99 protein-coding genes, 1 tRNA gene and 1 pseudogene (1 of these 101 running past the window's edge) are annotated in these 110,012 nt (G+C 59.2%); 70 read left to right on the forward strand and 31 right to left on the reverse strand.

Features of this window, described 5'->3' with window-relative positions; genetic code table 11:
* From J2W17_RS18865 to J2W17_RS18925, 13 genes are all read left to right on the forward strand, one after another.
* A protein-coding gene (locus J2W17_RS18865; RefSeq protein ID WP_307337386.1) for an SDR family oxidoreductase crosses the window boundary here: on the forward strand, nt 1-39 show its 3' portion. It extends 813 nt beyond the left edge of the window; the window shows 39 of its 852 coding nt (coding positions 814-852); the start codon falls outside the window, past its left edge; its stop codon occupies nt 37-39.
* Between the two features lies 1 nt (nt 40).
* Complete coding sequence (locus tag J2W17_RS18870) at nt 41-1,186, forward strand: CaiB/BaiF CoA transferase family protein (protein WP_307337389.1); 1,146 nt, start codon at nt 41-43, stop codon at nt 1,184-1,186.
* A 9-nt stretch (nt 1,187-1,195) separates the two neighbouring features.
* Entirely contained in the window at nt 1,196-2,392 is a 1,197-nt protein-coding gene (locus tag J2W17_RS18875) for an acyl-CoA dehydrogenase family protein (RefSeq protein WP_307337392.1), read from the forward strand.
* Nucleotides 2,393-2,394: 2 nt separating this feature from the next.
* Nucleotides 2,395-3,549: an acyl-CoA dehydrogenase family protein gene (locus J2W17_RS18880; protein WP_307337395.1), complete on the forward strand. Its 1,155-nt coding sequence runs from the start codon at nt 2,395-2,397 to the stop codon at nt 3,547-3,549.
* A 17-nt stretch (nt 3,550-3,566) separates the two neighbouring features.
* On the forward strand, nt 3,567-4,730 hold the full coding sequence (locus J2W17_RS18885) for an acyl-CoA dehydrogenase family protein (protein ID WP_307337400.1): 1,164 nt from the start codon (nt 3,567-3,569) through the stop codon (nt 4,728-4,730).
* A gap of 10 nt (nt 4,731-4,740) precedes the next feature.
* Entirely contained in the window at nt 4,741-5,553 is an 813-nt protein-coding gene (locus J2W17_RS18890; RefSeq protein WP_307337404.1) for an enoyl-CoA hydratase, read from the forward strand.
* A gap of 62 nt (nt 5,554-5,615) precedes the next feature.
* Nucleotides 5,616-6,533 (forward strand): SDR family NAD(P)-dependent oxidoreductase, encoded by a 918-nt coding sequence (locus J2W17_RS18895; protein WP_307337408.1) that lies wholly within the window; start codon nt 5,616-5,618, stop codon nt 6,531-6,533.
* Nucleotides 6,534-6,600: 67 nt separating this feature from the next.
* On the forward strand, nt 6,601-7,470 hold the full coding sequence (locus J2W17_RS18900; protein WP_307337411.1) for a MaoC/PaaZ C-terminal domain-containing protein: 870 nt from the start codon (nt 6,601-6,603) through the stop codon (nt 7,468-7,470).
* Between the two features lie 13 nt (nt 7,471-7,483).
* On the forward strand, nt 7,484-8,680 hold the full coding sequence (locus tag J2W17_RS18905; RefSeq protein WP_307337414.1) for an acyl-CoA dehydrogenase family protein: 1,197 nt from the start codon (nt 7,484-7,486) through the stop codon (nt 8,678-8,680).
* 27 nt (nt 8,681-8,707) lie between these two features.
* On the forward strand, nt 8,708-9,838 hold the full coding sequence (locus J2W17_RS18910) for an acyl-CoA dehydrogenase family protein (protein ID WP_307337416.1): 1,131 nt from the start codon (nt 8,708-8,710) through the stop codon (nt 9,836-9,838).
* A 549-nt stretch (nt 9,839-10,387) separates the two neighbouring features.
* Nucleotides 10,388-11,137, forward strand: coding sequence for an electron transfer flavoprotein subunit beta/FixA family protein (locus J2W17_RS18915; protein ID WP_307337419.1), 750 nt, complete (start codon nt 10,388-10,390; stop codon nt 11,135-11,137).
* 16 nt (nt 11,138-11,153) lie between these two features.
* Nucleotides 11,154-12,086, forward strand: coding sequence for an electron transfer flavoprotein subunit alpha/FixB family protein (locus tag J2W17_RS18920; RefSeq protein ID WP_307337423.1), 933 nt, complete (start codon nt 11,154-11,156; stop codon nt 12,084-12,086).
* A gap of 109 nt (nt 12,087-12,195) precedes the next feature.
* On the forward strand, nt 12,196-13,740 hold the full coding sequence (locus J2W17_RS18925) for a class I adenylate-forming enzyme family protein (protein ID WP_307337426.1): 1,545 nt from the start codon (nt 12,196-12,198) through the stop codon (nt 13,738-13,740).
* A gap of 54 nt (nt 13,741-13,794) precedes the next feature.
* Here the strand turns inward: J2W17_RS18925 and J2W17_RS18930 are convergent, their stop codons facing one another.
* Genes J2W17_RS18930 through J2W17_RS18945 form a run of 4 tightly spaced genes read right to left on the reverse strand, consistent with a single transcriptional unit; the run spans nt 13,795 to nt 17,375 of the window.
* The gene (locus J2W17_RS18930; RefSeq protein ID WP_307337429.1) at nt 13,795-14,721 is read right to left on the reverse strand and encodes a LysR family transcriptional regulator; all 927 of its coding nucleotides are present in this window, start codon (nt 14,719-14,721) and stop codon (nt 13,795-13,797) included.
* A gap of 51 nt (nt 14,722-14,772) precedes the next feature.
* Complete coding sequence (locus tag J2W17_RS18935; RefSeq protein ID WP_307337432.1) at nt 14,773-15,729, reverse strand: SDR family NAD(P)-dependent oxidoreductase; 957 nt, start codon at nt 15,727-15,729, stop codon at nt 14,773-14,775.
* A 49-nt stretch (nt 15,730-15,778) separates the two neighbouring features.
* Complete coding sequence (locus J2W17_RS18940; protein ID WP_307337435.1) at nt 15,779-16,099, reverse strand: 2Fe-2S iron-sulfur cluster-binding protein; 321 nt, start codon at nt 16,097-16,099, stop codon at nt 15,779-15,781.
* Between the two features lie 22 nt (nt 16,100-16,121).
* Nucleotides 16,122-17,375, reverse strand: a complete 1,254-nt coding sequence (locus tag J2W17_RS18945) for an NAD(P)/FAD-dependent oxidoreductase (protein WP_307337438.1) — start codon at nt 17,373-17,375, stop codon at nt 16,122-16,124.
* 260 nt (nt 17,376-17,635) lie between these two features.
* On the opposite strand from J2W17_RS18945, the gene J2W17_RS18950 reads away from it, so the two are divergent.
* The 20 genes from J2W17_RS18950 (at nt 17,636) to J2W17_RS19045 (ending at nt 39,552) form a co-directional block, all read left to right on the forward strand.
* Nucleotides 17,636-18,883 (forward strand): cytochrome P450, encoded by a 1,248-nt coding sequence (locus J2W17_RS18950; protein ID WP_307337441.1) that lies wholly within the window; start codon nt 17,636-17,638, stop codon nt 18,881-18,883.
* Between the two features lie 64 nt (nt 18,884-18,947).
* The gene (locus tag J2W17_RS18955; RefSeq protein ID WP_307337444.1) at nt 18,948-20,552 is read left to right on the forward strand and encodes a GMC family oxidoreductase; all 1,605 of its coding nucleotides are present in this window, start codon (nt 18,948-18,950) and stop codon (nt 20,550-20,552) included.
* Nucleotides 20,553-20,611: 59 nt separating this feature from the next.
* Nucleotides 20,612-21,781, forward strand: coding sequence for a serine hydrolase domain-containing protein (locus J2W17_RS18960; RefSeq protein ID WP_307337446.1), 1,170 nt, complete (start codon nt 20,612-20,614; stop codon nt 21,779-21,781).
* Nucleotides 21,782-21,840: 59 nt separating this feature from the next.
* Complete coding sequence (locus J2W17_RS18965; RefSeq protein WP_307337449.1) at nt 21,841-23,040, forward strand: cytochrome P450; 1,200 nt, start codon at nt 21,841-21,843, stop codon at nt 23,038-23,040.
* Nucleotides 23,041-23,355: 315 nt separating this feature from the next.
* The gene (locus tag J2W17_RS18970; RefSeq protein ID WP_307337452.1) at nt 23,356-24,717 is read left to right on the forward strand and encodes an aromatic ring-hydroxylating oxygenase subunit alpha; all 1,362 of its coding nucleotides are present in this window, start codon (nt 23,356-23,358) and stop codon (nt 24,715-24,717) included.
* Nucleotides 24,714-26,420 carry an FAD-dependent oxidoreductase gene (locus tag J2W17_RS18975; protein ID WP_307337455.1) on the forward strand — a complete coding sequence of 569 codons (1,707 nt, stop codon included), beginning with the start codon at nt 24,714-24,716 and terminating at the stop codon, nt 26,418-26,420. Before J2W17_RS18970 ends, J2W17_RS18975 begins: the two co-directional genes overlap by 4 nt.
* Nucleotides 26,421-26,465: 45 nt before the next feature.
* The gene (locus J2W17_RS18980) at nt 26,466-27,449 is read left to right on the forward strand and encodes a thiamine pyrophosphate-dependent dehydrogenase E1 component subunit alpha (protein WP_307337458.1); all 984 of its coding nucleotides are present in this window, start codon (nt 26,466-26,468) and stop codon (nt 27,447-27,449) included.
* A complete protein-coding gene (locus J2W17_RS18985) occupies nt 27,446-28,435 on the forward strand; it encodes an alpha-ketoacid dehydrogenase subunit beta (RefSeq protein ID WP_307337462.1) in 990 nt (329 codons plus the stop codon). Before J2W17_RS18980 ends, J2W17_RS18985 begins: the two co-directional genes overlap by 4 nt.
* Nucleotides 28,436-28,460: 25 nt before the next feature.
* Nucleotides 28,461-28,691, forward strand: coding sequence for a lipoyl domain-containing protein (locus tag J2W17_RS18990; RefSeq protein WP_307337466.1), 231 nt, complete (start codon nt 28,461-28,463; stop codon nt 28,689-28,691).
* A 24-nt stretch (nt 28,692-28,715) separates the two neighbouring features.
* Nucleotides 28,716-29,525 (forward strand): 2-oxo acid dehydrogenase subunit E2, encoded by an 810-nt coding sequence (locus tag J2W17_RS18995; protein ID WP_307337470.1) that lies wholly within the window; start codon nt 28,716-28,718, stop codon nt 29,523-29,525.
* 67 nt (nt 29,526-29,592) lie between these two features.
* Nucleotides 29,593-31,134 (forward strand): class I adenylate-forming enzyme family protein, encoded by a 1,542-nt coding sequence (locus J2W17_RS19000; protein WP_307337473.1) that lies wholly within the window; start codon nt 29,593-29,595, stop codon nt 31,132-31,134.
* A gap of 54 nt (nt 31,135-31,188) precedes the next feature.
* Complete coding sequence (locus tag J2W17_RS19005; RefSeq protein ID WP_307337476.1) at nt 31,189-32,403, forward strand: acyl-CoA dehydrogenase family protein; 1,215 nt, start codon at nt 31,189-31,191, stop codon at nt 32,401-32,403.
* A gap of 10 nt (nt 32,404-32,413) precedes the next feature.
* The gene (locus tag J2W17_RS19010; RefSeq protein ID WP_307337479.1) at nt 32,414-33,535 is read left to right on the forward strand and encodes an acyl-CoA dehydrogenase family protein; all 1,122 of its coding nucleotides are present in this window, start codon (nt 32,414-32,416) and stop codon (nt 33,533-33,535) included.
* 52 nt (nt 33,536-33,587) lie between these two features.
* The gene (locus tag J2W17_RS19015; RefSeq protein WP_307337483.1) at nt 33,588-34,301 is read left to right on the forward strand and encodes an SDR family oxidoreductase; all 714 of its coding nucleotides are present in this window, start codon (nt 33,588-33,590) and stop codon (nt 34,299-34,301) included.
* Nucleotides 34,298-35,089, forward strand: coding sequence for an SDR family NAD(P)-dependent oxidoreductase (locus tag J2W17_RS19020; RefSeq protein WP_307337486.1), 792 nt, complete (start codon nt 34,298-34,300; stop codon nt 35,087-35,089). Before J2W17_RS19015 ends, J2W17_RS19020 begins: the two co-directional genes overlap by 4 nt.
* 12 nt (nt 35,090-35,101) lie before the next feature.
* Nucleotides 35,102-35,914, forward strand: a complete 813-nt coding sequence (locus J2W17_RS19025; protein WP_307337490.1) for an SDR family NAD(P)-dependent oxidoreductase — start codon at nt 35,102-35,104, stop codon at nt 35,912-35,914.
* Nucleotides 35,911-36,471: a nuclear transport factor 2 family protein gene (locus J2W17_RS19030; RefSeq protein ID WP_307337493.1), complete on the forward strand. Its 561-nt coding sequence runs from the start codon at nt 35,911-35,913 to the stop codon at nt 36,469-36,471. Before J2W17_RS19025 ends, J2W17_RS19030 begins: the two co-directional genes overlap by 4 nt.
* A 29-nt stretch (nt 36,472-36,500) precedes the next feature.
* Nucleotides 36,501-37,673, forward strand: a complete 1,173-nt coding sequence (locus tag J2W17_RS19035; RefSeq protein WP_307337496.1) for an NADH:flavin oxidoreductase — start codon at nt 36,501-36,503, stop codon at nt 37,671-37,673.
* A gap of 60 nt (nt 37,674-37,733) precedes the next feature.
* Nucleotides 37,734-39,023 carry an MFS transporter gene (locus tag J2W17_RS19040; RefSeq protein WP_307337499.1) on the forward strand — a complete coding sequence of 430 codons (1,290 nt, stop codon included), beginning with the start codon at nt 37,734-37,736 and terminating at the stop codon, nt 39,021-39,023.
* A gap of 103 nt (nt 39,024-39,126) precedes the next feature.
* The gene (locus tag J2W17_RS19045; RefSeq protein ID WP_307337502.1) at nt 39,127-39,552 is read left to right on the forward strand and encodes a carboxymuconolactone decarboxylase family protein; all 426 of its coding nucleotides are present in this window, start codon (nt 39,127-39,129) and stop codon (nt 39,550-39,552) included.
* 65 nt (nt 39,553-39,617) lie between these two features.
* On the opposite strand, the gene J2W17_RS19050 is transcribed toward J2W17_RS19045, so the two are convergent.
* The 5 genes from J2W17_RS19050 to J2W17_RS19070 form a co-directional block, all read right to left on the reverse strand.
* Nucleotides 39,618-41,708 carry a methyl-accepting chemotaxis protein gene (locus tag J2W17_RS19050; RefSeq protein ID WP_373459993.1) on the reverse strand — a complete coding sequence of 697 codons (2,091 nt, stop codon included), beginning with the start codon at nt 41,706-41,708 and terminating at the stop codon, nt 39,618-39,620.
* Nucleotides 41,709-41,796: 88 nt separating this feature from the next.
* Nucleotides 41,797-44,289, reverse strand: coding sequence for an efflux RND transporter permease subunit (locus J2W17_RS19055; RefSeq protein ID WP_307337507.1), 2,493 nt, complete (start codon nt 44,287-44,289; stop codon nt 41,797-41,799).
* 65 nt (nt 44,290-44,354) lie between these two features.
* Nucleotides 44,355-45,407 (reverse strand): YCF48-related protein, encoded by a 1,053-nt coding sequence (locus J2W17_RS19060; RefSeq protein WP_307337510.1) that lies wholly within the window; start codon nt 45,405-45,407, stop codon nt 44,355-44,357.
* Nucleotides 45,408-45,515: 108 nt separating this feature from the next.
* Complete coding sequence (locus tag J2W17_RS19065) at nt 45,516-46,886, reverse strand: DUF1329 domain-containing protein (RefSeq protein ID WP_307337513.1); 1,371 nt, start codon at nt 46,884-46,886, stop codon at nt 45,516-45,518.
* Between the two features lie 14 nt (nt 46,887-46,900).
* On the reverse strand, nt 46,901-48,580 hold the full coding sequence (locus J2W17_RS19070; protein WP_307337516.1) for a DUF1302 domain-containing protein: 1,680 nt from the start codon (nt 48,578-48,580) through the stop codon (nt 46,901-46,903).
* Nucleotides 48,581-49,065: 485 nt separating this feature from the next.
* Between J2W17_RS19070 and J2W17_RS19075 the strand changes: the two genes are divergently transcribed.
* The 3 genes from J2W17_RS19075 to J2W17_RS19085 all read left to right on the forward strand — a co-directional run bounded on the left by J2W17_RS19075 (nt 49,066) and on the right by J2W17_RS19085 (nt 51,711).
* A complete protein-coding gene (locus tag J2W17_RS19075) occupies nt 49,066-49,956 on the forward strand; it encodes an enoyl-CoA hydratase/isomerase family protein (RefSeq protein WP_307337519.1) in 891 nt (296 codons plus the stop codon).
* A 17-nt stretch (nt 49,957-49,973) separates the two neighbouring features.
* Nucleotides 49,974-50,825: an FAS1-like dehydratase domain-containing protein gene (locus tag J2W17_RS19080; RefSeq protein ID WP_307337522.1), complete on the forward strand. Its 852-nt coding sequence runs from the start codon at nt 49,974-49,976 to the stop codon at nt 50,823-50,825.
* Nucleotides 50,826-50,916: 91 nt separating this feature from the next.
* Entirely contained in the window at nt 50,917-51,711 is a 795-nt protein-coding gene (locus J2W17_RS19085; protein WP_307337525.1) for an HpcH/HpaI aldolase/citrate lyase family protein, read from the forward strand.
* A 59-nt stretch (nt 51,712-51,770) separates the two neighbouring features.
* On the opposite strand, the gene J2W17_RS19090 is transcribed toward J2W17_RS19085, so the two are convergent.
* On the reverse strand, nt 51,771-52,091 hold the full coding sequence (locus J2W17_RS19090) for a 2Fe-2S iron-sulfur cluster-binding protein (RefSeq protein WP_307337528.1): 321 nt from the start codon (nt 52,089-52,091) through the stop codon (nt 51,771-51,773).
* 122 nt (nt 52,092-52,213) lie between these two features.
* Here J2W17_RS19090 and J2W17_RS19095 point away from each other — a divergent pair, with 122 nt between their 5' ends.
* The gene (locus J2W17_RS19095) at nt 52,214-52,990 is read left to right on the forward strand and encodes an SDR family NAD(P)-dependent oxidoreductase (RefSeq protein ID WP_307337530.1); all 777 of its coding nucleotides are present in this window, start codon (nt 52,214-52,216) and stop codon (nt 52,988-52,990) included.
* A gap of 25 nt (nt 52,991-53,015) precedes the next feature.
* On the opposite strand, the gene J2W17_RS19100 is transcribed toward J2W17_RS19095, so the two are convergent.
* Nucleotides 53,016-53,504, reverse strand: a complete 489-nt coding sequence (locus tag J2W17_RS19100; RefSeq protein ID WP_307337533.1) for a VOC family protein — start codon at nt 53,502-53,504, stop codon at nt 53,016-53,018.
* 209 nt (nt 53,505-53,713) lie between these two features.
* On the opposite strand from J2W17_RS19100, the gene J2W17_RS19105 reads away from it, so the two are divergent.
* The 8 genes from J2W17_RS19105 to J2W17_RS19140 all read left to right on the forward strand — a co-directional run bounded on the left by J2W17_RS19105 (nt 53,714) and on the right by J2W17_RS19140 (nt 62,677).
* Complete coding sequence (locus tag J2W17_RS19105; protein ID WP_307337536.1) at nt 53,714-54,511, forward strand: metalloregulator ArsR/SmtB family transcription factor; 798 nt, start codon at nt 53,714-53,716, stop codon at nt 54,509-54,511.
* Nucleotides 54,512-54,648: 137 nt separating this feature from the next.
* The gene (locus J2W17_RS19110) at nt 54,649-55,668 is read left to right on the forward strand and encodes a zinc-dependent alcohol dehydrogenase (protein WP_307337539.1); all 1,020 of its coding nucleotides are present in this window, start codon (nt 54,649-54,651) and stop codon (nt 55,666-55,668) included.
* A 114-nt stretch (nt 55,669-55,782) separates the two neighbouring features.
* A complete protein-coding gene (locus tag J2W17_RS19115; RefSeq protein ID WP_307337542.1) occupies nt 55,783-56,967 on the forward strand; it encodes a DUF1214 domain-containing protein in 1,185 nt (394 codons plus the stop codon).
* Nucleotides 56,968-57,121: 154 nt separating this feature from the next.
* Nucleotides 57,122-58,285, forward strand: a complete 1,164-nt coding sequence (locus tag J2W17_RS19120; protein ID WP_307337544.1) for a sulfotransferase family protein — start codon at nt 57,122-57,124, stop codon at nt 58,283-58,285.
* 31 nt (nt 58,286-58,316) lie between these two features.
* Nucleotides 58,317-59,093, forward strand: coding sequence for a 3'(2'),5'-bisphosphate nucleotidase CysQ (locus J2W17_RS19125; protein WP_307337546.1), 777 nt, complete (start codon nt 58,317-58,319; stop codon nt 59,091-59,093).
* Nucleotides 59,086-59,988, forward strand: coding sequence for a sulfate adenylyltransferase subunit CysD (gene cysD, locus J2W17_RS19130; RefSeq protein ID WP_307337549.1), 903 nt, complete (start codon nt 59,086-59,088; stop codon nt 59,986-59,988). Before J2W17_RS19125 ends, cysD begins: the two co-directional genes overlap by 8 nt.
* On the forward strand, nt 59,988-61,892 hold the full coding sequence (cysN, locus tag J2W17_RS19135) for a sulfate adenylyltransferase subunit CysN (RefSeq protein ID WP_307337553.1): 1,905 nt from the start codon (nt 59,988-59,990) through the stop codon (nt 61,890-61,892). Before cysD ends, cysN begins: the two co-directional genes overlap by 1 nt.
* A 35-nt stretch (nt 61,893-61,927) precedes the next feature.
* A complete protein-coding gene (locus J2W17_RS19140) occupies nt 61,928-62,677 on the forward strand; it encodes an SDR family NAD(P)-dependent oxidoreductase (protein WP_307337556.1) in 750 nt (249 codons plus the stop codon).
* Nucleotides 62,678-62,755: 78 nt separating this feature from the next.
* Here J2W17_RS19140 and J2W17_RS19145 read toward each other — a convergent pair whose 3' ends face one another.
* The 4 genes from J2W17_RS19145 to J2W17_RS19160 form a co-directional block, all read right to left on the reverse strand.
* Nucleotides 62,756-63,760, reverse strand: coding sequence for a GlxA family transcriptional regulator (locus J2W17_RS19145; protein WP_307337559.1), 1,005 nt, complete (start codon nt 63,758-63,760; stop codon nt 62,756-62,758).
* 86 nt (nt 63,761-63,846) lie between these two features.
* Nucleotides 63,847-64,623: an SDR family NAD(P)-dependent oxidoreductase gene (locus tag J2W17_RS19150; protein ID WP_307337562.1), complete on the reverse strand. Its 777-nt coding sequence runs from the start codon at nt 64,621-64,623 to the stop codon at nt 63,847-63,849.
* A complete protein-coding gene (locus tag J2W17_RS19155; protein ID WP_307337564.1) occupies nt 64,620-65,432 on the reverse strand; it encodes an SDR family NAD(P)-dependent oxidoreductase in 813 nt (270 codons plus the stop codon). The genes J2W17_RS19150 and J2W17_RS19155 overlap by 4 nt, the downstream gene beginning before the upstream one ends.
* Nucleotides 65,433-65,538: 106 nt before the next feature.
* Entirely contained in the window at nt 65,539-66,138 is a 600-nt protein-coding gene (locus J2W17_RS19160; RefSeq protein ID WP_307337566.1) for a TetR/AcrR family transcriptional regulator, read from the reverse strand.
* A gap of 277 nt (nt 66,139-66,415) precedes the next feature.
* Between J2W17_RS19160 and J2W17_RS19165 the strand changes: the two genes are divergently transcribed.
* The 5 genes from J2W17_RS19165 (at nt 66,416) to J2W17_RS19185 (ending at nt 72,099) form a co-directional block, all read left to right on the forward strand.
* A complete protein-coding gene (locus J2W17_RS19165; protein ID WP_307337567.1) occupies nt 66,416-67,423 on the forward strand; it encodes a phytanoyl-CoA dioxygenase family protein in 1,008 nt (335 codons plus the stop codon).
* A gap of 117 nt (nt 67,424-67,540) precedes the next feature.
* Nucleotides 67,541-68,371 carry an SDR family NAD(P)-dependent oxidoreductase gene (locus tag J2W17_RS19170; protein WP_307337569.1) on the forward strand — a complete coding sequence of 277 codons (831 nt, stop codon included), beginning with the start codon at nt 67,541-67,543 and terminating at the stop codon, nt 68,369-68,371.
* A 93-nt stretch (nt 68,372-68,464) separates the two neighbouring features.
* Entirely contained in the window at nt 68,465-69,958 is a 1,494-nt protein-coding gene (locus J2W17_RS19175; RefSeq protein WP_307337571.1) for an aldehyde dehydrogenase family protein, read from the forward strand.
* A 101-nt stretch (nt 69,959-70,059) separates the two neighbouring features.
* Nucleotides 70,060-71,034, forward strand: a complete 975-nt coding sequence (locus J2W17_RS19180; RefSeq protein ID WP_307337574.1) for an NAD(P)H-dependent flavin oxidoreductase — start codon at nt 70,060-70,062, stop codon at nt 71,032-71,034.
* Between the two features lie 96 nt (nt 71,035-71,130).
* On the forward strand, nt 71,131-72,099 hold the full coding sequence (locus tag J2W17_RS19185; protein WP_307337577.1) for an NAD(P)H-dependent flavin oxidoreductase: 969 nt from the start codon (nt 71,131-71,133) through the stop codon (nt 72,097-72,099).
* Between the two features lie 35 nt (nt 72,100-72,134).
* Here the strand turns inward: J2W17_RS19185 and J2W17_RS19190 are convergent, their stop codons facing one another.
* On the reverse strand, nt 72,135-72,950 hold the full coding sequence (locus J2W17_RS19190) for a metalloregulator ArsR/SmtB family transcription factor (protein ID WP_307337580.1): 816 nt from the start codon (nt 72,948-72,950) through the stop codon (nt 72,135-72,137).
* 198 nt (nt 72,951-73,148) lie between these two features.
* Here J2W17_RS19190 and J2W17_RS19195 point away from each other — a divergent pair, with 198 nt between their 5' ends.
* The 3 genes from J2W17_RS19195 (at nt 73,149) to J2W17_RS19205 (ending at nt 77,005) form a co-directional block, all read left to right on the forward strand.
* Nucleotides 73,149-74,504, forward strand: coding sequence for a hypothetical protein (locus J2W17_RS19195; protein ID WP_307337582.1), 1,356 nt, complete (start codon nt 73,149-73,151; stop codon nt 74,502-74,504).
* The gene (locus tag J2W17_RS19200) at nt 74,501-75,907 is read left to right on the forward strand and encodes an acyl-CoA reductase (RefSeq protein ID WP_307337585.1); all 1,407 of its coding nucleotides are present in this window, start codon (nt 74,501-74,503) and stop codon (nt 75,905-75,907) included. The genes J2W17_RS19195 and J2W17_RS19200 overlap by 4 nt, the downstream gene beginning before the upstream one ends.
* 78 nt (nt 75,908-75,985) lie before the next feature.
* Nucleotides 75,986-77,005 (forward strand): aldo/keto reductase, encoded by a 1,020-nt coding sequence (locus J2W17_RS19205; RefSeq protein WP_307337589.1) that lies wholly within the window; start codon nt 75,986-75,988, stop codon nt 77,003-77,005.
* 82 nt (nt 77,006-77,087) lie between these two features.
* On the opposite strand, the gene J2W17_RS19210 is transcribed toward J2W17_RS19205, so the two are convergent.
* Together J2W17_RS19210 and J2W17_RS19215 are read right to left on the reverse strand one after the other, a co-directional pair.
* Nucleotides 77,088-78,056 (reverse strand): SDR family NAD(P)-dependent oxidoreductase, encoded by a 969-nt coding sequence (locus tag J2W17_RS19210; protein WP_307337592.1) that lies wholly within the window; start codon nt 78,054-78,056, stop codon nt 77,088-77,090.
* 96 nt (nt 78,057-78,152) lie between these two features.
* On the reverse strand, nt 78,153-79,097 hold the full coding sequence (locus J2W17_RS19215; RefSeq protein WP_307337595.1) for an NADP-dependent oxidoreductase: 945 nt from the start codon (nt 79,095-79,097) through the stop codon (nt 78,153-78,155).
* A gap of 148 nt (nt 79,098-79,245) precedes the next feature.
* Here J2W17_RS19215 and J2W17_RS19220 point away from each other — a divergent pair, with 148 nt between their 5' ends.
* From J2W17_RS19220 to J2W17_RS19230, 3 genes are all read left to right on the forward strand, one after another.
* Nucleotides 79,246-79,803: a nuclear transport factor 2 family protein gene (locus tag J2W17_RS19220; protein WP_307337598.1), complete on the forward strand. Its 558-nt coding sequence runs from the start codon at nt 79,246-79,248 to the stop codon at nt 79,801-79,803.
* Between the two features lie 79 nt (nt 79,804-79,882).
* Entirely contained in the window at nt 79,883-80,077 is a 195-nt protein-coding gene (locus tag J2W17_RS19225) for a hypothetical protein (RefSeq protein ID WP_307337600.1), read from the forward strand.
* A gap of 200 nt (nt 80,078-80,277) precedes the next feature.
* Nucleotides 80,278-80,868, forward strand: a complete 591-nt coding sequence (locus J2W17_RS19230; protein ID WP_307337603.1) for an alpha/beta hydrolase fold domain-containing protein — start codon at nt 80,278-80,280, stop codon at nt 80,866-80,868.
* Nucleotides 80,869-81,079: 211 nt separating this feature from the next.
* Here the strand turns inward: J2W17_RS19230 and J2W17_RS19235 are convergent, their stop codons facing one another.
* Entirely contained in the window at nt 81,080-81,760 is a 681-nt protein-coding gene (locus J2W17_RS19235; RefSeq protein WP_307337606.1) for a TetR/AcrR family transcriptional regulator, read from the reverse strand.
* 169 nt (nt 81,761-81,929) lie between these two features.
* Between J2W17_RS19235 and J2W17_RS19240 the strand changes: the two genes are divergently transcribed.
* Together J2W17_RS19240 and J2W17_RS19245 are read left to right on the forward strand one after the other, a co-directional pair.
* The gene (locus J2W17_RS19240) at nt 81,930-82,952 is read left to right on the forward strand and encodes a hypothetical protein (RefSeq protein WP_307337609.1); all 1,023 of its coding nucleotides are present in this window, start codon (nt 81,930-81,932) and stop codon (nt 82,950-82,952) included.
* Between the two features lie 86 nt (nt 82,953-83,038).
* Nucleotides 83,039-83,352, forward strand: a pseudogene (locus J2W17_RS19245) (transposase); the annotation flags it as partial.
* Between the two features lie 90 nt (nt 83,353-83,442).
* Here J2W17_RS19245 and J2W17_RS19250 read toward each other — a convergent pair.
* From J2W17_RS19250 to J2W17_RS19275, 6 genes are all read right to left on the reverse strand, one after another.
* Complete coding sequence (locus tag J2W17_RS19250) at nt 83,443-84,435, reverse strand: LacI family DNA-binding transcriptional regulator (RefSeq protein WP_307337612.1); 993 nt, start codon at nt 84,433-84,435, stop codon at nt 83,443-83,445.
* A gap of 75 nt (nt 84,436-84,510) precedes the next feature.
* Nucleotides 84,511-86,013: a glycoside hydrolase family 32 protein gene (locus tag J2W17_RS19255; protein WP_307337615.1), complete on the reverse strand. Its 1,503-nt coding sequence runs from the start codon at nt 86,011-86,013 to the stop codon at nt 84,511-84,513.
* The gene (locus J2W17_RS19260; protein ID WP_307337618.1) at nt 86,010-87,155 is read right to left on the reverse strand and encodes an ABC transporter ATP-binding protein; all 1,146 of its coding nucleotides are present in this window, start codon (nt 87,153-87,155) and stop codon (nt 86,010-86,012) included. The genes J2W17_RS19255 and J2W17_RS19260 overlap by 4 nt, the downstream gene beginning before the upstream one ends.
* A 27-nt stretch (nt 87,156-87,182) precedes the next feature.
* Nucleotides 87,183-88,025, reverse strand: a complete 843-nt coding sequence (locus J2W17_RS19265) for a carbohydrate ABC transporter permease (RefSeq protein WP_307337621.1) — start codon at nt 88,023-88,025, stop codon at nt 87,183-87,185.
* Nucleotides 88,022-88,981, reverse strand: coding sequence for a carbohydrate ABC transporter permease (locus J2W17_RS19270; protein WP_307337623.1), 960 nt, complete (start codon nt 88,979-88,981; stop codon nt 88,022-88,024). Before J2W17_RS19270 ends, J2W17_RS19265 begins: the two co-directional genes overlap by 4 nt.
* 21 nt (nt 88,982-89,002) lie before the next feature.
* Nucleotides 89,003-90,277 (reverse strand): ABC transporter substrate-binding protein, encoded by a 1,275-nt coding sequence (locus tag J2W17_RS19275; protein WP_307337691.1) that lies wholly within the window; start codon nt 90,275-90,277, stop codon nt 89,003-89,005.
* 167 nt (nt 90,278-90,444) lie between these two features.
* Between J2W17_RS19275 and J2W17_RS19280 the strand changes: the two genes are divergently transcribed.
* The 3 genes from J2W17_RS19280 to J2W17_RS19290 all read left to right on the forward strand — a co-directional run bounded on the left by J2W17_RS19280 (nt 90,445) and on the right by J2W17_RS19290 (nt 93,660).
* The gene (locus tag J2W17_RS19280) at nt 90,445-92,010 is read left to right on the forward strand and encodes a carbohydrate porin (protein ID WP_307337625.1); all 1,566 of its coding nucleotides are present in this window, start codon (nt 90,445-90,447) and stop codon (nt 92,008-92,010) included.
* Between the two features lie 133 nt (nt 92,011-92,143).
* Nucleotides 92,144-93,052: a carbohydrate kinase family protein gene (locus J2W17_RS19285; RefSeq protein WP_307337694.1), complete on the forward strand. Its 909-nt coding sequence runs from the start codon at nt 92,144-92,146 to the stop codon at nt 93,050-93,052.
* Nucleotides 93,053-93,585: 533 nt separating this feature from the next.
* Nucleotides 93,586-93,660 (forward strand) — tRNA-Gln (locus tag J2W17_RS19290).
* A gap of 97 nt (nt 93,661-93,757) precedes the next feature.
* Here the strand turns inward: J2W17_RS19290 and J2W17_RS19295 are convergent.
* Complete coding sequence (locus J2W17_RS19295; protein WP_307337629.1) at nt 93,758-94,141, reverse strand: DUF6124 family protein; 384 nt, start codon at nt 94,139-94,141, stop codon at nt 93,758-93,760.
* 486 nt (nt 94,142-94,627) lie between these two features.
* On the opposite strand from J2W17_RS19295, the gene J2W17_RS19300 reads away from it, so the two are divergent.
* The 7 genes from J2W17_RS19300 (at nt 94,628) to J2W17_RS19330 (ending at nt 103,797) form a co-directional block, all read left to right on the forward strand.
* On the forward strand, nt 94,628-95,317 hold the full coding sequence (locus tag J2W17_RS19300; protein ID WP_307337632.1) for an SGNH/GDSL hydrolase family protein: 690 nt from the start codon (nt 94,628-94,630) through the stop codon (nt 95,315-95,317).
* A 269-nt stretch (nt 95,318-95,586) separates the two neighbouring features.
* Nucleotides 95,587-98,586, forward strand: a complete 3,000-nt coding sequence (locus J2W17_RS19305) for a xanthine dehydrogenase family protein molybdopterin-binding subunit (RefSeq protein ID WP_307337636.1) — start codon at nt 95,587-95,589, stop codon at nt 98,584-98,586.
* Nucleotides 98,583-99,389, forward strand: a complete 807-nt coding sequence (locus J2W17_RS19310) for an FAD binding domain-containing protein (RefSeq protein WP_307337639.1) — start codon at nt 98,583-98,585, stop codon at nt 99,387-99,389. The genes J2W17_RS19305 and J2W17_RS19310 overlap by 4 nt, the downstream gene beginning before the upstream one ends.
* A 2-nt stretch (nt 99,390-99,391) precedes the next feature.
* Nucleotides 99,392-99,892 carry a (2Fe-2S)-binding protein gene (locus J2W17_RS19315; protein ID WP_307337642.1) on the forward strand — a complete coding sequence of 167 codons (501 nt, stop codon included), beginning with the start codon at nt 99,392-99,394 and terminating at the stop codon, nt 99,890-99,892.
* A 5-nt stretch (nt 99,893-99,897) separates the two neighbouring features.
* Nucleotides 99,898-101,436 (forward strand): AMP-binding protein, encoded by a 1,539-nt coding sequence (locus J2W17_RS19320; protein WP_307337645.1) that lies wholly within the window; start codon nt 99,898-99,900, stop codon nt 101,434-101,436.
* 19 nt (nt 101,437-101,455) lie between these two features.
* Nucleotides 101,456-102,259 (forward strand): enoyl-CoA hydratase/isomerase family protein, encoded by an 804-nt coding sequence (locus J2W17_RS19325; protein ID WP_307337649.1) that lies wholly within the window; start codon nt 101,456-101,458, stop codon nt 102,257-102,259.
* 185 nt (nt 102,260-102,444) lie between these two features.
* On the forward strand, nt 102,445-103,797 hold the full coding sequence (locus J2W17_RS19330) for an MFS transporter (protein WP_307337653.1): 1,353 nt from the start codon (nt 102,445-102,447) through the stop codon (nt 103,795-103,797).
* Here the strand turns inward: J2W17_RS19330 and J2W17_RS19335 are convergent.
* Complete coding sequence (locus J2W17_RS19335; RefSeq protein ID WP_307337657.1) at nt 103,790-104,575, reverse strand: alpha/beta fold hydrolase; 786 nt, start codon at nt 104,573-104,575, stop codon at nt 103,790-103,792. The genes J2W17_RS19330 and J2W17_RS19335 overlap by 8 nt on opposite strands.
* Before the next feature lie 90 nt (nt 104,576-104,665).
* Here J2W17_RS19335 and J2W17_RS19340 point away from each other — a divergent pair, with 90 nt between their 5' ends.
* Entirely contained in the window at nt 104,666-105,637 is a 972-nt protein-coding gene (locus tag J2W17_RS19340) for an XdhC family protein (RefSeq protein ID WP_307337660.1), read from the forward strand.
* Nucleotides 105,638-105,823: 186 nt separating this feature from the next.
* Entirely contained in the window at nt 105,824-106,678 is an 855-nt protein-coding gene (locus tag J2W17_RS19345) for a helix-turn-helix transcriptional regulator (protein WP_307337663.1), read from the forward strand.
* A 56-nt stretch (nt 106,679-106,734) separates the two neighbouring features.
* Here J2W17_RS19345 and J2W17_RS19350 read toward each other — a convergent pair whose 3' ends face one another.
* The 4 genes from J2W17_RS19350 to J2W17_RS19365 all read right to left on the reverse strand — a co-directional run.
* Nucleotides 106,735-107,664 (reverse strand): electron transfer flavoprotein subunit alpha/FixB family protein, encoded by a 930-nt coding sequence (locus tag J2W17_RS19350; protein WP_307337666.1) that lies wholly within the window; start codon nt 107,662-107,664, stop codon nt 106,735-106,737.
* A gap of 16 nt (nt 107,665-107,680) precedes the next feature.
* The gene (locus J2W17_RS19355; protein WP_307337669.1) at nt 107,681-108,445 is read right to left on the reverse strand and encodes an electron transfer flavoprotein subunit beta/FixA family protein; all 765 of its coding nucleotides are present in this window, start codon (nt 108,443-108,445) and stop codon (nt 107,681-107,683) included.
* A gap of 56 nt (nt 108,446-108,501) precedes the next feature.
* The gene (locus tag J2W17_RS19360) at nt 108,502-109,710 is read right to left on the reverse strand and encodes a CaiB/BaiF CoA transferase family protein (protein ID WP_307337671.1); all 1,209 of its coding nucleotides are present in this window, start codon (nt 109,708-109,710) and stop codon (nt 108,502-108,504) included.
* A 74-nt stretch (nt 109,711-109,784) separates the two neighbouring features.
* The coding region (locus tag J2W17_RS19365; protein WP_307337674.1) for an acyl-CoA dehydrogenase family protein at nt 109,785-110,012 on the reverse strand (228 nt) is incomplete at its 5' end.

Raw genomic sequence — 110,012 nt, forward strand, 5'->3', positions numbered from 1 at the left:
GACCAGTGGCAGGCCATGCGCGGCCAAGGGCGTTCATGATATGAGCGGTCCACTGACGGGAATCAAAATCGTCGAGCTGGCCGGTATTGGTCCGGGTCCGATGTGCGCGATGCTACTGGCCGACCTGGGGGCGACCGTCATTCGTGTCGACCGCAAGCAGCCTGCCAAGCTCGGTATCGAGCGTCCGTTGCAGTACAACACCCTGCTGCGTAACCGCTATGCGATTGCTGTCGATCTCAAGGATCCAGCGGGTGTGGAGACGGTACTGCAGTTAGTAGAGCAGGCAGATGCTCTGATAGAAGGATTCCGTCCTGGCGTCACTGAACGCCTGGGCTTGGGGCCGGAGGAGTGTCTGGCCCGCAACCCACGGCTGATTTATGGCCGCATGACTGGCTGGGGCCAGCAGGGCCCGATGGCCAAATATGCCGGTCACGACCTCAACTACCTGGCACTCACCGGCGTTCTCGACGCGATTGGCCGTGAAGGTCAGCCGCCGACGATCCCGCTGAACCTGCTGGGTGACTACGCGGGCGGTTCGTTGTACCTGGCGCTCGGTCTGCTGGCCGGCATCCTTGAGGCCAAAGGTTCGGGCAAGGGTCAAGTGGTGGACGCGGCGATCGTGGACGGTACGGCGCACCTGGCGACTACGTTCTTCGGCATGATGGCTGCCGGCATCTGGAAGGAGGGACGCGGGACCAACATTACCGACAGCGGCTCGCCTTTCTACGATTGCTATGCTTGCGCCGATGGCAAGTACATCAGTGTGGGTCCCATTGAAAGCAAGTTCTACGACGAGCTGCTGCGCCTCATGGATCTGGACCCGCATCTTTTGGGAGAGCAGATGGATCGCTCCGCCTGGGCCAATGCCAAGCAGGTGCTCGCCGAGCGCTTCAGCAGCCGCACCCGGGACGAATGGGTCGCGCTGCTGGAGGCCAGTGATGCCTGCGCTGCCGGGGTCTTGAGTTTTACCGAGGCCGCCGACCATCCGCATCTGCGCGCACGGGGCACCTTCATCGAAGTCGACGGTGTGACTCAGCCTGCGCCTGCACCCCGTTTCTCGCGCAGCGTCCCGCAAACCCCCTTTGCACCCCAGCCCATCACACCGTCGAACACCGATACCGCATTGTCCGCCTGGTTCGCCCCGGATCGGGTCGCCCAATTGCGTGAATGCGGCATCATTGATTGAGGAAACTCCATGGAATTGCGATTCACACCGGAAGAACTGGCATTTCGCGATGAGGTCAGGGATTTTCTGAGGAATGCCGTGCCTGCTTCGATCCGGCGCAAGGTTGAATATGGCCAGCGCCTCTCCAAGGAGGAAATGGTCAACTGGGTGCAGATTCTCAATGCCAAGGGCTGGTCATGCCCGGCCTGGGCCCCGGAATGGGGCGGGCAGGCCTGGAGCGCTACGCAGCATTACATCTTCAAGGAGGAGCTGCACATGGCGCCCGCACCCGAGCCGATCTCCTTCAATATGAACATGATCGGACCGGTGCTCATTGCCTTCGGCACCCAGCAACAGAAAGAGCACTTTCTGCCACGCGTCGCGAACATGGATTACTGGTTCTGTCAGGGCTTCTCGGAGCCTGGCGCGGGCTCGGATCTGGCCTCTTTGCGAACCAGCGCGGTGCGCGATGGCGACCATTATGTGGTCAACGGTCAGAAGCTCTGGACCTCCACTGCCCATCATGCCGATTGGTGTTTCGTCCTCGTGCGCACCGACGCCACGGCGAAGAAGCAGCAGGGCATCAGCTTTGTGTTGATGGACATGAAAACCCCCGGCATTTCCATTCGCCCGATCGTTACCCTGGACGGACATCACGAAACAAACGAGATGTTCCTCGATAACGTGCGTATCCCGGTGAGTAATCTGATCGGCGAAGAGAACCGCGGCTGGGATGTCGCCAAGTTCCTGCTGGGTAGCGAACGGGGAGGAATCGCCCGTGTCGGCCTGTCCAAATTCCGCGTACGTCGGGCCAAGCAGTTGGCGCGAAAGACGCCCGCCGGCGATGGCGTACTGGCAGACCAGCCGCGCTTCCGCGAGCGTGTCGCCGCCCTGGAAGTCGAGCTCAAGGCATTGGAAATGACGCAGATGCGTGTCATCGCCGACAGCGACAAGTTCGGCCACAGCCCGGATCCGCGAAGCTCCATTCTCAAGATGAAAGGCTCCGAACTGCAACAGGCCGCCACGGAGCTGTTGATGGAGGTCGCCGGGTACGACGCCCTGGAGTATGACCACGCTTTCGTCACGGGCGAACGTGAGGTGCAACACGACGATGATTGGGCACGCACTATCGCGCCGAATTACTACTGGGTACGCCACGTCTCCATCGTAGGGGGCTCCAACGAAATCCAGCACAACATCCTGGCCAAAACTCTGCTCGGACTTTAAGCATGAATTTCGATTTCAATGAAGAACAGCGCATGATCAAGGATGCGGTCGACCGTCTGGTCGCCGACCGCTATGGCTTTGAACAGCGCGCGCGTTACTTGGGCGAGGCCGATGGCTGGAGTCGTGAACTCTGGGCCAGTTACGCCGAACTGGGACTGCTCGGCTTGCCGTTTGCCGAAGCTGACGGTGGCTTCGCAGGCGGTCCGGCTGAAACCATGATCGTCATGGAGGCGGTGGGCCGTGGCCTGCTGCTCGAGCCCTATCTGGCGAGTGTGGTGCTGGCCGGCGGCCTGGTGGCCAGTGCCGCCGATGAGGACCAGCGCGCCGAAATACTGCCGCCCCTCATTGCCGGGGAACGGCTCCTGGCATTTGCTCACAGCGAAGCACAAGCCCGCTATGACCTGGCCGACGTCGACACCCGTGCCCGCCGCGATCGGGATCACTGGGTCATCGATGGTTGCAAGCGCTTCGTGCTGCATGGTGACTGTGCCGACCAATTGATCGTGTCAGCTCGCGTCAGCGGCGAGCGGTGCGATCCCGATGGCATCGCCTTGTTCGTCGTCGACGCCAAGGCTGTCGGCGTCAGCCGCAGGGGTTATCAAACCCAGGACCGCTTGCGCGCGGCAGACATCACCCTCGACGGCGTGCGCGTCCCGCTGGTGGCGCTGCTCGGTGCGTCCCGCCAGGCGTTGCCGCTGATCGAGAAAGCCGTCGACGGTGCCATTGCGGCCCTGTGCGCTGAAGCCGTCGGCGCGATGCAGCAGGCGTTCGACATGACGGTGGAATACCTGAAACTGCGCAAGCAGTTCGGCGTGCTCATCGGCTCGTTCCAGGTGCTGCAGCACAGTGCGGTGGACATGCTGGTGATGATTGAGCAAGCGCGCAGCATGGCCTATTACGCCAGCATGATGGTCAACGAAGAAGACGTGCTCGAGCGTCGCCGTGCCATCGCCGCGGCCAAAGTGCAGATCAACCGATCGGCGCGCTTCGTGGCGCAGCAGGCCGTGCAACTGCATGGCGGCATCGGCGTGACCGAAGAATGTCAGGTGGGCCATTTCATGCGGCGCCTGTCCATGATCGAAATCCTGTTCGGCGATGCCGACCACCATCTAGCCCAGCTGGCGCGCGACGGCGGACTGATCGCCGCTGACGCCTGAATCGACGAGAGAATCCTATGAAACATGACGCAAACGACCCGTACCGCGAACTGCGTGACTCCTTGCGCAGCCTGTGCTCAGAGTTTCCGGATGAATACTGGCGCCAGATCGATCATGCGCGCACTTACCCGGAAGCATTTGTCGACTCCCTGACCAAGGCGGGCTGGATGGCCGCGCTGATACCGGAAGAGTATGGCGGTTCGGGGTTGGGCCTGACCGAGGCGTCGGTGATCATGGAAGAGATCAACCGCAATGGCGGCAATTCGGGGTTCTGCCACGGTCAGATGTACAACATGAACACCTTGCTGCGAAACGGCTCCGAAGCGCAGAAGCGCCTGTACCTGCCCAGGATCGCCAGTGGCGAGTTGCGCCTGCAGTCCATGGCGGTGACGGAACCCACCACGGGTACCGACACCACCAAGATGCGCACCACCGCTGTAAAGAAAGGTGATCGCTATGTCATCAACGGGCAGAAGGTATGGATTTCTCGCGTCCAGCACTCGGACTTGATGATTCTGTTGGCTCGCACAACGCCGCTGGCCGATGTGAAAAAGAAATCCGAGGGCTTGTCGTGCTTCCTGGTCAACTTGCATGACGCCATTGGCAAAGGGCTCGATGTGCGGCCTATTCCGAATATGGTCAACCACGAGACCAACGAGCTGTTTTTCGACAACCTGGAGATCCCGGAAGAAAACCTGATCGGCGAAGAAGGGCAGGGTTTCAAGTACATCCTCGACGGGCTCAATGCCGAGCGCACGCTGATTGCGGCCGAATGCATCGGTGACGGTTACTGGTTTGTCGACCGTGCCACGCGCTACGCCAACGACCGCGTGGTGTTCGATCGGCCGATCGGGAAAAACCAGGGTATCCAGTTCCCCATCGCCGAAGCCTACATGGACATCCGTGCTGCGGACCTGATGCGCTACCGTGCCTGCGAACTCTTCGACGCTCACCAGCCGTGCGGCGCCGAGGCCAACATGGCCAAGCACTTGGCTGCGACTTCTTCGTGGAAGGCGGCGAACGCCTGCTTGCAGACCCATGGGGGTTTCGGCTTCGCCTGCGAGTACGACGTGGAACGAAAATTCCGCGAGACCCGCTTGTATCAGGTGGCACCGATCTCCACCAACCTGATCCTTTCCTACGTGGCCGAGCACATTCTCGGTCTGCCGCGGTCGTTCTGAGGAGGCTGGCATGAGCTACGAGAGCATTCTCTACGAAATCAAGGATCGCATCGCCACCATCACCATCAACCGGCCGGACCAGCTCAACAGCTGGAATGACCAGGTGGCGACAGAGGTGTACGACGCGATGCAGGCGGCGGGTGCGGACCCGGGCGTGCGAGTGATCGTCTTCACCGGTGCCGGCAAGGCCTTCTGCGCGGGCGGTGACATCAATAGCTTTGGCGGCGACCCGAACGGGTTGATGACCAAGCTGCCGCGGCCCTTCGACATGCGCAAGCGCGCCGACTGGCAGACCCGCTGCTCTTATTACCCGGCCATTCCCAAACCCGTGATCGCCATGCTCAATGGCGCGACAGTGGGAATCGGCCTTATCCACGCACTGTTCTGCGACATCCGGTTTGCCGCGCAAGACGCCACGATCACGACAGCATTCGCCCGTCGTGGCCTGACAGCGGAGTACGGCATGGCCTGGATCCTGGAACACCATGTCGGCCAGGCGCATGCCCTGGACCTGCTGTTGTCGGGACGCAAGATCAAGGGCCGCGAGGCCGAGCGCATGGGCCTGGTCAACCTCGCTGTGCCTGCCGATGAATTGGTTGCTCACACCTATGCCTACGCCCGTGACCTGGCGCAGAACTGCTCGCCGCGCTCGATGCGCATCATGAAGCAGCAGCTGTGGGAAGTGCCGTTCCAGACGTGTCATGAGGCGGTGATGAGCGCCGGTCTCGATATGCCGATCGCCAATCAAGGGGAAGACTACAAGGAGGGCATCGCCAGTTTCATGGAGAAGCGCCCACCGCAGTTCCCGGACGATAAATTCTGAATACTCGCGACCACGGGCTCCTGTGGGGCAGTGGTCCAATCTAACAACAAGAGGAATCCGTTATGAGTGGGATGGTTGAAGGTAAAGTCGTCGTCGTGACCGGCGCCGGGAACGGAATTGGCCGAGCCATTGCATTGGCAATGGCGGCTGAAGGTGCCCGTGTAGTGGTCAACGACCTGGGTTCTTCGGTCCACGGCGAAGGCCAGGACGCGGGCCCTGCGCAACGCGTGGTCGATGAAATCAAGGCGGCCGGCGGCGAAGCTGTCGCCAGCACTGACAGCGTAGCCGGCTGGGATTCGGCCCATCGAATCGTGCAAACTGCGATGGATACGTTCGGCCAGATCGACACCGTGGTGAACAACGCCGGCATCCTGCGTGACCGCATGTTCCACAAAATGGACGAGCAGGAATGGATGGCGGTGCTCAATGTGCACCTCAATGGTTCGTTCTTCATGGCCCGCGCCGCCGCCCCGCATTTCCGCGCGCAGGGGTCGGGCAACTACATCCATATGACATCCAACACCGGCCTGGTCGGGAACATCGGTCAGGTCAATTACGCGGCGGCCAAGATGGGCATCGTCGGCATGTCCAAGGCGATCGCCCTGGACATGGCCAATTTCGGCGTGCGCTCCAACTGCATCTCTCCAGCGGCCTGGAGCCGGATGATCGGCGCGGTCCCCACTGACACGCCAGAGAAAAAGCTGCAGGCCGAGCGTATGGAGCGAATGATGCACCCCTCGCGTCAAGCGCCGTTGGCGGTGTTCCTGGCCTCCGACCAGGCCAAGGACGTGTCGGGCCAGATCTTCTACGTACGTGCCAACGAAATCATGCTGGTCAGTCAGCCGCGCGTTACCCGTTCCGTTCACCGTGACAATGGCTGGACCCCGCGCGACGTGGCCGAGCACGCCATACCGGCGCTGCGTTCAAGCTTCCTGCCATTGCATCAGACTCACGACGTCTACAGCTGGGAACCCATCTGAGCTGAATGCCATCAAGCCCCATCGACGGTCGTTGGGGCGAGCCTGACACCAACTGCGAGCGATCCCCATGTTGAACTATGAACGCGTCAAGCACTGGCCCATCGAAGAGGTCACGCGCAGCTATACGGAGCGCGACACCATTCTTTACGCTCTCGGCCTCGGGGTGGGGGGTGATCCAATGGACCCCGTCCAACTGCGGTTCACCTATGAAAAAGAGTTGCAATCGGTGCCGACGCTCGCGGCGGCAATCGCTTGGCCCAAGCCATGGATGACCAACCCTGACACCGGCGTGAACTACCTCAAACTTGTTCATGGAGAGCAGGATACCCGCTGGTTTCTGCCGATGCCGACCAGCGCAACGGTGATCAGCCGTACCCGGGTCAATCGGGTCTGCGATAAGGGTGAAGGCAAGGGCGCCATCGTCGAACTGCTGCGCGACATTATCGATGCCGACAGTGGCGAGCGCATCGCCCAGACGCGCCAGGTGTCCTTCCTGCGTGGTGACGGCGGTTATACGGCGCAAGGCGGCGCCAGTGACGAACCGCCGGAGAGCCTGCCGGCGGTGCCGGATCGCGCGCCTGATTTTGAATATGAACTATTGTCGCCTGCCCAGGCCGCGCTCATCTACAGGCTGTCCGGCGATGCCAACCCGTTGCATGCCGATCCTGAGGTGGCGTCACGTGCGGGTTTCAAACAGCCGATCCTGCATGGCCTGGCCACCTACGGCATGGCGGCTTTCGCCGCGATCAAGTGCTGTGCCGATGGCGAAGCATCGCGGCTCAAGCGCTTGGCCGCGCGATTTACCTCGCCGGTCTACCCGGGTGAAACGTTGCGCTTCCAGTTCTGGAACGGCGAGGGCGGTCGGGTGCACCTGCGGGCACGGATCGACAGTCGCGACACTGTGGTGCTGAACAACGGTTTGATCGAGATCGATTGAGGAGTATGTGCCGATGGACTTTCGTGAAAGCGCCGAGGATCAGGCTTTTCGCCTGCAAGTACGTGCATTCGTAGAGCGCGAATTGCCGACGGACATCCGTGATCGGGTGTTGAATTTTCAACATCTGGGCCGCGAGGATTATGTGCGTTGGCAGCGTATCCTGCACCAGCAGGGGTGGGGGGCGCCGGGTTGGCCGGTGGCCTTTGGCGGTGCGGGCTGGACGGCTGCGCAGCGCAACATCTTTGACGAAGAATGCTTCACGGCGGGTGCGCCAAGGCAAATGCCGTTCGGGTTGTCGATGGTCGCACCGGTGCTGCAGAAATTCGGCACACCGCAGCAGCAGGCGCGTTTTCTGCCGCGTATTCTGGATATGAGCGACTGGTGGTGCCAAGGCTACTCGGAGCCGGGCGCAGGTTCCGATTTGTCGGCACTGCGTTGCCGGGCGGACGTCAGTGGCGACAACTATGTGGTCAATGGCCAGAAGATATGGACATCGTTCGCGCAGTGGGCGAACTGGATTTTTTGCCTGGTCCGTACGCACAGCGAAGGCCGCCAGCAGGAGGGCATTTCCTTCCTGCTTATCGACATGTCCACCCCTGGAATTCAGGTGCGTCCGATCAAAACGCTCGATGGTGGCCACGACGTGAACGAAGTGTTCTTCGACAACGTCCGGGTGTCTCGGGACAACCTGGTGGGTGAAGAACACAAGGGCTGGGCCATTGCCAAATACCTGCTCGGTCATGAACGCACCAACATTGCCGGCCTGGGCAATTGCAAACGGTTCATGCGACGGCTCAAGGAAATCGCCGCCAGCACCCAAAAACACGGCCGGCCTCTCCTCGAAGACGTGCGGTTTCGCGACAAGGTCGTTTCCATAGAGATGGAGCTGCTCGCCCATGAATGGTCGTTGCTGCGCTTGATCGACCAGGAAGGGAAGGGGCAGGGCAAAGGCATTGAGGCCTCGCTGTTGAAAATTCGGGGCTCGGAGATACAGCAACGCCTGACCGAGCTGATCATGGAGTGTGCCGGGCCTTATGCGGTGCCCTTCGTGCCCGAGGCGCTGGAAGGTGACGCCGACATCGACACGGCCAATGGACGATTGCTCAACGCATTGGCGCCGCACTATCTGGACTGGCGCAAGATCTCGATCTACGGCGGGTCCAACGAAGTGCAGAAGAATATTATTGCCAAATTGACCCTTGGCCTTTGACCGGCGCATACGCCCGGAGGTTTTGCGATGGACTTCTCCCTCAATGAAGAGCAGCAGATGCTCGCTGACCTGGTTGCCCGCTTTGTCGAACGCCAATGCGATTTCGAGGCGCGCCGCGTCTCGGCTGCGAGCGATCGGGGCTGGTCCGAGGACAACTGGACGGCGCTCGCTGAAACCGGCCTGTTAGCCCTCGCTCTCGATGAGCAGTATGGTGGTCTCGGCGCTGGAGCCGAAGAAATGCTGGTGGTGATGGAAGCATTTGGTCGGGGGCTCGTTCTGGAGCCCTATCTGGCCAGCGCGCTGGTCGGCGCCCCGCTGCTGCAGCGGGTTGGCAGCGCGCAGCACAAAGAGCATTTGTTGCCGAAGTTGGCCACTGGCGAACTTCGCATCAGCCTGGCAACGCTGGAGCCGCAGAGTCGATTCGACTTGTTCGATGTGTCGTGCATTGCTCGCGAAACTCAAGACGGTTTCCGTCTGGAAGGGCGCAAGAGCGTGGTATCGCACGGTGATTCTGCTGATTGGCTGATCGTTTCCGCGAGGACCTGCGGCGCGCAAACTGACCGTCATGGCATAAGTCTGTTTCTGATTGATGCGAACTCGCCCGGCGTCATCGTGCGTAGTTTTGCAGGGCTCGATGGGCAACGTGTCGCGGAGGTGCAGTTTGATGGCGTCAACGTGGCTAGAGATGCCTTGCTGGGACCGATGCATGAGGCGTTGGAAGATCTGGAGTGGGCCGTGGACCGTGCCTGCTTCGCCTTGTGTGCCGAAGCCGTAGGATGTATGGATCGCTTGATTGAACTGACAGTCGAGTATCTGCAGACCCGCAAGCAGTTTGGCAAGCCGATCGGCACCTTCCAGGTGTTGCAGCACCGGGTTGCTGAAATGCTCGGGTTGAGCGAACAGGCACGGTCCATCACCCACTACGCTGCGGCCAATCTAAATGGTGAGCACGATGATCGAGCACGCGCGGTCTCAGCCGCCAAGACCCTGGTCGGACGCGCTGGCCGTTTGATCGGACAACATGCCACGCAGTTGCACGGCGGCATGGGCATGACCGATGAACTCGCGGCGGGCTGGTTCTTCAAGCGTTTGACCGTGATTGATATGACATGGGGCGACAGCGACCACTACGTCGAACGTTATGGCACATTGATGTAGGGCAAACCTGCAGGAATTAATCCGATTCAGCACCAAAACCCAGGGCCGCATTGCGGCCCTGGCTCGTGGTGGTCCAAGCGAAAGCAGGCTCGCTAGCGGAGCATCGCCAGGGTGCCTGTCGGTGTGTTGCAGGTATAGGGATGGAGGTGGCAAGCCTCGGCACGAGCTCGAAGCTCAGCCTGGCGGCTTTCGATAACGAAATGCGCGCAAACGATGAGGGCGAACATGAACAGCGAAACACTTACGGGCAAGGATAGTTTCATGTCGTTCATACCTGCTTTTAGCAGTGTTATTGGAATTAGTAGCGCCTGGCCCTCTGTCGAGATGCGTGGTCTCTGGGAGTACATCTCAGGCGCTGGCTTGATTTTGCCACAGTGCTCAGAAAAACTGAACGCTGTTTGTAAATATAAATAGCAGCTGTGCGACGGTTTGCCAGTGGAATAGGACGAGTGGTTCAAACAGGTGCTCGGATCATAGGGACGAACGTTTGACAATGCGTCCAACGTTATTCATCATTGTGAATGTCGTTCGTATATTTGCGAGGTTGCGATGAAGGTTCTTGTAGCTGTGAAACGTGTGGTCGACTACAACGTGAAGGTTCGAGTCAAACCGGATAACTCTGGTGTCGACCTTGCTAACGTCAAAATGTCGTTGAACCCTTTTTGCGAAATCGCTGTAGAAGAAGCCGTACGCCTGAAAGAAAAAGGCGTTGCGACTGAAATCGTCGTCGTCTCCGTAGGCCCGTCCACCGCTCAAGAGCAACTGCGCACCGCGCTGGCTCTGGGTGCCGACCGTGCCATCCTCGTCGAATCCGCCGAAGATCTGACTTCCCTGGCTGTTGCCAAACTGTTGAAAGCGGTCGCCGACAAGGAACAGCCTCATCTGGTGATCCTTGGCAAACAAGCCATCGACAGCGATAACAACCAGACTGGCCAGATGCTCGCGGCTCTGAGCGGCTACGGTCAGGGCACGTTCGCCTCGAAAGTCGAGATCAGCGGCGACAGCGTTGCCGTGACGCGCGAAGTCGACGGCGGCGCGCAGACGGTTTCCCTGAAACTGCCGGCCGTCGTCACCACCGACCTGCGTTTGAACGAGCCGCGTTATGCGTCCCTGCCAAACATCATGAAAGCCAAGAAGAAGCCTCTCGAAGTAGTGACTGCGGACGCTTTGGGCGTTTCCACCGCCTCCACCAACAAGACCGTGAAAGTCGAAGCGCCTGCTGCACGCAGCGCGGGTATCAAGGTCAAGTCGGTGGCTGAACTGGTCGAGAAACTGAAAAACGAAGCGAAGGTGCTTTGAGTTAAGGAGCCGAATCATGACTATCTTGGTAATCGCTGAACACGACAACAAAGTGCTGGCTCCGGCCACGCTGAACACTGTGGCGGCCGCTGTCAAAATTGGCGGTGATATCCACGTTCTGGTTGCAGGTCAGGCCGCTGGCGCCGTGGCTGAAGCCGCTGCGAAAATCGCAGGCGTGGCTAAAGTGCTGGTGGCCGATAATGCCGCCTACGCGCATCAACTGCCGGAAAACGTCGCGCCCCTGGTGGCCGAGCTGGGCAAGGGCTACAGCCACATCCTGGCTGCCGCCACGTCCAACGGCAAAAACATCCTGCCACGCGTTGCCGCTGTACTGGACGTTGACCAGATCTCCGAGATCATCTCGGTCGAAAGCGCTGACACCTTCAAGCGCCCGATCTATGCCGGTAACGCCATTGCTACCGTTCAGTCGAACGCTGCAGTGAAAGTGATCACCGTCCGTGCTACCGGTTTCGACCCGGTGGCTGCTGAAGGTGGATCTGCTTCGGTTGAAGCCGTTGGCGCTGCACACGACGCTGGCATCTCCAGCTTCGTTGGCGAAGAGCTGGCCAAGTCCGATCGTCCGGAACTGACCGCTGCCAAGATCGTCGTTTCCGGCGGCCGCGGCATGCAGAACGGCGACAACTTCAAACACCTGTACGCCCTGGCCGACAAGCTGGGCGCGGCGGTCGGCGCTTCCCGCGCCGCAGTCGACGCAGGTTTCGTCCCCAACGACATGCAGGTCGGTCAGACCGGCAAGATCGTTGCTCCACAGCTGTACATCGCGGTCGGTATCTCCGGCGCGATCCAGCACCTGGCCGGCATGAAAGACTCCAAGGTGATCGTTGCGATCAACAAGGACGAAGAAGCGCCGATCTTCCAGGTGGCCGATTACGGCCTGGTGGCGGATCTGTTTGAGGCTGTACCGGAATTGACTGGCAGTCTAACCTGACGCTAACGGTCGTCGCAGGTCCGGCACAACGCGGCGACCTCTACATGAGCGGCAGGTGCAGGTCCGTCGCCTGACTGCCGACTCTGGTCCATCAGGATACGAGATAATAATGAAAACACTCGGTGAGTTGCTGGAACGCAACGCTAGCCTGTTTCCGCACCAGGAAGCGGTCGTTTACGATGACCGTCGCATCACCTATTCGCAACTGCTCGATCGTGCTCGCAGGTTGTCATCCGCCTTGTACGCTCGCGGTATGCGGCATCAGGATCGCGTTGCGATCCTGGCAATGAATTGCAATGAATATTTTGATGTGTACGCGGCCTGTCAGCTGACGGGCTATATCTGTGCCACGGTGAACTTCCGTCTGGCAGGACCTGAAATCGAATACATCCTCCAGGACAGCGCCCCTCGGGTACTGGTTTTCGAGGATCAGTACAGCGATGTGATCGATGCCCTGCGTCCGCAGTTGAAGTCGGTCGAGCACTACCTGTGCATCGGAAACTGCCCCCCTTGGGCGCAGCCCTACGAGGAGGCTCTTTCGGTAGCGCAAAGCGTTGGCGCTCCGATGCGAGCGGTACCCGATGATATCGTGCATCTGGTCTACACCAGCGGCACCACTGGGCGACCCAAGGGCGCAGCGCGCAGCCAGCGAGGCGATCTTGCCCTGGCGCAAAACCAGGCCGCCGTCATGGACATTCGCATCAACGGGCGTGTGCTGGTGATGATGCCCATGTTCCATGCCGGCGGGCTGTCGATGATGCTCTCGGAGTTCTGGAATGCAGGCTGCGTGATCCTGCATCGTAAATTCGAACCCCGCGAAGTGCTGCGCACCATTGAGCGAGAGCGCGTGGTCACCGTGCACATGGCCCCGACCATCGTGCAGCAGGTATTGGAGCTCCCCGATATCCGCGACTACGACCTGTCGAGCCTGGAAACCATCCTGTATGCCGCCGCGCCCATGCCGGTCGCAGTCTTGCGACGCGGGGTGGAATTATTGGGGCCCATATTCGTCAACTCCTGGGGCATGACCGAGACCAGCGGTACGGTGTTGCCCCGGCATCTGCACAAGCTGGAGGGAAGCGAGGAAGACTTGCGCCGTCTTGGCTCGATCGGGCAGGCCATGACCTACTGTGACATCCGTATCGTGGATGACGACGAGCAGGACTGCCCTGACGGAACACCTGGTGAGATCTGGATCCGCTCACCCGCCAACCTGGCTTATTACTGGAACAACAATGCCGCCACGCTCGAAGCGCTGCGTGATGGGTGGTTACGCACCGGTGACATGGCGTGGCGCGACGATCAAGGATTCCTGTATCTGGTCGACCGCAAGAAGGACATGATCATTTCCGGCGGTGAAAACATCTATTGCCAGGAGGTCGAGCAGGCGCTCATGTTTCATCCGAATGTCAGCGACGTGGCGGTTATCGGTGTACCACACGAGAAGTGGGGCGAAACCGTCAAGGCAGTCGTGGTGCTGAAGGCGGATGCCGAGTTGTCCGCTGAACAGTTGATCGACTATTCAGGAACACGGATTGCGCGCTATAAGCGCCCGACCAGCGTGGACTTCGTGACCGAACTGCCGCGCCTTCCAAGCGGCAAGGTCAATAAAATCGCGCTTCGTCAGATGTTTTCCGCCCAGGCGCCGGCTTGATACCGGGATTGCATCACAGCGCAAGCGAGTAGCGCTTTTGCGCAGGGCGCGATTTCAAATCGCAGAACGTGGGGGCGCTGCAATGGGCCTGCCCGCTGGGTAGTGTTCGAGCATGAAATCGACGAACGCGTGTACCTTGCGTGACGCTCTGCGCCCCTGCGGGTAGAGCATTTCCATGGTTGGGGCGTCCGTTACCCAATCCGTCAGGATCTGGCAGAGCGCCCCGCTGCGCAGGTGCTCCTCCAGATAAAACCCCATGCCTTGCATGACGCCTTGACCACTCAGCGCTGCTTCTATCTGGATGCAGCCTTGTGTGATCGACAGGTTGCTTGGCAGGTCCAGCGTCTTGCGATGACCATGCTGCTCAAACGACCAGGGATGCATCCGGCCGGTGCGTGTGTCCCGGTAGCTGATGCAGTCATGGGCGCGCAGGTCTTCCGGAACCTGTGGCACCTGACGTGTCGCAAGGTAGCGGGGCGAAGCAACCGTGAGCAGGGGCGTGTGACCAAGCGGACGCGCGATCATGCTCGAGTCGCCCAGGGGACCGAGCCTGATGATCACGTCATGCTGGCTTTCGACCGTATCGTAGAGCTGCTCGGAGTCGGAGAAGTCCAGCTGGATGTCCGGGTAACGCTGGCGAAACGCGTCAAGCATGGGAACGACCAGGTATTGGCCAATGATACTTGGGGCGTCTACACGCAGCCTTCCGCGAGGCTGGACTTGCGAACCGCAGAGCAGGGACTCTACGTCGGCGAGCTCATCAAGCAGATGCCGGCAATGCGAATAGTAGATCGAGCCTTCGTCGGTCAGGTTGATGCGGCGTGTGGTGCGATTGAGAAGGCGCACGCCCAAGGCGCGCTCAAGGTTGCTCAAATGGGTGGAGACCATCGACGGCGATAGGCTCAGCGCCGTCGCTGCGGTACTGAGACTGCCATGGTCCACCACCGCCATGAAGACCTCCATGCTGCGTAGCTTGTCCACGTTCATCTCCAACGAAGCAGAACGCCCTGGATCCCGAAGGGCGATAGCATGTTACAGCGATTGACCCAGTATGCGGCCAATAATCGAGAACTCGTCGGACAGGGAATCCGGAATGCTGAACGCCCCCACGTCCCCGATCCGCTGAAAATGCTCGGCCAGGCCCTCGGCTGTTGCCGGCTTGTCTCGCGGACCGGCCCAACCGTCCGTCACGCCGATGAAGGCGCGCGCATATCGACCGAGGGCCGCCGAATAGATTGCGCGAGTGCTGGTACAGGATTCGCTCGCGAGATAGACCGCAAGCGGTGTGACAAACTCGGGTAAGTAGGAACTGCCCAGTTTTTCGCCCAAGGACGCATATTGGGCAGTAAACGCAGCCAACTGTTCGGGGTCCATCGCGGCCTCCATGCGACTGGTGGCGACGGGAAGCAGCGCGTTGCACAGCACGCCGTGGTCCTTGCCTTCGAGTGATAACACGTTCATCACGCCCAAAAGTCCGGCCTTGGCGGCGGCATACGCCGCCTGCTTGGGATTTCCGAAAGCGGCCGCCCCGGAGGACATGAACACGATTCGGCCGTAGCCTTGCTGCTTCATGATCCTGTAGGCAGGTTGGGTGACGTAAATGGCGCCTTTGAGGTGCACATCCAAAAGCGAATCGAGGGTTTCATCATCGATGTCTTCGAACGACGCGTTGCGCAAGTGACCGGCGTTGTTGATGACGATGTCGACCTTGCCGAAGTTTTCCAATGCTGTTCGCACGATACTTTCGCCACCGGCGCGGCTGCTGACGGAATTATAATTGGCGGCAGCTTTGCCGCCGGCCGCGCGGATGGCGTCCACTACCTCATCCGCCATCCCATGGGAACTGCCTTGACCGTCGAACCGACCGCCCAAGTCATTCACCACCACTGCAGCTCCTCTGGCGGCGAGTTCCAAGGCGTAGGTGCGACCCAGGCCACCGCCTGCACCGGTGACAATGGCGACGCGGTGAGTAAAATCTATGTCAGTCATGTGTGGCCTCGCTTTGTTTTTGTTATCGGGGGGCACTCGCACGCTCGCGTCAGCGTGATGTCGGGGGGAGCCGGATCACCAGCCCATCCAGCTGCGGCGTGACGATGATCTGACAACTGAGCCGACTGCTTTCGGTGACGTCGGCCGCGCAGGTGAGCATGTCGTTTTCATAGGGCTCGGCAACGGGAATATGCTGCGCCCATTCTCGTTCGACATAGCCGTGGCAGGTCGCGCAGCTGCAACTGCCGCCGCAGTCCCCGAGAATGCCGGGAACCTGATGGTTGACAGCGACCTGCATGACCGACAGGCCGAGCGGTGCATCGATGCGCTGTTCGCTGCCGTCCGGCTGGATGAAGATGATCGTTGGCATGGGTAACCTCGCGGGGGAAATGTCAGGGGTGGGTCAGCAAGTCTTTGACAGGGATGCCCTCGTCAGCCAGGCGACACGGGTCGACACGGATCCGTTCGCTGATCAGCCGCTTGGCCAACATGAATTCGGGCGCGCGATTGACCGTATCGACCGCCAGCAGGTAACCGTCTTTCAAGTAGAAGGCGGCAAAGCATTCGCTTTCAGTCGTCCCGCGCATCACCAACTGGTCATAGCCTTGGGACAGACCGACCATTTTCAACTTCAGATGGTATTGGTCGGACCAGAACCACGGAACGGACACATAGGCTTTGGGTTTGCCGCAGACTGACGCAGCGACGCAACGCGCCTGCTCCAGGGCATTCGGCACCGACTCCAGTCGCAGTCGTCGCCCAAAAAAGCGATTGGGGTGGTTGGTGCAGTCACCGGCGGCATAGATGTCAGGGTCGCTGGTTTGGCCGAACTCGTCGACCAGGATGCCGTTGTCTACCGCCAGGCCGGCGTCTGAGGCCAGCTCGACATTGGGGACAAGACCGATACCGACCACGACGAGATCAGCCTCAAACCAGCTGCCGTCGACGGACACCACCGCGGTGATGGCATTACCGGACGGATCCAGTTGGACGTCCTCCACTTGAGTGTCAGTGCGAATCTCGACGCCCGCGTTTCGATGTCGCGCGGCGTAGAAAGCCGACAGTTCGGGGGCAGTGACCCGAGCCAGCACGCGCGGCAGGGCTTCCAGGATCGTGACGTTCAGCCCGCGCTCTATTGCCACGGCAGCCACCTCGAGGCCAACGTAGCCGCCGCCAATGATCACCAGGCGCTTGCCAGGTTTGAACTGCTCGCGCATGCGATCGACATCCGCGAGCGTGCGCAGGTAATGGAAGTTATCCGGGGTCCTTTGTTGAATTCGCGGCACTGGCAGCGGGCGAGGTCTTCCTCCCGTGGCCAGGATGAGGCGGTCATAGTGCGCTGTCCTGCCATCGGCCAGGTGGACCCTGGAGCCGGCGCGATCGATGGTGTTGACCCTTACCCCACCGATGAACTCGATGTTCGCGCTTTCAAAGACTGCCATTGGCTTTATCAGCAGGCTTTGAGCAGTGACGGTGCCTGCCAGGTAAGCTTTCGATAACGGCGGACGATGATAGGGGAGGGACCCCTCTTCACCGATGACAGAAATTCGGCCTCGCCAGCCGTTGTCTCGCATATGGGTTGCCAATTCACCGGCGGCGTGCCCTGCGCCCACGATGATGGCAGTGCCTGAAAGTACTTCGCTCATATCGACACCTTTGATCGACGACTTGATCCACGTATGTGGCTTTGTGACTTATTCGAAACCCGCCCATCGCGTCGCTCGAGTCACGACAAAGTATGCCGCTTGAACAGCGCGGCATTATTCAATTTCATTGAAAGATGTTGTTGGTTTATGTGGGTTTATCCCACTACGGCGGTTGCCTAGAGTGGCGAAAAGCACGCTCCGGCTTTCGAGCGCGGATATCGTGCGGTAGCTGACTATGGACACGCCGGAGATTTGTAGTGATGAGCAGAGTGCAGCCAATCGAGCCGTTTGATGATCCGTCTTTCGATCCATTCATGGAGGATGCACTGGTATTTGGCGATCACCCGGATCCGTATCCAAGACTCGCGCAGCTGAGGCGAGAGGCCAGTGTTCATCCGGGAGACTATCGAGTGATGATGGGGCTTGCGCCGGACATCACCAGCCCTGCCCAGGTTCAGCATTATTGCGTCTTCGGCTACGATGAGGTGGCGCAAGTGCTTGGGGATCCCAAGACTTTTACCAACCATAGCTACACCTACAATTTGGGTATCAGCTTCGGGCGCAGCATCTCCACCATGGACGTCCCCGAGCACCCGCGTTTCCGAAGAATTTTTCAGAAAGCATTCATGCCGCAGACGGTCGCAGCATGGGGCGACAATCTGGTCGATCCAGTGGTTCACGAACTGATGGCCAAGTTTGTCGATCGGGGCGAGGCCGATCTGGTTCAGGATTTCACCCTGCATTTTCCCTTTCAGATCATCTACCGCCAGTTGGCGCTACCGCCGGAAGATGTCGCCCTCTTCCACAAGATGGCCATCGCCCAGACGGTCGTCGCCGTGGATGTTGCCCATGGCACCGAGGCCTCACGCAAGCTGGGTACCTATTTCGAAAATCTTGTAGCCGAACGTCGGCGCAATCCGGGTGACGACCTTGTCAGTCACTTGGCCCAGGCGGAAGTAGACGGCGAATACTTGCCCGAAGAAGTGCTCATTTCCTTCCTCCGTCAGTTGGTCAATGCGGCAGGCGATACGACTTACCGTGCCACCAGTGTGTTACTCAGTGCGTTGCTGCATCATCCAGAACAGCTCGCTGCAGTCCGTGAGGATCGCTCCCTGATACCTCAGGCCATTGAAGAGGCCCTGCGCTGGGACGGCCCTGTGCTGATGCAATCTCGATACGCGAGCAAGGCTGTCACGCTGGGTTCAGTGGACATTGCCCAAGGCGCCTTCATCGACGTCGTCGCAGGCTCCGCCAACCGCGACGAGACGAAATTCCCCGAGCCGGACAAGTTCGACATTTTTCGCAAGCCGCAGCACCGGCATTTTGCTTTCGCCTTCGGTCCACATGTGTGCATCGGACAGCACTTGGCGCGGGTGGAGATGACCCGGGCACTCAATGCCATCCTCGACCGATTGCCCAACCTGCGCCTGGACCCGGATAAGCCGGCGCCGCAGATGAGTGGGACCATGATGCGCGTACCGCATTCGATCCACGTGAAGTTCGGTTGAGCATCCTCTCCGTCAGTCGTGCTGCCTGGCACTCGTCGGTGCAGCAAAACGAGCCCAATCAAATATGAGCGATTTTGACTACATCATTGTCGGAGCAGGTTCCGCTGGGTGTGTCCTGGCCGATCGACTGTCCGCCAGTGGACGACACAGCGTGCTGCTGATAGAGGCAGGGCCCGACGACCGTAATCCCCTCGTGCGGATGCCCAGAGGCTTTGGCAAGCTGCTGAGCGACCCCAACCACGCTTGGCACCATCCCGTTACCGTGGATCCTGCGAGTGGGCGCCGCGAGGAAATATGGGCGCGCGGAAAGATGTTGGGCGGCTCCAGTGCCATCAACGGCATGGTCTATATGCGGGGGCATCCCGCGGACTATGACGAATGGGCGGCCAATGGGGCGATCGGGTGGGGCTGGGAGACCATGGCCAAGGCGTTTCGCAGCATTGAAAGTCACGCCTTGGGCGCGTCTGCGCTCCGGGGGGTTGAAGGCCCGCTCAAGGTCACTCCTTATCCTCGGCGCACAGGCGTGGGCGATGCCGTGATCCAAGCCTGTGAAACCCTGGGCTTGAAACGCAAGGAAGATATCAATGAGCTGGACCACGAAGGGGTTGCCTACCTCACCTATACGCTGTCGCGTGGTGTGAGGCAGAGCGCTGCACAAGCCTTTCTGAAGCCTGCGCGCAAACGGCGCAATCTCAAAGTCATGACCGATACCCAGGTGCAGAGGGTGCTTTTCGACGGGCGTAGGGCGATCGGCGTGAGTGCCCGCGAAGGCACCGCTGACCCCGGCATTCACCGCGCGCGGCGAGAGGTCATTCTGTGTGCAGGAGCGCTGGAGTCGCCGCGTTTGCTGCAGTTGTCCGGAATAGGCAACCGAGCCTTGCTCGAGCAACTGGGCATTGCGGTCATCGCCCATAGCCCGAACGTCGGGCAGAACATGCGTGAGCACCTTCTGTGCTATCTGCAACTCCGGCTACACGATTGGCAAGAGAGCCAGAACCGCGAGTTTTCCGGCGCCCGATTGTTCAAGAACGCCGTTCAATACGCGCTCACCCGCAGTGGAGTCATGGCGCTCGGCCCCTTTCCGGTGGGTGGGTTCTTCAAAACTCATCCGGGCCTGGAGCGGCCGGATGCGCAGTTGATGATGGCCCCCTATTCGATGGATTTTGGCGCGCCAACCTATCGTTGCGAACCCGACCCGGGCATGCAGCTTTTTTCCTATCCATTGCGTCCACGCAGCCAGGGCAGCGTGACGATCGAATCTGCTGATCCCGCTCGGCCTGCCCGTATCGTCACCAACTATCTGGCCGATGAATACGATCGGCAGGTCTCGATCGGGGCCTTTCGCTTCATGCGCAGGATTGTGCTCAGCGCACCCATGAGCCAACTGGTGAAGGTCGAAACCTATCCGGGCTCGCAGGTGCAGACCGACGATCAGATCCTTGATGAGTTCCGCCAGCGAGGGCAATCCGGTTATCACGCCTGTGGAACCTGTGCGATGGGGGCGCGCGACGACTCGGTGCTGGATCCCAGGCTACGGGTTCGGGGTGTAGAAGGGCTGCGAGTCATGGACCTGTCGGTTATCCCGACGATGGTCTCCGGCAATACCAATGGGCCGATGATGGCCATGGCATGGCGAGCCGCGCAATTGATCCTTGAAGATGCTCAATGATTCCTCGGTTACCAGGATTCCGGTCACCACTCAACCCGTCGTAAATTGGAGAGGTAGACATGCAGCAGAACCTCGATCCGCGCGCGCAGGCGATCGTGCAGCGCGCACTGGACAATGCCACCGGCAATGGCGGTGAGGTCGGTCTACAGGTAGCGGCCTATCTGGATGGAAAACTGATCGTCGATGCCTGGAGTGGTATCGCAGACCCACAAGACCTGCGCCCCGTAGACGGCGACACGCTGTTCAACGTCTACTCGGTCACCAAGGCTGTCGCGGCGACGGCACTGCACATTCTGGCAGAGCGGGGGCACATCGACTATGACGCGCCGGTAAGCCGTTACTGGCCGGAGTACGGAGCAAAGGGCAAAGCGGCGACCACGGTGCGCCATGTGCTCACTCACCGCGCCTGCGTGCCACAGATGCCGAGGGAGGTGACGCCGCAGCGGATGTGTGATTGGGATTGGATGACCCGCGCCATTGCCGACCTTGAGCCACTGGCGGAGCCTGGTACCAAAACGCTCTACCTCTCCATGACGTTTGGCTGGATCGTCGGCGAGCTGGTGCGTCGTGTAGACCCCGGTCGTCGCTCGCTGGGTCAGTTCGTGCGCGAGGAGATCGCCGAACCTCTGGGCGTCCGCGACCTGTGGATCGGCCTGCCCGACGCCCTTGAGCACCGCGTTGCGAAGCAGATCGATGCCATGCTCGTCACGCCGCCCGAACACCTGCCGCCCCTGTTCCTGGCGTCCATGCCGCCGCAGGTTGCGCTCGTGCCGCAAGTCTTCGAGCGAGCGGACGTGCGCCGGGCTGAGGTCGCCGGGGTCGGCGGCATTTTCACCGCCCGTTCGCAGGCGCGTTTCTGGGCATTGCTGGCTAACGGCGGGGAGCTGGACGGCGTGCGCTTGTTGTCGGCGCAGCGTGTGGCGGCAATGAGTGCACCGCGTGCCAACAGCGCGGAACCCGACGCTGTGATGTTCGGTTTTCCAATTCCGATCACCGAGGGTGGCTTTTGGCTCGGGGGCGATCATCCGCCTGTCGGCTGCGTGCAAAACCACAGAGCCATTTGTCACCCAGGGCAGGGTAACTCGATTGGCTGGGCCGATCCTGACCTGAACCTGGCGGTGGCGATTTGTCACAACCGTCTGTTCAATCCCGCGTCAATCGACCTGGACCCGCTTTACCCGATAGCCCAGTCCATTCGTCAGGCGGCGGACATGCTTCGCTCCGGTTGAAGGGGCCTCGTTGATACCCGCCCCCCCATAACCTGACAACAACATCCGTGGAGGCTGTAATGAATGCATCTGCTACCTGGACCGTGCCCGAACATGTCCCCAGCGACCGTATCGTCGATTTCGATTTTATGAACCCTCCCAATGTGACTGCCGATGTTCACCTGGCCTGGAAGGCGCTGCACAACGGTCCCGACATCGTCTGGTCGCCCTACAACGGTGGGCATTGGATTGCCACTCGCGCCGACGATATCGAAGTCATACAGAAAGACCATCAGCGCTTTTCGCATGCACGGGTGAACATCCCTCCGGGACAGGATCCTGCGCTGGTGCCGCTGGAGCTCGATCCGCCGGAGCACAGTGCTTATCGTGCGCTCATTACGCCTGCATTTCTGCCCCAAGCCATCGCTGCAATGGAAGGCGATATACGGCTGTTGACGGTTGAACTGATCGAGGGGTTTGCGGGCAAGGGCGAGTGTGAGTTCATCGTTGAGTTTGCCAAGATGCTGCCGATCGTGATTTTTCTGCGACTGGTTGACCTGCCCCAGGAGGACCGGCTGCAACTGCTGGAAATGACCGAGCTGGCTGTGCGAGGCACCGTCGAAGAGCGCCATCGGTCCCAACAGATGCTGGCGGGTTATATCGGCAAATGGATCGAGAACCGACGCCACAACCCCGGAACCGACCTGATCAGTCTGATCGTCAATGCCAAGGTCGATGGAGAGCCCATTGCGCCGCAGCGCATGTTCGGGTTGCTGGTGGTGGTGATATTCGGTGGGCTGGATACGGTGGCGGCCATGATGGGTTTTGTTTGCCGTTACCTGGCCGAGCATTCTGCCGAGCGCAGGCGCCTGGTCGAACAGCCCGAGCTCATACTGACGGCGGTGGACGAGTTGATCAGGCGGCACGGCGTGACCAACACGGCGCGTGTAGTGGTCGAGGATATGCATCTCAATGGTGTTTACCTTAAGCGCGGCGACTCTATACAGGTGCCAAACGCACTGTTTGGTCTTGATGAGCGGCGATTCAGCGATCCCATGGCCATCGATTTCGAGCGCAAGCCGGTGTTGCACGGGGCTTTCGGAAATGGTCCTCACCGCTGCCCCGGCTCATTTCTGGCTCGGATGGAAATCAAGGTTTTCCTCCAGGAGTGGCTCAAGCGTATACCGGACTTCGAACTCGTTGCAGAAGATCCACCTCGCTGCGCCTCAGGCATGGTCAACGGCTTGCTTCATCTTCCGTTGCGCTGGAAAATCGCCTGACAGCGATTGATGTGCTCTCGGTTGCCGGATGGCACCTCGCGGCCGCGGGCCGCGAACAATCTCAGGGCAGGGTCTGCATCGACCGATGCCAGACCTGTGAGGCCCTTCTTACATTGTCTCAAGCTTCAATCCCGTTCCATTTTTCCACATCTGTCAGCCCTCATCTTCGGTGTTGCAGTGCGTTGACACTCAATCTCGCGCCGTTTATAGTCTTGAACATCGTTCATAAAATGATAGAGCGCTTCAGTCGCTCTTCAAACAAGAATAATAAGCCAAAGGCAGCATTACAGAGGCTGCCGGTGAAGGAGGTTTGTAATGACCGCTCGAGAATCGGCACCCAAAACCGTACGGCCTGACTTCGTCCCCCGTGAAGGTTATTTGTCAAAGGAATACGTTCAGCTGGAGAAGGAGCGGATGTGGCCCAAGGTCTGGCAAGTGGCCTGCCGCCTCGAGGAGATTCCCAGTGTGGGGGATTACGTCACTTTCGACGTGATCGACGAGTCCATCATCGTCACGCGTCTCACCGGTGACAAGATCAAGGCCTACTATAACGTCTGCCAGCACCGGGGGCGTCGCCTCACCAGTGGTTGCGGGCATGCCGCCAAGTTCCACTGTAGCTACCATGGTTGGCAGTGGAACCTTGACGGCAGCGTGTTGCGTATCCTTGATGAGCAGGATTGGGCCGGTTGCCCGAACATGACTCATGAAGAGCTGGCACTCAAGGAAGTGCTGGTGGATACCTGGGGTGGCTTCGTGTTCATCAACATGGACCCCAATGCCGAGCCGCTGGCCAAGTATCTGGCACCGGTTCCCGAGATTACCGATTGCTACGAATTCGAGAACATGCGCTACCGCTGGTACAAGTCGGTGCGCCTGCCGTGCAACTGGAAAGTCGCACTCGAGGCCTTCAACGAGGGCTATCACGTCGCCGCGACTCATCCGCAAATTCTCGATACCCAGGGCGACGACGTCACCCGTAGCTTTGCTTTCGGCAAGCACGGCATGTTCGACTACTCGACTGCCACCCGTCTGCCAGGCACGCCGTCCCCGCGCACGGGTAAACCCATTCCGGATGATATCCGTCCGGGGATGGTGAAGTTCTACCAGATCATGGAAGACCAGCTGAAGGCAATCTTCACCGATCGGGACAACGAGGCCACCAAGCGGCTGTTGACGGAAGTGGAGCCGACTCAGGATCAGATGCTGGTGCTGAGCAAGGCGATGCAGTTTCAGGTCGAAGCCGCCATCGCCGACGGGGCCGGTTGGCCGAATATCTCGATGGAACAGATGATGCGCGCCGGCACCGACTGGCACGTCTTCCCCAACCTGGTGTTCCTGCTCTATCCGGACGGCGCCCTGTTCTATCGTGCCCGTCCCGATGGCGCCAACCCCGACTCTTGCATCTATGACATTTGGTCACTCAAGCGTTATGCACCCGGCAAGGAACCCAAGCTCGAGCGCGAGTTCTATCACGGCGTCGATGATTGGAAAAAGGATACGGTCAAGAATTTCGGCCTGATCCTCAGCCAGGACTTCCAGAACATGGGGCAGGTGCAGATGGGCATGAAGTCTCGTGGCTTCGACGGCTCACGGACAAACCCACTGCAGGAATCGTCGATCTCCAATTTCCACCGTGAACTTCAGGAATACATCTACGGCACGGAGTCCGCGCAATGAGTCAATGGGACGAGTCCTACGACCTGGTCATCATCGGCAGTGGTGGCGGCTCGATGTGCGCGGCACTCAAGGCCAAGGAGTTGGGTAAGCGTGCGCTGATTATCGAGAAGCTGGATAAGGTCGGTGGCTCAACTGGCTATTCGGGCGGGGTCTGGTGGCTGCCAAACAACCCGGTCATGAAACGCCACGGCGTGGAGGATTCCTACGAGCGCGCTCGGCAATACTTCGACAGCGTGGTGACCTACGAGGGTCCTTCCACCAGCGTCAAACGCCGTGATGCTTTTTTGCACATGAGCCCTCTGATCGTCGACTTTCTTGAGCGCAAGGGCATGGCGTTCGAGTACGCCGATGGTTGGAGCGATTACTACGATGACCGCCCGGGCGGTGAGCCACGTGGACGCTCGCTGGTGGCCAAGTTGTTCGATATTCGAGAGCTGGGCGAATGGGAAGGGCGTCTGTCGCGCTACCGTGGCGCGCCGATCCCGGCCAATTCCAACGAGTTCCCAACATTGTTCCTGCTCAAGCGGACCTGGGCGGGCAAGCGCAAGGCCATGCAGCTGGGCTGGCGCATGCTCAAGCAAAAGCTGCGTGGCCAGACCGTCCTGGGCGGTGGTGCAGCCATTCAGGGACGCATGTTGCAGATCGCACTGCGCGAACAACTGCCGATCTGGACCGACTCGCCTGTCGAGGAATTGATCGTGGAACAAGGCCGGGTGGTGGGCGTAACGGTTCGTCAGGGTGACCGTGTACGGCGCATCCAGGCGCATGACGCCGTGCTGATCAATACCGGTGGCTTTTCGCACAATGCAGAGATGCGCAAACGCTACCAGCCACAACCAGCCTCCGCCGACTGGACCAATGCGAACCCGGGTGATACCGGCGAAGTGATTGAAGCCGCCATGCGTCTTGGCGCCGCCACCGATTGCATGGACGAAGCCTGGTGGGTGGTGACGTCTCTCGGCCCGGGTCTGACGTTCCCCGAAGGCGCGCGCACACCGGCGGGTGAACCTTTACCTTTTATGCATCACCTGGATTTGTCGTTGCCTTATTCGATCATGGTCGATCAGGACGGCCAGCGATTCTGCAATGAAGCGGGGTCCTACATGGAAATCGGCCAGCGTATGTACAAGCGCCAGGCCGAAACCGGTAAGGCCGTGCCCAGCTGGGTGGTGATGGACAGTCGCCAGCGCGAATTCTACCCCTGGGGAACGGCGATGCCTGGCAAGGTGCCGCAGCAGTGGCTGGACAGTGGCTACATGATCAAGGCCGAGACGCTTGAGGAACTGTCGAAAAAGTGCGGTATCGATACCCGCGGGCTACTCACGACCGTACAGCGTTTCAACGGGTTTTGTGCCAGCGGCAAGGATGAAGACTTTGCACGCGGCGGTAAGGCATTCGACCGCAGTCACGGTGACCCGACCATCCAGCCAAACCCCAACCTGGGCGCCATCGAAAAGGGGCCGTTCTATGCGGTCCGCATGTACCCGGGTGATGTCGGCACTGCCGGCGGGCTGGTTACCGATGAGTACGCTCGGGTATTGCGCGAAGACGGCCAGCCCATCAGTGGGCTGTACGCCACGGGCAACGCCACCGCTGGGGTCAGCGGGCGTATGTATCCGGGAGCCGGCACCAGTATCGCCGCATCCTTCATCTTCGGTTACATCGCTGCTGCGCACTCGGCGGGGCAGGACAAGATCTGGTGAGTCAACAACTCAGCCTTTGATTCGGTTCCAATGGAGAATTAAAAAATGACAGCCGCAATCCCGGACGGCGAGATCCTTGTAGGCATCTACCGGCGCATGACTCGGATCAAACAGAATGATGAGCGTTTTCGTGCGGTGTTGAAGTCCGGCAAGCTGGTCATGCCGTACTACTCGCCACGCGGGCAGGAAGTCATCCCTTCGGCAGTGTCGGCGTGCCTGGACGATGAGGATTACATCTGCACTATCTATCGTGGTGTGCATGACATGATCGCCAAAGGCATCCCGCTCAATGACCTCTGGGCTGAATTCGGCGGTCGCGCCACGGGTACCTGCAAGGGTAAGGGTGGGCCGATGCACGTGACCCATCCGGGAACGGGCGTGATGGTCACCACCGGCATCGTCGGTAGTTCGATGCCAATTGCCAACGGCTTGGCGCTCGCCGCGCAGATCCGTGGTGAGAAGCGTGTCAGCGTGGCTTATTTCGGTGACGGCGCGAGCAACATCGGCGCCTTCCACGAAGCGCTGAACATGGCCTCGGTGTGGAAGCTGCCAGTGATCTTCGTCTGCCAGAACAATGGCTACGGCGAGCATACCAAATATGCCAACTCTACCGCCGTGGCCAACATTGCCCAGCGCGCGGCTTCCTATTCCATGCCGGGCATCACCGTGGACGGCAACGATCCCGTTGCCACCTACCTTGCGGCGCGCGAAGCCGTCGATCGGGCGCGCCAGGGTCTCGGTCCATCACTGATCGAGGCCAAAACCTTTCGGTTCCATGGACATGTCTTCGGTGATGCCGATGCCTACATGGACAAGGGCGAAAAGGATGCGTGGATGGCCAAGGACCCGGTACCGCTTTTCCGCAACTGGCTGATCAAGACCGGCCTTGCCAGTGAAGACCAGTTGGCGACCCTGGAAGCCGCCATCGAGCTCGAAATCGACGAGGCTGTCGAGTTCACTTTGAACAGCCCCTACCCGGATCTTGCGGAACTGCATCGCGATATCTACAAGGATGAGGTGAACGTATGAACCTGCCAGCCAAGATCAACACTATCCAGGCAATCAATCAGGCGCTCGACGACGCGATGGCGGCGGACGTCAATGTCATTGTGCTCGGCGAGGATGTCGGCGACAGGGAAGAAGGCGGCATTGTCGGGGTCACCCGGGGCCTGTCCAGCAAGTATGGCGACGCGAGGGTGCGTTCCACGCCGATCTCAGAGCAGGCAATCATCGGCGCAGCCATTGGCGCGGCGATCGTTGGCATGCGGCCAGTCGCTGAAATCATGCTGATGAACTTCACCACCGTGGCCATGGACATGATCGTCAACCACGCTGCGAAGCTGCGCTTCATGTCGGGCGGGCAAACGCATGTGCCAATGGTCATCCGCACCATGACCGGTGCAGGCTTTGGTACGGGCGGGCAACATGCGGATTACCTGGAAGCATGGTTCGCCCATACGGCTGGCATCAAGGTGGTTGCGCCCTCCAGTCCGGCTGACGCGTACGGTTTGATGCTCTCCGCCATCGAAGACGACGACCCGGTGTTGTTCATCGAAAACATGCCGACCTATTGGACGCCGGGGCCTGCCCCCGAGCGCGGGGTAAAAATCCCCTTGGGCAAGGCCAGCATTCTGCGCGAAGGCACCGACGTCACCTTGATCAGTTACAGCCGGCGAGTGTTGGACTGCTGCGCGGTTGCCGAGAAGCTCGCTGCCGAGGGCATTTCGGCCGAGGTGATCGACCTGCGGACCATCTCGCCGCTGGACACCGAAACCTTCCTCGCCTCTGTAGCGAAGACCGGGCGGGCAGTCATTGTTCATGAAGCAGTCAAACCGTTTGGCGTCGGTGCAGAAATTGCCTCGCTCATCTACGAATCGCTTTACGGCCAGCTCAAGGGGCCCGTGCAGCGTGTCGGTTCCAACTACGCCCCGGTGCCGTTCTCCAAACCTCTGGAAGACGCACACGTTCCCAGCCTCGAGCAGATCGAAGTGGCCGTCCGTGCAACGTTTAAATGAAGCAACTTAAATTAAGGAAAGCGTCATGAGCACTCAGATTCTCCTGCCAAAACTGGGCTTTTCGATGAATGAAGGCACCTTGTCCGAATGGTTGGTTGCCGATGGCTCCACGGTCGAAGAAGGCCAGATCATCTATGCCCTGGAAAGCGACAAGTCAGTCCAGGAAGTCGAGGCGCCGATCAGTGGCACCTTGAAGATCATCGCTGCGGCCGGTGAGACCTATGAGGTTGGCACCCTGTTGGCCGAGATTGTCTGAGAATCCAAGGGTAGGGTGAAGCGAATGAGCGTCGATATTCCAGTGGCTAAACAGTCCAGTCAACCCGCCGTCGAGCGACCTGCACAGCCGGCGTTCGGTAGCGATTTGCCCCCATGGCCGCAGGTCGATTTCAGTGAGTTTGGCGAGATCGAGACTCGTGCGCTCAGCCGGGTGCAAGTGTTGACCGCCAAGTACATGGCGCGTAACTGGGTGACGATTCCCCATGTCACTCACCACGACGATGCGGACATCACCGATCTTGAGCTGTTGCGTAAAGCGCAGAACGAAGCGGGCGTGAGCACCAAGTTGACGCTGCTGCCTTATCTCATCAAGGCGGTGGTCGGTGCGCTGCAAAGCTTCCCGCAGTTCAACGCCTCGCTCGACGGCACTGGCAAGAACCTGGTGTTCAAAAAATATTTCCACATTGGCGTGGCCGTAGATACGCGCTTCGGTTTGTTGGTCCCCGTGCTGCGCGACTGTGATCGCAAGAGCATCCACGAGTTGGCTGCCGAGCTCCAGGCCATCACAACGAAAGCGCGCGACAAGGGCCTTTCGATGGCTGAAATGAGTGGCGGCAGCTTCACCATCAGCTCGCTCGGCAGTTTTGGCGGAACAGCGTTCACCCCGATCGTCAATGCGCCCGAGGTGGCCATTCTCGGCGTCACGCGCGCACAAGAGAAGCCGCGCCGCGGTAGCGGGGACGCCATCGAGTGGCGCCTGGCCCTGCCGCTTTCATTAAGTTATGACCATAGGGTGGTTAATGGCGCCGACGCCGCGCGGTTTACCGCCAGGCTGGCCGGACTGCTTGCAGATCCTGCCGCTGTGGAGGCCTGACGCCACGCTTCGCGCAGCACTCAGATAATCCGTTCAACAACAGCCTTATAAAAATGACGGAATTTCAATGAAGACTCTTGGTGAGATGACCGAGCGCAATGCTCGCTATTTTCCAGCTGGCAATGCTTTCACCAGCGTTTCACGGCGGGTGAGCAATTACGAATTGGCTGCACGCGCGCGCAGGCTGTCGTCGTTTATCTATCGTGCAGGTCTGCGCCGCCAGGATCGCGTGGCGATTCTGTCGACCAACTGTGTGGAGTATTTTGAAACGTACCGGGCGTGTGAATGGGCAGGATTCATTGCCGCTACGGTCAATTTCCGCCTGGCCCCCCGGGAAATCCTCTACATCTTGCAGGACGCCTCGCCCAGGACGCTGGTTTTTGAAGCGCAATACACGGCATTGGTCGACCAGCTTCGCGCCGAGCTACCCACGATCGAGCAGTTTATCTGCATTGGTGTGACGCCCCAGTGGGCGGTGCCCTTTGAGCAGGCGATCGCCGATGGCGATGAGGCTGGCCCGCCTATTCGCGCCCAGTCGCAGGATTATGCCTACCTGATGTACACCAGTGGCACCACAGGGACGCCCAAGGGCGTGGTGCGCACTCACCATGCCATGTGCAGAACTGCCGAATCCTGTGCCCTCATAACAGAATTCAGTGGTGCGACTCGGGTTTTGCAAACGACGCCTGCCTTTCACATCGGAGGCATCGGGTTCGTCAACTCCGCCGCCTGGATGGGCGGCTCGACCGTCGTCCATCAAGGCTTTGATCCGCTGGCTGCTTTGCGAGCCATCGAGGAGGAGCGGGTGACGTTTACCTTCATGGTGGCGGCCATGCTGCAAACAGTGCTCGACCTGCCGCAGATAGATGATTTCAACCTCAAGTCACTTGAACACGTCGTGACGGCCGCGGCGCCGATTCCAGTGCCGCTGCTCAAGCGGGCGATCGAGAGGCTTGGCCCGATCTTCTCAGTGCAATACGGGATGACCGAAAGCAATGCTTGCGCTCTGCCTCGTCACGAGGTCAATCCCAATGGCAGCCCGGATCAGATAAGGCGGCTGGAGTCGGTCGGTTTGCCTGCCCCGGGTTTTGACTTGCGGATTGTTAATGACGAGGGTCATGACTGCTTACAGGGCGAGACCGGCGAAGTGTTGCTGCGTTCAGACACCCAGTTGTCCTGTTACTGGAACAACTCTGTGGCCACCATGGAAGCCCTGCGCGACGGGTGGTACCACACCGGAGACATGGGTTATCAGGATCATGAAGGCTATCTGTTCCTGGTCGATCGTAAGAAGGACATGATCATTTCCGGTGGTGAGAACATCTACAGCCGGGAAGTCGAGGTAGCGATCGAGTTGCATCCACAGGTGCTCGAGTCGGCGGTCATTGGCATTCCGGACCCCCGCTGGGGTGAGGCGGTAAAAGCCTTCATCGTCCCTGCGCCGGGTGCCAGGCTCACCGAGACCGAACTGATCGGCCATTGCAAATCGGTGCTTGCTTCCTACAAGTGTCCGAAGGCCATTGAGTTCATCAGCGAATTGCCGCGCATCGCGACGGGCAAGATCAACAAGGTTGCGCTGCGTGAGCGCGCACTGGCCTCCAATGGCTGAGCAGCCTTCGCTGCCTTTATCGCCAACCTTTCAATGACAGTGAGAGACTGCAGTATGAATTTCCAGTTCAGCCCCGAAGATGAGAATTTCCGTCAGGAAGTCCGGCAGTTTTTCCAGGACAGTGTCAGCCCTGAAGTCGCTCACTTTGGCTATGTGGGAGCTCATCCTCCACCCCGTGATGTCTTGCGCCAATGGCAAAAGACCTTGCACGCGCGTGGCTGGGGCGCACCGCACTGGCCGCAAGAATTTGGCGGGACTGATTGGTCGCCGATCCGCAAGCATATCTTCCTGGAGGAAATGCTCAATGCGAACGGCCTGGACTATGGTTGGCAAGGCACCCACATGATGGCGCCTGTGGTCATCGCATTCGGCAACGAGTGGCAGCAGCAGACCTTCCTGCCACCGTTGCTGTCGGGTGAAGTCTTCTGGTGCCAGGGTTTCTCCGAACCGAATGCCGGCTCTGACCTCGCCAGCCTGAAGACTCGCGCAGAGCTCGACGAAAATGGCACGCACTATGTGGTCAATGGCCAGAAGATCTGGACCAGTGATGCGACGATCGCCGATTGGGGCTTTTTCCTTGTGCGCACCGATTCGACGGTCAAGCCGCAACGGGGCATCTCCTTCTTGCTGATCGATATGAAGTCGCCTGGCATTACGGTACGACCGATCATTTCCATCGACGGTGGGCATGGCCTGACCGAAGTGTTTCTGGAAAACGTCCGGGTTCCCAAGGAACAACTGGTCGGTGAGCCGGGCATGGGGTGGACCTACGCCAAGTACTTGCTCGAAAAGGAGCGCACCTCCAGCGCCTTCATCTACTTCAACAAGCGCGAACTGGAAAAAGCCAAGGTCATTGCCCGTGCTGAATTGATCGATGGTGTGCCGCTGCTGGAGACGCCCGTATTCGCCCGCAAAGTGGCGGAGATCGAAGCCGACATCCTCGCGCTGGAATGGTCCGTATTGCGGATCCTGACGAAGGAGGAACTGCGCGATAACCTCGATGCCGTGGTTTCGACCCTGAAGGTACGTGGTTCGGAATTGCAGCAACGCGTGACCGAATTGCAGGTCGACGCGATGGGACCGCGCGCGTTGCGTTTTTTCAGTCACGACGCTCGGCAGAAAGACGCCTGCGACGAATGGGACGATCTCTGGCCAGCCCACACCCTGGGCCGCACCAATATGTACTTCTTCCAGCGTGCTTCGACTATTTACGGCGGCGCTCGCGAAGTACAGAAAAACATCATCGCCAAACTGGCTTTCGGACTCTGAGGGTTTTCACATGGATTTCAATCTTTCCGAAGAGCAGTTGATGCTGCGTGATGGCGTGGAGCGCTACATTCGCGATGACTACGGCTTCGAGCAGCGCCGGCACCAGGCCACGACCGGCGAAGGTTTCAATCGGGAACACTGGCAGACATTCGCCGAGTTGGGATGGCTGGCATTGACCTTGCCCGAAGATGTCGGTGGTCTGGACTGTTCGTTCGTCGAAGCGTCTGTGGTGCTGGAATCGTTTGGCCGCGGTATGGTGCTGGAGCCATTTATCAGCAGCGTTATGCTGTGTTCGCGCATCGTTGATCGCTCGGGCTCCGAATACCATCGCCAGGCGTTATTGCCTGCGTTGATTGAGGGACGTTTGTTGCTGGCGCTGGCGGACAGCGAGTGCGACACGCGTTTCACTTTGGGTTGTATCGAGGAGACCTTGGCACGAAGAACAGGCGATGGTTATCAGCTCAATGGTTTGAAGACGATGGTGTTCGATGCGCCTTCTGCCGACAAACTGCTGGTCACCGCGCGTCTGGATGACCACCCGCATCCAGCGATATTCGTTGTCGACCGCACTGCACCGGGCGTGGAGGTCATCGAATACGCACTGGTTGATGGCACCCGGGCTGCTGATGTGCGATTCAGCAAGGTCAATCTACCGGCTACCGCGTTGCTCATCGAACCCTCGCAGAGCCAACCCATTCTCGAGGAAGCATCGGACCGCGCGGCACTGGCCGTTGTGGCGCAAAGCCTGGGAGTCATGCACGGCGTCATGGACATGACTGCCGAGTACATCAAGACCCGCAGCCAGTTTGGTCAGCCCATCGGCAAGTTTCAGGCTTTGCAGCACCGCATGGCTGAAATGTTCGTCGAAGCGCAACACGCCCGTTCCATCCTTTACCGGGGCATGGCCTACCTGGACAAACCTGCTGAGGAGCGCGCCCGGGCGATTTCTGCAGCGAAAGCAGCCACCGGCAAGGCGGGGCGTTTTGTCTGCGCACAAGGCGTGCAGTTGCACGGTGGTATCGGCATGACCGAGGAATATCCGGTTGGTCACTACTTTCGTTTCATGACCTTGCTCGAAAAGCGTTTCGGCGATACGGATTTCCATTTGGCGCGCTTCGCCAAAGGGTATTGATCACTCGGTTCGCGGTCCCCCTTAACTCCATAAGAACAACAGAGGACTTACGATGACGGAGCCGGCCTGGAACAAACAGATGCTCGAAGGCATGAACGTGCTGGTGGCGACGCCTGGATGCCCGGAATTGAGTCATTTACGCGATGCCCTCGGTGCCTTGGGAGCAGTGTGTGTGGGACTTGATGCTGATCAGGATTTCACAGACCTCGCTGCCATCGAAGCTGCCTTTGGGCGAGCCAGGGCTGCAATGGGCGGCGTCGATGCCATCGTCCTGGCCGTCGGCAACCCCCAGAGCCGGCAAGCGCGCCCGTTCGTTTCGTTGTCCACTGAGCAATGGCGCAGGGCCTGTCTCGATCCGCTTCGTACCAGTCGGCATTGCCTGCAAGCGGCTTGGCGGACCCTGGCAGGTGAGCCGGGAAGTATCGTGGTGGTTGGCCCCAACTTTTCCCTGACGGGGGCTGGCGGGCTGACGGCGCTGTCCGTACTAAGCGAGGGGCAGCGAGCGATGATGAAGTCCGCCGCGCGGCAATGGGGTGCACAGGGCATTCGTCTGAATTGGCTGGGTCTGGATGCTCACGTGTTCGACGTACAGTTGGCCAACGCCGCGCTGCCGTTGAGCCCTGAAATGGGACCACCGCCACCCGCGCTCGGCTTCGTGCCGGGCATCACGACCGGGGTGGCGCAAACCATCGCGATGCTTATCGGAGCCACAGCCATCACGGGTGCGTCGATCCCAGTGGATGGCGGCGTATGGATGGTGCCATGAACATGAATGAGCTAACGCGAAACAAAAGCCTGGCGGGCAAAACCGCTTTGATCACCGGGGCAGGCGGTGGTATTGGGCGCGGCATTGCCTTGGAACTGGCCGCTGCCGGAGCCAGAATTGTCATCGTCGCGCGACGTGGTGCGACGGGTGAAGAGACGGCGCGCCTCGTGCGAGCAGAAGGGGCAGAAGCACTGTCCGTGGAAGGCGATGTGACCCGCCTCGAAGACATGCACAACGCTGTCAAAGCCACGCTCGAGCGATTCGGCAGCCTCGATATCCTCGTTCACAACGCCACACACGGTGCTTCGGGCCATCCCAAGCAATTACAGGATTTTGACGATGCCGACTGGGACGCACAGGTCGCGGTCGATCTTGCGGGCGCCCATCATTGTGCGCTTGCCGGCTATGAAGCGCTGCGCACCAGTGGTCAAGGGCGGGTGATCCTGCTCTGCTCGACCTTCGGTCTGCATGGTGCTGCGCTCAATCCAGCTTACGCGGCCATCAAGGGCGGCATTCGCGGACTGACCAAAGCACTGGCGCGTGAGTGGGGCCCGCAGGGCATCACCGTCAACGCTATCTCGCCTTCCGCACTGACCGCTGCGTCAGCGGCCTTTTTTGAGCTCAACCCGGTCTTGCGCGACAGCTATATCGCCAATTTCCCGCTCGGGCGAATGGGTGATGAGCGTCAGGATATCGGCCAGGCAGTCGCCAGCCTGTGCGTTCCAGGCATGGGTTACGTGACGGGGCAGGTCATCCAGGTCGATGGCGGCCTTTATACCGCGGTGTGAAAGGAGCCGAAGATGGAACGACTTACGAACAAGATTGCCATCGTGACCGGTGCAGCTTCAGGTATTGGCTTGGCGACTGCCCGCCGATTGGCCGAAGAGGGCGCCAAGGTCATGCTTGCTGATATCAATGTCGAAGGCGCAGCGGAACAAGCCAATAAGCTGGTTCTAGAGGGCATGGCCGCTTCCTCGACGCGGGTGGACCTGGGCGATGAGGACTCGATCCGCCAAATGATCGAACAGGCGGTCGCAGCGTTCGGCGGTCTCGACATCCTATTCAATAACGCGGCGGCCACACATTTGTCGTCCCACTTCGATGCCCCGGTAGAGTCAATGGACACCAAGGTCTGGGACGACACCATGCGCATCAACCTGCGCGGCACCATGTTGGCGACCAAGTACGCGCTTGAACATATGGTGCGCCGCGGTGGCGGCTCCATTGTCAATACCAGCTCCGGGTCGGCGCAGGCCGGCGCGTCGGGATATAGCGCCTATGCCGTTTCCAAGGCCGGTATCGAGAATCTGACCCGCTATGTCGCGGCGCAGCACGGCAAGCAAGGTATCCGTTGCAACGCGGTGGCGCCTGGCTTGATCGTGACGCCGGCAACGGCCGGGACGTACGCGGGCCCGGCCGGCGACATGATGTTGTCGCATCATCTGACGCCCAGGCTGGGCGACGTAGTGGATATCGCCAATGCCGTGGTGTTCCTGGCGAGCGAGGAAGCTGGCTTCATCACAGGCCAGGTGATCAATGTCGATGGCGGGCTGTTGTCGCATCAACCGTATCTGGCCGATGAGCGTCGCTGGTTGGCGGGGGAGCAGGCATGAGCCAGGCTGCGTTGTTGGCGCGCGTCGAGCGACTGGAGGCTCAGCTCGCCATTGGGCAATTGCCTGCGAGGTACGCGTTGGCAGTCGACTCGCGCGATGTTGATGGGCTGGTCGCACTGTTTGTCGACGATGTCGACTGCGGGCGCTGGGGCATCGGACGTGAAGCGCTTGCAGCGTTTTACAGCTCCGAGCAGATCCTTAAGGCATTCCACCGCAGCGTGCACCAGGTTTGCGGGCAGACCCTGGACTTTCAGGACGCTACGCATGCGACCGGCACTGTCTATTGCCGGGCAGAACACGAAGACGGCGAGCACTGGGTAGTGATGGCGATCTGTTATTTCGATCATTACGTATGCCGTGACGGCCAATGGTATTTCGCGCGACGGGATGAGCGCCACTGGTATTCCACCGACTGGTTGCAACGTCCCGGCGATCCGGTATGGCAGAACTGGCCGGGTAAATACACCGGTGAACGTTATCAACCACGCCTGCCTTCAAGCTTTGCGACCTGGGAGCGTTTCTGGGTCGGCTCAGGCGCACATAACGCTCTTCGCTGAAGACTTGCCAACATTTCGAGGACAATCCGATGGACACACTGCTTGCCCCACTGTTCGAGCCTTTGCGTGTCGGCTCGCTACGATTGAAAAATCGTATCGTCATGGCGCCGATGACCCGTAATTACAGCCCCGACGGTGTGCCTGGCGAGAATGTAGCCAGCTATTATCAGCGCCGCGCTGAAGGTGAAACCGGTTTGATCATCACCGAAGCCGTCGGGATCGATCATCCTGCGGCGCTCGGTGAAGCCGGCATCGGTGAAAGTGACTTGCCCCACCTGTATGGAGAACAGGCGCTGAACGGTTGGCGCCGTGTCGTTGCGCAGGTGCACGATGCCGGTGGCGTCGTGTTCCCGCAACTGTGGCACCAAGGCGTGATGCGCCGACAGGGCACCGGTCCTCACCCGCAGGTCGCCTCGATGCGTCCTTCGGGGATCTGGGGGTTGCCGGGCGGACTGACGTCATCTCCGGACTTCTACGTCCAGAGCCAACTGGTGCCCACCCAACCCATGACCGAACGGGACATCGAAGAGGTCATAGAAGCCTATGCCCGCAGTGCGATGCATGCGCTCGAGTGCGGTTTTGACGGCATCGCGATTCACGGCGGGCATGGTTATCTGATCGACAATTTCCTCTGGTCGGTGACCAACCAGCGCTCGGATATGTGGGGTGGGAGTCGACGCGAGCGTAGCCGTTTCGCGGCAGAAGTGGTCCGTGCGATACGACGCGCAATAGGCCCCGACATGCCTATTGTGTTTCGCTTTTCGCAATGGAAGCAGCAGGATTTCAAGGCGCGTCTGGCCAACAGCCCGGCCGAGCTCGAGGACGTACTGGCGCCCATCGCCGAGGCTGGCGTCGACGTCTTTGACGCCAGCGTGCGCTATTTCAACCGAGCGGAATTTCCGGAACAGGCGGGCCCGGACGGTGAAATGAACCTTGCCGGTTGGGCTAAGCGGGTAACCGGATGTCTTTCTATGACGGTAGGTGGTGTCGGCCTGAACAACGGCATGTACGACAGCAACAAACAGGGCGGCGCCCAGGCCAGCAATAACCTCGATTTGTTGATGGAGCGTTTCAATCGCGGCGAATTTGATTTGGTGGGTGTCGGGCGTTCGATCTTGCAAGACCCCCAGTGGGCGTTAAAGGCCCGACAGGGCCAAGCGTTCGACCCTTTTTCCAACGAAGCGCTGTCGGGGCTCAACTGACGCTTCGACCGCCGCGTGCCTCTGGCACGCGAACCCTCCATAACAACAAAAGGGTACAGCATGACAGTCAACAACACAGGTGCCTGGGGCATCGCCAAGCGTGAATGGCGTGCGAACTGGCGTCTCGGACTGGCATCACTGATCGGCACCGGAGCGTGTCTGTCGGTATGGCCATCGGTTTCCAGCCTGTTCGTAGGCCCACTTCAGGAGGCGTTTGGCTGGAGCCGGGGCGAAATTGCCCTGGCGCAAAATGCCAGTCTCGCTGCCGCCTTCATTTCGCCGGCGCTCGGTCGACTGGTTGATCGTATCGGTGTTCGCCCGGTGCTGCTCGGCGGCTTGCTGTTGACCGCGATGGCCTATTTTCTGCTGGCCATCCAGCACGGGCCGCTGCCGCTGTACTACCTGTTTTACGCCGTGCTGTGCCTAGTGGGTACGGCGACCACGGGCTTGACGTTCACTCGTGTGGTCAGCGGCGCCTTTGTCGGCTCACGCGGTCTGGCTTTAGCCATTACCCGGTCCGGACTGGCGATTTCCGGTGCCTTATTGCCCTCAACGATTTTTGCAATCATCGCCAACTACGGCTGGCGGATGGGCTACGTTGCGCTGGGTGTGCTCATCTTGTTGACCGCGTTGCCTACAGCTTATTTCTGGGTGCGTGGCGCGAGCGTGGTGGCACCGCGTAAGCAGGACGCAGATCGACGTCAGGCCTCCATGCTTCAATTGCTGAAAAATCACAAGATAGTGCTGGTTTGCCTGGCTTCTGCATTGAACTATGCCCCCATTGTGGCCTTGCTTTCACAGTTCCAGCCATTGCTGGTAGGTAAAGGACTGGAGGCTGCCAGCGCTGCGGCGCTGATTGGAGTGGTCGGAGTTTCGGCCCTCGTAGGGGCCGTGGTAACTGGACTGCTGGTTGACCGTATCTGGGCGCCCCTGGTGGCCTGTATTTTTACATTGGGTCCTGCTTTGGGTTGCCTGCTATTGCTGCCGGATTCGCTGGAACTCTGGGTGGCTATCGTCGCGCTGGTGTTGCTGGGGCTGGGGCAGGGGGCCGAAATCGATGTAGTGGCCTTCATGATTGCGCGCTATTTCGGAATGCGCTCCTACGCATCGATCTACGGGCTGAGCGTGTTGTGCATCGCAGTGATGATCGCCCTTCAGGGCTCGCTGATTGGCCTCTCGTACGATTATTTCGGAAATTACAATGTGGCGCTGGTCGTCGCCGCTGCCTGTTTCGTCTTGTCCGCGTTCAGCTACCTCGGCATGGGGCGGTACCCATCCAGTGAACCGTCGCCGGTCGAGGCAGAACCCGTGGTGATCACGCCGGCTGCAGGCGTTGCCCACACCAAATGAGGTGGCCACGACGGCCTCAGGTTTGGCTAACCGCTAAGAGGCTGGCCTTTGCAAGGCCGGTCTCCCGCGCTTGGAATTTCTCTTTACTCCAGGAGTGTTGAAAATGATTGATAACGACAATTGGAAAGCTGGCTACGAACTGATGGTCCGCATGATGGGACCGGAGTTTGCCAAGACGATGGAGGCAAATGTCACCTCCGGGCGCTTCGCCGCTGATGTGGGGCGCATGGCCGTCGAACACGCGTTCGGCGCTGTATGGTCTCGCCCAGGGCTGGACCTAAAGCTGCGTAGCATCGTCGTGATTAGCTCGCTGATTGCACTGCGTCAGACCGAAGAGCTGCGCAACCACCTTCGGTTCGGTCTCAACAACGGACTGACTGCTGATGAGCTTCAGGAAGTGATCATCCAGACCGTGCCGTATGTCGGGTTTCCAGCGGTGTCCAGCGCACTGGCGGTGGCGGTTGAAGTGTTGCGTGAACGCGGTTTGGATGATGGGGTCAAAACTGCGGCAGAAACAGGCCTGCTGTAACGACGAACGGGGGCAGTCCCACTCATGCCCCCAGTTCCAGATGTTGTCTAACTAAAAACCGGGCATTAAACGCTGAATCGGCCTACGGCCTCTTCCATCTGAACGACCAGAATCGACAACTGGCGACATGCATCTTCGGTATGACCCGCCCCTGTAGCGGTGCGTGTGCCAGCGCTATTGATCTCGACGATATTACGGTCTATTTCCAACGCCACTGCACTCTGCTGTTGCGCCGCAGCGGCAATCTGCTGGCTTTGATCAAGAATGTCCGCGACACATTTCAGGATGTCGGTCAGCGCGTCTTCCACTTGCTGAGACTGGCTCTTGCAACGGCTGGCCAGGTCGTGGCTGGTGTTCATGGTTTCTACAGCTTTCGCGACCCCTTGCCCAAGCACATCGATCATTTCCCCGATTTCGCTCGTGGACTGCTGGGTTCGCTTGGCCAGGGTACGTACTTCATCGGCGACTACGGCAAAGCCTCGACCCTGTTCGCCAGCCCTGGCGGCCTCGATCGCGGCATTGAGTGCCAGCAAGTTGGTCTGCTGCGCGATACTGTTAATCACCTCGACTACACGGCTGATCTGGTGGCTGTTCTGCGCGAGCCGGTCGATTGCCGCGACTGACTGCTCCATCTCGCTGCTTAAGTCTGCGATGGCTGCGACCTGCGAATCAATCAACGCCCGGCCGTTCACCGTCTGCTGATTGACTCGGTGCGCACTGTCGACGGCCATTGCAGCATTTCCGGCCACCGACTGCGAGCTCGCCGTCATTTGGCTCATCGCAGTAGCGAGCAGGTTTATCTGGTCTCTCTGGCTGGAGATGGCCTGATAACCATCCACCGAATGGACTTCGACTTGAGCAGTGCGCTGTGCCACTTGAGTGGCGGTTGCGCTTACCCGGACGATCAGCTCCCGTGTCCTGGCCAGCGCCCGTGACAGCTTGTGACCCAGATCCCCAAGCTCGTCGCGGCTGGACGGGATGTAATGCGAGGTCATGTCGCCTTTTTCGACTTGCTCCAGCAGCGTCCCCAGGCCCTGGAGGGATGCGCGGATTGACACGTAGTAGCCGCAGAACAGATAGACGATAACCAGCAGCAACAAAGCCTGAAAAGCGATCAGCATGCCCAGGTTGATGACCTGTCGATCCATACGCGCCTGCAGCTTCTCATCGATCAGCTCAAGCACCGCCTCGTTGAAATTGTAGGTCTTGGCCATCTCGTCAGTGACCTTGGCATAAAACGTCTGCCAAGGCGTATTGAGTTGGTCGCTGGCCAGCAGATCATTGGCCAGTACATCTTGCTGATGCTTGAGCGTCTGCAGGCTTTGCGCGGCCGGTTCGGCCAATGCGGGCTCCTTCAAGTCATCGAGGGTCTGGCGGTATTCGTCTTCGAGGCTAGCCAAGGCCATCAAGGCCTGCTCCAGGCGAATGGCACTGGCGGAGCCGAGTTGCTGGTCGAGCATCACCAGAGAGCCGACGGCGCGGGTCGTGCCCAGGATCGCCGTAACTCGCGGCGTACTGCTGGCCAACAGGTCCACCAGTTGGCGGATGGCGCGGTCGCTATCTTGGGAAAGTCCCGCGTCGGAGAAGATGAATCGGCCCAGGTTAAGTGAGTGTGCCAGCTGCTTGCGGCGAATTTCCAGCTTGGCTGACCAGAGTTGTTCCTTGCTCGCGGCTTTCATACTGGTGACGATGGCATCGCGCTTTTTGCCGAATTCGCCAGTATCGTTCCAGGTCATGCTGTCGAGTTTCTTTAGAACTGATTCTTCAAGCGCGTCTGACTTTTTTATCGCTTCGGCGGCGCGCCCCGTCGTGCCGTGAACCAGCAGCAATTCCGAGAGATCAGCCAGCGCTTGTAAATCCCGGACGATGTCCAGGTAGGTATGCAGCGTCTGCAGGCTCTCGCGTTCGACGCGGGCAGTGCTGATCTGCTCGTATACATCGCGGGTCAAATAATATTCGGCCGCTAGCAAGGGGGCCAGTATAAGGGAGCAGATCAAGCTGGATTTCAGGGTGAAATTCAAACGGTTCATCAACGCAACCGCCGGGCTGAGTATGAATTTCATGTCTCTATCCTTTTCCCGATTTTTTATCGGTTTTTCTTGTTGTGGGAATTCCGGGACCAGCGAACGTTGACGCGCAGCGATGCTGGCGCACATAGCACTGATCCGGCGGAACGTTATTAAAAGGGGAGGGAACTGGACGGTCGCTGGCGGCCTGCCGAAGCGGGCCGCCAGCAGTCGGTGCTTACGCGGTTCTGACTGTTACCGCTTTTTTGAGGCTGGATTTGGTCGTTGGATTTTCCTCCGCCAGCTCAGCCTCGACACTTGCCGCTTGCGCCTGCTTCCTTTGTTCACGGCTCTGCAAAAGGAAGTAGGACAGGGCAGGGATGAGAATCAGAGCTCCGAGCATGTTCCACAGGAACATGAACGCCAGCAATATGCCCATGTCGGCCTGGAACTTGATCGGCGACCAGGCCCAGGTAATCACGCCTGCAGCCATGGTCATACCGACCAGGGCCACGACGCGGCCGGTGAACTGCAGCGACTCGGTATAGGCCTGGAACAGGGTGTACCCACGCCGTTGCAGGAGCAACTGGATCGACAGCAAGTACAGCGCATAGTCAACGCCTACCCCGACGCCGAGCGCGATAACCGGCAGCGTCGCTACTTTGACCCCGATGCCGAGCCAGACCATCAGGGCCTCGCACAACACCGTGGTGATCAACAACGGGATAAGCGCTACGAGAACAGCCCGCCAGCTGCGGAAGGTGATCAGGCACAGCAGGATCACCCCCACGTAGAGCAGCGCGTGCATTTTGTAGAACGACTCCTTGACGACGATATTGGTGACGGCTTCGATCCCTGCACTGCCTGCCGCTGGAAGGAACTGCACTTCGGCGCTGTTATGCTTCTTCGCGAACGCTTCTGCCCGCTCAAGCACGCCGCTCAGCGTACTGGCCTTGTGATCGGTGAGATAGGCCATGACCGGGAACACCGAACACTTGGGATTGAGCACGTCAGGGTTGTTCACCAGCACTTGCGAAGCTGCATAACCCAGGGAACGAGGCTCGCGCACAATGCTGTTCCACTTGTAGTAGCCCTCGTAGGTACCGCTGACTCCGCGCTTGGTCAGGGTCGCGAAGGATTCCGTGGCCTGCACCCCAGGCACATGGCTCAACTCCCAGCCAAGTCGGTCTGCTTCCACCAGGTTGCTGAAGTGATCGCACACGTTAGGCGGGGTCTTGACCATGACCGCAAACTGATCATTGGACAGCCCGTAATTCGCCGCGACGAAAGCGACATCGCGGTTGTAGCGCGAGTCTGGCCACAGTTCCGGGGCGCCGGCACTGAGGTCGCCGATTTGCAGGTCGAGCCGAACGAAGAGGGCTGTAGTACTCAGCACGGCAGCGACAACGATCGCGCACACCGCCCATTTGCGACGGGTGAATGCCGCGAAGAATGCCCAGACGGGATTGAGCAGGCCCTTTTCACCGTTTTGCTCACGAAGCGAATGGTTGGCCGCGCTCTGGCTGACCCCGGTGTAGGAGAGCAGAATGGGAATGAGGATCAGCTTGGTGAAGATCAGCACCGACACGCCGATGCTGGTAGTCAGCGCCAGATCACGGATCACCGGAATATCGACGATCATCAGCACGGCGAAGCCCACGACGTTGGCGAGCAGTGCCGTGAGCCCGGCCATGAACAAGCGTCGGAAGGTATAGCGTGCGGCCACGTATTTGTCGGTGCCTCGGCCGATGTCCTGCATGATCCCGTTCATTTTCTGGGCGCCATGTGACAGCCCGATGGCGAAAATGAGGAAAGGCACCAGAATGGTGTACGGGTCCAGTTCATAACCCGCCAGATGCATCAGTCCCAAGAGCCAGACAACGCCTAAAATGGATACAGCGACCAGCATCAATGTACTGCGCAGGCAACGGGAGTAACCGTAGACAAAAGCAGTGGCGATCAATGCCGAGATGCCAAAAAACATCAAGACCTTGTTCATACCTTGGATCAGGTCACCTACCAACTTGGAGAACCCGACAATGTGCACCTGAATGCCGTCGCCTTCCTTGCTCCGAACTTTTTCTTCAAGGGCTTGCGACAGCGCCTTGTAATCAATCGGCAGGCCTGAGTCGGGGTAGCGATCAAGCACGGGAACGGTAATCATCGACGATTTGTAGTCATTAGCCACGATTCGGCCAAGTGCGCCGGAACGGCTCAGGTTCTCGCGCAACTCGTCGAGCTTTTCCGGTGAACCGTCAAAATGGTCGGGCATGACGGGCCCGCCACGCATGCCATCTTCTGTCACTTGCGTCCAGCGCAGGATGGGCGTCCACAGCGATTTCATCCACGGCCGGTCCAGGCCTGGGGTCAAGAACACCTCGTCATTGATCTGCTTCAGCGTTTCCAGGTAAGCAGGGTCAAATATGTCGCCTTTGGTGTTCTCCACGACGATGCGCAAACTGTTGCCCAGACCACTCAGCTCATTTCGGTTATCAATGAAATTCTGAATGTAAGGATGGGAGGTGGGAATCATTCGATCGAAGTTCGCATTGATCACCAGCCGTGTTGCCTGCCAGCCAAGAAACAGCGATACCAGCATGATTGCCAGTATGATCGAAGCTCGGTAATTGAAGATCAGTCGTTCAACGCGATTGCCGGTCTTCTGGTCGAAGTCTCGACGATCCTTGATCACGGGATAATTATCCGTGGCCTTATCCATCTTTATAGCCATCGCGGTTTCTCCGATGGGGAAGCGAGTACTCGCGCTGCCCGGACGGGCGCACGATTTGTTGTTCTTTATGGCTGGGCGACGAGGTGCACGCCATTGGGCCCGATTGCCACCATGCCTGAGCTGGAGGTCGTCACGCCGTAGAGAGGGCTGCGACCCTCAGACATCTTATTTGCAATGCGGTCGCCGTCAGCACCGCTGACCAGCAGGGTTCCGCTGGCACTGGCGAGCACAAAGCGACCATCAGCGAGCATCGTTGCACTGTTGATTGAGTCACTGACTCCGGTATCCAGCTTCTTCCAGGAGTTGCCTTCGTCGAGACTGGTAAAAGCGTTACCGCGCAGACCGAATACCACAAGCAGCCCATCGCGACCTGTCAGCCCGAAGAATGAACCGGGGTAGGGACTCTGCAGTTTGACGAAACGCTGCTGCTCCCGGTCAAGGCGTAGCAGCAGTCCGAGCTCGCCGACGATAAAGACTTGATTGCCCACCTTACGGATCGCATGCAGCGAGTATTCATCCGGGTTTTCGACGCGCTCCATCCATGGCGTCCATTGTTTGCCGCCATCGGTGGTGTGGAGGATCAGATTGTAGGCACCAATGGCCCAGCCGGTTTTTTCGTCTTCGAAATAAACATCGAGCAGCGGTCGAACCGGACCGCTGTCCTTGAGCGTTTGGGCGTATTCCTTCGCGCGTTCCAACGCTTCGCCATTGCCTTGCAACGTTGCATAGTAGCGAGCGGCGAGATCGCCTATCTGCCTTCCATCCAACTGACGCTCCCAACTTGTCCCGCCATCACTGCTGTGCAGGATGACGCCATCGTGGCCAACCGCCCAGCCTTGCGTTGCGCTGGCAAAATAAACTGCGACGAGGTCGCTGCTCAGGGGCACTTCGCTTTGCTTGAAATGCTTGCCTCCGTCCTCGGAATAGAGGATATGGCCCCGTGGACCCACCGCTACAACGAGTGCGCTACCATCGCCAGACAGTCCATACAGCGGGGAACTGGAAGCTCGCTCCGATAACATGGCAGGTTGGTCGAGTGGATCGGTAAAGGCGAAAGCGGAGGATGCGCAACTCCACATACCTGCGCTCATCGCCAGCACCTTCAATACTGCGTTCATCGTCTTCTCCATTTCTGGCCAAGCGATAGCTCTGCCAAAGCCGTCGCTGATTTATCGCTTGATTAGCCGAACGACAGCAGAAGGTTACTCCTTCTGCTGTCGTTTCCATCAGCGTTGGGACTGACGCGCCAACGATTCGGGGGTGAAGAATTGAGGAGGTTGCATCTTGGGCTGAGGGAAAATTCCGCCTCGAGCGCCGCCCGTGATGCTAGTGTGGTAATAGACACCGGTAGCCAGGTCAAACATCCAGATCGAAGAAGTGTGAGGGATCTGTTTGTCGTACATTTGCCAGGAAGGCATGTAAATCCCTTTGGCAAGTTTGCCTGAGGCGTCCCACGCGTCGGTCATGCCGGCGGCAAGGATATCTTCGTCGTAATAAAGCCGGCGCTTGGGTTGCACGTGGCGCATCCCTGGTTTGAGCGTCGCCTCAACAACATGGACGCGGTGCAGCTCCCAGCGGATAGCATCGGGTTTCGGGTGGTTGGGTTTGAGCAGATCGTCAGGTGACGTTTGCATCCAGTCATAGTTGTTATACGGGATAATCATCTCTTTCTTGCCCAGGTACTTGAAGTCGTACCGGTCCTGCTTGCCCGAAAAACCGTAGATTTCGTCATACAGCATCGCGCCGCCCGACGTCGAAACCGGGAAGTCATATTCGGCATCTGGCGAGCGGCGTACCCGACGTTGACCTGGGGAGTACGCCCAGGTCGGGTTTGGTGTTGCAACAGGGTTGACATAGAACCGTTGCAGGTTGCCTTCACCTACGTTACGCGAAGGCGCGGTGTAGATATTGAGTTGGGTCAGGTACGTCCCGACGGACGAAAATTTCTCAACGTCCAGATCCTTGTTGTAGTACTGAGCATCGCCACGGTTGTTGATGCCGCCGGTCAATACGCGACTGCCTTTGGAGTCGACATACCAGCCTTCGCCCTTGGTGATGTTCGATTCACCCTTGTAGTGCAGTTGGGCATTCCAGACAACTTCGTTGCCATTTTTAGGAATCGGGAAAGGCACGCCACCGAAGCATCCCTCTACGGCAAGACCATCATCGATGGTCTTGCAACGTGTGGCGTTGGCGACGCTGTTCTGATTGATCCAATCAGGATAGTTAGCGGTGCGGTGGCTGGGGTAGACCGGAACCTTGTAGGTATCGGGGAAGCGCTTGATGAGCGCCTTGGTGCTCTCGGACAGTTTGTCGGCGTATTGATCCACGTTCTTCGCAGTAATGACGTACAGGGGTTTTTCATCTGCAAAAGGGTTGGTCCAGTGTCCAGAGTCGGGCTGAAAGCCTGCCGGACGTGTCGACGTTGGCAGTCCGCCGGTATAGGCGGGAATGCTTCCGTCCTTGTTGCCTGCGATCTCGGCGCCCCACGGCGTCAGGGTTTTCCCCAGTTCTGCAGCTTCCTGAGGTGAGACGGCAGCTTGGGCAGCACTGGCTGCCAATAGAGTGATCGCCAGCGTTGTATATATTATTTTCATCCTGGAACTCCCGATCAGAATGCGGTTTGGTAAGTGAGGATCAGCGTGTCACGATCATGCAAGTAGCCCAGACCGGAATAAGCATTGTTACCATTGATTTGGCCGGTGCGACCATGACGTGCGGTGTACGCGAGGTCAAACTGATGTTTCATTGAGCCGACAAAGTATTCCACACGCGGGCCGAACTTGAGCAGGTAGGAGTCTTCAGGCGGGATACCCGCGTTCTGCGCAGCCGGATTGCCGTAAAGGCCGTAGGTTGCGAATACCGGGAACGAGACGTCCACGCTTGGCATTACCTGTTGCCATACCGGGGTGAACGAAACCCCCAAGGAAGCGGCATTACGCGTAGAGCAGCCACGCAGCAGTTCCTTGTCTTCACACCGGCCGGCAACCGAACCACCTTCACTATTGCTGCCATTGTAGAAGGCCTTGTTGTCGGTGACCTTAACCAGATGCATGTAGTCCAGTTGGGCGGCGATGGAGCCGTTGTCGAAGAACGCATTCTTATTGATGGTGAATGCGCCGCTGAGCAAAGCATGCACAGTATCGCCACGGGCACCATCAAGGTTGCCTGGCTCAGGCCGGCCAATCGCGATGAACGTCTGGCCGGTGGTGTTGAGCGGCATGTTTGTGCGGTAGTTAACCTCGGCCCCAATGCTGACGGACTTGTATACGCCGTTCCAGGTCAGGCCGTACAGTTCGATGTCCTTGGCGTAGACGGCGCGCGAGTAAGGGGCGGTTGGACTTTGTACGATGACCTGGTTGGCCCAGCTGGCGTTCTTGTCGTCAAACTTGCGATACCAGAGACCGAAACTGCTATCCATTGCCCAGTCCGGCGACCAACGCAGACCAACAGCGATATCACCGTTATCGCCTTCCTTGGCATCGCGACGTGCTACGCCTGGGGCCAAGAAGTCCGGACCACGGAGCGCCCCGTCGGCAACGGCGTAGTAAGTGCCGCCTTCCGATACACGCGAGCGTTCGAACTCGTAGGTGTACTGGAACATCAGGGACAGTTCAGGGATGAACTGCCAGGTGGTAGCGAACTGACCGATCGGAAGTGAGGTTTCCTTGGCCGAGGCGCCCGGGCTGAGGTCGCTCAGCAAACCATCATTGGGTGCCATCGCGTAGGACATACTGCTAGCGTTGCTGAACAGAAATTCGCCAGGCAACCAGGCGAAGCTGCCTACCTTGGCGTTCAACTCGGTGTTGCCAATGTTGAAGTTGCCCCACACGAAATAATCTCGAAACTCGGCAGAGGGTCCAGCGTAATAACGCTTCACCAAGCCCGAGTATTCATTGTTGCGGTAGTTGGCGACGGGCGCCAAGCCAGGTGCGCTTTCTGTCTTGTCAGGGAAGTCATGGTCATACCACGCAGCGCCACTGACGCGCAGGCCGTACTTGTCCTGCCAGTTCAAGTCAAACTCGCTGAAGAGGTCGAGCCGCGAGAGAAATACATCGCCCTTGTCGAAGGTGTAGTTGCCCTCGTCGAAATTGGGATTGTTGGCCAGCTGCTTGTCTCGGCCGTCGACCCGCCACCCCTGGTTGTAGCGCACGGTCGTATCCAGCCTCATGGAAAGGTCGGGGTTGCCGCTATCGATGCGCAAGGCGAACGCTTCATCGCTGGCCCCCATGGCCAGGCATAAGCTGGCGAGCATTAGGGGAGCTGCCGTTAGGGGGCGAGAAACCAGCATTTTCCTTTTATCCATCTGAAGTGCCCTCTGAATTGTTGTTTTTGTTTTCATTCCAAGTGCAGTGACGTGGTGGACCTGAGGTCCCGAGGCACTGCGTGTTCATTACACTGCGTTGTAACGTACCTCTCGGAGAATTCCCCGCCGCATTCCTGGAAGCACTGAATTCGCTTTTCTTGAATTGCGTTCACATACACGCACAACATTTATATGAGTTAGCCGAGGTCAGCGCAAGTGTTGGCTAACGATTGGGGTGGGCTAATTTCATACGTGTGTTTTAATTTCGCCTGACGATTTCAGCCGACCAACAGGAGCACTTGCCATGCATCTCAACAAGGTATTATGCTGAACGTTGTTCGTATATTCGAATATTGAGGTCTTGTGAATCGTGAGATATTTGCTCAACCTGAGTCTTTCGTTTGTGCGCGTGCCACCGCCAGGATCGGCCGGCCTTGGCAATCGACGACGAGCAACAGTGAGGTGCGACCATGGGTGAGGCGAAGGTCCATAAAGAATGCCACGGTCCTGTTGCTGTGGTTACCCTCGACGCTCCCCCCGTCAACGCGTTTAGCCTGAGTCTGCGGCTCCAGCTGTACAGCGCGCTGCAGTGGGCAGCTGTGACAGAGTGCGTCAAAGCGGTGGTACTGACTGGCAGTGGGCGAGGCTTCAGCGCAGGCGGGGACATCCGCGAGTTTGGAACCGCTCGTGCCAGCGCGGCGCCAGGGTTGTCCAGTCATATTCACCTGGCGATCGAGCAGCTCGGCAAACCGGTCATTGCAGCCGCACATGGATTTGCCATGGGCGGCGGCCTGGAGACATTGCTCGCTTGTCACTATCGAGTCGCCGAACAAGGCACGATGCTGGGGCTTCCAGAGGTTTCTCTGGGAACCTTGCCCTTGTCCGCGACACAGCGCTTGCCGCGCGTTTTAGGCATCGTCCCTGCTGTGCAATTCATGATTGAAGGCCATCAGAAAGCAGTTTCGAACTTTTCCCGCACCGCACTGTTTGACCGGATTGCCGAACCTGGGCAGGGCCTTTCCACAGCATGTGCGCTGGCGACCGAATTGGTGGCAATGCCGCCCAGCAATGAAGAATTACAGCAGCGGTTGATACGCCATTGGGCGATCCCAGGCTCAGATATTCAACGCGACCTGGCGGAAGCCCGGCTGTGCCTGTCGGACAAACAAGATGCTGCATCACGATCGTTGTTTGAGGCTGTCGAGGCCGGGGCATCTTTATCGGATTTTGATGCCGGTATGGACTGTGCCCGAAGGCTTTACGATCAATTGATGGCTGGCGACGAGATCCTGCGTGGCCGCGATCGGTTTCTGGAATCAGCGCAGGGGAATCGTCCACGGGTCGATCCTGCCACTCCATGACAAAAGGACTCACCGCTGTGCCTATCGATGAACAGTTTTTCGAGCAATGGATCGGTCGCCAGGAATGCCAGCGCGACGTACTCACTTGCGTGCCACTCAATGCCCTGGCAGCGACGCTCGATCGCGAAGATTGCCCTTACACCCCGGCAGGTGAAGTACCGCCTCTGTGGCATTGGCTGTATTTTCTGCCGTTGGCTCGTCAATCCGCCGTTGGGCCTGATGGGCATCCGCTTCGCGGCGGCTTCCTTCCCCCCGTCACGCTGCCCAGGCGTATGTGGGCAGGTAGTCGGCTCAGTTTCGAGGGCGCGCTGCCGGTCGGGGCAGAGGTAGAGCGCACCTCCACTATTCTGGACGTGACACACAAGACCGGGCGAAGCGGAAGCCTGATATTCGTCAAGCTGCTGCATGAATTGGCGGTCGAGGGCCAGGTACGGGTGCGAGAAGAACAGGACATCGTTTATCGCGACGCGCCCAGTCCGAACGAGCCTGCTCCACGCGCCCAGCCTGCGCCGACCAATGCTCAGTGGACTCGCGAGCTATTTCCGGACCCGGTGCTGCTGTTTCGCTACTCTGCGCTGACTTTCAACGGCCATCGCATCCACTATGACCGCCCTTACGCCACTCAAGAAGAAGGCTATCCGGGGTTAGTCGTGCATGGCCCCCTGATAGCCACACTGTTGATGAACCTGCTCCGTGACGAGCGTCCGTCGGCAAAGGTGACCGCCTTTTCCTTTCGCGCGCTACGGCCGATTTTCGACCAGCGTTCGATGCGGGTTTGCGGGTGTGAAGAGCAAGCGGGGCGCATCCATCTCTGGGCGGAAGATGCCGATGGCTATTTGTGTATGGACGCCTGGGCAGAGCTTGCCTGATGCATCGGCGCACGCTTTTGGCCACTGACCTCATCTGGGTGCTGCTGTGGCTGGTGCTTATCTTTCTGACGATTCTGGGTACGGGGTGATCATGCGTTCTTATCTATTTGTGCCGGGCGACCGCCCGGAGCGTTTCGCCAAGGCACTGGCAGCAGGGGCCGACAGGGTCATTCTCGACCTTGAGGACGCGGTGAGCCCGGCCAACAAGCCGATCGCCCGAGAGCACATCGCCCGGGCGATCGAAGAGGGCGCCGAGGTGATGATTCGCATCAACAGCGAAGGCTCCGACGCGTTCGCCGATGACCTGGATCTGCTGCGTCGGTTGCGGGTAAAAGCAGTGATGTTACCCAAGGCGGAATCCGCTGAGTCCATACGTGCGTTAGCCGACGCGACCGATGCCGCGATTGTGCCCCTGATCGAGAGCGCGTTGGGTGTGTGGCGCGTGCTGGATGTCGCGGGTGGGATGAATGTCGAACGGCTGGCGTTCGGCTCCATCGACTTCCAGGTCGACGTTGGCTGCGCGCACACAGACGAGGCGCTTCTGTATGCCCGGTCGAAAATCGTCCTGGCGTCTCGTGTGGCAGGCTTGCAAGCGCCGATCGATGGGGTGTCCGTCATTCTGGACGACGGCGAGGTGATAACCGCCGAAGCGACGCGTAGTCGGGAACTCGGCTTCGCAGGAAAGCTCTGTATTCATCCGCGCCAAGTGCAGTTCGTCAACCGGGCGTTCTCGCCGTCACCGCAGGAGTTGGCTTGGGCCCAGCGCGTGGTCGAGGCCAGCAGGCGAGCGGGTGGTGCTGCAGTGTCGGTGGATGGTGCAATGGTCGACCTGCCCGTGCTGATCCGCGCGCAAAATCTTCTAGCCCTCGCAGGAAGTGTTTCGTGAGCGGTAACCATCATCGGCATCGAGCAGGCATGCGAGGGGCACACGGGATGCGGTACTAATCAGTATTGCGATTCCGGCAAGTGAATGATCATTCCTTCCAAGGCATCAGTGACGATGATTTGGCAGGTGAGCCGGCTGTCCTCCGTCGGGGCTGACGCACAGCTGAGCAGGTCCCGTTCATAGGAGTCGGCTGCCGGAATCTTGGCCGCCGAAACCTTATCCACATAGCCGTGACAGGTTCCACAACTGCAATTGCCGCCGCAATCACCCACAACGCCGGGGATCTGATTGTCGACCGCGACTTGCATGACTGACTGTCCGATTTCCGCCTTTACTGAGTGTACGCGACCATCGTATTGAATGAACGTTATCGTTGGCATTGTTTTTTTTTGACTCGCATCTAATATGATATTCGGAACGATGTTAGGAATACTGAACGAAAAAAAGGCCTGCTGTCAAACTGGCGGCGGCCGACCCACCACTGATTTTTCAGGAACGCCGAATGACGCTGCCAACTGCTTTCCGTTTGGACAACAAGATCGCTGTCATCACCGGGGCCGCTTCCGGCATCGGCCGCGGTATCGCCGAAACATTTGCCCAAACGGGCGCACGCATCGTCGTGGCCGACCTGGACCCTGCAGCCGCTGAAGCCGCCGCCAAGTCCATTGTCGAATCCGGTGGGCAGGCCCATGCAATGGCGGTTGATGTTTCGCAAGAGTCTGAAGTGATTGCTATGTTCGAGGATGTAGTAAGACGCTATGGCAGACTCGACGTATTAGTTAACAACGCCGCCATCTTTCCTAAAAAGCCGTTCCTGGAGGTCGATACAGCATTCTGGGACAGTCTGCAGGCGGTCAACCTTCGGGGCACTTTCCTGTGCTTGCGCGAAGCAATACGCCACATGAAAGCTAGCGGGGGTGGCGCGATCGTCAATATCTCATCGGTGTCGTCCATGCAGGCCGTCGTGCATCACAACGGTACCTACAATGCGAGCAAGGCGGGCGTGAACAGCCTGACCCGTACCACGGCACTCGAATTTGGCGCTGATGGTATCCGGGTCAACGCGGTGCTTCCAGGCGGCATTCCTACGGCAGGTGCACGCGCTGCATCAGCCGCTATCGAGCTCAAAGGGCCGATCATGGGCGAGGGGCGCATACCGCTGGGCGGCATGGGTGACGTGCAGGACATTGCCAATGCGACATTGTTTTTGGCGAGCCCGGCAGCACGTTACATCACCGGCCAGCTTCTGGCGGTTGACGGTGGCTTCCTGATCAGTTGATCAGCGCTCTGGTTCGGTATAAGCCTCATTCATCCAGGCTTGCATCGCCATCAATCCAGCGCGCAAGGCGTTCAGCCAGGCCTGCTTCGGCGAGTTCGACGAAGTATCCCAGCTCGGCGAGCGTATCGAGATGGACGATGGCAGGCTGCCCGCTCTCGGTCAGGTTGTCGATGGTCTCGAAGCAGACCTGCGCTCCACCGGGACGTTGTTCGAGGTTGGTCGTGGCGTAGCCGATGTGGAAGATCCCTTCACCGCGCGCCGCGAGCCATTCGGAGGCGCTGCTTTGGCCGCGACCGGGCTCGACCATTTCCAGGTACAGGTCGCCCCAGCGCGCAAACGCGTTTCTGTTGGCGATTTCCTGCACGGTGCCTCGGTAGCGGCCGGTGTAATGGGTGTCGAGTCGACGAAAAGGTCCGAGCCCGAGCAGGGTTTGGTAATGTTTCATTCCTGCATCCAGATCGCGTACGACGACTCCGATCTGATACAGCTTGCCTTCAAATTCCATACTGATCATGCCTCGTTCGAGGGGCTGAAAAAGTGACTTTCCTGAAATTGACACCCTTGCGTGCCGTAGACGATAACGAGCGCTCATCGATTTTTCAATAGTTCTATAGAAAAATTCGTCGTTTCCGCCCAGGCATCACGCTAGGTAGTTGACATATAAGTAAGCGCTTATGTTTAATCCCGCCATCCCGCATCACATTCCGCAGGTCAAGATAAGCAATGACTTATGATAAAAAGCTTCGCGCACTGGCGGATGGCAGTCGCCGAGCGGTTTACGATCGCATCCGCCGAACGCCTGCCTACACGGCCACCCTGGTGGCCGAGTTACCGTTGAGTCAGCCCGCCGTGTCCCAGCATCTCAAGGTGCTTCTCGAGGCGGGCCTGGTTTCCCAGGTAGTCGATGGTCGGCGCACGCTCTACAGTGCCTGCGAAGGCGCACTGAGTGAGCTCAGGAATTATCTGGCTGAGCCTGAGGCACCGCAGGAGACGGTTTTGACTGGGGGGGCGAGCGATGCCATCGCCTTGGCTGCTCGCCGCTGGGCCGATACCTGGCCTGGCCAGGACCCGCATGTGTACGCGGTGACCCAGCGCCTTCTGATGATGGGGCGGTACGTGGAGCGTGCGCTGAAGGAGACCGCCGAACGCCATGGCCTGCAAGGGAGCGAATTGCTTCTGCTCGATGCGCTCAACCTGACACCGGAAGATAGCCTTACACCGTCCCAGCTTCAGTCAAGGTTGGGGCTGAGCAAAGGCGCGGTAACCAAACTGATGAGTCATCTCGAAAGTCTGGGATTGCTGCAACGGACGGGGTCGCAGGAGGATCGCCGCATCAGCCATGTCGCACTGACGTCCAAAGCACATGAGACCTTGGCGAACATCCTCAATCACCATGAGTATGGCGCCGACCATGCCGCTGCCAAGCGCTTGCCACCCGAGCGGTTGGCGAAGCTGTCGCAGCTGTTGCAGGAATACCACGGCCTCATGAACGAGGAGCTGCTTCGCCGGAACTCGAGGTAATAACTGCACGGTGTTCAAAAAAATCTGTTGACGATTTTTGTTTCCTGGTGAACTATTGTTTCCAAGGTGCTCGACGCTTGGCTGCCATCTTCAGCCACTCGCAGCACTGGAAACGTAATCACCTGCGGAGAACAATAATGAAATCAGCGGTGTTTCACGCGGCCGGCGAGCCTCTGGTCATCGAGCGACGTCCCGATCCGGATCCGGGTCCCGGTGAAGTCGTCATGAAAGTCTACAGCTGCGGCATCTGTGGCAGCGATCTTCACATGACCCAAGGGCATGCCCCGGCTTTCGACTATCCATCCGGAACCATTCCCGGGCACGAATACGCCGGTGAAGTCGTTGCCGTAGGCGCTGATGTCAAAGGGTTGCGGATAGGCGATCGAATCAGTGCTCTTCCATTCACCGGCTGCGGGCACTGCCAGGCCTGCCAGAAGGGAAATCCCAGTCATTGCCCCGAATTTCGCGGGCTCGGCAGTGGCTTCAGTGAGTATGTCGCGGTCAGCGAGCGGACTTCGATCAAGCTCCCGCAATCGCTCAGTTACGACGACGGTGCGCTGCTGGAGCCTTTGGCGGTGGGACTGCATGGTGCGGCGATGGCGGGTATCAAGCCGGGTTCGACGGTTCTCGTCATGGGGGCCGGACCCATTGGACTGGCCGCCACCTTTTTCGCTCGCAAGCTGGGTGCGGGTCGAATCGTCATGGTGGCCAACTCTACTCGCCGGGAAGCGTTGGCGCTTCAGATGGGGGCGGACGCCTTCATCGTTCAGAGCGAGGCGCAACCCCTGGAGACTGCGGTCCAGGAGGTCCTCGGTGCGCTGCCCGACATCGTGCTGGAGTGTGCAGGGCAGCCGGGGTGCATCGGCCAGGCGATCCAGGTGGTTCGAAAGAGCGGAACGGTCGTGGTGCTGGGCTTCTGTACGTCGTCCGACAGCTTCGTACCAGCCACGGCGGTCTGGAAAGAAATCAATCTGCGTTTTTCCAACACCTACACCGTCGATGATTTCCACTACGTGGCGCAGGTGCTTGCCCGAGGCTCGCTGGAGCCGCGCGCCATGATCACCGGGCATATTTCCCTTGACGACGTGCCGTCAGTGTTCGAAGCGCTACGCACTCCCTGCGGACATTGCAAGGTGATGATTCATCCCTGGGCATGAAACGCCTGTTCAAAGCTTGATTGAAACCACGGGGCGAATTGGGCTTCACGCCACAGGTTTGTCAATTTTTCGGTAAACCAGCGAAATTTACTGTGCTTCATCGGAGGTGAATGAATGAATGCTTCCCTGCAACCCTGGGCGACCTATGTCGATCTGCTCAAAGCGGCGAGCGAGGTTGAGCTCCAACTGTGGGAGCCGCAAGACGAGCAGTTGCGCGCCGAACTCTACCGTCAGTTCGCCATGAACTTGTCCCAGGGCTATTTCCTGTACTTCCAGGCAGACCCGTTCTATCCCGACTGGGCGCCCTTTGAAAACTCGGTGTTTCTCGCCCAGCCAAACCCGGACGCGGTGTATCACTACAGCGCGGTCAACGGTCAGGGCACCTATCGCGTGTCCGGCAATCGAGGGAACGTTCCGGTCGCGGGCTTCGCCACTGGCAAAAACATGATCGGCATGGCGAATCCGCCAGGTCCCGGGTTCAACAACTATGACCTGGATATGCTCGACATCGCTGAGGATGGCAGCTTCGACGTTGTGTTCAGCCGTGAGCGCCCGCCGGGTTATCAGGGTAACTGGCTGTACCTGCACCCTGAATCACGTTTCCTGCTGCTGCGTCAGTTTTCCTATGACTGGGGGCGGGAGCGAGAGGTCAAGGTGTGCATTGAGTATCTGGATGAGCAGGCGCTGCGGCCCCGGATGAGTGTAGCCACCATCGACCAGCAACTACGTGAGCTGTTTGGCGGATACGTGAAGCGTCTGTCGCAACTTTGCCAGGGCATCCTCGCCAACAGCCGCAAAAGTCGTCCGCTCCATCAAATGCAGCTGACGACCTACCCCGAGTTGGGCAACGGCGATGACTGGCCGCAAGCCTATTACGAATGCGTTTACGATTTGGAGCCGGATGAAGCGCTGATCCTCGAAACCGAACTGCCGGAGCAACTGGTCTACTGGAACGTCCAAGTGGTAGATGCCCTGTGGAATCAGGTCGAATTGGTGCACCGACAAAGCAGCCTGAATGGCCATCAGGCTCAGGTTGACAGCGACGGTCGATTCCGCGCGGTGTTGTCTGTCGAGGACCCCGGCGTGGCGAACTGGCTGGACAGCGGCGGCCATCTCAAGGGCATGTTGATCGGGCGGTGGTATCGCAGCAGTTCGCACCCTACGCCCACGTTGACCAAGGTCAAGTTCGCTCAACTGCGTGACCACCTTCCGCCAGACACGTTGATGCTCACCCCGGCGCAACGCGCTGAAGCCCTGCGTGAGCGGCGTGTTGGCGCGCAGCTGCGTCGACGCTGGTAGGGGGCTGAAATGGGACATTTCAACGACCTGACATTGCGCCGCAATCCCGCCTTTGCCGAGATCCAGGCAACTGTAGCGGCGGCCAGGCCTGGCTGATCGACCCATCGGCAACGTGGCCTTCGCCACTCCCTACCTATCTTCAGAGAAGACTGACATGACTATTTCCGCCACTTTCAAAGGCGCGGAGGGGCAGCTGCATGCCGCCGCCAGCGCCGCAACAGGATTGTCCGACTTCGGCGATGCCGCCGAATACCTTCCGGGGTTGCAGCGTTTGCTCGCTGCGCTGGATGAAAACGGGCCGGCGTTCAAGCCGCAGGGTCGAGCGTTTGCGTGGAATCTGCTGGTGGGGGTGCTGATTTCGCGTCTGTTCAGCGAGCAGGGCTGGAAAACCCACCCGCAGTGTTTGCAGCAGCCTGTGCGGCGCCCGCTTATCGTAATCGGAATACCCCGCACCGGCACGACTGCGTTGCACAAGCTGCTGTCCATGGACCCGCAGTTTCAAGGCATGGAACGGTGGCTGACAGCGTTCCCGATGCCCAGACCCGAGCGCGATTCCTGGGCTGATAATCCTTGGTATCAAGCGTGCGAGGCCGGGCTCGAGCAGTTTTTTGCCGCAGCGCCTCACATGCGTGCCGCCCACGACATGCGCGCCGATGACGTGGATGAGTGCCTCGAAGTGCTCAAGCAAAACTTCTGCAGCAATTTTTTCGGCTCCTCGTTGCGTGTTCCCGACTACGACCGTTGGTGGCTGCAGCAAAGCGAAGCCAGCAGTTACAAGCGCTTGTTGAAAGTGATCCAGCTGATCGGCACCAACAGCCCACAGAAAACCTGGCTCCTGAAAAATCCGGGGCATGTGGCGCAGGTCGACGCCCTGCTCGACGTTTTTCCCGACGCCTGTGTGGTTCAGACCCATCGCTCCCCGGCCAGTGCATTGCCCTCACTGTGCAGCGTGCTGCGCGAGGCGCGTTCAATCCTGGAGGAGGGCGTTGATGCGCACGCCATCGGGCAGCGGGAAACCCGCTATTGGCAAGCTGCCGTGGACGATGCGCACCAGGCGCGTGCCCGTGCACCAGGGCAGTTTCTGGATGTACTGCAAAGCGACATTCAACGTGAGCCCATGGTGGTCGTCCAGAACATCTATCAGCACTTCGGGCTGACCCTGAGCGACGAGGCACGGGCTCGAATGCTGGAGCGGATCAGTGCCGCGCCGGAGGCTCGCCATGGCGAGCATCGCTACAGCGCTGAAACCTTCGGCCTTGACTCGGCCGGGATCAATCAACGTTTCGCGCCTTACATCCAGCGACATGCCCTGGCGTGAAAGCCGACCGACACCTGTAGGAGGTGCCTGAATGTCTGAATCAATACTCGACGACGCGCAACTGGCGTCCCGCCTGGCGATCGCTGCCGGTGAACACCTGTTGAGACTGCGCGAACACGGCCTGCTGCCAGCGACCTGTCTGGGAGCCCACGGCGATCGTCTGGCCAACACCCTGCTGACCGACTTGTTGCGTCGGCATCGACCGGACGATGGCCTGCTCTCGGAAGAAGAAGCTGCCGATGAGGCCCGGCTGTCCAGGCGCCGGGTGTGGATCGTCGACCCGCTCGACGGTACCCGGGAATACGCAGAAGGCCGTGCGGACTGGGCGGTGCATGTCGGTCTGGTCAAGGACGGTGTAGCAGACGTGGCCTGCGCGGTGTGCCTGCCGGCCCTGGATCAGACATTCAGTGGCGCCGCGCCGCCGGCCTTGCCGGCAGCGCTCGAAGGCCCGCTGAAGATTCTGGTCAGCCGCACCCGGGCGCCCCGCATCGCCGAGCAAGTAGCGCAGCGCCTGGGGGCGCAACTGATTCCCATGGGCTCGGCAGGTGCCAAGGCCATGGCCGTCGTGCGGGGTGAGGCGCATGCCTATTTGCACGCAGGGGGCCAGTACGAATGGGATTCCTGCGCCCCCGTCGGCGTTGCATTGGCGGCGGGCCTTCACGCCTCGCGCATCGATGGCAGCCCCTGCCGCTACAACCAGACAGAGGTGTTCATGCCCGACTTGCTGATCTGCCGTCCGGAGCTGGCTGCCTCTTTATTGTCGACCATTGCCGAGTGCCTGCGGCACGAGGAGTTTCATCATGTCTGATTTGACCCACTTGCAGCGCCTTGAAGCCGAAAGCATCGACATTTTCCGGGAGGCGGTGTCCGAGTCACAAAACCCGGTAATGCTGTACTCAATCGGCAAGGACAGCGCCGTGATGCTCCATCTGGCACGCAAGGCTTTTTTCCCTTCGCGCCCACCTTTTCCGCTGCTGCACGTCGACACCACCTGGAAGTTCCAGGAGATGTACCGCATGCGCGAGCAGATGGCCAAGGAGTCCGGCATGGAGTTGCTGGTCCACCGCAACCCGGAAGCCGAAGCGCGCAACATCAATCCTTTCACCCATGGTTCTTCCCTGCACACCGATATGTGGAAAACCGAAGGGCTCAAACAGGCCCTGGCTCTGCACAAATTCGACCTGGCATTCGGTGGTGCCCGTCGTGATGAGGAAAAATCCCGCGCCAAGGAACGCGTGTTCTCGTTCCGGTCCGCGCAACAGCGTTGGGACCCCAAGGCCCAACGTCCGGAGCTCTGGCGTTTGTACAACGCGCGTAAGCATCCCGGTGAAAGTATTCGTGTATTCCCGCTTTCGAATTGGACCGAGCTGGACATCTGGCAATACATCTACCGGGAAAGCATCCCCATCGTGCCGCTGTATCTGGCTGCCCAGCGGCCCGTGGTCGAGCGCGACGGCGCGCTGATCATGGTCGACGACGATCGGATGCCATTGCGCGAGGGCGAAAGCGTGCAGACACGCAGCGTGCGGTTCCGCACCCTTGGCTGTTATCCGCTCACCGGCGCGGTGGAATCACAGGCCGCAACGTTGCCCGCCATCATTCAGGAAATGCTCCTGTCCACCACCACTGAACGTCAGGGGCGCGTGATCGATCACGACAGCTCTGGCTCCATGGAAAAGAAAAAAGTCGAGGGGTATTTCTGATGAACGCGAGCACATCACTCATCGAGCAGGACATCGATCAATATCTGAAATTGCACGAGCAGAAGACGCTGCTGCGTTTCATCACCTGCGGCAGTGTGGACGATGGCAAGAGCACGCTGATCGGCCGATTGCTTTATGAAGCCAAAGCGCTGCTGGAAGACCAGATGGCTACCCTGGAGGCTGACTCGAAAAAAAGCGGGACCCAGGGCGACCAGCTGGATTTCGCCCTGCTGGTCGATGGCCTGAGTGCCGAGCGGGAGCAGGGCATCACGATTGACGTGGCCTACCGTTTTTTCACCACCGAAAAGCGCAAGTTCATCGTCGCTGATACCCCGGGACACGAGCAATACACCCGCAACATGGTCACCGGCGCTTCGACGGCTGATGTCGCGATCATTCTTGTTGATGCTCGCAGAGGCTTGTTGACCCAGACCTTCCGTCACAGCTATCTGGTTTCGCTGATTGGCATCAAGCACGTGGTGCTGGCCGTGAACAAGCTCGACATGGTCAATTATGAGCAGGAGATTTTCGAGCGCATCGACCAAGCCTATCGGGCGTTCGCGGAAAAACTGGGTTTCAGCTGCATTCAAAGCATCCCGCTGTCAGCGCTCAAGGGCGACAACATGACCGAGCCAAGCGCCCATACCTCCTGGTACACGGGGCCCAGCTTGATGCACTACCTTGAAAACGTGGACATCGAGAGTGCAAGTGGTGATGCGCCGTTCCGCATGCCGGTGCAGTGGGTCAATCGGCCCAATCTTGATTTTCGCGGTTTCTCAGGTCGCATACTGGGTGGCACGCTGCGCCCCGGAGATAATGTGCGCGTGCTGCCGTCAGGCACCAACAGCAAGGTCGCACGCATTGTCAGCCTGAACGGTGACCTCGAGTCGGCCCAGCATCACCAGTCCATCACGGTAACCCTGGCGGACGAGATCGACGTCAGCCGCGGCGATGTGCTCGTGGCCGCAAGCGATCCTTGCGAAGTGTCCGATCAGTTTCAGGCCACGCTGGTCTGGATGGATGCGAACGAAATGCTTCCCGGCCGCCCGTACTTGGTAAAAATGGGGGCGAGCACCGTGGCCGGGACTTTCTCGACGCCCAAATATCTGGTTGACGTCAATACGCTGCAGCATCTTCCGGGTAAAACCCTGCAGCTCAATGACATTGCCGTGTGCAACCTCTCGCTGGATCGGCCGTTACCCTTCGATGCCTACAGCCAGAACCGCGATATGGGCAGTTTCATCGTCATCGATCGGATCACGAACCTGACGGTGGGCGCAGGCATGCTGCAATTTGCGCTGCGTCGTGCGCAGAACGTGCATTGGCAAGCGGTCGAGGTTCACAAGTCGGCCCGTGGCCAGCTCAATGGTCACAAGCCCGTGCTGTTGTGGTTGACCGGCCTGTCGGGTACGGGGAAGTCGACCATTGCCAACCTGGTCGAGCAGCAGCTTCATGCGCTGGGCGTGCACACCTACCTGCTCGACGGCGACAACGTTCGACATGGCTTGAACAAGGATCTTGGATTCACTGCCGCCGACCGCGTCGAGAACATCCGCCGCATTGCAGAGGTGTCCCGCTTGATGGTCGATGCGGGGCTCGTGGTCATCAGCGCCTTCATTTCGCCTTTCAGAGCCGAGCGGGAGCTTGCGCGCAGTCTGGTGGAAGAGCAGGAGTTCATCGAGATCTTCGTCGACACCCCTCTGGAAGTCGTAGAGCAACGCGATCCCAAGGGGCTCTACAAGAAAGCGCGTCAGGGGGCGTTGAAGAATTTCACCGGCATCGACTCGCCTTATGAAGTGCCACTGACACCGGACGTCTACATCGACACGACCCGCCAGAGCGCGATCGACGCCGCACGGCAAATAGTCGCGTGCATGCGTGAGCGCGGTGTTCTGGCTGGGTAAACATTCACGGTGGTTTGTTGCAGGGAGGAAGTGTCATGTCGCGAATGGTTGGAAAGGTCGCCCTGGTCACAGGTGCCGCAGCGGGTATCGGCCGCGCAGTGGCGTTGCGGTTTGCCGAAGAGGGGGCGCAGGTGGTCGCTGTTGACCTCAATGTGTTTGAGCTGGAACCCGCTGGCGCTGCACGCGACGTTGGCGGCAGCCTGGAAAGTCGGGGCTGCGACGTCAGTGAGCCGGTGGCGGTGCAAGCGCTGCTCGATCATGTGCAAGCCCGCTATGGTCGCCTTGATGTGCTGGTGAATAATGCAGGCATCGGTCCGCGTGAAAGGGTTCCGACCCACGCGGTAGCACTCGAGGATTGGGATCGGGTGATCGGCGTTAACCAGCGAGGGGCGTTCCTGATGATGAAATACTCTTTGCCTGCAATGATGTCGTCGGGTGGAGGGTCGATTATCAATGTGGCCTCGGTTGGCGCCTTTTCAGCCACCTGCAATGCCATTGCCTACCTGGCATCCAAAGGCGCATTGCTGATGATGACCCGTGCAGCAGCCCTGGAATATCGCGAGCACCGAATACGGGTCAATGCAATCTGCCCGGGCATGACTCGAACGTCCATCTTCGACGAGGTGTCGGAAGAGGGCATGGCTGCCTTGTTGGCTCGTACCAGCGCGCGCATGATCGAGCCACATGAAGTGGCAAGCCTTGCGCTGTTCCTGGGAGGCGACGAGTCGACGGGCATCACGGGGACAATGCAGGTGATCGATGATGGGCGCACGGCGGGAGTGTGAGCCTTGGAATCTCGGCGACAAGGATGTCGCCAGGATTACCGGTTGGCTGGCTGCACGCCTTCAAAGCACAGTTGCCGATCAATGGACCGGCAACCGGGTCCGGGGAAGGTGCCCGGAGGAGGCGTCCTTGCCGTGGGCCCTGTATTGGCTCGGGCTTGCCCCGACATACTCTCGGAAGACCTTGCGAAAGGTCTGCACATCACTGTAACCGCACAGTGTCGCGATCTGCGCGATGGGGCGGCTGGTGCGCATCAGCAATCCCTGCGCGGATTTCATTCGCAGTTGCCGCACGTATTCCTGAGGCGTGGTCCCCAGATGCCGCTGGAAATGTCGCAGGACTGTCTGCTGGCTGACGGCCATGGCGTTGGCAAGCTCCGAGATGCGCACGTCCTGGGCAAAACGCTCTTCCAGCCACAGCTGAGCGTTGGCGGTGAGCGGGTCGTCTGCCAGGTGATCTTCGGCGGCCTGGTGCAGGCTCGTCACATCGCTCAACCAGCGGGCAAGCTCTGGGGTGGTGACGTACTCCACCACACGCGTGAGTAGCTGAATATCCGCCGCCAGGCCACTGCCGCTGATGACCCGTCCGTGTTCCACCACCGCCGAGCGATGATCAATGCGAATATTGGGGTACCTGCGGCGGAAGAGATGTATCAACGGGCGAGCAATCGTCGCGGTGCCATCGCCCAGGAGTCCAGCTTCGGCCAGCAGGAAAACCGCAGAGCCACTGGCCGAAATCAGTGCGCCGCCGGCGTGCTGGCGAATCAACCACTGGCAGAGCAGGCCGTTTTTATCCAGCCAGGGCGGCAGTGTCGATTGGTCATCAAAGATGAAGGCCGGAAGATGGATCAGGTCATACTGGACCGGCGCGTCGAGGCCACCGTCGGAAGGGAGGGTTCTGCCTCCGGCCAATCGGGCAGGGCGTCCGTCGAGCGTCAGCAGATGAACGCGGGTCTGCATCGCAATCGGTTCGCGGGTGCGATACAGCTCAATGACTTGCCGGCCGATAAGCTCGAATGTATCAAGGAAGACACCCAGGCTGGAAAGGTAAGCGCCTGAGAGGCCGACGACTGCGAAACCCGACATTTATTGGTCCTTGTCAGTGGGGCGCCTTGGCGCAGTATGGCGCAAGCCAGGCGTCAGACGCATCTCTGTTCACCGGCATTGGCCAGTCAGCCGAACCGTGCGGGATTCAACACCGGCCCGGCCACGTGCTGGCCGCCGTCGCCATGCAGGGTCTCGCCATTGACAAAGGTGCAGGCGTCCGAAGCCAGAAACAACGCCGCTGCGCCAACGTCTTCAATCGGATCGCCCAGACGCCCCAATGGGAGCTGTTCGATCATCAGGTCCATGACCCGGGCGCGACGCGCGTGGCACTGTCGCACTTCAGGCGTATCGGCCAATGGCAGCAGCAGGTTGGTGGTTATCTGGTAGCGCCCCCAGTCGACCGCCGCGGTTCGCGTCAGGCCAGCCAGGCTCCACGCGGCGCAGTTGTATGCGGCCAGCGCTTCGTTGACACCCTCGCCATAACGGTGTCCGACATTGACGATACGTCCGCCGCCTGCCTGTTGCATGGCGGGCAGTGCTGCCTGCATCGCGCACACCGCTGCCTGGATCCGGGCGAACGCGTCGTTGAACGCATCGGCCGATTGCTCTTCAAGGGGAGCGATGACGGGCATGGGCAGGACGTTATTGACCAGCACATCGACACCGCCCAGTGCGGCGATGGCGGTTTGCAGTGTCGGGCCAACCTGTGCGTCAAAGGCGCCGACAAATGCGACGGCACAGCCGCCGCTGGCTTCAATGGTGTCGGCGACTTCCTGGGCGAGGGCGAGCTTTGGGTCCAGTATTGCCAACCGAGCACCTTCCCGCGCGAAACGGATGGCGATCCCGCGGCCGATCGCATCGGCGCCCAGGACCAGCACATGTTTACCTTGCAGCCGGCTCATGGCGCAATCTCCTGCTGAAGAGGTTCCAGGGTGTGCAATTGAGGCAGACCGAGCAAGTTCTGACCGCCATCGATGTAGAGTGATTGTCCTGTGATGAATCGGCTGTCGTCGCTCGCGAGCCCCAACACCGCTGAACCGATATCTTCCTGAGCTCGTCCGTGACGACGCATGGGCGTCTGCCGGGCTACCCCTTCGAGCTTCTGCAGGTCATCACCATAAAAAGCCTGATATGCCGGACTCCAGCCGGAGGGCAACACCACGTTAACGGTAATGTTGTGACGTCCCCATTCGTTGGCCAGGGTTCGGGTGAGGCCGCGAATGGCCTCTTTGGCAGCGTTGTAGGCCAGCCCGTAGCGACTGCCATAGGCGCCGTTCACCGAGGCGAAGTTGATGATGCGGCCAGCGCCGGCCTGGATGAACCAGGGAAGCGCGGCTTGTCCGGTCCAGAGCGAAGCATACAACCCGGAGTGCAGCGCTACGTCGAGGAGCCCGTCGTTGACTGCAGATGCGGCAGGCGCCAGTGGCGGTACCACCTGGGCATTGTTGACCAGGATGTCGAGACGGCCGAAGTGCTGTGCCGCGTCCCGGACCAGGCGCTGTGCCTGCGCCTTGTCGGTCAGGTCGGCGCGTATGAATATCGCTTCAGCACCCAACTGCTGCAAGGCGCTCACGACCTTTTTGCCCCTCTCTTCGGATCGTCCGTTGACGATCAGTTTCGCGCCTTCCTGGGCGAAACGCATGGCAATGCCCTCGCCGAGGCCTTGGGTGGATCCAGTGACGAGCGCCACCTTGCCGCTGAGCTGATTCATAATGATTCATCCTCCTAATGACGTTGCTGGCTCGAGCGAAGGTACTGATCACCCTTGCCCGGTCTGGTGCATTACCCAACCGCTCTCAGGACGGGCGTCTTCGAACTCAACGCTCAATACCCTTGCAGAAGAGGCGGCAGTATTGGTCGATGATGTACGTCGCGTCATGTCCGGGGTTGCGCTGCAGTCTCAAGGCGGCGCAATGACACAGGTCGATCAGGGCGCGCACGGCGAGTTGGCAATCGATGTCAGCGCTCAATTGGCCCTCTGCGCGCGCATCCTCAAGCATCTGCTCGAGCAGGGCTCGGTATTCGCGCCTCTGTGCACGGACCGCAACCTGCTGGTCCTGGCCCAGATAACGACGTTGTTCGGCGAGCACGATCATGCAATCCCGATGGGTGTCCAGATCGTGCAAATAGGCATGAATCACGGCATGAATCTGATCGGCCAGCGGCGCTCCGGTGTTCTGCGTGATCTGGCGTAGCCGGTTGGTCGACTCCTCAACGGCATAGATGCACACCGCTTCCAGTGCGCTTTCCTTGGTCGGGAAGTAGTAGTACAGGCTTGCCTGTTTTAGATTGAGCCGATCGGCGATGTCTTGAGTCCGGCAGCCATGGAAGCCCTTTTCAGCAATCACCGAGGCGGCGGCCATCAGAATTTCCAGGCGACGTCGGGAATACTTGTCGGTACTTGGCCTGTTAGACATGGTTATTTCCGGGGCATGGCAATGGAGAGGGTGCAGGCACGGTAGCTGGCACTTCAAAGGAATTCAATAGATCTATAGAAAAACGCGATACGGCGTTGAGGGGGTGTTTATTCGCTTCACAACTGCGGAGCGTCCGAAAAACAGGGTGGGCGGTCGAGATGTTGAATCCACCCCCTGATTATGTCGAATACGACCCTAATGGTGGGGGCGAAGGGGTGGCAGCATGGGGCATCATCAACCTGCTTGGCCGAACGCGAGCCAGAAGGATAGACGGTCCATGAACAATAAAAATGCACAAGCCGTACCGTTGGAACAGCCCCGGACAATGGGGCAGTTGAAGACTGCCAATCATTTGCTCGGTGACCGCGAGGCGCTCAACAAGGCTTGGGAGCGAGACGGTTACTGGTACTTCAAGGATGTATTGGACAAAGGCGTGATCGGCGAAATGCGTGCGCGCTGGATCGACTATCTCCAGCGCCATGGTCTGATCGATCCGGGTGTCAATGAAAACCGCTACAACGGGTCCAGTTTCGAAGGCAAGAGCGTTTCTCCCGCCGAGCTGGCGCGTGTCAGCGAGTTCAATCACAACAACATGCACCGCATGCTGACCGAGAACCCGAAGATTGTCGCCACCATGAAGGAGTTGCTGGGCGACGATCCGTTCTGGTTACCTATCGCCGAATACCGGGCGAATCCACCTGTGGAAGATCCGGGCCAGAACCGTTTTATCTATCCGCACCAGGATGGCTTTTACAGCCGTGGCCTGGAGATGAAAATCTGCTGGGTGCCCATCGATACGGTGGACGATGAAGTGGGCGGCTGTGCCTGGGTGGAGGGTGCCCATCGCGGCCCGATTCTGCATGATCTGAGCAACCCGCCACAGTTCCCCATTCCAACCGACCTCATTCCCATCGAGGGTTGGAAACGTGCCGATTTCGAAGCCGGGGATATCATGATTTTCGACTTGAATCTGCCGCATAGCGGGCTCACTAATCAGTCCCGGGACCGCTTTCGCATGTCGATGGACATTCGTGTGACCGAAGCTTCGGGCAAGGTGCCCTCGATTGGCAGTGTGGTGAGCATTACGCCGCAGCAAATCACCCTGCGTGACGACAGCACTCAACTAGAGAGGACATTCGATATCGAGCCCCAGACGTACGTGCGCGGGACCGATGGCAAGAAGCGCGAAGGTGCTGACATTCCGCAGACGTTCCAGCACGGCGAGACCGTACTCGTCAACAGCGACGACGGACGGGCGGCGACATTGGTGCGTTCGATTCACTGATTCCCTGACTGAAAACCGAGTGGCCAGATGGCTCCCCGGCGCGCCATGCCCATCGGGCAGGCGGGCCGGGGTCATCCTGCTGCCTGCTCGGACCCCGCACGAATTCGGAGTTCCATCATGCCTCAACCCAAGCATTACAACGCCACATTGGCCGGTAAGGTCGCGATCGTCACGGGAGCTGGCGCCGAAGGCGACGGCATCGGGATCGGCCGTGCCATCGCCGTCGTTCTCGCCGGCGAAGGGGCCAAGGTATGCCTCGTTGACCTAGACGCCCAACGTGCGCAGGACACTCTCAAGCATATCCAGGACATGGGCGCTGAAGCCTTCGTTTGCACCGGCAACGTGACGCTGCGCGATGACTGTGCCCGCATTGTCGAGCAAACGGTCGCCCTTTACGGTCGCCTCGATATTTTGGTCAACAACGTCGGTGTGGCGACGCCAGTCACCCTGGACGCGCCGGACGAAGAGGCGTGGATGCGGGTGCTCAACATCAACCTGACCAGCGCGATGCTGATGAGCCGCTACTCCGTGCCTGAAATGATTCGCAACGGTGCCGGTTCGATCATCAATATTTCTTCGATAGCAGGCATTCGCGCCCATGGAAGTATCGCCTATGGACCATCGAAAGCTGCAATGGCTGCGCTTGCGCGCGAATTGACCGTTCTTTATGGGCGCCAGGGCATTCGCGCCAACACGGTCGCTCCTGGTCATGTGCTCACTCCCTTAGCGATGTCGCTGCTGCCCGCACAGATGCGCGTCACGCGTAAAAATGTCGGCCCGCTCGGCATTGAAGGTGACGGGTGGGACGTTGCCCTGGCGGTTCGATTCCTGGCCAGCGATGAAGCGCGCTTCATCACCGGCGTGCACCTGCCGGTCGACGGTGGCGTGACGGAGATCGGCCCGATGTCCGCGCATGCGTTGATCGAGGCAGGTGCGGACGAAAACTGATCAGTTTCACTGTCCCGTTTATCCATGGGCCCCGTTTGAGGGGCCCGCCTACGTTGCAAGGCCACACTGGGTAAGCCAAAAGGAATCTGGACGATGATATTCATTCCCCCGAACCCGGCGCAGCACGCTGCGATTGCCGCCACGTTGCCCCCTGTCAACCTGCTGATTGGTGAGCGCAGCCTTGGGCGCGGGAGCGGCGGCACATTCAGTCACCGCAATACCGCGACGGGACAGTTTCAGATGGATATTCCCATGGCGGGGCGCGATGAAGTCGTGATGGCCGTTGCTGCTGCACGCGCCGCTTACCCGGCATGGCGTGCGATGAAGCCTGTCCAGCGCCGACAGATTCTTGATCGTTTTGCCGACCTGATTGATCAAAACATGGAGCGTTTTACGCAAATTGCCGTGGTCGAAAACGGCATTCCGTTAAGCACCATGGTGCACGGCATGGCGCCGCGTATCAGTGCCTGGGTGCGCTACTACGCCGGTTGGGCGGACAAGATCGAAGGGCTCGTAACGGGTGCATCGCCAGCGGGTCATTTCGAGTACACAGTCCCTGAGCCCTATGGCGTGATCGGGCATATCATCACCTGGAACGCGCCTTTGCTGTCCTTGGCGATGAAAGTCCCGCCGTCGCTTGCGGTGGGCAACACCGTTGTGATCAAGCCCGCCCAATCCACACCTTTCAGTTCGCAACTATTTGCCGAGCTGGCGCTTGAGGCCGGTGTGCCGCCAGGTGTCATCAACGTGTTGCCAGGTGGGGTCGCGGCAGGTGCGGCACTGGTGAGCCATCCGGGTGTGGACAAGATCTCCTTTACCGGCGGCCCGGAAGCCGCCCGAGCGATCATGCGGGCCGCGTCAGACACCCTTAAGCCATTGGTGTTTGAGTTGGGCGGTAAATCAGCCAACATTGTTTTTCCTGATGTCGACATTGCTTCCACGGCAGCTTATTGCGCCACATTCGGCCTGTCCAATAGCGGGCAAGGTTGCGCGCTGCCAACCCGTTTGATCATTCATGAGGCGGTGTACGAGCCGTTTCTGGAAGCATTGCAGGCCACTGTCGAACAATTGCCGTATGGCGACCCGCTCAACGAGAACGTGATCGTTGGGCCAATGGTCGACACGAAGGCCAGTGGACGAGTGCTGGATATGATCGGCGCAGCGCGTGCTGGCAATGTTGGCCGCTTTCTCGCTGGAGGCACCGCAGTGCAGGGGCAGGGCAATTTCATCCAGCCCACCCTCATTGCCGATACGGACCCCTACGCCTCCATTGCCCAGAAAGAGGTCTTCGGGCCGGTGCTTTGCGCCTTCAAAGTCCGCGATGAAAACGAGGCTGTAGCCCTCGCCAATGCAACCGAATATGGATTGGCCGCTTACGTGCAAACGAATGACCTGAACGTCAGCCAGCGTCTCATTCATCGCCTGCACGCGGGCACGGTATACATCAACCGGGCCACTCCCGCCTTGCATCCTGCATCGCCGTTTGGGGGCGTTGGCCTCTCGGGATTTGGCCGTGAGGGAGGCAAGGCGGGCCTCGATGAGTTCATCCGTATCAAGGGCGTCGGGGTGAGCGTGATGCCTGAGTGAGCAATGACCGGGAGGCTTGTTCGGTCGGGGACAGCATGATAAGTTGAATGACGTTCAAATATAAGAACAAGCAAATATCAGCGCATGAGGAGAAGGGCATCATGAAAACTGCAGTGACGGAGCTGCTGGGCATTCGCTACCCGATTATTCAGGGGGGCATGATGTGGGTGGGGCGCGCCGAACTGGCTTCTGCGGTTTCCAATGCCGGTGGGCTTGGCATTCTGACCGCGCTGACGCAGCCGACGCCTGATGCGTTGCGCGATGAGATTGAACGTTGCCGCACGCTCACTCGTGAGCCTTTCGGCGTTAACTTGACCGTACTGCCGACGGCGAGCCCGCCGCCCTATGCCGAGTATCTTCAGGCAATTATCGACAGCGGCGTGAAGATCGTTGAGACAGCAGGTAACTGTCCCAAGGAATACTTTGACAAGCTCAAGGCAGCCGGCATCACCATCCTGCACAAGTGCACCTCGGTCCGCCATGCACTGAGTGCGCAACGCAGTGGCGTCGATGTCATCAGTATCGACAGCTTCGAATGCGCGGGGCACCCCGGCGAAGATGATGTCGGCGGCCTGGTGCTGATCCCGGCAGCGGTCAAGGCGCTCAGCATCCCGGTCATCGCCTCCGGCGGCATTGCCGATGGCTATGGATTGGCGGCTGCACTGGTGCTCGGCGCGCAGGGCGTAAACATGGGTACACGTTTCATGCTCACGCAGGAGGCGCCGATCCATTCCGGCATCAAGGAATCAGTGGTGCAAGGCAGCGAGCGCGACACCGTTTTGATTTTCCGAACCCTGAAAAACAGCGGCAGGGTGTTCAAGAACGCCATTTCCGAGCAGGTCGTGGCCATCGAGCGTCAGCCTGGTGGCTGCACATTCGAGGACGTGCGTCCGCTGGTAGCTGGTGCTCGAGGTCGCGCGACGCTGGAGTCGGGCAACGTGAACGACGGCCTGGTGTGGGCCAGCCAGTCAATTGGCCTGATGAATGACATTCCCACCTGCAAGGAATTGCTCGATCGCATGGTACGCGAATGCCGAGTACAACTTGCCCAGGCGGCAGAACTGGCTTCAGCCTGATCGACACCGACGGGAAGTGCTTTATGGCGCGCTGCGACTGCAGAGCGCCTTTGCGCCGACTGTCGGGCCAGGCATCACCTCCTCGAGCGAGTCATCATGTTCAAGACCAGAATCACTGAACTGTTCGGTATCCAGTACCCCCTGATCCAGGGCGGCATGCGTTATGTGTCGCGCGCCGAGCTTGTGGCCGCGGTTGCCAACGCGGGCGGGCTGGGGTTCCTGTCCGCCCACAGCTTCCCGTCCCCGGCTGCCTTGCACGAAGAAATCGAGAAAACCCGAGGCCTGACGAGCAAGCCTTTTGGCGTCAACCTGACGATCCTGCCCAAGCTCAGCGTCAGGCCTGAAGACAGTGCCAGGGTCATCCTGGATGCGGGCATCACTTGTGTGGAAACGGCGGGCGGTAATCCAGCCCATTTCATCGCTGCCTTCAAGGAAGCTGGAATCAAGGTATTGCATAAATGCACGGCGGTTCGCTTTGCCCTGAAAGCGCAACAGTTGGGAGCGGATGCGGTCAGCTTGACCGGGTTCGAAGCGGCAGGCCATCCGGGGGAGGACCATGTGCCCAATATGGTGCTGATTCCGGCGGCGGTCGATCAGTTGAGAATCCCCGTGGTCGCCAACGGAGGATTTGCCGACGGTCGCGGCCTTGTAGCCGCCCTGGCGCTGGGTGCGGAGGGGATAGCGATGGGCACGCGCTTTCTGATGGTTCAGGAGTCGCCTATGCCTGAAGCGATCAAGGCACGCTACCTGGCGGCCACCGAGCGCGACACCACGCTGATTTGTCGCAGCATCGGCGATACGACGCGGGTGCTGCGCAACGCTTTGACCGAACAGATACTGGAGATGGAAAAGGTCGGAGCGGGGCATGATGAAATAATGGCGTTGGCCAGCGGCCTGCGTTGGGTGCGCGCCACGGAGCGTGGCGACCCGGACGATGGTGCCTACGCCGCGGGCGTGGGAGTAGGGCTCATCCATGACATACCCAGTTGCGCGGAGCTGGTGCAAGCGATCATGTCGCAAGCACGTGTGGTAATTGACGAACGTCTCACACGATTTTCAGAGTGAGCGGGGTTCCAGAATGAGGGCCGCTCTGAGCCGTGTCAGAGTGGCGGCAGTGTCGCCAGCAGGCGATCCAACACGTCATCCAGCCCATCGCGTTGGGTGTCGGAAAGAGCAGTGAAGCCTGCGTAACTGTGGGTGAACTGTTCGTGGCTGATCGCTTCGAAGACCTTCGCTCCTGCGTCTGTCAAATTAACCTGTACCGAGCGCCGATCCTGATCAGCCATCGTGCGCTCGATCAGGCCCATCTGTTCGAGACGGCTAAGCCGTTTTGCAATGCCCGGCAGGGATATCAGCGAGTGCCGGCCCAATTGAGTGGGTGTGCAAGCGCGTTCGCTGCCCAGACGCTTCAACGTACCTAGAATCATCGCTTCTCCGACGTTCAAGCGGTGACGTGCAGCCGTGCGTGCCAGGAGTTGCTCCATGCGGTGACCTGCAACATAAAACCGACTCGCCAGCGCAACGACCTGAGTATCGACCTCGGCGTTCACCGCCTGCCAATTCAACTGTTCCATTTCGGATCGATCATCGTCGCGTAGAGGTGGGCCGCATTCATCCGCAATGATTGTTGTGGTCTCCATGAATGCGCGCGCGTATTCGCTCAGTTTCTCCAGCACTCCCTGCCTTTCTTTCCTGAGCGCATAAATTCGCCGTTGACCACTTCTGGCTTGCTCGATCAATCCGGCTTTATGGAGCACCTGGAGGTGCTGAGAAACCGCAGAGCGGCTGACCGGCATTTGCTGCGCCAATGCGCCAACGGATGACGGTGCGGTCGCCAGTAACTCGAAAAGTGTCCGTCGAGTGGGGTCGGCCAAGGCAATAAAGGCTTCCGTAAGAACATCAGATTGGTTAGTCATGGCTGTCATATTGGTGGTTGCAGTAATGAGGCTTGAAGTTAGCAGCTGTATCCAACAGAGGCCATGGTTATATTGATTTAAAGGTCATTGCAAACGCAGTCGTAAAGAAGAGGTTGACCACGGCTTGAAACCGGGCTATTAATTTCCCCAGGAAAGTAAATGCCGTTCACATATAAGAACAACAAGCTGAGGTATTCAATGACGCCCATACGAAAACAATTGCTTGATCAGATCGTCGAGCCCAATGCGTTCGATCAGCCTCAAGCACAGATTCATGAACTGCAGTTGCTCGCTGCGCAAGAGCTGTTCGAGGTCCGTATCGAACAGATACCACTGTTGCGTCACCGTGCGGAGGAAGCGGGCATCACTCGAATCGACAGCTTCGAGCAGCTGGTGCCGCTGCTTTTCTCTCACACGGTCTACAAGTCCTACCCGCAAACCTTCATCGACAACAATCAATGGGATCGGATGCTTCAGTGGCTGCAAACGCTTTCCGTGGCTGATGTCAGCAACGTCGATGTCACAGGCGTGAAGGACGTTGATGAGTGGCTTGAACGCTTGTATGCGGCAGGGCACCGACCGCTGGCGACCAGTGGTTCGAGTGGCAAATGTTCCTTCCTCAATCACACCGCCGCCGATCAAGAGAACAAGGCGCTGCATTACAAACACGCCACCGGTTGGCCGTTCGTGCGCGCCGAGCCCAACCGGGCGCTGTTCTGGCTGGGCCCTATCAATGGCTATAACAGCGCCATCGAATCGGCGCAGATCGGCCGCCTGAATTGGGGGCGTGCGGGAGCAATGTATGCGTTGACCGAAGAGCCGTTGCTGATCAGTGAGGTCAGCCGCGCCGCTGCCATGCGCAAGGCGATCGCGGAAGGTACTGCACTGCCCGAGGAAATCCAGGCCTTCGAAGCAGCGGCACGACTCAAGGCTCGCCAGGGTGCTGAGGACATGCGCAAGCTTGCGGATAAAATTCTTGATCACCGGCATGAGCCCATCATGATCAGCGGGCTGTGGGCCCAGCACATGATGATCATCGAGTGCGCCCGCGAGCGCGGAATCGGTGACGGTGAGTTCCATCCCCAGAGCATCGTTCAGGCGGGGGGCGGCATAAAAGGCGTGGTGTTGCCTGCGGATTACCAGGATCAGGTCGCTCGATTCTATGGCAATGTCATCCGCCCCGCGGCCTACGGCATGACTGAAATCGCCCAACTGATGCCCCGCTGTGAAGCCGGGCGCTATCACCGCGCGCCGGGTCTGATCTGGTTGATCACTGATGAGTCTGGCGAGCGCTTGTTAACGATGGAAGATGCCAACGCAGAAGGTTTTGCCGAGGGGCGCTTCGCGTTTCTCGACCTGCTGTACGAAGGCCGGTGGGGCGGTGTCATCACGGGCGACAAAGTGACTGTCGATTTTTCCGACAGCTGTCCCTGTGGGCGGCATGGCCCGACCTTGCTCGACAACATCACCCGTTTCAGCCAGATCGGCCAGGACGATCACATCGGCTGCGCCGGGACGCTAGATGCCTACATCCGAGGAGCGCTTGCAGAATGAACCATTCTCCCACAGCACAACAAGTGCCCGGTACGGTTACGGTTTGCCACTTCATCAAGGGCCAGACAGTGCACGGCGCTGAATGTGAGCATGGGCCCGCGCGCGCGCGCTTTGCGACGCCCAGGCTGGACCTCGACCAGTTGGTGTGGACGCGCGACCGGCCCGGGCCTGCATTCGATACGCCTGTTGCTGAGATCATCGAAGTTCTGGAGCAGACGGGGCAGTTGCTCAAGTCGGACCCGCACGGCCTCGTCGCCGAGGCCCTGGAAAACTCGCTGAGGACCGGCCCGTTGCCGCGTCACATCATGGAGTTTTCCTACGAGAACATCTCGGCACCGTTCAACCGAACGAGCCTGGAGTTTCAGATTCGCACCGAGCTGGGTGGCGCCGACGTATTGGATGGTTGGCGTGTGATCAACGACGCTCCAAGCGGACGGCAAAGTCGCATCCGTGCGTTCCCCCCAAGGTTGATCCACATCGTTGCGGGCAACGCTCCAGGGGTTTCGGCCTTGACGGTGGTGCGGGGCGCGCTCACCAAAGGCGTGCACCTGCTCAAGCTGCCCTCGAACGACCTGTTCACGGCACCCGCCATTTTGCGCGCCATGGCTGCCGTGGCGCCTGGCCACCCGCTCACGCGTTCTTTCTCTGCGGTGTACTGGAGAGGCGGCGATGAGCAGGTCGAGCGCGCGCTGTTCAGGCCACAGTTCTTTGACAAGGTGGTTGCCTGGGGTGGGGACAGCGCGATCCGCAGCGTGAGCAAATACATCGGCCCAGGGTTCGAGTTGGTGTCGTTCGATCCGAAAACTTCCATCTCCATGATCGGCCGCGAGGTGTTCGACTCGCAGGACACGCTGGAAGCCGTCGCCGACAAGGCGGCTTTTGATGTGACGCTGATGAATCAGCAAGCCTGCGCCTCCAGCCGCTTCCAGTTCGTCGAGGGAAGCACCGAGCAGGTGGACCGATTCTGCGCCTTGTTGCAACAGCGGATGAATATCGACCGGCCGACGGCATCGGCGATCGGACCGCGTGTGTCCGCAGAACTGCGCGATGAAATCGACGGGTTGCGGATGCTCGAGCCGTCCTATCGCGTATGGGGCGGGCACGGCGGGGAAGGGCTGGTAATCCGCTCCCAAGAGCCTGTTGATTTCCACCCTGATGGCAAGGTCGTCAATGTCGTGCAGGTGGATGATCTGCAGGACGCTGTTCGTCATGTAAACATCGCCACGCAGACGGTGGGCGTCTATCCGCCAGAACGCAAGGCGCAGTTGCGCGACCGGCTGGCCTGCGCCGGGGCGCAACGAGTTGTGAATATTGGTGGTTCCGCTGGCGTGGAAGCGGGCTTGCCCCACGATGGTTTCAACCCTCTGCAGCGCTTTGTTCGTTGGGTCAATGACGAGGGATAGGGCCAGGTGCTCAAGATTTACATCACCGCCGTGTCGTACGGCGGTTCCTGACATTCAAATTCAACAGAGAGAAAACACATGAATTATCAACTTCTCGGCCGTTCCGGGTTGCGAGTATCGGAGCTTTGCCTGGGAACCATGACATTCGGGGCCAAACAGTGGGGTACTTCCGAGGAGGAGGCTGGGCCGATCTATCGCGCGTTTCGCGACGCGGGTGGCAATTTCTTTGATACGGCCAACGAAATCTATTCCGATGGTCGCTCGGAGGAAATCCTGGGACGCCTGGTCAAAGGGCACCGGGATGAAGCGGTCATCGCCAGCAAGTACAGCTTCCATGTACCCGGCTCGCGCAATCCGAACATTGCCGGGAACCAGCGCAAAAGTCTCAAGCGTTCGGTGGAGGCCAGCCTGCGTCGGCTGGGCACTGACTACCTGGATGTGCTCTGGACGCACTGCTGGGACGGTATCACCCCGGTGGATGAGGTAATGCGTGCATTGGACGATCTGGTTCGAGAGGGCAAGATCCTTTATATCGGAGCCTCCAATACCCCGGCTTGGGTAGTGGCGCAATCCAATACCCTGGCCGAGCTGCGGGGCTGGACCTCGTTCGTGGGGCTGCAGATCGAATACAACCTGATCGAACGCGCGGCAGAACGCGAATTGCTGCCTATGGCTGCAGCGCTGGGGCTTTCCGTTTGCGCATGGTCGCCGCTGGCCAGTGGCATTCTCAGCGGCAAATATGGCAATGCTGACGATACTCAGGGCAAACGTCTGGAGACCTTCCAGCTCAAGCCCCTCGATGAGCGTAGCCTCGCAATCGCCAAGGGGGTGAGCGCACTGGCCGAACAGTTGGACAGGCATCCCGTGCATGTGGCGTTGAACTGGCTACGTGCCAAGCCAGGCGTGATCCCACTGCTGGGAGCGCGGACCTTGGCACAATTGAGCGACAACCTGGCCTGTCTGGATTTCCAGCTGGACGCAGATCAAGTGGCGTCACTGGACCAGCTCAGCCACCTGGAGTTGGGCTATCCGCATGACTTCATCAAGCGTACTAAAGGCATTGTACTCGGGGGTTTCCAAGACGTGATCAAGGCGTAGTGCCTTAAAGGGGCCGTGCAGCGGCCCCGAATCGACGGGAGCGGTGAAAGATCGCCGCCCCCGGGCTGTCTTCCAAGCCGTCTTACCGTGCGGCATCACGCGCGCGTTTCGCAGCCGCCAGCACCTCGGCAAATTCCGGATTGACCGCCGCGATACCGGCTGACAGCCGCGCACCTGATTGGTCAGAGCTTCTGGGCACGGCGTAGCCAGTCTCATCCATAATCCGTGGCAATGCTTCGAGCAAACCTTCGGGCGACATATCCTCCAGCGTGAATGTCACGCCGGACGTTTCCCCCACGAATACCCGTGAGACGAATCCGCCACCACAATGGAACATTTCACCATTCACCGGGCAATCGGTATGGGCCAGCAACATCACCAGGTTGCTGACCATGATCGGCGGGGCGAAACGTTCCATGATCGAGGGTATGCCTTGAGCTTTGGACTGGTCAGTGAACGCTACCGGCCCCACCAGGTTGACCTTGATGCCCTGGCGTTCGCCTTCGGTGGCGAGCACTTTGGTCAGGCCTATTAGCGCACTTTTGGCCACGCTGTACGCTTGATCGCGACGACGACCGAACATGCCGGCTCCTGAACCTGTCATGACGATGCGGCCCTCTCCCTGGCGCTGCATGTGCGGCCAGGCGGTATGGACGACATTCCAGCCTCCGGTCACGTTGACGCGCATGATGCGTTCAAGGTCTTCCACGCGGGTCGATTCGAACGAGTCGAGGTCCGCGTAGGTGCTTGCGTTGTGGATCACCATGTCGATCCTGCCCCACCGGGCAATGACCGCATCCATCATCTCGGTTACCTGGGCACTGTCGCCGATATCGTAGCAAGCGACCATGGCCTGACCGCCTGCAGCGTGAATCTCGGCCACCACCGAAGCCGCGGGGTCGGCATTCCCGCCTTGCTCGCCGCGCCCGTTGACGCCGTAATCATTCACCACGACAAAAGCGCCGCGTTCAGCCAACGAGAGGGCGTGCTGGCGGCCGATGCCGCGTCCTGCACCGGTGATGAGAGCGACTTTTGCATCGAAATTGAGCATTTGGGTTTTCCCCCTTTTTGTAACGGGCCGGCGCCAGCGCCAAGCAAGCCGATGCCCGGCCTTCAAGCGCCAGCGTGATGGCCAATGAGAAGTGATCTACTCGGGTTCTTGATCCATGGTCAGAACTATCTTGCCCCGCGTCCTGCCCGACTCGCTGCGAACGTGGGCCTGGGCTGCATCCGCCAGGGGGAATTGCTGATCAATCACGGGTTTCAGAGTGCCCTTGTCCAGAAGCGCAGCCAGTTCGGCGGTACGAGTGCCATTAGCGCAGACTGCCACCAATGCTGTACGCACCTGCATCTGTTGCGCGAGGGCGGCATCGACCCCTGGCGGCTGCAGCGTCACGATCAGGCCATTTTGTCGCAGCGTACTCATCGATTTCGCCTGGCCTTCACCGCCAAGAGCGTCCAGAACCACATCGACATCTCGCACGACGCTTGCAAAGTCCACAAGCCGATAATCGATCACCTGATCAGCGCCCAGCGAGCGAACCAGGTCCACGTTGGGCGTAGACGTTGTGGCGATGACTTCAGCACCCGCAAGTTTGGCCAATTGGACAGCGTAGGTTCCGACGCCGCCTGACGCGGCATGAATCAGTATTCGCTGCCCCTGTTTCAGCTGTGCGTGATCGAACAGAGCGCTCCATGCAGTCAACGCGGCCAACGGCACCGCAGCTGCTTGCGCATGGCTCAAATGCTTCGGTTTCAAGGCAATTGCGTCGCTGCTCACAGCGATGTATTGCGCGTAGCTGCCGCCCGCCTGGACGTCCCGCATGCCGAACACATCATCCCCAGGCTTGAAGTCGTCGACCTGCGAGCCGACTTTCTCCACCGTACCGGAAAAATCCGCACCTGGAATGAAGGGCAGGGCAAGGTTGACGAAATCCCTGAACCAGCCTGCGCGAAACTTGAAGTCCGCCGGGTTGACGCTCGCCGCATGAATTCGCACCAGAACCTCGTTGGCCCGTATGCCCGGCGTGGCTACATCATCCAAAACAAGTTGCTCGGGCCCTCCGTATTGATGGAAGCGAATCGCTTTCATTTTTTTCTCCCTCAATCGTTTTTTATTCTATTATCTGATCGCCGTTCAGATAATGGCATCCCTGGCGAGATAGATGAAGCGTTTTTTAGCAAGGCTTCGCGACGTTTATTGAATCGATGCGGTACCTCTGACAAGAAAAGGAAAGCCCATGACCAGCCCATTCGTTCCTGTTGAAGTGCAAGCACTCATCGACCGTCAAAAAATCCATGACTGCATCATTCGGTATTGCAGCGGCGTGGACAGATTCGACCGGGAAATGGTGAAAAGCGTGTATCACGACGATGCCCTGGATGATCATGGCGCGTTTGTCGGGTCGGTAGATGAGTTCATCGACTGGGCGTTCGCTTATCACGCCAAGTATCAACACAGCCATAAACATTACGTGCTCAATCATCGTTGCGATCTGGATGGGGATACGGCGCACACCGAAACCTATTGGATATTCTCGGGCAAGAACCAGGTCGGTCCAGGCCTCACTCTGAGTGGCGGCAGGTATCTTGACCGTTTCGAACGCCGTGGCGGCAGGTGGGCGATTGCTGCACGCAAGTGCGTGATTGAATGGAACGGTGCGCTTGGCGAATTCCCTCTGCCTCAGGAAGCGCTGGACGCTTATGCCGCTACGGGCGTGGCATCGCGCGATAAGACCGACCCTTCCTACGAGCGTCCGTTGACGGTGACCCGCGCTCGCGGCCACTTGCCATTCTGAAGAGGGAGCGCGCTGCACTGGGTGATCGAATCCCTAAGAATCTTCTAACACGTGTGAAAACAACAAAAAGGAAAAACACATGACGTTCAAAGTGAATGAGGTTGGGACGATAGAAGGTAGCGATACATTTAAAATTCCCGTGTCGGACTATTTATCACCCGAGGCAAAGTCCGTTTATACGGAGTTCCTCAATCATCAATATCCTGTCGCCTCTGACATCAAAGAATACCGCCTCCTGCTCGATGAATACCTGCTGCCTACATTGAACAAATAGAAAGCGGTTTATCCCGTTGATGTTGAACCGGGCAAGATAGGAGGCGTCAATGTCGATATCATCACGCCAAAAGCGGGCATACACGAAAAAAACAAGGATCGTGTCCTCATCGTGCTGCACGGAGGGGCATTCATGGTGGGAGAGGGATCGGCGGACTCAATGAGGCCGTACCCATAGCTGGAATCGGTGCGATAAAGGTCGTGTCGGTTCATTACCGTCAGGGTCCGGAAAATCGGTTTCCAGCCGCTAGTGAGGACGTAGCATCGGTATATGCTGCTCTTCTGGAGCAGTATCCGGCCGAGAACATCGGCATCGAAGGCTGCTCCGCAGGAGGCATTCTGGCGGCCCAGGCTATGCTCTGGTTTCAAAAACACAATCTGCCGCGCCCAGGTGCAATAGGAGTTTTCTGCACAGGCTTCGATTTCCTCAGAGGCGGCGATTCCAAGGTCATAGCGACGATTTTCAATGGCGTATCGTCATCGACTCCTGTCCTCCCTCAAATAGCCTACTTTGAAGGTGCCGACATGAATGACCCTCTGGCAACTCCTGCAGTATCGCCTGACGCCCTTGCAAAATTCCCGCCGACACTCTTTCTTACGGGAACGCGAGATATGATGATGAATGATTGCATCGCAAGCCACGTCAAGCTTTTGAAAGCAGGCGCTGAGAGCCATCTATATATCACCGAGGGCTGGGGACATGGAACGGTATGGAACGCGCCGGGCGTAACCGAGGCAACCGACGCACTGAACGTTATTTGGAATTTCTTCGATTTCCACCTCGGTAACTAAATACGGCCGATGAGTATATGCAGTGCTTGTGCTGCTTGTTGTGAATGGGTGGTCGCTCTGATGTGTCGTAGATCGGTCATCCACTCCAGTTGAGGCAGAAGCACTGCAGGGCTGTTGCGAAAGACTGCTCGGGTATACACCAGTCCTTGAGTTGAACTTCAATTTGAGACAGATACTTTCTTTGAGCCTCAAATATGCGTTGATGCAGACTTCAACATGTCGTAGAAATTCGAGCCCCAGCAGTAATGAAGTCAATCACCCGGTCAACGTCTGGCACCTGCTGTTTGCCGTCCCTTAGACGCTCTCGAATCGGGGCAAGCACCAGCAACGAATAAAAGGCCTGGGCGGAAATCTCTGACTCCATGGCCCCCGCCTCAGACAACAAGGCTTGGACTATCGAAGTCGCACGCTCATAGCCAGCTCTGTGCAGTGAATCGAGCAGGTCGGGGAAGCGTTGGGCAGTAGTCGCCATACTTCGATCTAAAGACAGGGTATCCGGATTAACGGCTTGCTCCACGAAGGCATGACCCAACATCTTTAATCGCGCGCGCAAATCCAGCTCAGGGTTGCTTTCAAATTGCTCCAGCACCGCCTGGACCGCCTCGAAACTGCGAACCGTATGCTCCGCTACCACCGCCGCGAACAGCAGCTCTTTCCTAGGGTAACGAAGATAAAGAGTTCGCTTGGAAACACGAGCTTCCACCGCGATGGAATCCATGGTCGTTACGTCATATCCATTGGCGACGAAAAGACGGTGCGCAATATCCAGCAGATGCTGCTCCAAACGCGGCGCGTCGGCTTGCGATGGGCGCCCTCTACGCGGCTTGCGAAGCTCGCCTGTTGTAGCAGCCGAATCGGCAAAAGTGGATCCAGTGGAAACGGTTTGCTTCATGTACAAGTAACCCTTGATAAAGATACACTGTCGTACCATTATGGTGTTGGCCGCGGCCCGCTTGGCTCGCTTCGGCTTCGGTGAATCCTGCAATCAGTCGCTGCACAGCACCGGTCGAAACGTTGATTCCGGCGCCTCTGCACACTTTCCATATAGGAGAACGCTGCACATGTCCAATCTGCAATGGCCTCAACGAGGTAATTTCGGTTACAAGCCACTAGTCGGACCGCATTTATATGAACCTGAGCGACTGATTGAAACCAGAGGCTATTTTGGCCTTAGTTGGGAAGGTGCGTTGCACTATGGGACGTTGCGAGACGACGAAGGTCATCTGTATTCCCTAACCCGGCGCTTTTGTGACACGAGCAAAGGAGGGCGGGACAGTCTAATCATCCAGTCATCGAGGAATGCTGAGGGTTGCCTGCGTTTCGATCTCCCGTTGTTCCAAGGCGCCGCGTCTGGCAAGAACGTTGTCAGCGGCGTTGAGAACGGAAACGCCTTTCGTCGTAGCCCGGCCGACGCCGACGGCGCCGCCTACGAGATTGTCTACGGTCCGGATACGCTGCAATGGCGCGAGCAGGGTGTAATGGAATTGCACGGTAGCCTCTGTGGCCCCGGCCTGCATTGGTACTTGCCGCAGACTGACTCAGGTATCTATTACGCTTCAGCAATGTTCCAAGTGACGGGTAAACTAGCCGGCCGTGATGTTCGTGGGTTCGTCTGCGCCGACACCGTGTTCATGCGCGAAAACGCGATGCTGTATGGCGAGGGCGATCCAATGGCCGGCGCTCATACGCACGTCACTTGGTACACCTGGGGAACCCGTTATAAGGATGGTTCATTTGAGGGCGGTCACTTTAGTGCTGGACATGACCGATGGGGTTTTGCACTTATAACCACGGACCAACAGCTGGTGACCACCTGCACCGATGTCGAAGCCATCGTAAAGGCTGGTCCCGATCGAAACTTCCCTGAGGCCATCTACCTGCGCGCCGGGGACTCTTTATGGGAATTCATTCCCGATCCAAAAGGGCGTATGCCTGATTTTCTCGGAAAATCTCAGCCGTCGACTCCTCAGAACGAAGGACGCTGGCGCCGGGTAGGAGACACAAGAGAACCAGAGACGTACTGGGCTTGGGGCGAAATAAGCCCGCTAACCGGCACTGAGCGAAAACTGAGATTTCGACTCTGAAATATCCAAACGGTCAGGGCGAGTGATTCGCCTTGACCCTTATAATTAGATAAAACGCCCCTCCTGAAATCTTTGGTCCTGCGGGCTTGGTCAATCTCGGTTTTGAAAATGCCGTCCCAGTTGATACTGACCGGCCGGCTTACCACTCATCGGTCTTGTTGAGGATTAATCTACAGCTATCTGAAAGGCATCCAGTCGAGCCGTCGGATGGAGCGAGAAGCGTAGCGCAACGACGAATTGATGTGGTGTATCGGGCGTTTGATGCCGGATTTCAAGTCCATCGCCAACTTCCGAAAAGGCAACAGTAAGGCCATCCGAGGCGTCTGTCGCCAGGTTGTTGTGCCGGGTCAGCAGTTAGGGTTATTTTGGAGAAAATCTGGTCACCATCGATGGCAGTAAATTGCCTGAGTCCTGGTGTCGGCGGAACATTTCTGGTGCGTGACAGGCTAATGGCAAATCGAAAGCAAGCGGGTGTGCTATCACCTAATTCCTATAGTGATGCCCTGACCACCAATGGACAGTCAACTGGTTTGGCTCCCGATTCCTCGAGGGTCTCGATCAGGTGCCGGGCAGCCTTGCGACCGATCTCGTAGTACGGCAGTTGCACCGTGGTCAACGGCGGGATGAACAGCTCAGCAATACCGATCATGTTGTCGTAGCCGAGCACGGCGACATCGTCGGGAATTTTCAGGCCACGGCCCAACAACAGCTGATAGGCGCAAAAGGCAATGCGGTCGTTACCACAGATCAGCAGGTCGAATTGGGGACGACCGTCAATGATGTGGCGGTCGAGGATGGCTGCGGTTTCACCATAGGCGTCATGATCGGAAAGGTCGTATTGCAGGAGCGCGTCTGGCGCCAGGCCAAATGCCTGACAGGCACGCTGCAGGCCTTTTTGTCGCAAGCCCCAGGCCAGACTCTGTTTTGGCAGATTGATAAACAGAGGGCGCCGATAGCCCTGGCTCAACGCATGATGTACCGCTCGATACTGCCCCGTTTCGTCGTCCGGCACATAACTGACCAGGTCACTGTCATCTGCCAGGCAATTGGCGAGTACCAAGGGTTTGCTCTTCAAACGCTCGGGAATGCTCACGTGGCGCAACCCCATGGCGCTGAAGATCAGCCCGTCGGGACGGTGCGACAACATCAGATCGATGTTCTGGTCGGTGGGCGGGTTGCTCAACAGGTTGAGGATAAATACATTCCAGCCGGCTTGCTGCGCGGTCTGTTCGATGGACAGCAGCAGCTCGACCGCGAACGGTGTGGTCGCGGTGTCCAGCGCGAACACACCGATGGTTCGCGACTGGAGGTTGTCGCCGCGCATCTTGCGCGCCGACAGGCTCGGTACGAATTGCAGTTCATCAATGGCGCGACGTACCCGCTGAAGGGTTTCGGGGCTCAGTTTTTCCGGATTGTTGAGCGCTCGAGAAACCGTCATCAGGGACACGCCGGCCAGCTGTGCAACGTCTTTCACTGAAGTCATGCGAGGCGAGCCCGGTCAGGTTGACGCAGAATCATGACACAGGGCCCGGACTTCTCGCGACTCGAATGACGCAGCTCATAGCCATCCCGAGGCCAGAGGCCATGCCTTGGGAATGGAGACTCGCCCGCCACTCCCGTTGGCAAACAGCTTCACGCCCAGACTGTCAGGCCGCGGATAGAGGCGACTGCTGAGGCTGAAGTGTCCGTTTTCGTCGAACACCTCGATGGACGAGCGATCGAGAAACACGCGCAGTTCCAGCTGCTCCTGTGTCGGATCGATCGACACGCTGCGCTGACCGGTGACTTGCGCACCCGAGCGGCTGCGGTCAAGCACCAGGCGTTGCAGCGACGCATCGTAGTAGAGCAGGGTTTCTTCCTGGCCATCGTCGCTGCAGCGCAAGGCGATTCCGAGGTGGCCGTCGGTGCAGCCGCGCAAATCCAGGTGCACATGAATTTCGAGCATGTCGCCATTCACTTCCGGCACCCACCGGGTTCCCGACTCTTCCCACCAAGGCGTGCTCGGCAAGGGCGCCTTGCGCAGGGCGGTAAGCTCCCGTGCCGGATACACGCAAAGGCGATCGGCGCACAGTTCAAGTTCGCGCGGCAAACCGAGCATGCCGCACCAGTGATGGGCCTGGCTCGGCATCGGGCTTTCCCACATGTCGAGCCACGCCCACACAAGGCGCCGGCCATCGGCGGCCAGTAGCGTTTGCGCGGCGTAGAAATCGTGGCCGTTATCCAGTTCGATAAAAGGCCCGCCGGTGAAGTGCCATTCGCTGTCGAGTCGGCCCACTCGATAACCGGTCTGGTACTTGTTGAGCCGTTCGTAACCCTCGGGTTGCATGCCCTGGGGGGAGTACAGCATTACATCACGTCCGTTCAGGCGGAACAGATCCGGGCACTCCCACATATAGCCGTCGCCCTCGCTGCCGCTGGCCACATAGTCGAGGAACTCCCAGGCGTGCAGATCCGTGGAACGGTACAGCGGGAGCAGCGGCACATCGCCCAGGCGTGCGCCGGCAATCAGGTACCAGCAGTCATCCACTTGCCATACCTTGGGGTCGCGAAAGTGCATGATCGTGTCTTGCGGCGCGGTCTCGATGACGGCGCCATGCTTGACGAACCGGATGCCGTCGGTGCTGGTGGCCAGGCACTGGACTTGTCGGATCGAGCGCTCGTCACCCACGTCCCCGAGCCAGGTGTGCCCGGTGTAGATCAGTGCCAAGGTATCCCCACACACTACCGCGCTACCGGAAAAACAACCGTCACGGTCGAAGTCATCGCCGGGTGCCAGCGCAATGGGCAGGTGCTGCCAATGAACCAGATCGGCACTCTTGGCGTGCCCCCAATACATCGGGCCCCATTTCGCTTCGAAGGGGTGGTGTTGGTAGAACACGTGGTATTCGCCGCGAAAGTACACCACCCCGTTAGGGTCGTTCATCCAGCCCGCTGGAGGGGCAAGATGATAACCAGGCCGATAATCATCGATGACGCGAGACAGGCCGTCACTCAGCGCATGCTGCGCAAGGTCAAGGGCGCAAGACATTGGGTCGTTCATAGGATTCACATACACAGTCATAGGGCGCTTGCTCGTGCCGAGCGCAGAGAGACGCCATCCGGCAGGGTTTCAATGGTTTGTGGGTGGCGCTTCAAGGCCATGCCGTCGGCGTCGAACAGATGCAGGTTGTCGATGTCCAGCTGTAGCTCAACCCGATCACCCACCTGCCATCCGGCGCTGACCTCACAACGACAGATCAGTGGCTCGTCCTGACCTGTCTCGAGGTGCACGTAGGTTTCGCTGCCCAGGTATTCGACCCCGGTCACGGCGACGCCGGCGGTTCCCTCTGCCGCCTTGAGCGACACGTGCTCCGGGCGAATCCCCAGGCTCAACTGCGTGTCCGCTGCCAGGTTCGAGCTGTCGAAGGGCAGGGTAGTGATACCCCATACGAGGGTCTCGACCCGGCTGGTTTCGCCTGGGGCTTGCAGGCGTGCCGGCAGAAAATTCATCCTGGGCGAACCGAGAAAACCGGCGACAAAGCAGCTCGCCGGGCGTTCATAGAGTTCGCGCGGTGAGCCGACCTGTTCTACGCGACCGCCATTGAGCACGACAATTTTGTCGGCCAGGGTCATCGCTTCAACCTGATCGTGGGTGACATAAATCATGGTCGAGCCCAGTCGAGCATGCAGCCGGGCGATTTCGTTGCGCATCTGCACCCGCAAGGACGCGTCCAGGTTGGAAAGCGGCTCATCGAACAACAAAATGTCCGGTTCCCGCGCCATGGCTCTGCCCATTGCCACACGCTGACGCTGCCCACCGGACAGTTCCTTTGGCTTGCGTTGCAGCAGTTTGTCCAACTGCAGGATCTGCGCAGTTTTCAGCACGCGCTCGCGCAGGCTGCTCTTTTCAGTCTTGGTCAATTTGAGACCAAAGCTGATGTTGTCGTAGACGCTCATGTGCGGGTACAGCGCATAAGACTGAAACACCATGCCGACGCCACGCTCGCGTGGCTCCAGGTCGTTGACCCGACGTCCGTCGATCAGCAGGTCGCCGCCGCAGATCGAATCCAGTCCGGCGATCAGTCGCAGCAGAGTCGACTTTCCGCAGCCCGAAGGGCCAACGAACACCACGAATTCACCCGCAGCGATCTGCAGGCTGACGTCGCGAAGAATCCGCGCGCCGCCCAATTGTTTGTTCACGTTGTCTAGCTTCAACTTGATCACGATGCTGTTCCTTGTAGTTGTCGGGCATCAACCCTTTAACGCGCCGGCAGTGAGACCGGAAACGATTCGGCGCTGGAATATCAACACCAGAATCACCAGTGGGACGGTGACCACCACCGAGGCGGCCATCAACAGCCCCCAAGGCAGCTCATGGGGACTGCCGCCGGAAATCAAGGCGATGGCGACCGGCACCGTGCGTTGCGTGTCGGTGAGGGTGAAGGTCAGGGCAAACAGGAACTCGTTCCACGCGGCGATGAAGGCCAACAAGCCAGTGGTGACCAGTGCGGGCCAGAGCAGCGGCAATAGCACCCGGGTCAGCGTGACCCAAGGCGAAGCGCCATCCATGATTGCCGCTTCTTCCAGTTCATGGGGCAGTTGCCCCATGAACGTAGTCAGCACCCAGACGGTGAAGGGCAGGGTGAAAATCGTGTAGCTCAGGATCAACGCCAAAGACGTGTTGTACAGACCCAGGGCGCGGATCACTTCGAACAGCCCTGACAGCACCGCGACCTGGGGAAACATCGACACGCCAAGAACCATCATCAACACCGTGCCACGTCCACGAAACTTCACCCTGCCCAAGGCATAGGCGGCGGTCACACTGAGGAACAGCGCCAGCGACACCACGCAAAGCGCAACCACCAGCGAGTTACCGATAGCCCGCAGGAATGAGGCTTGGTGGAGTACCGCCGCGTAATTGGAGAAGTCGGGGTTGGCGATCCAGTAGCTCACCTCGAACAAGGCGCTGGACGGCTTCAGCGAAGTCACGATGGCGTAGTAGAAGGGGAAAACCGCATACAGCAGCAACACCCCGATCAGACACCAGAATCCGAGGCGCAACAGCGCTTTTTTCAGTAGGCGCAGGTTCATGACCGGACCTCCAGTTGACGGCGTCCGAGGTAGAGATAAAGCATGGCGATTACCGCAACCACTAAAAACAACAACGTCGAGGCCGCACTGCCGTAACCAACGTCCTGGAACTCCACCAGGTGCTGGCGGGCATAGACCGACATACTCATGGTGCTCGAAGAGTTCGAGGTCAGGACATAGATGACGTCGAATACCCGCAGGGAATCGAGGATGCGGAAGATCGCCGCCACCAACAATGCAGGCATCAGCAGTGGAAGCGTGACACGCCAGAACACTCTCAGCGGATGAATGCCATCAACCCTGGCGGCTTCGTAACAATCGCTCGGCAACATCTGCAAGGCAGCCAGCATCAGTAGCGTGACAAAAGGTACGGTCTTCCAGACGTCGACGATGATCACCGCCCACATCGACAGATCCGCATCTGCCGTCCAGGCCAGGGGGGCATCAATCAGGCCGACGCTCAGCATCAGGTGATTGATGATGCCGAACTGGTCGTTAAGCATCCATGACCAGATCTTCGCCGAGACGATGGTAGGAATCGCCCAGGGAATCAGAATCAACGCACGCACCAGGGAACGGCCGGTGAACTTGATGTTCAACAGCAACGCCACCAGCAGTCCCAGTACGACTTCCAGTCCCACCGATACCACGGTGAAATGCAACGTGTTGCGCACAGCGTTCCACCATTGTGGATCGACCAGGATGCCCGACCAGCTGGAACCGTTGTGGAACAGATAATTACTCAAGCCTATGAAGGTTCCGCCACCGGTGTCCGCCAGGTTGGCGTCGGTCAGGCTGAACCAGAATGTGCGCAGTAGCGGCCAGGCCGCCACCAGGGCCAGACACAGCAACATCGGTGTCAAAAACAGCCAGGCGGCGCGTACTCGACGACGCTGCACAGGTGTTTCCCTGGTGAGCAGCTCGTCACAAGGGGCATGGGTAGTAGAGACAGACATGGTGATTTCCTTCCTTGTGGCTTACCAGTTCCGGCGTTTGATGCGCGTGAGCTCGCTTTCCAGTTCGGCCAGTGCCTGATCGACAGGCAACTCGCCCGCCAGCACGCCATGCACTCGATCGAAGAACGCATTGGAGACCCTTGGATAGCGATCGGCGGTTATTGAGGCGGGGCGCATGACCCCATCGTTGAGAATGCTGTGCAGCTGACTGTAATAAGGCATTGCCGCGAGCAGTTCGGGATCTTGATACAGCGACTCGATCACCGGGTTATAGGCGGCAGTCAGAGCACGATGTTTTTGCTGTTGGGCACTGGTCAGGTAGCTCACCAGGTCTGCGGCAAGTTTTGGATGGGCGCTGTAACGCGATACCGCCAGACCCCAGCCACCGAGGGTGGAGGCATGGGTGCCGGTTTTGCCGCCGCGGGGCAGGGGAGCGACGCCAACCTTATCTTTTACGGCACTGTCCTGGCTTTGTACCAGGGCCCAGACATAAGGCCAGTTACGCATGAACAACGCATTTCCCGACTGGAATACGCCACGTCCTTCTTCCTCGGTGTAGTTGAGTACGCCACGCGGGGAGATGTCTCCTACCCAGCTTTTCGCCAGGGCCAAAGCAGTTCTCGAGGCCTGACTGTTGACCACGATGTCGCCTCGTGGATTGACCAGTCCGCCTTCCGGTTGGCTGCTGATCCACTCCAGCGCATTACACGTCAGCCCCTCGTAAGCGCGTCCCTGAAAGATGTAACCCCATGCATTGGGGTTCCCGGCCGTGCGCTCTGCCTGTTGCACATCCCTGGCGGTAGCCGTCATTTCCTCCCAGGTCTGGGGAACCTGCTTGGTGTACTTCTCGAGCAGGTCCTTGCGGTAATACAGCAGGCCCGAGTCGGTGAACCACGGCATCGTCACCAGCCGTCCATTCACCGTGGCGTTATCCACCTGTGCCTGGAAGTAGCCTTGGGTCGCGTTGGCGGGCAGCACCTCGCGCAGATCCATCAGATGTTTGGCCAGCATCCCCGGCCACACCATATCAATTTGAATGATGTCGATATCGCTGGACTGCGCACTGAGGATCTGTTGGTAAAACGACAACCTCTCGGTCGCCGAGTTGGGCGTGGAAACCACTTCGACGTTGTTGCCGGTCTGTTTCGACCACGCCTCGACAGCCTCCTTGCACAGTTGTAACTCTGCACCCACCGCACCGCACGAGATCGTCAAATCGGCTGCGCTCGAGACGGACGGAAGTCCGGCACAGAGGGTGAGTAGTGCTGCTGGAAGGAGAGATTTCAGATGTTTCATCGAGCACCCTTTATTTTTGTTTTTAGAAAAGTTAACGTTAACATCGTCAAATGTAGCAGCGTATTTGCGATCAGGCATCCTTTTTTTCGTCGATTACCACAATTTCCAACTCACGAATAAAGGCCGGTCGCGGGAACTGAAAAATAAAAACAAAACAGGAAATCCACATGCAGAAAGCATCAAGCTGGCTACTCGCAGGCGTGCTCGGCACCACGGCGGCGACCTCTCAAGCCGCGACTCTGGAAGAACGCATGGCCGCGTTTGAAGCCCGTGCCAGCGCAGCGGAAAAGCGCGCAGCCGCAGCTGAACAGCAAACCCAAGCACTCGCCAGGGAATTGCAGCAGATCAAACTCGTCACTCCCGCCGCGCAGCCTGTTGCGTCCACTGCGACAGCCATTGCAGCGCCCACTTTGGACACCCGGCTGGCAAAACTCGAAGCCCGTCAGCAAAGCATGGAAAAACAGGGCAGTACCGAACACCTCACTGACGGCTTCAGCTTCAAGGGCTACGCCCGCTCCGGATTGCTGATTAACGATGGACTGGGTGGCGGTCGTGGCGGCCCGTATACAACCCCTGCCGGTTCAGTCGGGGGGGCCGTCGGGCGACTCGGAAACGAAGACGACACCTACATGCGCATAGACCTGTCCAAAGAAATCCATGCGCAGAACGGCACTCGTTCCAAATTCACGGTGTCCATCGCCGATGGAGTGGAAAGCTCCAATGACTGGACGGCCGACGAAAGTAACCTGAACGTGCGTCAGGTATTTACCGAACTCGATCATCTCGCCGCCTTCAAGGGCAATTCAGTGTTTGAGAACGCCACCCTCTGGGCAGGCAAGCGATTCGACAGAGATAATTTCGACATCCACTGGCTGGACTCGGACGTCGTCTATCTGGCTGGCACCGGGGGGGGAATCTACGATATGCAGATGAACAAGAATTGGCGCTCGAATTACTCCTTGATCGGGCGGAACTACGGGGATTTCAGTGAAGGCGGTATCAACGCCGATGTGGAAAGCTACATCCTGACCTCTAACCAGTTCTTCGACAGTGGTCAGTGGCAGTGGATGATCAATGCCATTGGCGCAAAGAAAAACGACATTGGCACGCGCAGCAATGAAGCGGGTCTGACGCCTGCGGATTCCGGCTTGCACAGCATGCTGGCCAATCACCAGAAAAACTTTTTCGGCAGGGAAGGCTTCTTCAAAACAGCGCTGCTCTATGGGCAAGGCCTGGGGGCTGAGGTCAAGAACGTCGGCTCGGATGGTGAACTGATTGACGATGCACGCGCTCTGCGCCTGGCACTTTACGGCGAGACACCCATCGCGCCTGGTTGGCGCATCGGCCCCAGCTTGCTGGCCGAACAAAGCAAGGATAGATACGTCAAGGGTGACAATTACCGCTGGATGACGCTGAACATGCGTTTGGCCAATGCAATCACCAGCAATTTCGAGATGGCCTACGAAGTGAGCTGGCAAACCATGAACCTCGACCCCAAGGGCTATCTACAACGTAATGCGGTCGACGGTAACTACTGGAAATTCACGATCGCCCCGACATTCAAACCTGACGTTGGAGACCTGCTCACTCGTCCCGAACTGCGTGTGTTCGCAAGCTTGATGAACTGGTCTTCGGATCTGGACAGATACAGTACCTCAGACGCCTTCGGCAAGACGGACTTCAACGCCGGAGGTGTATGGCAATACGGTATACAAATGGAAACCTGGTTTTAGTATTTGAACGCGTCGGCCAACACGCCTTCACTCATCGATCCCTGCTTTTCACCAAGCGTATTGAGTAATTGTTTACCGGTCAAAGTTGATCAGCGTGCAGTTATCCCTACGACAAAAAATTGAGGAAATGACGATGGTATTGCCTCGCGCAGTAGTATTTGGCGAAGCCCTGACCGACCTTGTCCAAGGGGCTCCCGGGCAGTGGAAGGGATACCCGGGTGGTGCTCCCTGGAACGTTGCACGAGCGCTAAGTCGCTTGGGTGTCAGCAGCGCTTTTGCTGGGGCGGTGAGCACGGATTCAATGGGCGACGAGATAGTCTCGCAGTCGAAAGCCGCAGGGCTGGATATGAACTTTATCCAACGGGTAGATCGAGATCCTTTGGTCGCCATCGTTCCATCAAGCCGTCCTCCAAGATACTTTTTTGCTGGAGATGCCGATCTTTTTTTTGATCCAGATCAGATGCCCGAGGGATGGATCAACCAAGCAGAGCTGTGTCATTTCAGCTGCATCAGTTTGGCTCGACAACCACTTGCAGACAGGCTGGTTAAAATTGCTCATGAGGCCAAAGGAGCCGGTAAACGGATTAGCTATGATCCGAACTGGCGCAATTTAATGGATAGCCATTATCGGGAGCAGATCTTCCCTGCGATGACCACCCTAGCTGACATGATTAAGCTTTCCGACGAAGACCTTCGGCACATTTATCCAGGGTTGACCGAACACCAGGCAATGGATGAGCTTCGCGCTCTTAATTCTCAGGCACAGATCCTTTTTACTCGAGGGGAACACGGGATGATTCTCCACACCCCGGACAGCCAACTCGAGCAGCCGGCTATTGCCGTGAAAGTGGAAGACACGGTTGGAGCAGGAGACGCTTGTATGGCTGGTTGGCTGGCTGCGGAGTTGCTGGGGATCGCAGACTTGAGAGAACGCCTGCGATTTTCAGCAGCTTGCGCATCCATATCGTGCTGCCATGCCGGAGCCTATGCTCCTGCGCTAGCTGATGTAGAAGGTTTACTGAAGCTACTGATACGTACCTGACCGTGATTGCCGGCGCTGCAAGATGGAGAGTTCGTTGAGCACTTGCGTGAGGAGGGGGATTGTCGCCAGCGACAAAATGACTGAGAGCATTTTTATCGTTTTCACCTCGCCTACCTGTTTACGCGTCGTGTTGGAGATTCCTGGATCATCCGGGACGTTGAACTCGCACGGCTGCGATGCCTTGGGGCATGTGCCTGCTGTGTGAGAAAAGGTGACGAGAAAAGGTGACGGATTTATTTTTGCTGCTTTCCTTTCGAAAATTACTGCTGAAAATAAATTCGTCCCCTTTTTCTCGCTGCTAGAAAACTCACAAGCCATGGAGAGAATTGGATCTAACCTGGATTAACAGTAACTGACTGTTTTAAAGCAAATTTTTTGTTTTTGGTCTTCCCAGTCGGAGCGAAAATTGATAAATTTCAGTTCCTCTTACAGAGGCCCTCACAGGGCCTATAGCGTAAGGACGCAGCATCTCGATGTTGCTCGCAAGCTGCAACATCAGGAAGAGAGTGCCGGGCACTCGTAGCGACTGATACAGGGGCGTCGCCAAGCGGTAAGGCAGCAGGTTTTGATCCTGCCATGCGTTGGTTCGAATCCAGCCGCCCCTGCCATTTCCCTTATACCCATTCAGGTATAACTCAGCCGGCATGCTCGAAAGCATGCCCGGATGCACCACGGTCGCCGCCATACTGTCTACCGTTGCCTTGATCAGTTCGATAGGGGTGAGCGCTCCTGTTTGAGCGGCTCGATCTGATCCAACACCCGGTTCGCCGTGATTTCTGCCAGCATGATGCTGTTGGAAATGCCCAACAAGGCGTGACGAGACCCACCGTCCAGATGATCCACCAGGTGATGAACCATCACATCGACCGAGGCCAGCGTTTCGACCAGATAAACCACGAGGGTTTCGGTCGTAGCCTCTGGGTCTACGGTAAACAGGGTGCTGGGGGTACGCGGGATGGCTTTGATATCGGCAATCGACGGAACGTGAAAATAGACAGCCTGCTCGGCAGCCTCGTTGGATGTGTTTGTATCGGATCCGTGCAGGTACGCTGGATCGGCGTCGGGCGGATTGGGGGAAGGTTTCTTCATATGCTGAGTTTCCTGATTGAGTGCCAACCCTTTAGCGACTAAACAAAAGGGAGGCAGCTGGACGCAGGTTAGTCGACCGGGAAACTCAGAAATCCGGCGCGCCCGAGGGCGCCCTACGTACAGCTACCATCAAGTACAGGCAATGAAAGACCTGCATGACAGATGCACGCACAACTGAGTTAACGCGGGCGACTAAACCCGATCACTGATGAGCAGTGACGGGAATCAAGTTACCGAGCGGCTCGGGGGCGCACAAGCCGGCGGATTCTGGCGTACCTGTAGGCAACGACGCAAGGTCTTGTAGCTTTCAGGAGGTCAGCAGTAGGACGCTTAAACACGCGCCGTGCGCGGGTGTTTAATTTGCGAGCGTACACGACAACTATCCTGACATCTGGGGTGCTAACCAATGCCCTCCGCCTGAATCTGTTGGACGCCTCAAGCTCACAGGTTCATCCTTCCCACCTGTGAAATGATCGGGACAGTCGAATGAATTATTTGTGGGCCAAGGCTCTGTTTGCCGGAATGTTACTGTCGTTAAGCGCGGCCAGCTTTGCTGGTCAGCCAAGCGCTCTCTATTCAAACCTTGATGCTGGCAAGGCGCAGACCGTCGTCGCTTATGGTACGAGCTTGACCGCCTCTGGCGCCTGGGTACAGCAGCTTGGGGATGACCTGCAGCAGCGTTACTCCGGACGTGCCACGGTTATAAACAGTGGCAAGGGCTCGATGTGGTCGGGATGGGGAGTTGAAAATCTCGACAGTCGGGTTATCTCTAAAAGCCCGGATACGGTGTTTATCGAATTCGCGGTCAACGACGCTTTCCTTCCCAACAAGACCACAGTCGAACAAGCACGGAAAAACCTCGAGCTGATGATTGACCGGATCAAGGCTGCCAAGTCATCGACGGAGATCATTTTAATGGTGATGAATCCCGTGATTGGAGCCTCTGCGGTGCAGAGACCGCAGTTAAGGGATTACTTCCAGATGTACCGGGATGTCGCAAAAGCCAGGGGACTTCGTCTGATCGACAATTATCCAGGGTGGGAGGCGGTCTTGAAATCAGATCCTGACCTGTTCAAGCAGTACGTACCGGATGGATTGCACCCAAATGCTGATGGATATCGCGCAGTGGTGACCCCGTCACTGATTGAGAATTTGAGTGGTGCCGCGCCAGATTGACCTGTACGTAGATGAAAACCCGCTTCGGCGGGTTTTTTTCGCCTGGAGGCCTGGAGAAAAGCAGCAGTGTGACCCGTATCGCCATAGCACCGCATCCCATCCCTGACCGGCAATTCTGTCCGGTCCCAGTCCTGAAAATCAGACGCTAAGGCAAATTCTCAGACCCCAGCGCAGAACTCCATCTTCCCAGGCAAGGCGCTCCCTGCGCCTTTCTCACACACTCGGCTCTAACGCTATCGCGCTGCAAAACAACAAGAGCCGCGAAAAAAATGACCAGTTTCCAACCTGCTACCGAAAGCCAGACCGGCCACATCGGCGCCCGTCAGGCCCGTGTCGAGGACGCCGCATTGTTGCGCGGCCTCGGCTGCTATGCCGATGACGCTGCAATCCCTCCGGGTACGCTGCATGCGGCGATCATCCGTTCACCCCACGCTCATGCGCGGATCACCTCGGTGGACTTTTCCAAGGCGCTGCTGATGAAAGGCGTGCACGGCGTGCTGGTCGGCGAAGACGTCAAGCGCTGGGCGCTGCCGTTTCCGGTGGGTGTGCGCCAGCCAATGGAGCACTGGTGCGTCGCCGTCGACAAGGTGCGCTACGTCGGAGAGCCGGTGGCCGTGGTGATCGCCGAAAGCCGCTATCTGGCCGAGGACGCCATCGAAGGTGTGCGCGTTGAATACGAGCCGCTGGCCCCGATCATCGATCCCGAACTGGCCACCGCCGAACAGGCGCCGATACTGCACGACGCCGTTGGCAGCAACGTGGTCAACGAACGGCGCTTTCGTTATGGCGAGCCGGAGCAGGCGTTCGAGCAGGCGCCGCACAAGGTCTCGCTCAAAGTGCAGTTTCCGCGCAGTTCCTGCACACCCATCGAATGTTATGTGGTGCTGGCTCAGTACGAGCGCGCCACCGGCATTTATGACGTGCTGGCCAATTTCCAGGGCCCCTATGCGTTGCACACGGTCATGGCCCGTGCACTGAATGTGCCCGGCAACCGCTTGCGTTTGCGCACGCCGAAAGATTCCGGCGGCAGCTTCGGCATCAAGCAAGGGGTGTTCCCTTACGTGGTGATGATGGGGCTGGCGTCACGCAAGGTCGGCGCACCGGTGAAGTGGGTCGAGGACCGTCTGGAACATCTTCAGGGGGCTTCTTCGGCGACCAATCGGGTGACCGAAATTGAAGCGGCGGTAGAAGCGGATGGCCGCATCACCGCGTTGCGTTATGACCAGATCGACGATTGCGGTGCCTATCTGAGAGCGCCGGAACCGGCGACTTTCTACCGCATGCACGGCAATCTGACGGGTGCCTACGCGATCCGCAATTTGCAAGTGCGCAACCGAGTGGTGCTGACCAACAAAACCCCCTCCGGCCTGAACCGTGGTTTCGGTGGCCCGCAGGTGTATTTCGCCCTGGAGCGGCTGCTGCAACACATCGCCGTGCAGTTGAAGCTTGATCCGTTGGACGTGATCCGCCGCAACCTGGTGCCGGCCGATGCCTTCCCTTATCGCGCGGCCGCCGGTGCGTTGCTCGACTCCGGCAACTATCAGGCCGGTATTGCCTTGGCGGTGGCTGACGGTGGCCTCGACGAGTTGCTCAAACGTCGTGATCAGGCGCGTGCCGAAGGCCGGATCTATGGCATTGGCTACGCCGCAGTCATCGAACCATCGATTTCCAACATGGGTTACATCACCACCGCGATGACCCCCGAAGAGCGGCGCAAGGCCGGTCCGAAAAACGGCGCTGTCGCCACCGCAACCATCAACGTCGGCCCGCTGGGTGACGTCAGTGTGCACGTGTCCTCGGCACCGCAAGGGCAGGGCCATCAAACCGCCGTCGCCCAGGTCGTCGCCGAAGTGCTTGGGGTTGCGCTGGAAGCCATCGTGGTCAACGTCGAACTGGATACCCAGAAGGACGCCTGGTCGATTGCCTCGGGCAACTACTCCAGCCGCTTCGCCGGCGCTGTGGCCGGTGCCGTCTACAAGGCGGCGTTAAAGATCCGCGATCGTCTCGCCGCGATTGCTGCCGAGCAATTGCAGGCCAGTCCCGAAGATATTCGTTTCGCGGGCGGCAAGATTTTTGTGGTCAATGGCGGGGCGGTGGCGCCATTCCATCGGATTGCCGGTGCGACCCACTGGTCGCCGGGCCTGTTGCCGGAAGGTGAAAACGGCGGTCTGCGCGAAACCGCCTTCTGGAGCCCGCCACAATTGGTGGCACCGGACGACCAGGATCAGGTCAATAGTTCGCTGTGCTACGGCTTTGTCTTCGACATCTGTGGTCTGGAAATCGACCGCATGACCGGCGAGATCCACATCGATCGCTACGTCACCTGCCATGACGCCGGCCGCTTGCTCAACCCGGCGCTGGTCGACGGCCAGATTCGTGGTGGCTTCACCCAGGGCCTCGGCGCGGCACTGATGGAAGAGTTCGCCTATGGCGAGGACGGCAGCTTCCTCTCCGGAACCTTCGCCGACTATCTGGTGCCGACCGCACCGGAAGTGATCGAACCGGTGATCCTGCACATGGAAACGCCATCGCCATTCACCCCGCTGGGCGCCAAGGGTGTGGGCGAGGGCAACAATATGAGCACGCCGGTGTGCATCGCCAACGCGGTGGCCGACGCCCTTGGTCGCTCCGACATCCGTCTGCCACTGACGCCATCGAAAGTACGCACGCTGATCGGGATCGACGAGCCGCCACGGCCCGCCGGTATGGAGGCTGATGACAATCTGGATGCAGCACCTGCCGGTGGACCGGCACTGCGGGCCAACGACTCGGTGGTGATTCCTGCTTCGCCGCAACAGGTCTTCGATACCTTGCTCGACCCGCAGACACTGGCGGCGATCATTCCCGGTTGCCACGACCTGGTGCTTGAAGGCGAGAACCGATACCGCGCAGACGTCACCGTCGGCGTCGGCATGATCCGCGCGCGCTTCGAAGCCAAGGTTGCCCTGAGTGATCTGGACCCGCCGCATTCATTGCGTCTGTCCGGCTCCGGCAGCAGCTCGATGGGCTCGGCCCAAGGCCAGGCCAAGGTGCGTTTCGTCGAACTGGAAAATGGCCACACACGGCTGGAATACCAATACCAGGTGGCGGTCAGCGGCAAAGTCGCCGCGGTCGGCGGCCGAATGTTGCAAGGGGCCTCGAAAGTGATCATCGGACAAATTTTTACTCGCCTGTCGCAACGGGTCAGCGGCCAAGCCATCTCCACCGGCTGGTGGGCGCGACTGCGGGCCTCGCTTGGCGCGCTGTTTGGCAAGGGAGGTGCGCAATGAAACCGGCTGCTTTCGATTACGTTCGGGCTGACACCCGTCGTCAGGTGGTTGAGTTGCTCGCCGAGTACGGCCAAGAGGCTCGCATCATCGCCGGTGGCCAATCGCTGATGGCGGTGCTGAACATGCGCCTGGCTCAACCCAAGTTGCTGATCGATATCAATCATGTGGCTGACCTGGCCTATATCGAACTGCGCAAGGATTGCCTGGCTGTAGGTGCCGGGGTGCGACAGGCGCAGTTGCTGGCGCGTTCGACCCTGATGGACGAGGTGCCTTTATTGGCACTGGCGATGCCCTGGATCGGCCACTTCCAGACGCGTAATCGCGGCACAGTCTGCGGTTCGGTGGCTCACGCCGACCCCAGCGCCGAGTTGCCGCTGTGCCTGGTGACGCTGGGCGGCGAGATCGTTCTCGAGTCGAAAAAAGGCCAGCGCATCGTCAAGGCTGGCGACTTCTTCCAAGGCATTCTCACCACCGACAAGCGTGGGGATGAACTGGTCGTCGAGGTGCGTTTTCCGCTCAAGCGCGAAGGCATCACCTATCGCTTCCGCGAAATCGCCATGCGTCACGGCGACTTTGCCATTGTCTCCCTGGCCGCGGCCATCGGCGTGGACCAGGTCGAACTCGGCATCGGCGGGGTCGCCGACCGTCCGCAACGTCGCAGCCTGCCACGGGGTGCGGCATTGCCAGACGCGCTCAATCAAACCGCCTGGTCGCTCGATGCACAGGACGACGTGCAGGCCAGCGCCGCCTATCGCCGCCAACTGATTCGCGAGCTGGGTCATCAGCTGATCGAAGGAGTCTGAACATGCGTGTAACCGCCGAACAAACCTTTGCCATTCGCCTGGAACTCAATGGCCGATCCCGCGAAGCGCTGGCCGAACCGCGGACCCAACTCTGCGACTTCCTGCGCCACGACCTCGGTGCCACCGGTGTCCATGTCGGCTGTGAACACGGTGTCTGCGGTGCCTGCACGGTGCTGGTGGACGGGGTCGCCATGCGTTCCTGCCTGATGCTTGCGGTACAGGGACACGAGCGGCGTATCGAGACCGTCGAGTCCCTGGCCGACGACGACACACTGAGCGACCTGCAGCAAGCCTTTCGCCGTCATCACGCCTTGCAGTGCGGCTTTTGCACTGCGGGCATTCTCATGTCCTGCGTGGATTTCCTCGAACGGGTACCCAACCCGGACGAGACCCAGGTACGCGACATGCTCTCGGGGCATCTATGTCGCTGCACGGGCTACACCGGCATCGTCCAGGCCGTGCTCGAAGTCGCTGCCCAGCGCCAAACGAACAAAGGGGTATAACAATAATGTTCGATCTCGGACGCAGTTTCCTCGCTGCCGTTGAACGCCGACCACACGCCGTGGCGGTCAGTGACGGTGCGTTGAAGAAAACCTATGAAGACTGGTTCGTCGATATCCAGAGCGCCGCCTGGGGCTTGCAATGCCTTGGGCTGCAACGCGGTGACCGACTGCTGGTAGCGATGCAGAACCGCTGGCAGATGGCGACCCTGCATTGGGCCTGTCAGTTTGCGGGCGTCGTCATGACCCCGTTGAACTGGCGTTCGACTGCCGATGAGCTGGGCTACTGCATCGAAGATGCGAAAATCCGCGCACTGGCTTACGACGACGCGACCGTGACCGCGGTGGCCGGTTGCAGCGCCGCCGCCAGGCTGCCACGGATCGCCACCGGCCTGCGTGCCGCCAACACCGACCTGAGTTTCGAGGAACTGTGTTCGCAGACCCCCTCCGGCATCATTCTTCAGGCCGACGCCGAAGACTTTTCACTGCTGCTGTACACCTCTGGAACCACCAGCAGGCCCAAGGGCGTGCTACGCAGGCACCGTTGCGAACGCGCCGCGGCGGTGGCCCACGTAGCGCAGAACCTCTACCGCCAGAGCGAGTGCACGCTGGGTGTCATGCCGCTTTACCACACCATGGGCGTGCGTTCGCTGCTGTCCATGGCGCTGATCGACGGACATTTCGTCTGTGTGCCGAAGTTCGACGTGGAGGTCACGCTGCAGGCCATCGAGCGGGAAAAGGTCAGCAACCTGTACCTGGTGCCGACGCTCTACCACATGCTCATCGAACACCCGGCCTTTGCCCGCGAGCGAGTCGCCAGTGTGGAGAAAATCGGCTTTGCCGGCGCGCCGATGAGCGACGGCTTGATGCGCCGGGTCGAGCAGGCGTTCCAGCCGCAATTGTTCGTCAATCATTACGGCAGCTCGGAGATCTACACCTTCACCATCGACCAGCAAGCCAACCGCAAACCCGGTTCGTCAGGGCGCAGTGCAATGAACCAGCGGGTGCGCGTGGTGCCGATCGATGCAGAAACGGTGGACGTGCTGGCCAAGCCGTATGAGGAGGGCCAGATCATCGCCGACCTGGCGAGCGACGAGGCGTTCGAAGGCTACCTGAACCGCCCCGAAGCGACCGCCAAGGCGTTGCGTAACGGCTGGTATTTCACCGGTGACATCGGCTACTTCGATCTGGAGGGCGATCTGTTCGTCACCGGTCGCGTCGACGACTTGATCATCACCGGTGGCGAAAACGTCAGCCCGGCGGAAATCGAAAACATGCTCTCTCTGCACCCGGCGGTGGAAGAAGTGGTGGTGGTCGGTCTGCCGGACGAGCAGTGGGGCAAGATCATTGCTGCGTTTATCAAGCTGCGCGCCGAGGTTTCGGAAGGCGACCTCGATGCCCATTGCATCGCTTCGGGCCTGGCCAAGTTCAAGCGGCCACGGCGTTACCAGTTCGTCGATCAGATTCCCAAATCTCCAGTGGGCAAGGTGCTGCGGCGCGTGCTGCTGGCCCAATTCCAGGAACAGGCCTTGAAGGCCATCAGCTAATCATCCAGAGGACAGTCCCATGCAACAACAAGCGATCCAGCAATTTCTCGACACTCGGTTCGATGGCTTCCAGGTTGAAGTCGACCTGTCCCGTGAGCGCGCCGACATCATCCTCGACCGGGCGCCGTTGAACGTCATTTCCATGGGCCAGCGCGATCAACTGCGCCTGGTCTTCGAAGCCCTCGATGCACACAAGGACGTGCGCGTCATCGTGCTGCGCTCGGTGGGTGAACACTTCTCCAGCGGCGGCGACATCAAGGGCTTCCTCGAAGCGTCGCCGGAGCACGTTTCCAAGCTGGCCTGGAACGTCGCGGCACCGGCACGTTGCGAAAAACCGGTGATCGTTGCCAACCGTGGCTACACCTTCGGCGTTGGTTTCGAACTGTCCCTGGCCTGCGATTTCCGCATTGCTTCGCAAACCACTCGCTACGCCTTGCCTGAGCAGAACCTGGGGCAGATCCCGGGCTCGGGTGGCTCCGCACGCCTGCAGAAAATCATCGGCATCACCCGCACCAAGCACATGGTGATGCGCGCCAAACGCATCACGGGCGACCAGGCCTATGCCTGGGGTATCGCTACCGAGGTCGTGCCGGATACCGAACTGGAAAGCACTGTCGATGCGCTGGTCGATGAACTGCGGCGCTTCTCGCCGCTGGCTCAGCGCACGGCGAAAAAACTGATCAACGACAACGAAGATGCGCCGCTGACTGTCGCGATCGAAATGGAAGGTCACTGCTACAGCCGTCTGCGCAGTTCCAAGGACTTCAAGGAAGGCGTCGAAGCGTTTCACAGCAAGCGTGCGGCAGTGTTCACCGGCGAGTAAAGGCGTACCGGCGAGCAGGCCCGGGAGCATGTCGGCAACGGCGTGCGCCCCTGCGGAGCAGGGTCTGCCGCCCCTTCAATGCAACGGATAGGGCACATCAAGGTATCACCGCTGGCCTGCTGATTACCCGCAACCCGCGCACCGGGGTGCAGAACGTTTCGATTCACCGTTTGTGTGAGGCAACCATGACTACGACAACAACAATAACTGCATCACCCACCAGCGCCGCTACCGATACACCGCAGATTCCACCGGGCAAGGCCTTGCTTGCGGCATTTGCCTCGACATTCGGCTGGGCGCTGGATTTATTCGACCTGTTCATTCTGCTCTACGTGGCGCCGATCATCGGCCGTATGTTCTTCCCCTCGGACACCCCGACATTGTCGCTGGCCGCGGTGTATGCCTCGTTCGCCGTGGCCTTGCTGGTGCGTCCGCTGGGCTCGGCGATCTTCGGCGCGTATGCCGACAAACACGGGCGCAAGCGTGCGTTGATGGTGTCGATGGTCGGCGTCGGTGTTTCCACGGCACTGTTTGGCGCCTTGCCGACCATTCACCAGGTCGGGGTATTGGCCCCGATACTGTTTTTGGTCTTGCGGGTCATTCAGGGCGTTTTCGTCGGCGGTATCGTTGCCTCCACTCACACCATCGGCACCGAATCCATCTCGCCGCGTTATCGCGGCTTGATGTCCGGGTTGATCGGTGGCGCCGGTGCCGGCATGGGCGCGCTGTTGGCGTCAGCCACTTATCTGGTGTTGTCGGAGATCTTTCCCGGGGAAGAGTTTGACGTCTGGGGCTGGCGCTTCATGTTCTTCTGCGGCTTGCTCAGCACGTTTTTCGGTCTGGTGATGTTCCGTTACCTGGAAGAAACCCCGGTATGGCAGCAACTGCAACAGGCCCGCAAAACCAAGGGGCCGGCGGTAGTGGTCGTGTCGCCACTCAAGCGTCTGTTCGGTCGCGAGTACCGCGGGGTGATGCTGGTCAACCTGTTGATTACGTTCGGCGGCGGTGCCACCTATTACTTGGCCTGCGGTTATCTGCCGACACTGCTCAACGTGGTCGCCAAAGTGCCCCATACGCAGACTTCGCAGATGCTCATGTACGGGTCGGTGGCAACAATCGTTGGAGCACTGGCCTTCGGTTACCTGAGTGACCTGATCGGTCGCAAGAAGACCTTCATGCTGCTGGGTGTGATCAACCTGGTGAGCCTGCCCATGATGTTCCTTGGTGTCGCCGAACCGGGCTCGCTGACGCGCACTGCGCTGTATTGCATGGGCATCGGCTTCATGGGCGGGGCGATCATCGCGCCGATCCTGATCTTCCTCAACGAACGCTTTGCCACCGAGCTGCGCGCCAGCGGCACCGGGTTGTCCTGGAACATCGGTTTCGCCCTCGGCGGAACCATGCCGACCTTTGTGTCCCTGGTCAGCAGCAGCCCGGCGCAGATCCCCATGGTGCTGGCGATTTTCGCCGCCGGTCTGTCGGTGATCTACCTGATCGGCAGCGTGGTGATTCCGGAAACCCAAGGCAATTTCAAATAAAGGCGGGGAGGCGCTCCAGGAATTCGCAGATCAGCTGCAAGGTACGCCCGGTCGCTTCGGTCTGGGGAAAGTGCCGGCAGTTATCCAGCAACACACAGCGGCACGGCCCAGGCACCTGTCGCTGGATGACTACCAGTTGCTCGGGCGTGGCGTAGTGGTCTTCGCGCCCCTGAATGACCAGCAGCGGTTTTTCGATATAAGCCAACTGTGCTTCAAGATCGTCCAGGGAAAAATCCGGGTGCAACCAACTGTCGCTCCAGCCGTGAAAAGCGCCGTCGACATTGGTCCCATGGTGGCGTGCCAGGCGTTCGCGCAATTCGCCATGATGCCAAACCTCGGTGGTATGGCGAATGCCATCGAGGCTCTCGGTCTCGACAATCACGTGAGGTGCCAGGGCAATGCTGCCCAACACCCGTGGATCGTTGGCGGCAGCGTAGGCAAGGACGATGGATGCACCGTCACTGTGACCGAGCAAGACCACGTGCGACAGTTGCAAGGCATCGAGCAATTGCCGCAGTTCACGTGGGCCATCGCTGCACAGGTAGTTCAGCGGACGCGGCAGGGTCACCGGGCTCGATTGCCCATAACCCTGTCGGCTGTAAGTGACCACACCGCAACCGCTGGCCTGGGCCAGGCGCAGGGGGAAGTCTTTCCATTGGTCGGCGCTGCCAAGGCCTTCGTGCAACAACACAAGGGTCGGTCGCGACGGGTCAGGCGCAGGCAGGTGGCGATATTCCAGGCGCAGCGGCCCAAGTTGCAAAAATTGTTGTGGCGACATGCTGAATCAACGATTGAACAAGGTTGCTCGCAGGTTACCGTAAACGTAACCCTGCATGCAGCACCACGCTTTGCTTGAGGTATGGAAAACATGCGCCATCTCGATGTTCAGGTGATCGACCAGGCACTGCAATGGGCTCGCGCCGGGCAGGCCCAGTGGCTGTGCACGGTGCTCTCCACCTATGGCTCGGCGCCGCGTGCGCCGGGTGCGATGCTGGTGACCAATGGCTCGGGCGAGCACGTCGGCTCGCTGTCGGGCGGCTGCGTCGAGGAGGAGTTTCTCGAAAGCCTGGCCCGCGGTGAATTGCGCGAACCGGCGCAGATCGTCAGTTATGGTGACAGCGTCGAGCAACGCCACCGTCTACGATTGCCCTGTGGTGGCGTGCTGATCGTACTGGTCGAGCACCGCGCTGCCAGTCTCGAATGGATCGCGCACCTGGAGAGTCTGCAAGCGGCGTTACTCGGCCAGCGTCGTCTGCTGCGTCACGTCGAACTGAGCAGCGGTGCCTTGCGCCTGGACCCGGACACCGGGCACGGCAGCGAGCGGGTGCAAGTCGTCGACGAGACAGTGCGCATCAGCGTTGGTCCGGCGTTGCGACTGATTCTGGCCGGGCTGTCGCCGGTCGCGCAAGTCTGCGCCAGTTTCGCCCGCGCCATTGGCTGCGAAGTCATCGCCTGCGACCCCCGGGAGGAGATGCTGCATGTTCAGCTCGAAGGCGTGGAGATGCAACGCGTGCTGCCCTCGATGTTCATTGCCGCGGGAGGTTGTCACGCGGCGACCGCAGTGGTGGCGCTGACTCACGATCCGCGAATCGATGACCTGGCGCTGATGGAAGCGGTTCACACCCCGGCGTTTTACATCGGCGCCATGGGGTCTGAGGCAACCTCGGCCAAGCGCGCCGAGCGGCTCAAACGCATTGGTGGTCTGACGGATGAACAGATCGCCCGTTTGCACATGCCCATCGGCCTCGATCTGGGCAGCAAGGCCCCGGCGGAAATCGCTCTGGCGGTGGTGGCCGATGTCCTGCGCGTTTATCACGGGAAAGAACGCCATGCCTTGTAAGGCGGTTTTTCCGACGAGCGAGGGGGCTGCGAAAGTCGGGGTAGACGCTCGGTCATTCGCGCGCGATAGTAACCAGCAAAGTGCTGCTGAAACGTTGAGTAGTCGCCAGGGTCCAGAACCTGGACGCCGCGATGATCCTTCATTGTGGCCGATGACAATAGCGCTTCAAGCGAGCGGAGGAATCTGATGTCGATTGCCCAACGGGTTTTCCACGGCAGGTTTGGACGGGTCGCCTTGCTGAATATGGATCGTTCGCTGGTCACCCACACCCATTCCGAATGCCATGTACTGGTCAAAGTGTCCGGTGAAGACACTTACTTCAACGTCAACGGTCGTCGGGTGCCGCTCAGCGATCGCACGGCGGTGCTGGTCAACGCCTGGGAGCCGCATTTCTACGATCCGCAGCCGGGTGCCGGTGCCACCGTCATCCTGGCGCTCTATATCGAGCCCGCCTGGCTGGCCACTGCCCAGCAGTCGCTGGCGCTCAGCGGTCGGCCGGACTTTTTTGCCCAGTCGTGTATCGAGCTGTCGAGCCGTAATCGCACCTTGGCCGACATCCTGGTCGCCGAAGCGCATGGCTGCGGGCTCGTGCCGAAAGAGCGCATGGAATTCATGCTGTTCGATTTCCTGATCGAACTGATCGAGGACTTTTCCAGTTGGCGGCATTTGTCGCTGCAGGGTGCGCCGAACTCAGCCGAGTTCCGGGACGCCCGCGTGCGCCGTGGCACCGCCTGGTTGCTTGAGCACCTCGATGATCCGAACCCGATCGACAATGCCGCGCGGGCTTGTGGTCTGTCGCGGGCGCACTTCTTTGCGCTGTTCAAGAAAGATACCGGCCTGACGCCGACCCTGTTGCTGAACGACGCACGCATGCGCCGGGCTTTTGCCTGGCTGGAGCGTGAGCGCAGTGGAACGTTGGGTCTGTTGTCGGAGAACCTCGGATTCTCCGAGCAAGGTCATTTCACACGGTTTTTTCAGCAACACATTGGCGCCTCTCCCAGCCAGTACCGGAGGGTAGTGGATAGCTATACGGCGGGTTGAACCGACAGGCTGAAAAATCGAAACTGCTCACATTTATCGCTCCTGTCGGTCGGTGATCAGGCCAGGGCGGCCATTTCTGGAATCGCTTCGAACAGATCCGCCACCAGGCCATAATCGGCCACCTGGAAGATCGGCGCTTCTTCGTCCTTGTTGATCGCAACGATCACCTTGGAGTCTTTCATGCCGGCCAGGTGCTGGATCGCGCCGGAGATACCGACGGCGATGTACAGCTGTGGCGCAACGATCTTGCCGGTCTGACCGACCTGCATGTCGTTGGGGACGAAACCTGCGTCGACCGCGGCGCGGGAAGCGCCGACCGCCGCGCCCAGCTTGTCGGCCAGGGCGTACAGGTGTTTGAAGTTGTCGCCGTTCTGCATGCCGCGGCCGCCGGAAACGACGATCTTGGCAGCGGTCAGTTCCGGACGATCGGACTTGGCCAGTTCTTCACCGACGAAGCTGGAGATGCCAGCGTCGTGTGCAGCGCCAACGGCTTCAACCGAAGCAGATCCACCTTCAGCAGCCACCGGGTCGAAACCGGTAGCACGGACGGTGATCACTTTCACTGCAGCGTTCGACTGAACGGTAGCAATAGCGTTACCGGCATAGATCGGGCGCTTGAAGGTGTCAGCGCTTTCGACCGAGATGATCTCGGAGATCTGGTCAACGTCCAGTACAGCGGCAACGCGTGGCAGGATGTTTTTGCCGTTGGACGTGGCGGCAGCCAGGATGTGGCTGTAGCCCTTGCCCAGCTCGGCCACCAGGGGCGCGACGTTTTCCGGCAGTTGATGCGCGTAGGCGGCATTATCGGCCACCAGCACTTTAGCCACGCCTGCGATTTTCGCAGCGGCTTCAGCCACGGCGCCAGCGCCCTGACCTGCAACCAGAACGTGGATATCACCGCCAATTTTGACAGCGGCCGCCACAGTGTTCAGCGTGGCCGGAGCCAGCACTTTGTTGTCGTGTTCAGCGATTACCAAGATAGTCATGATTCGGCTCCTTAACTCAAAGCACCTTCGCTTCGTTTTTCAGTTTCTCGACCAGTTCAGCCACCGACTTGACCTTGATACCCGCGCTGCGTGCAGCAGGCGCTTCGACTTTCACGGTCTTGTTGGTGGAGGCGGTGGAAACGCCCAAAGCGTCCGCAGTCACTACTTCGAGAGGCTTCTTCTTGGCTTTCATGATGTTTGGCAGGGACGCATAACGCGGCTCGTTCAAACGCAGGTCGGTGGTGACGATGGCCGGCAGTTTCAGGGAAACTGTCTGCGCGCCGCCGTCGACTTCGCGCGTCACGGCAACGCTGTCGCCGCTGATCTCGACTTTCGAGGCGAACGTGCCCTGACCGTAGCCGCTCAGTGCCGCGAGCATCTGGCCGGTCTGGTTGTTGTCGCTGTCGATGGCTTGTTTGCCAAGGATCACCAGCTGCGGCTGTTCCTTGTCGACTACAGCCTTGAGCAGCTTGGCAACAGCCAGGGAAGTCAGATCTTCAGCGGATTCGACGAGGATGGCGCGATCGGCACCCAGAGCCAGCGCGGTGCGCAGTTGCTCTTGAGCGGTGGTCGGGCCGATGGAGACGACGACGATTTCAGTCGCAACACGCCCCTCTTTTATAGAAAGTTCTTTCAGGCGTACGGCTTCTTCCACTGCGATTTCGCAGAACGGGTTCATCGACATCTTGACGTTGGCGAGGTCGACGCCGGAATTGTCCGCCTTGACGCGAACCTTGACGTTGTAGTCGACCGCACGTTTCACAGCTACCAGGATTTTCATTGGGCAGTGCTCTCTCGAAAAACTTTGATCGTTGCAGGCAGGCTTTTAGTTTCAGATCAAGCCTGAATCGCTCCGGCTGCACGCATTTTTTCAATACGATCCGTGCCCAGCCCCAGTTCCCTGAGCACCTGTTCGGTATGCTGGCCGATGCCCGGTACAGCATCCATACGTGGCTCGAACGCGCTATTGCTGCCTGGAGGTATCAAGCTTGGCACCGTGCCAGCAGTGGTTTCGACTTCCCGCCAGCGATCACGCGCCTGAAGTTGCGGATGGTTCCAGACACCTTGCATGTCATTGACCCGAGCATTAGCAATTTGCGCATGCTCCAACCGATCAAAGACGGCATCGAAAGTGAGTGTGGAGAACGATTCAACGATGAGTGCCCGCAACGCTTGACGGTTTTCGACACGCTTGTAGTTGGCAGAAAAGCGTTCGTCTTTCGCCAGTTCAGGAGTCAGCAGTACCTTGTCGCAAAACAGCTGCCACTCTCGTTCGTTCTGCAAACCCAGCATTACTGTCGTGCCGTCACCGATGGGGAAGGGACCATAGGGGTAAATCGTGGCGTGCGCGGCGCCGGCGCGAGGGGGAGGGGGAGAGCCGTCATAGGCGTAGTACATCGGGTAGTTCATCCACTCGACCAGGCTTTCCAGCATCGACACATCAAGGTGGCTTCCTTCGCCAGTGCGTCCACGCAACAGCAAGGCAGATAGAATTCCGGTGTAGGCGTACATACCGGCCGCGATGTCAGCAATCGAGCAACCTGCCTTGGCCATTTCTTCCTCACCCGGTCCGCCGGTGACCGAAAGGAATCCACCTTCGCTCTGGATCAACAGGTCGTAGGCTTTTTTCTTCTCATAAGGACCCCCAACGCCATAGCCGGAAATATCACAGACAATCAGACGCGGAAACCGCTGATGCAAAGCCTCAAATGAAAGCCCCATTCGCGCGGTCGCACCGGGTGCCAGGTTCTGCACGAGCACATCGGCGGTGGCCAGCAAACTGTCCAGCACCTCGGTGGCCGAATCTTGTTTCAGATCCAGGGTAAGGCTTTCTTTTGAGCGATTGGTCCAGACGAAGTGCGAGGCGAGGCCGTTGACGCGTTGGTCGTAACCTCGGGCGAAGTCACCCGTGCCTGGGCGTTCGACCTTGATGACACGTGCGCCGAGATCGGCCAGTTGTCGGGTGCAGAAGGGCGCTGCAATGGCATGTTCAAGGCTGACGACGGTAATGCCATCGAGCGGGCGGACGCCTTTGGATTGGCTCATGATTATTATCTCTTTTGTCATGGCTCCCCAGTCGCGCCTGCTTGAGCCGACGCGCTGGGTTTTATGCTGATCCTTTAAAAGGAGCGCGGCAGTTCAAGCAGGTGTTCGGCAACGTACGACAGGATCAGGTTGGTGGAGATGGGCGCCACCTGATACAGCCGGGTCTCGCGGAATTTGCGCTCGACGTCGTACTCGCAGGCAAAACCAAAACCGCCGTGGGTCTGCAGGCAGGCATTGGCCGCTTCCCAGGAGGCTTTGGCCGCCAGGTACTTGGCCATGTTGGCGCTGGCCCCGGCGTTCTT

It is taken from the genome of Pseudomonas lini (assembly GCF_030812475.1).
In the GTDB taxonomy this organism is placed as follows: Bacteria; Pseudomonadota; Gammaproteobacteria; order Pseudomonadales; family Pseudomonadaceae; genus Aquipseudomonas; species Aquipseudomonas lini_A.

Coding starts and splice junctions, on each gene's coding strand:
- J2W17_RS18870 (WP_307337389.1), top strand. CDS start 41: ATGAGCGGTCCACTGACGGGAATCAAAATCGTCGAGCTGGCCGGTATT.
- J2W17_RS18875 (WP_307337392.1), top strand. CDS start 1,196: ATGGAATTGCGATTCACACCGGAAGAACTGGCATTTCGCGATGAGGTC.
- J2W17_RS18880 (WP_307337395.1), top strand. CDS start 2,395: ATGAATTTCGATTTCAATGAAGAACAGCGCATGATCAAGGATGCGGTC.
- J2W17_RS18885 (WP_307337400.1), top strand. CDS start 3,567: ATGAAACATGACGCAAACGACCCGTACCGCGAACTGCGTGACTCCTTG.
- J2W17_RS18890 (WP_307337404.1), top strand. CDS start 4,741: ATGAGCTACGAGAGCATTCTCTACGAAATCAAGGATCGCATCGCCACC.
- J2W17_RS18895 (WP_307337408.1), top strand. CDS start 5,616: ATGAGTGGGATGGTTGAAGGTAAAGTCGTCGTCGTGACCGGCGCCGGG.
- J2W17_RS18900 (WP_307337411.1), top strand. CDS start 6,601: ATGTTGAACTATGAACGCGTCAAGCACTGGCCCATCGAAGAGGTCACG.
- J2W17_RS18905 (WP_307337414.1), top strand. CDS start 7,484: ATGGACTTTCGTGAAAGCGCCGAGGATCAGGCTTTTCGCCTGCAAGTA.
- J2W17_RS18910 (WP_307337416.1), top strand. CDS start 8,708: ATGGACTTCTCCCTCAATGAAGAGCAGCAGATGCTCGCTGACCTGGTT.
- J2W17_RS18915 (WP_307337419.1), top strand. CDS start 10,388: ATGAAGGTTCTTGTAGCTGTGAAACGTGTGGTCGACTACAACGTGAAG.
- J2W17_RS18920 (WP_307337423.1), top strand. CDS start 11,154: ATGACTATCTTGGTAATCGCTGAACACGACAACAAAGTGCTGGCTCCG.
- J2W17_RS18925 (WP_307337426.1), top strand. CDS start 12,196: ATGAAAACACTCGGTGAGTTGCTGGAACGCAACGCTAGCCTGTTTCCG.
- J2W17_RS18935 (WP_307337432.1), bottom strand. CDS start 15,729: ATGACTGACATAGATTTTACTCACCGCGTCGCCATTGTCACCGGTGCA.
- J2W17_RS18940 (WP_307337435.1), bottom strand. CDS start 16,099: ATGCCAACGATCATCTTCATCCAGCCGGACGGCAGCGAACAGCGCATC.
- J2W17_RS18945 (WP_307337438.1), bottom strand. CDS start 17,375: ATGAGCGAAGTACTTTCAGGCACTGCCATCATCGTGGGCGCAGGGCAC.
- J2W17_RS18950 (WP_307337441.1), top strand. CDS start 17,636: ATGAGCAGAGTGCAGCCAATCGAGCCGTTTGATGATCCGTCTTTCGAT.
- J2W17_RS18955 (WP_307337444.1), top strand. CDS start 18,948: ATGAGCGATTTTGACTACATCATTGTCGGAGCAGGTTCCGCTGGGTGT.
- J2W17_RS18960 (WP_307337446.1), top strand. CDS start 20,612: ATGCAGCAGAACCTCGATCCGCGCGCGCAGGCGATCGTGCAGCGCGCA.
- J2W17_RS18965 (WP_307337449.1), top strand. CDS start 21,841: ATGAATGCATCTGCTACCTGGACCGTGCCCGAACATGTCCCCAGCGAC.
- J2W17_RS18970 (WP_307337452.1), top strand. CDS start 23,356: ATGACCGCTCGAGAATCGGCACCCAAAACCGTACGGCCTGACTTCGTC.
- J2W17_RS18975 (WP_307337455.1), top strand. CDS start 24,714: ATGAGTCAATGGGACGAGTCCTACGACCTGGTCATCATCGGCAGTGGT.
- J2W17_RS18980 (WP_307337458.1), top strand. CDS start 26,466: ATGACAGCCGCAATCCCGGACGGCGAGATCCTTGTAGGCATCTACCGG.
- J2W17_RS18985 (WP_307337462.1), top strand. CDS start 27,446: ATGAACCTGCCAGCCAAGATCAACACTATCCAGGCAATCAATCAGGCG.
- J2W17_RS18990 (WP_307337466.1), top strand. CDS start 28,461: ATGAGCACTCAGATTCTCCTGCCAAAACTGGGCTTTTCGATGAATGAA.
- J2W17_RS18995 (WP_307337470.1), top strand. CDS start 28,716: ATGAGCGTCGATATTCCAGTGGCTAAACAGTCCAGTCAACCCGCCGTC.
- J2W17_RS19000 (WP_307337473.1), top strand. CDS start 29,593: ATGAAGACTCTTGGTGAGATGACCGAGCGCAATGCTCGCTATTTTCCA.
- J2W17_RS19005 (WP_307337476.1), top strand. CDS start 31,189: ATGAATTTCCAGTTCAGCCCCGAAGATGAGAATTTCCGTCAGGAAGTC.
- J2W17_RS19010 (WP_307337479.1), top strand. CDS start 32,414: ATGGATTTCAATCTTTCCGAAGAGCAGTTGATGCTGCGTGATGGCGTG.
- J2W17_RS19015 (WP_307337483.1), top strand. CDS start 33,588: ATGACGGAGCCGGCCTGGAACAAACAGATGCTCGAAGGCATGAACGTG.
- J2W17_RS19020 (WP_307337486.1), top strand. CDS start 34,298: ATGAACATGAATGAGCTAACGCGAAACAAAAGCCTGGCGGGCAAAACC.
- J2W17_RS19025 (WP_307337490.1), top strand. CDS start 35,102: ATGGAACGACTTACGAACAAGATTGCCATCGTGACCGGTGCAGCTTCA.
- J2W17_RS19030 (WP_307337493.1), top strand. CDS start 35,911: ATGAGCCAGGCTGCGTTGTTGGCGCGCGTCGAGCGACTGGAGGCTCAG.
- J2W17_RS19035 (WP_307337496.1), top strand. CDS start 36,501: ATGGACACACTGCTTGCCCCACTGTTCGAGCCTTTGCGTGTCGGCTCG.
- J2W17_RS19040 (WP_307337499.1), top strand. CDS start 37,734: ATGACAGTCAACAACACAGGTGCCTGGGGCATCGCCAAGCGTGAATGG.
- J2W17_RS19045 (WP_307337502.1), top strand. CDS start 39,127: ATGATTGATAACGACAATTGGAAAGCTGGCTACGAACTGATGGTCCGC.
- J2W17_RS19050 (WP_373459993.1), bottom strand. CDS start 41,708: ATGTGCGCCAGCATCGCTGCGCGTCAACGTTCGCTGGTCCCGGAATTC.
- J2W17_RS19055 (WP_307337507.1), bottom strand. CDS start 44,289: ATGGCTATAAAGATGGATAAGGCCACGGATAATTATCCCGTGATCAAG.
- J2W17_RS19060 (WP_307337510.1), bottom strand. CDS start 45,407: ATGAACGCAGTATTGAAGGTGCTGGCGATGAGCGCAGGTATGTGGAGT.
- J2W17_RS19065 (WP_307337513.1), bottom strand. CDS start 46,886: ATGAAAATAATATATACAACGCTGGCGATCACTCTATTGGCAGCCAGT.
- J2W17_RS19070 (WP_307337516.1), bottom strand. CDS start 48,580: ATGCTGGTTTCTCGCCCCCTAACGGCAGCTCCCCTAATGCTCGCCAGC.
- J2W17_RS19075 (WP_307337519.1), top strand. CDS start 49,066: ATGGGTGAGGCGAAGGTCCATAAAGAATGCCACGGTCCTGTTGCTGTG.
- J2W17_RS19085 (WP_307337525.1), top strand. CDS start 50,917: ATGCGTTCTTATCTATTTGTGCCGGGCGACCGCCCGGAGCGTTTCGCC.
- J2W17_RS19090 (WP_307337528.1), bottom strand. CDS start 52,091: ATGCCAACGATAACGTTCATTCAATACGATGGTCGCGTACACTCAGTA.
- J2W17_RS19095 (WP_307337530.1), top strand. CDS start 52,214: ATGACGCTGCCAACTGCTTTCCGTTTGGACAACAAGATCGCTGTCATC.
- J2W17_RS19100 (WP_307337533.1), bottom strand. CDS start 53,504: ATGATCAGTATGGAATTTGAAGGCAAGCTGTATCAGATCGGAGTCGTC.
- J2W17_RS19105 (WP_307337536.1), top strand. CDS start 53,714: ATGACTTATGATAAAAAGCTTCGCGCACTGGCGGATGGCAGTCGCCGA.
- J2W17_RS19110 (WP_307337539.1), top strand. CDS start 54,649: ATGAAATCAGCGGTGTTTCACGCGGCCGGCGAGCCTCTGGTCATCGAG.
- J2W17_RS19115 (WP_307337542.1), top strand. CDS start 55,783: ATGAATGCTTCCCTGCAACCCTGGGCGACCTATGTCGATCTGCTCAAA.
- J2W17_RS19120 (WP_307337544.1), top strand. CDS start 57,122: ATGACTATTTCCGCCACTTTCAAAGGCGCGGAGGGGCAGCTGCATGCC.
- J2W17_RS19125 (WP_307337546.1), top strand. CDS start 58,317: ATGTCTGAATCAATACTCGACGACGCGCAACTGGCGTCCCGCCTGGCG.
- cysD (WP_307337549.1), top strand. CDS start 59,086: ATGTCTGATTTGACCCACTTGCAGCGCCTTGAAGCCGAAAGCATCGAC.
- cysN (WP_307337553.1), top strand. CDS start 59,988: ATGAACGCGAGCACATCACTCATCGAGCAGGACATCGATCAATATCTG.
- J2W17_RS19140 (WP_307337556.1), top strand. CDS start 61,928: ATGTCGCGAATGGTTGGAAAGGTCGCCCTGGTCACAGGTGCCGCAGCG.
- J2W17_RS19145 (WP_307337559.1), bottom strand. CDS start 63,760: ATGTCGGGTTTCGCAGTCGTCGGCCTCTCAGGCGCTTACCTTTCCAGC.
- J2W17_RS19150 (WP_307337562.1), bottom strand. CDS start 64,623: ATGAGCCGGCTGCAAGGTAAACATGTGCTGGTCCTGGGCGCCGATGCG.
- J2W17_RS19155 (WP_307337564.1), bottom strand. CDS start 65,432: ATGAATCAGCTCAGCGGCAAGGTGGCGCTCGTCACTGGATCCACCCAA.
- J2W17_RS19160 (WP_307337566.1), bottom strand. CDS start 66,138: ATGTCTAACAGGCCAAGTACCGACAAGTATTCCCGACGTCGCCTGGAA.
- J2W17_RS19165 (WP_307337567.1), top strand. CDS start 66,416: ATGAACAATAAAAATGCACAAGCCGTACCGTTGGAACAGCCCCGGACA.
- J2W17_RS19170 (WP_307337569.1), top strand. CDS start 67,541: ATGCCTCAACCCAAGCATTACAACGCCACATTGGCCGGTAAGGTCGCG.
- J2W17_RS19175 (WP_307337571.1), top strand. CDS start 68,465: ATGATATTCATTCCCCCGAACCCGGCGCAGCACGCTGCGATTGCCGCC.
- J2W17_RS19180 (WP_307337574.1), top strand. CDS start 70,060: ATGAAAACTGCAGTGACGGAGCTGCTGGGCATTCGCTACCCGATTATT.
- J2W17_RS19185 (WP_307337577.1), top strand. CDS start 71,131: ATGTTCAAGACCAGAATCACTGAACTGTTCGGTATCCAGTACCCCCTG.
- J2W17_RS19190 (WP_307337580.1), bottom strand. CDS start 72,950: ATGACTAACCAATCTGATGTTCTTACGGAAGCCTTTATTGCCTTGGCC.
- J2W17_RS19195 (WP_307337582.1), top strand. CDS start 73,149: ATGACGCCCATACGAAAACAATTGCTTGATCAGATCGTCGAGCCCAAT.
- J2W17_RS19200 (WP_307337585.1), top strand. CDS start 74,501: ATGAACCATTCTCCCACAGCACAACAAGTGCCCGGTACGGTTACGGTT.
- J2W17_RS19205 (WP_307337589.1), top strand. CDS start 75,986: ATGAATTATCAACTTCTCGGCCGTTCCGGGTTGCGAGTATCGGAGCTT.
- J2W17_RS19210 (WP_307337592.1), bottom strand. CDS start 78,056: ATGCTCAATTTCGATGCAAAAGTCGCTCTCATCACCGGTGCAGGACGC.
- J2W17_RS19215 (WP_307337595.1), bottom strand. CDS start 79,097: ATGAAAGCGATTCGCTTCCATCAATACGGAGGGCCCGAGCAACTTGTT.
- J2W17_RS19220 (WP_307337598.1), top strand. CDS start 79,246: ATGACCAGCCCATTCGTTCCTGTTGAAGTGCAAGCACTCATCGACCGT.
- J2W17_RS19225 (WP_307337600.1), top strand. CDS start 79,883: ATGACGTTCAAAGTGAATGAGGTTGGGACGATAGAAGGTAGCGATACA.
- J2W17_RS19235 (WP_307337606.1), bottom strand. CDS start 81,760: ATGAAGCAAACCGTTTCCACTGGATCCACTTTTGCCGATTCGGCTGCT.
- J2W17_RS19240 (WP_307337609.1), top strand. CDS start 81,930: ATGTCCAATCTGCAATGGCCTCAACGAGGTAATTTCGGTTACAAGCCA.
- J2W17_RS19250 (WP_307337612.1), bottom strand. CDS start 84,435: ATGACTTCAGTGAAAGACGTTGCACAGCTGGCCGGCGTGTCCCTGATG.
- J2W17_RS19255 (WP_307337615.1), bottom strand. CDS start 86,013: ATGACTGTGTATGTGAATCCTATGAACGACCCAATGTCTTGCGCCCTT.
- J2W17_RS19265 (WP_307337621.1), bottom strand. CDS start 88,025: ATGAACCTGCGCCTACTGAAAAAAGCGCTGTTGCGCCTCGGATTCTGG.
- J2W17_RS19270 (WP_307337623.1), bottom strand. CDS start 88,981: ATGTCTGTCTCTACTACCCATGCCCCTTGTGACGAGCTGCTCACCAGG.
- J2W17_RS19275 (WP_307337691.1), bottom strand. CDS start 90,277: ATGAAACATCTGAAATCTCTCCTTCCAGCAGCACTACTCACCCTCTGT.
- J2W17_RS19280 (WP_307337625.1), top strand. CDS start 90,445: ATGCAGAAAGCATCAAGCTGGCTACTCGCAGGCGTGCTCGGCACCACG.
- J2W17_RS19285 (WP_307337694.1), top strand. CDS start 92,144: ATGGTATTGCCTCGCGCAGTAGTATTTGGCGAAGCCCTGACCGACCTT.
- J2W17_RS19295 (WP_307337629.1), bottom strand. CDS start 94,141: ATGAAGAAACCTTCCCCCAATCCGCCCGACGCCGATCCAGCGTACCTG.
- J2W17_RS19300 (WP_307337632.1), top strand. CDS start 94,628: ATGAATTATTTGTGGGCCAAGGCTCTGTTTGCCGGAATGTTACTGTCG.
- J2W17_RS19305 (WP_307337636.1), top strand. CDS start 95,587: ATGACCAGTTTCCAACCTGCTACCGAAAGCCAGACCGGCCACATCGGC.
- J2W17_RS19310 (WP_307337639.1), top strand. CDS start 98,583: ATGAAACCGGCTGCTTTCGATTACGTTCGGGCTGACACCCGTCGTCAG.
- J2W17_RS19315 (WP_307337642.1), top strand. CDS start 99,392: ATGCGTGTAACCGCCGAACAAACCTTTGCCATTCGCCTGGAACTCAAT.
- J2W17_RS19320 (WP_307337645.1), top strand. CDS start 99,898: ATGTTCGATCTCGGACGCAGTTTCCTCGCTGCCGTTGAACGCCGACCA.
- J2W17_RS19325 (WP_307337649.1), top strand. CDS start 101,456: ATGCAACAACAAGCGATCCAGCAATTTCTCGACACTCGGTTCGATGGC.
- J2W17_RS19330 (WP_307337653.1), top strand. CDS start 102,445: ATGACTACGACAACAACAATAACTGCATCACCCACCAGCGCCGCTACC.
- J2W17_RS19335 (WP_307337657.1), bottom strand. CDS start 104,575: ATGTCGCCACAACAATTTTTGCAACTTGGGCCGCTGCGCCTGGAATAT.
- J2W17_RS19340 (WP_307337660.1), top strand. CDS start 104,666: ATGCGCCATCTCGATGTTCAGGTGATCGACCAGGCACTGCAATGGGCT.
- J2W17_RS19345 (WP_307337663.1), top strand. CDS start 105,824: ATGTCGATTGCCCAACGGGTTTTCCACGGCAGGTTTGGACGGGTCGCC.
- J2W17_RS19350 (WP_307337666.1), bottom strand. CDS start 107,664: ATGACTATCTTGGTAATCGCTGAACACGACAACAAAGTGCTGGCTCCG.
- J2W17_RS19355 (WP_307337669.1), bottom strand. CDS start 108,445: ATGAAAATCCTGGTAGCTGTGAAACGTGCGGTCGACTACAACGTCAAG.
- J2W17_RS19360 (WP_307337671.1), bottom strand. CDS start 109,710: ATGAGCCAATCCAAAGGCGTCCGCCCGCTCGATGGCATTACCGTCGTC.